The sequence below is a fragment of the Rhizobium sp. 05N49 genome (assembly GCF_056396805.1).
The window spans coordinates 1-115,343 of sequence record NZ_JBFTME010000002.1; the positions used below are offsets into that span (position 1 = coordinate 1).

Annotated in this window: 105 protein-coding genes, 1 tRNA gene, 1 other RNA gene and 1 pseudogene (1 of these 108 running past the window's edge); 54 read left to right on the forward strand and 54 right to left on the reverse strand. The window is 59.3% G+C overall.

The genetic code is table 11. The annotated features are described in order from the left end of the window. Positions 1–2,765: beta strand repeat-containing protein (locus tag AC1DF8_RS04225; protein ID WP_477995070.1), on the forward strand; the 2,765-nt coding region annotated here is incomplete at its 5' end. Between the two features lie 329 nt (positions 2,766–3,094). On the opposite strand, the gene AC1DF8_RS04230 is transcribed toward AC1DF8_RS04225, so the two are convergent. Then, a complete protein-coding gene (locus AC1DF8_RS04230) occupies positions 3,095–3,427 on the reverse strand; it encodes a hypothetical protein (RefSeq protein WP_477995071.1) in 333 nt (110 codons plus the stop codon). A 30-nt stretch (positions 3,428–3,457) separates the two neighbouring features. On the opposite strand from AC1DF8_RS04230, the gene AC1DF8_RS04235 reads away from it, so the two are divergent. The 4 genes from AC1DF8_RS04235 (at position 3,458) to AC1DF8_RS04250 (ending at position 6,776) form a co-directional block, all read left to right on the forward strand. Further along, on the forward strand, positions 3,458–3,943 hold the full coding sequence (locus AC1DF8_RS04235; protein ID WP_112970225.1) for a DUF305 domain-containing protein: 486 nt from the start codon (positions 3,458–3,460) through the stop codon (positions 3,941–3,943). Positions 3,944–3,955: 12 nt separating this feature from the next. Next, complete coding sequence (locus AC1DF8_RS04240) at positions 3,956–5,413, forward strand: YncE family protein (RefSeq protein ID WP_477995072.1); 1,458 nt, start codon at positions 3,956–3,958, stop codon at positions 5,411–5,413. A 62-nt stretch (positions 5,414–5,475) separates the two neighbouring features. Continuing rightward, positions 5,476–6,003 carry an RNA polymerase sigma factor gene (locus tag AC1DF8_RS04245; protein WP_477995073.1) on the forward strand — a complete coding sequence of 176 codons (528 nt, stop codon included), beginning with the start codon at positions 5,476–5,478 and terminating at the stop codon, positions 6,001–6,003. Further along, positions 6,000–6,776, forward strand: a complete 777-nt coding sequence (locus AC1DF8_RS04250; RefSeq protein ID WP_112970222.1) for an anti-sigma factor family protein — start codon at positions 6,000–6,002, stop codon at positions 6,774–6,776. The genes AC1DF8_RS04245 and AC1DF8_RS04250 overlap by 4 nt, the downstream gene beginning before the upstream one ends. A gap of 63 nt (positions 6,777–6,839) precedes the next feature. Here AC1DF8_RS04250 and AC1DF8_RS04255 read toward each other — a convergent pair whose 3' ends face one another. The 6 genes from AC1DF8_RS04255 to AC1DF8_RS04280 form a co-directional block, all read right to left on the reverse strand. Then, positions 6,840–8,486: a GNAT family N-acetyltransferase gene (locus AC1DF8_RS04255; RefSeq protein ID WP_477995074.1), complete on the reverse strand. Its 1,647-nt coding sequence runs from the start codon at positions 8,484–8,486 to the stop codon at positions 6,840–6,842. Between the two features lie 136 nt (positions 8,487–8,622). Further along, on the reverse strand, positions 8,623–9,111 hold the full coding sequence (locus AC1DF8_RS04260) for a hypothetical protein (protein ID WP_018114882.1): 489 nt from the start codon (positions 9,109–9,111) through the stop codon (positions 8,623–8,625). 80 nt (positions 9,112–9,191) lie between these two features. Then, entirely contained in the window at positions 9,192–10,541 is a 1,350-nt protein-coding gene (locus AC1DF8_RS04265) for an HlyD family type I secretion periplasmic adaptor subunit (protein ID WP_477995075.1), read from the reverse strand. Between the two features lie 5 nt (positions 10,542–10,546). Further along, on the reverse strand, positions 10,547–12,814 hold the full coding sequence (locus AC1DF8_RS04270) for a type I secretion system permease/ATPase (protein WP_477995076.1): 2,268 nt from the start codon (positions 12,812–12,814) through the stop codon (positions 10,547–10,549). 22 nt (positions 12,815–12,836) lie between these two features. Next, positions 12,837–14,897 (reverse strand): hypothetical protein, encoded by a 2,061-nt coding sequence (locus tag AC1DF8_RS04275; protein ID WP_477995077.1) that lies wholly within the window; start codon positions 14,895–14,897, stop codon positions 12,837–12,839. A 137-nt stretch (positions 14,898–15,034) separates the two neighbouring features. Next, positions 15,035–16,036, reverse strand: coding sequence for an MSCRAMM family protein (locus AC1DF8_RS04280; protein ID WP_112542881.1), 1,002 nt, complete (start codon positions 16,034–16,036; stop codon positions 15,035–15,037). An 875-nt stretch (positions 16,037–16,911) separates the two neighbouring features. Between AC1DF8_RS04280 and AC1DF8_RS04285 the strand changes: the two genes are divergently transcribed. Beyond that, positions 16,912–17,694 carry a helix-turn-helix transcriptional regulator gene (locus AC1DF8_RS04285; protein ID WP_018114877.1) on the forward strand — a complete coding sequence of 261 codons (783 nt, stop codon included), beginning with the start codon at positions 16,912–16,914 and terminating at the stop codon, positions 17,692–17,694. A 4-nt stretch (positions 17,695–17,698) separates the two neighbouring features. On the opposite strand, the gene AC1DF8_RS04290 is transcribed toward AC1DF8_RS04285, so the two are convergent. Next, the gene (locus AC1DF8_RS04290) at positions 17,699–18,019 is read right to left on the reverse strand and encodes a hypothetical protein (RefSeq protein ID WP_477995078.1); all 321 of its coding nucleotides are present in this window, start codon (positions 18,017–18,019) and stop codon (positions 17,699–17,701) included. Between the two features lie 375 nt (positions 18,020–18,394). Between AC1DF8_RS04290 and AC1DF8_RS04295 the strand changes: the two genes are divergently transcribed. The 5 genes from AC1DF8_RS04295 to AC1DF8_RS04315 are packed head-to-tail and all read left to right on the forward strand — an operon-like array spanning position 18,395 to position 23,785. Beyond that, positions 18,395–19,408 (forward strand): UDP-glucuronic acid decarboxylase family protein, encoded by a 1,014-nt coding sequence (locus AC1DF8_RS04295; RefSeq protein WP_018114875.1) that lies wholly within the window; start codon positions 18,395–18,397, stop codon positions 19,406–19,408. Position 19,409: 1 nt separating this feature from the next. Beyond that, positions 19,410–20,393 carry a UDP-glucose 4-epimerase GalE gene (galE, locus tag AC1DF8_RS04300; RefSeq protein WP_018114874.1) on the forward strand — a complete coding sequence of 328 codons (984 nt, stop codon included), beginning with the start codon at positions 19,410–19,412 and terminating at the stop codon, positions 20,391–20,393. Continuing rightward, positions 20,390–22,273 (forward strand): glycosyltransferase family 2 protein, encoded by a 1,884-nt coding sequence (locus tag AC1DF8_RS04305; protein ID WP_477995079.1) that lies wholly within the window; start codon positions 20,390–20,392, stop codon positions 22,271–22,273. The genes galE and AC1DF8_RS04305 overlap by 4 nt, the downstream gene beginning before the upstream one ends. A gap of 10 nt (positions 22,274–22,283) precedes the next feature. After that, on the forward strand, positions 22,284–22,793 hold the full coding sequence (locus AC1DF8_RS04310) for a DUF995 domain-containing protein (RefSeq protein WP_477995080.1): 510 nt from the start codon (positions 22,284–22,286) through the stop codon (positions 22,791–22,793). 20 nt (positions 22,794–22,813) lie between these two features. Next, the gene (locus tag AC1DF8_RS04315) at positions 22,814–23,785 is read left to right on the forward strand and encodes a glycoside hydrolase family 26 protein (RefSeq protein ID WP_477995081.1); all 972 of its coding nucleotides are present in this window, start codon (positions 22,814–22,816) and stop codon (positions 23,783–23,785) included. A 65-nt stretch (positions 23,786–23,850) separates the two neighbouring features. Here the strand turns inward: AC1DF8_RS04315 and AC1DF8_RS04320 are convergent, their stop codons facing one another. Then, on the reverse strand, positions 23,851–25,134 hold the full coding sequence (locus AC1DF8_RS04320) for an ABC transporter substrate-binding protein (protein WP_113016254.1): 1,284 nt from the start codon (positions 25,132–25,134) through the stop codon (positions 23,851–23,853). A gap of 157 nt (positions 25,135–25,291) precedes the next feature. Here AC1DF8_RS04320 and AC1DF8_RS04325 point away from each other — a divergent pair, with 157 nt between their 5' ends. From AC1DF8_RS04325 to AC1DF8_RS04335, 3 genes are read left to right on the forward strand one after another with little or no spacing between them, the layout of a single operon-like run. Further along, positions 25,292–26,320 carry a LacI family DNA-binding transcriptional regulator gene (locus tag AC1DF8_RS04325; RefSeq protein WP_477995082.1) on the forward strand — a complete coding sequence of 343 codons (1,029 nt, stop codon included), beginning with the start codon at positions 25,292–25,294 and terminating at the stop codon, positions 26,318–26,320. Positions 26,321–26,329: 9 nt separating this feature from the next. Further along, positions 26,330–28,186 (forward strand): DUF2264 domain-containing protein, encoded by a 1,857-nt coding sequence (locus AC1DF8_RS04330; protein WP_477995083.1) that lies wholly within the window; start codon positions 26,330–26,332, stop codon positions 28,184–28,186. Next, positions 28,183–29,193 (forward strand): hydroxyacid dehydrogenase, encoded by a 1,011-nt coding sequence (locus AC1DF8_RS04335; RefSeq protein ID WP_477995084.1) that lies wholly within the window; start codon positions 28,183–28,185, stop codon positions 29,191–29,193. Before AC1DF8_RS04330 ends, AC1DF8_RS04335 begins: the two co-directional genes overlap by 4 nt. Positions 29,194–29,197: 4 nt before the next feature. Here AC1DF8_RS04335 and AC1DF8_RS04340 read toward each other — a convergent pair whose 3' ends face one another. From AC1DF8_RS04340 to AC1DF8_RS04360, 5 genes are all read right to left on the reverse strand, one after another. Next, a complete protein-coding gene (locus AC1DF8_RS04340) occupies positions 29,198–30,472 on the reverse strand; it encodes a Gfo/Idh/MocA family protein (protein ID WP_477995085.1) in 1,275 nt (424 codons plus the stop codon). A gap of 47 nt (positions 30,473–30,519) precedes the next feature. Further along, positions 30,520–31,350, reverse strand: coding sequence for a sugar phosphate isomerase/epimerase family protein (locus AC1DF8_RS04345; RefSeq protein ID WP_477995086.1), 831 nt, complete (start codon positions 31,348–31,350; stop codon positions 30,520–30,522). 30 nt (positions 31,351–31,380) lie between these two features. After that, a complete protein-coding gene (locus tag AC1DF8_RS04350) occupies positions 31,381–32,544 on the reverse strand; it encodes a dihydrodipicolinate synthase family protein (RefSeq protein WP_477995087.1) in 1,164 nt (387 codons plus the stop codon). Between the two features lie 3 nt (positions 32,545–32,547). Then, positions 32,548–33,696 (reverse strand): Gfo/Idh/MocA family protein, encoded by a 1,149-nt coding sequence (locus tag AC1DF8_RS04355; protein ID WP_029616427.1) that lies wholly within the window; start codon positions 33,694–33,696, stop codon positions 32,548–32,550. 133 nt (positions 33,697–33,829) lie between these two features. Continuing rightward, entirely contained in the window at positions 33,830–34,504 is a 675-nt protein-coding gene (locus AC1DF8_RS04360; protein ID WP_018114862.1) for a TetR/AcrR family transcriptional regulator, read from the reverse strand. 207 nt (positions 34,505–34,711) lie between these two features. On the opposite strand from AC1DF8_RS04360, the gene AC1DF8_RS04365 reads away from it, so the two are divergent. The 7 genes from AC1DF8_RS04365 to AC1DF8_RS04395 all read left to right on the forward strand — a co-directional run bounded on the left by AC1DF8_RS04365 (position 34,712) and on the right by AC1DF8_RS04395 (position 43,444). After that, the gene (locus AC1DF8_RS04365; protein ID WP_029616426.1) at positions 34,712–35,998 is read left to right on the forward strand and encodes an ABC transporter substrate-binding protein; all 1,287 of its coding nucleotides are present in this window, start codon (positions 34,712–34,714) and stop codon (positions 35,996–35,998) included. Between the two features lie 6 nt (positions 35,999–36,004). Further along, positions 36,005–36,964: a carbohydrate ABC transporter permease gene (locus AC1DF8_RS04370; RefSeq protein WP_162710028.1), complete on the forward strand. Its 960-nt coding sequence runs from the start codon at positions 36,005–36,007 to the stop codon at positions 36,962–36,964. Between the two features lies 1 nt (position 36,965). Next, a complete protein-coding gene (locus AC1DF8_RS04375; protein WP_018114858.1) occupies positions 36,966–37,844 on the forward strand; it encodes a carbohydrate ABC transporter permease in 879 nt (292 codons plus the stop codon). 36 nt (positions 37,845–37,880) lie between these two features. Next, complete coding sequence (locus AC1DF8_RS04380) at positions 37,881–38,954, forward strand: Gfo/Idh/MocA family protein (RefSeq protein WP_477995088.1); 1,074 nt, start codon at positions 37,881–37,883, stop codon at positions 38,952–38,954. 16 nt (positions 38,955–38,970) lie between these two features. Continuing rightward, positions 38,971–40,047, forward strand: coding sequence for an ABC transporter ATP-binding protein (locus AC1DF8_RS04385; protein WP_477995089.1), 1,077 nt, complete (start codon positions 38,971–38,973; stop codon positions 40,045–40,047). A gap of 70 nt (positions 40,048–40,117) precedes the next feature. Further along, positions 40,118–40,993 (forward strand): phosphotransferase, encoded by an 876-nt coding sequence (locus tag AC1DF8_RS04390; RefSeq protein WP_477995090.1) that lies wholly within the window; start codon positions 40,118–40,120, stop codon positions 40,991–40,993. Next, the gene (locus AC1DF8_RS04395) at positions 40,994–43,444 is read left to right on the forward strand and encodes a GcvT family protein (protein ID WP_477995091.1); all 2,451 of its coding nucleotides are present in this window, start codon (positions 40,994–40,996) and stop codon (positions 43,442–43,444) included. A 183-nt stretch (positions 43,445–43,627) separates the two neighbouring features. Here AC1DF8_RS04395 and AC1DF8_RS04400 read toward each other — a convergent pair whose 3' ends face one another. Beyond that, entirely contained in the window at positions 43,628–45,085 is a 1,458-nt protein-coding gene (locus AC1DF8_RS04400; RefSeq protein ID WP_477995092.1) for a mannitol dehydrogenase family protein, read from the reverse strand. After that, complete coding sequence (uxaC, locus tag AC1DF8_RS04405; RefSeq protein ID WP_477995093.1) at positions 45,082–46,497, reverse strand: glucuronate isomerase; 1,416 nt, start codon at positions 46,495–46,497, stop codon at positions 45,082–45,084. Before uxaC ends, AC1DF8_RS04400 begins: the two co-directional genes overlap by 4 nt. 170 nt (positions 46,498–46,667) lie before the next feature. On the opposite strand from uxaC, the gene AC1DF8_RS04410 reads away from it, so the two are divergent. The 3 genes from AC1DF8_RS04410 (at position 46,668) to AC1DF8_RS04420 (ending at position 49,361) form a co-directional block, all read left to right on the forward strand. Beyond that, the gene (locus AC1DF8_RS04410) at positions 46,668–46,877 is read left to right on the forward strand and encodes a SlyX family protein (protein WP_112542868.1); all 210 of its coding nucleotides are present in this window, start codon (positions 46,668–46,670) and stop codon (positions 46,875–46,877) included. Between the two features lie 108 nt (positions 46,878–46,985). After that, positions 46,986–47,612, forward strand: coding sequence for a ribonuclease D (locus AC1DF8_RS04415; protein ID WP_113207241.1), 627 nt, complete (start codon positions 46,986–46,988; stop codon positions 47,610–47,612). A 225-nt stretch (positions 47,613–47,837) separates the two neighbouring features. Next, entirely contained in the window at positions 47,838–49,361 is a 1,524-nt protein-coding gene (locus AC1DF8_RS04420; protein WP_477995094.1) for a hypothetical protein, read from the forward strand. Between the two features lie 128 nt (positions 49,362–49,489). Here AC1DF8_RS04420 and rpsA read toward each other — a convergent pair whose 3' ends face one another. The 4 genes from rpsA to aroA all read right to left on the reverse strand — a co-directional run bounded on the left by rpsA (position 49,490) and on the right by aroA (position 54,014). Beyond that, complete coding sequence (rpsA, locus tag AC1DF8_RS04425) at positions 49,490–51,193, reverse strand: 30S ribosomal protein S1 (RefSeq protein ID WP_112542865.1); 1,704 nt, start codon at positions 51,191–51,193, stop codon at positions 49,490–49,492. A gap of 176 nt (positions 51,194–51,369) precedes the next feature. Continuing rightward, positions 51,370–52,014, reverse strand: coding sequence for a (d)CMP kinase (gene cmk, locus AC1DF8_RS04430; RefSeq protein WP_477995095.1), 645 nt, complete (start codon positions 52,012–52,014; stop codon positions 51,370–51,372). A gap of 4 nt (positions 52,015–52,018) precedes the next feature. Continuing rightward, positions 52,019–52,660, reverse strand: coding sequence for an FMN-binding negative transcriptional regulator (locus tag AC1DF8_RS04435; protein ID WP_477995096.1), 642 nt, complete (start codon positions 52,658–52,660; stop codon positions 52,019–52,021). A gap of 1 nt (position 52,661) precedes the next feature. Beyond that, on the reverse strand, positions 52,662–54,014 hold the full coding sequence (gene aroA / locus AC1DF8_RS04440; protein WP_477995097.1) for a 3-phosphoshikimate 1-carboxyvinyltransferase: 1,353 nt from the start codon (positions 54,012–54,014) through the stop codon (positions 52,662–52,664). A gap of 275 nt (positions 54,015–54,289) precedes the next feature. Here aroA and AC1DF8_RS04445 point away from each other — a divergent pair, with 275 nt between their 5' ends. The 7 genes from AC1DF8_RS04445 to AC1DF8_RS04475 all read left to right on the forward strand — a co-directional run bounded on the left by AC1DF8_RS04445 (position 54,290) and on the right by AC1DF8_RS04475 (position 59,122). Then, on the forward strand, positions 54,290–54,670 hold the full coding sequence (locus AC1DF8_RS04445) for a TIGR02300 family protein (RefSeq protein ID WP_112542861.1): 381 nt from the start codon (positions 54,290–54,292) through the stop codon (positions 54,668–54,670). Positions 54,671–54,818: 148 nt separating this feature from the next. After that, positions 54,819–54,894 (forward strand) — tRNA-Ala (locus tag AC1DF8_RS04450). 197 nt (positions 54,895–55,091) lie between these two features. Then, positions 55,092–55,640 carry a type VI toxin-antitoxin system SocA family antitoxin gene (gene socA, locus AC1DF8_RS04455; RefSeq protein WP_477832488.1) on the forward strand — a complete coding sequence of 183 codons (549 nt, stop codon included), beginning with the start codon at positions 55,092–55,094 and terminating at the stop codon, positions 55,638–55,640. Then, positions 55,618–56,331, forward strand: a complete 714-nt coding sequence (socB, locus tag AC1DF8_RS04460; RefSeq protein WP_477832489.1) for a type VI toxin-antitoxin system SocB family DNA replication inhibitor toxin — start codon at positions 55,618–55,620, stop codon at positions 56,329–56,331. The genes socA and socB overlap by 23 nt, the downstream gene beginning before the upstream one ends. Positions 56,332–56,777: 446 nt before the next feature. Continuing rightward, the gene (locus AC1DF8_RS04465; RefSeq protein ID WP_477832490.1) at positions 56,778–58,244 is read left to right on the forward strand and encodes a reverse transcriptase domain-containing protein; all 1,467 of its coding nucleotides are present in this window, start codon (positions 56,778–56,780) and stop codon (positions 58,242–58,244) included. Between the two features lie 112 nt (positions 58,245–58,356). Continuing rightward, on the forward strand, positions 58,357–58,605 hold the full coding sequence (locus tag AC1DF8_RS04470) for a hypothetical protein (RefSeq protein ID WP_477832491.1): 249 nt from the start codon (positions 58,357–58,359) through the stop codon (positions 58,603–58,605). Between the two features lie 4 nt (positions 58,606–58,609). Beyond that, complete coding sequence (locus AC1DF8_RS04475; RefSeq protein ID WP_477832492.1) at positions 58,610–59,122, forward strand: hypothetical protein; 513 nt, start codon at positions 58,610–58,612, stop codon at positions 59,120–59,122. Positions 59,123–59,393: 271 nt separating this feature from the next. On the opposite strand, the gene AC1DF8_RS04480 is transcribed toward AC1DF8_RS04475, so the two are convergent. Then, entirely contained in the window at positions 59,394–60,008 is a 615-nt protein-coding gene (locus AC1DF8_RS04480) for a DUF6680 family protein (RefSeq protein WP_477995098.1), read from the reverse strand. Positions 60,009–60,157: 149 nt separating this feature from the next. On the opposite strand from AC1DF8_RS04480, the gene AC1DF8_RS04485 reads away from it, so the two are divergent. Beyond that, positions 60,158–60,730 carry a recombinase family protein gene (locus AC1DF8_RS04485; protein ID WP_477995099.1) on the forward strand — a complete coding sequence of 191 codons (573 nt, stop codon included), beginning with the start codon at positions 60,158–60,160 and terminating at the stop codon, positions 60,728–60,730. A gap of 773 nt (positions 60,731–61,503) precedes the next feature. Here AC1DF8_RS04485 and AC1DF8_RS04490 read toward each other — a convergent pair. Next, on the reverse strand, positions 61,504–61,857 hold the full coding sequence (locus tag AC1DF8_RS04490; RefSeq protein WP_477995100.1) for a hypothetical protein: 354 nt from the start codon (positions 61,855–61,857) through the stop codon (positions 61,504–61,506). 461 nt (positions 61,858–62,318) lie between these two features. On the opposite strand from AC1DF8_RS04490, the gene AC1DF8_RS04495 reads away from it, so the two are divergent. From AC1DF8_RS04495 to AC1DF8_RS04510, 4 genes are all read left to right on the forward strand, one after another. Continuing rightward, a complete protein-coding gene (locus AC1DF8_RS04495) occupies positions 62,319–62,825 on the forward strand; it encodes a hypothetical protein (protein ID WP_477995101.1) in 507 nt (168 codons plus the stop codon). Positions 62,826–63,589: 764 nt separating this feature from the next. Then, on the forward strand, positions 63,590–64,873 hold the full coding sequence (locus AC1DF8_RS04500; protein ID WP_477995102.1) for a hypothetical protein: 1,284 nt from the start codon (positions 63,590–63,592) through the stop codon (positions 64,871–64,873). 280 nt (positions 64,874–65,153) lie between these two features. Further along, positions 65,154–65,513 (forward strand): hypothetical protein, encoded by a 360-nt coding sequence (locus tag AC1DF8_RS04505; protein WP_477995103.1) that lies wholly within the window; start codon positions 65,154–65,156, stop codon positions 65,511–65,513. A 140-nt stretch (positions 65,514–65,653) separates the two neighbouring features. Continuing rightward, the gene (locus AC1DF8_RS04510) at positions 65,654–68,119 is read left to right on the forward strand and encodes an SIR2 family protein (RefSeq protein ID WP_477995104.1); all 2,466 of its coding nucleotides are present in this window, start codon (positions 65,654–65,656) and stop codon (positions 68,117–68,119) included. 55 nt (positions 68,120–68,174) lie between these two features. On the opposite strand, the gene AC1DF8_RS04515 is transcribed toward AC1DF8_RS04510, so the two are convergent. After that, positions 68,175–69,554 carry a DUF6538 domain-containing protein gene (locus tag AC1DF8_RS04515; protein WP_477995105.1) on the reverse strand — a complete coding sequence of 460 codons (1,380 nt, stop codon included), beginning with the start codon at positions 69,552–69,554 and terminating at the stop codon, positions 68,175–68,177. 273 nt (positions 69,555–69,827) lie between these two features. Between AC1DF8_RS04515 and AC1DF8_RS04520 the strand changes: the two genes are divergently transcribed. Further along, positions 69,828–70,553: a YoaK family protein gene (locus AC1DF8_RS04520; RefSeq protein ID WP_113146737.1), complete on the forward strand. Its 726-nt coding sequence runs from the start codon at positions 69,828–69,830 to the stop codon at positions 70,551–70,553. Positions 70,554–70,652: 99 nt separating this feature from the next. On the opposite strand, the gene AC1DF8_RS04525 is transcribed toward AC1DF8_RS04520, so the two are convergent. Further along, on the reverse strand, positions 70,653–71,126 hold the full coding sequence (locus AC1DF8_RS04525) for a hypothetical protein (protein WP_018114606.1): 474 nt from the start codon (positions 71,124–71,126) through the stop codon (positions 70,653–70,655). Positions 71,127–71,240: 114 nt separating this feature from the next. Between AC1DF8_RS04525 and AC1DF8_RS04530 the strand changes: the two genes are divergently transcribed. Further along, positions 71,241–71,876: a trimeric intracellular cation channel family protein gene (locus AC1DF8_RS04530; RefSeq protein WP_112542860.1), complete on the forward strand. Its 636-nt coding sequence runs from the start codon at positions 71,241–71,243 to the stop codon at positions 71,874–71,876. A gap of 2 nt (positions 71,877–71,878) precedes the next feature. Here the strand turns inward: AC1DF8_RS04530 and irrA are convergent, their stop codons facing one another. Beyond that, positions 71,879–72,298, reverse strand: a complete 420-nt coding sequence (gene irrA / locus AC1DF8_RS04535; RefSeq protein WP_018114608.1) for an iron response transcriptional regulator IrrA — start codon at positions 72,296–72,298, stop codon at positions 71,879–71,881. 302 nt (positions 72,299–72,600) lie between these two features. Between irrA and fabA the strand changes: the two genes are divergently transcribed. From fabA to fabI, 3 genes are read left to right on the forward strand one after another with little or no spacing between them, the layout of a single operon-like run. Beyond that, positions 72,601–73,116, forward strand: coding sequence for a 3-hydroxyacyl-[acyl-carrier-protein] dehydratase FabA (gene fabA / locus AC1DF8_RS04540; RefSeq protein WP_007814145.1), 516 nt, complete (start codon positions 72,601–72,603; stop codon positions 73,114–73,116). 46 nt (positions 73,117–73,162) lie between these two features. Then, the gene (gene fabB / locus AC1DF8_RS04545) at positions 73,163–74,398 is read left to right on the forward strand and encodes a beta-ketoacyl-ACP synthase I (RefSeq protein WP_029616380.1); all 1,236 of its coding nucleotides are present in this window, start codon (positions 73,163–73,165) and stop codon (positions 74,396–74,398) included. A gap of 1 nt (position 74,399) precedes the next feature. Then, positions 74,400–75,206, forward strand: a complete 807-nt coding sequence (gene fabI / locus AC1DF8_RS04550; protein ID WP_477995106.1) for an enoyl-ACP reductase FabI — start codon at positions 74,400–74,402, stop codon at positions 75,204–75,206. Between the two features lie 72 nt (positions 75,207–75,278). Here the strand turns inward: fabI and AC1DF8_RS04555 are convergent, their stop codons facing one another. From AC1DF8_RS04555 to rimP, 10 genes are all read right to left on the reverse strand, one after another. Further along, positions 75,279–76,295, reverse strand: coding sequence for a class I SAM-dependent methyltransferase (locus AC1DF8_RS04555; RefSeq protein ID WP_477995107.1), 1,017 nt, complete (start codon positions 76,293–76,295; stop codon positions 75,279–75,281). 126 nt (positions 76,296–76,421) lie between these two features. Beyond that, a complete protein-coding gene (gene pnp / locus AC1DF8_RS04560; protein WP_112970197.1) occupies positions 76,422–78,572 on the reverse strand; it encodes a polyribonucleotide nucleotidyltransferase in 2,151 nt (716 codons plus the stop codon). A 330-nt stretch (positions 78,573–78,902) separates the two neighbouring features. Beyond that, positions 78,903–79,172 carry a 30S ribosomal protein S15 gene (rpsO, locus tag AC1DF8_RS04565; RefSeq protein WP_477995108.1) on the reverse strand — a complete coding sequence of 90 codons (270 nt, stop codon included), beginning with the start codon at positions 79,170–79,172 and terminating at the stop codon, positions 78,903–78,905. Between the two features lie 153 nt (positions 79,173–79,325). Continuing rightward, positions 79,326–80,177: an alpha/beta fold hydrolase gene (locus AC1DF8_RS04570; RefSeq protein ID WP_477995109.1), complete on the reverse strand. Its 852-nt coding sequence runs from the start codon at positions 80,175–80,177 to the stop codon at positions 79,326–79,328. Between the two features lie 86 nt (positions 80,178–80,263). Beyond that, positions 80,264–81,196, reverse strand: a complete 933-nt coding sequence (gene truB / locus AC1DF8_RS04575) for a tRNA pseudouridine(55) synthase TruB (RefSeq protein WP_477995110.1) — start codon at positions 81,194–81,196, stop codon at positions 80,264–80,266. A 12-nt stretch (positions 81,197–81,208) separates the two neighbouring features. Beyond that, positions 81,209–81,610: a 30S ribosome-binding factor RbfA gene (gene rbfA / locus AC1DF8_RS04580; RefSeq protein WP_112542851.1), complete on the reverse strand. Its 402-nt coding sequence runs from the start codon at positions 81,608–81,610 to the stop codon at positions 81,209–81,211. A 75-nt stretch (positions 81,611–81,685) separates the two neighbouring features. Next, positions 81,686–84,463: a translation initiation factor IF-2 gene (gene infB, locus AC1DF8_RS04585; protein WP_477995111.1), complete on the reverse strand. Its 2,778-nt coding sequence runs from the start codon at positions 84,461–84,463 to the stop codon at positions 81,686–81,688. Positions 84,464–84,565: 102 nt separating this feature from the next. Continuing rightward, the gene (locus AC1DF8_RS04590) at positions 84,566–85,252 is read right to left on the reverse strand and encodes an RNA-binding protein (protein ID WP_112542849.1); all 687 of its coding nucleotides are present in this window, start codon (positions 85,250–85,252) and stop codon (positions 84,566–84,568) included. Beyond that, positions 85,252–86,856, reverse strand: a complete 1,605-nt coding sequence (gene nusA, locus AC1DF8_RS04595) for a transcription termination factor NusA (RefSeq protein WP_112970192.1) — start codon at positions 86,854–86,856, stop codon at positions 85,252–85,254. The genes AC1DF8_RS04590 and nusA overlap by 1 nt, the downstream gene beginning before the upstream one ends. Positions 86,857–86,916: 60 nt before the next feature. Further along, a complete protein-coding gene (gene rimP / locus AC1DF8_RS04600; protein WP_112542847.1) occupies positions 86,917–87,522 on the reverse strand; it encodes a ribosome maturation factor RimP in 606 nt (201 codons plus the stop codon). A gap of 244 nt (positions 87,523–87,766) precedes the next feature. On the opposite strand from rimP, the gene AC1DF8_RS04605 reads away from it, so the two are divergent. Then, positions 87,767–89,398 (forward strand): MFS transporter, encoded by a 1,632-nt coding sequence (locus AC1DF8_RS04605; RefSeq protein ID WP_477995112.1) that lies wholly within the window; start codon positions 87,767–87,769, stop codon positions 89,396–89,398. A gap of 7 nt (positions 89,399–89,405) precedes the next feature. Beyond that, positions 89,406–89,861 (forward strand): N-acetyltransferase family protein, encoded by a 456-nt coding sequence (locus AC1DF8_RS04610; RefSeq protein WP_477995113.1) that lies wholly within the window; start codon positions 89,406–89,408, stop codon positions 89,859–89,861. Between the two features lie 19 nt (positions 89,862–89,880). Here AC1DF8_RS04610 and AC1DF8_RS04615 read toward each other — a convergent pair whose 3' ends face one another. Both AC1DF8_RS04615 and recR read right to left on the reverse strand, forming a co-directional pair. Next, on the reverse strand, positions 89,881–91,128 hold the full coding sequence (locus AC1DF8_RS04615; protein ID WP_477995114.1) for a lytic murein transglycosylase: 1,248 nt from the start codon (positions 91,126–91,128) through the stop codon (positions 89,881–89,883). Between the two features lie 14 nt (positions 91,129–91,142). Then, positions 91,143–91,748, reverse strand: coding sequence for a recombination mediator RecR (recR, locus tag AC1DF8_RS04620; protein WP_112542843.1), 606 nt, complete (start codon positions 91,746–91,748; stop codon positions 91,143–91,145). A gap of 57 nt (positions 91,749–91,805) precedes the next feature. Here recR and AC1DF8_RS04625 point away from each other — a divergent pair, with 57 nt between their 5' ends. Then, positions 91,806–92,423: an MOSC domain-containing protein gene (locus tag AC1DF8_RS04625; RefSeq protein ID WP_477995115.1), complete on the forward strand. Its 618-nt coding sequence runs from the start codon at positions 91,806–91,808 to the stop codon at positions 92,421–92,423. 1 nt (position 92,424) lies between these two features. Here the strand turns inward: AC1DF8_RS04625 and AC1DF8_RS04630 are convergent, their stop codons facing one another. The 4 genes from AC1DF8_RS04630 to ffs all read right to left on the reverse strand — a co-directional run bounded on the left by AC1DF8_RS04630 (position 92,425) and on the right by ffs (position 95,441). Continuing rightward, positions 92,425–93,036, reverse strand: a complete 612-nt coding sequence (locus tag AC1DF8_RS04630; RefSeq protein WP_112542898.1) for a LysE family translocator — start codon at positions 93,034–93,036, stop codon at positions 92,425–92,427. Positions 93,037–93,088: 52 nt separating this feature from the next. After that, on the reverse strand, positions 93,089–93,412 hold the full coding sequence (locus tag AC1DF8_RS04635; protein WP_007813855.1) for a YbaB/EbfC family nucleoid-associated protein: 324 nt from the start codon (positions 93,410–93,412) through the stop codon (positions 93,089–93,091). Positions 93,413–93,431: 19 nt separating this feature from the next. Then, positions 93,432–95,300 (reverse strand): DNA polymerase III subunit gamma/tau, encoded by a 1,869-nt coding sequence (locus AC1DF8_RS04640; protein ID WP_477995116.1) that lies wholly within the window; start codon positions 95,298–95,300, stop codon positions 93,432–93,434. Positions 95,301–95,343: 43 nt separating this feature from the next. Then, positions 95,344–95,441: signal recognition particle sRNA small type (gene ffs / locus AC1DF8_RS04645), an RNA gene on the reverse strand. A gap of 89 nt (positions 95,442–95,530) precedes the next feature. Between ffs and AC1DF8_RS04650 the strand changes: the two genes are divergently transcribed. From AC1DF8_RS04650 to AC1DF8_RS04670, 5 genes are all read left to right on the forward strand, one after another. Next, positions 95,531–95,941 carry an HIT family protein gene (locus AC1DF8_RS04650; protein WP_112970261.1) on the forward strand — a complete coding sequence of 137 codons (411 nt, stop codon included), beginning with the start codon at positions 95,531–95,533 and terminating at the stop codon, positions 95,939–95,941. Continuing rightward, complete coding sequence (gene nudC / locus AC1DF8_RS04655; protein WP_112542840.1) at positions 95,938–96,897, forward strand: NAD(+) diphosphatase; 960 nt, start codon at positions 95,938–95,940, stop codon at positions 96,895–96,897. Before AC1DF8_RS04650 ends, nudC begins: the two co-directional genes overlap by 4 nt. A 47-nt stretch (positions 96,898–96,944) precedes the next feature. Then, complete coding sequence (locus AC1DF8_RS04660) at positions 96,945–97,640, forward strand: helix-turn-helix transcriptional regulator (protein WP_112970185.1); 696 nt, start codon at positions 96,945–96,947, stop codon at positions 97,638–97,640. A gap of 70 nt (positions 97,641–97,710) precedes the next feature. Further along, positions 97,711–97,932, forward strand: coding sequence for a hypothetical protein (locus tag AC1DF8_RS04665; RefSeq protein ID WP_112542838.1), 222 nt, complete (start codon positions 97,711–97,713; stop codon positions 97,930–97,932). Positions 97,933–98,067: 135 nt separating this feature from the next. Next, entirely contained in the window at positions 98,068–98,436 is a 369-nt protein-coding gene (locus AC1DF8_RS04670; RefSeq protein WP_112542837.1) for a VOC family protein, read from the forward strand. Between the two features lie 49 nt (positions 98,437–98,485). Here AC1DF8_RS04670 and AC1DF8_RS04675 read toward each other — a convergent pair whose 3' ends face one another. Both AC1DF8_RS04675 and AC1DF8_RS04680 read right to left on the reverse strand, forming a co-directional pair. Further along, positions 98,486–99,340, reverse strand: coding sequence for a prephenate dehydratase (locus tag AC1DF8_RS04675; protein ID WP_112542836.1), 855 nt, complete (start codon positions 99,338–99,340; stop codon positions 98,486–98,488). A 12-nt stretch (positions 99,341–99,352) separates the two neighbouring features. Then, positions 99,353–100,108: a 3-deoxy-manno-octulosonate cytidylyltransferase gene (locus tag AC1DF8_RS04680; RefSeq protein ID WP_477995117.1), complete on the reverse strand. Its 756-nt coding sequence runs from the start codon at positions 100,106–100,108 to the stop codon at positions 99,353–99,355. Between the two features lie 154 nt (positions 100,109–100,262). Between AC1DF8_RS04680 and AC1DF8_RS04685 the strand changes: the two genes are divergently transcribed. Continuing rightward, entirely contained in the window at positions 100,263–100,835 is a 573-nt protein-coding gene (locus tag AC1DF8_RS04685) for a c-type cytochrome (RefSeq protein WP_113146750.1), read from the forward strand. 158 nt (positions 100,836–100,993) lie between these two features. Here AC1DF8_RS04685 and AC1DF8_RS04690 read toward each other — a convergent pair whose 3' ends face one another. Further along, positions 100,994–101,941, reverse strand: a complete 948-nt coding sequence (locus AC1DF8_RS04690) for an AEC family transporter (RefSeq protein WP_113016192.1) — start codon at positions 101,939–101,941, stop codon at positions 100,994–100,996. Positions 101,942–102,403: 462 nt separating this feature from the next. On the opposite strand from AC1DF8_RS04690, the gene AC1DF8_RS04695 reads away from it, so the two are divergent. Continuing rightward, on the forward strand, positions 102,404–103,396 hold the full coding sequence (locus AC1DF8_RS04695) for an adenosine kinase (RefSeq protein WP_477995118.1): 993 nt from the start codon (positions 102,404–102,406) through the stop codon (positions 103,394–103,396). Here AC1DF8_RS04695 and AC1DF8_RS04700 read toward each other — a convergent pair. Further along, the gene (locus AC1DF8_RS04700; protein WP_112970182.1) at positions 103,389–103,928 is read right to left on the reverse strand and encodes an SH3 domain-containing protein; all 540 of its coding nucleotides are present in this window, start codon (positions 103,926–103,928) and stop codon (positions 103,389–103,391) included. The genes AC1DF8_RS04695 and AC1DF8_RS04700 overlap by 8 nt on opposite strands. 177 nt (positions 103,929–104,105) lie before the next feature. On the opposite strand from AC1DF8_RS04700, the gene AC1DF8_RS04705 reads away from it, so the two are divergent. Next, positions 104,106–105,107 (forward strand): 2-hydroxyacid dehydrogenase, encoded by a 1,002-nt coding sequence (locus tag AC1DF8_RS04705; RefSeq protein ID WP_112970181.1) that lies wholly within the window; start codon positions 104,106–104,108, stop codon positions 105,105–105,107. Positions 105,108–105,139: 32 nt separating this feature from the next. Here the strand turns inward: AC1DF8_RS04705 and AC1DF8_RS04710 are convergent, their stop codons facing one another. The 4 genes from AC1DF8_RS04710 to AC1DF8_RS04725 form a co-directional block, all read right to left on the reverse strand. Beyond that, entirely contained in the window at positions 105,140–105,613 is a 474-nt protein-coding gene (locus AC1DF8_RS04710) for a GNAT family N-acetyltransferase (RefSeq protein WP_477995119.1), read from the reverse strand. Further along, a complete protein-coding gene (locus AC1DF8_RS04715; RefSeq protein ID WP_477995120.1) occupies positions 105,610–106,434 on the reverse strand; it encodes a molybdopterin-synthase adenylyltransferase MoeB in 825 nt (274 codons plus the stop codon). Before AC1DF8_RS04715 ends, AC1DF8_RS04710 begins: the two co-directional genes overlap by 4 nt. After that, a complete protein-coding gene (gene recF / locus AC1DF8_RS04720; RefSeq protein ID WP_477995121.1) occupies positions 106,431–107,555 on the reverse strand; it encodes a DNA replication/repair protein RecF in 1,125 nt (374 codons plus the stop codon). Before recF ends, AC1DF8_RS04715 begins: the two co-directional genes overlap by 4 nt. Positions 107,556–107,679: 124 nt before the next feature. Next, a complete protein-coding gene (locus AC1DF8_RS04725) occupies positions 107,680–107,880 on the reverse strand; it encodes a hypothetical protein (protein ID WP_112542826.1) in 201 nt (66 codons plus the stop codon). A gap of 270 nt (positions 107,881–108,150) precedes the next feature. Between AC1DF8_RS04725 and AC1DF8_RS04730 the strand changes: the two genes are divergently transcribed. Beyond that, positions 108,151–108,516 (forward strand): helix-turn-helix domain-containing protein, encoded by a 366-nt coding sequence (locus AC1DF8_RS04730; protein ID WP_112542825.1) that lies wholly within the window; start codon positions 108,151–108,153, stop codon positions 108,514–108,516. Positions 108,517–108,551: 35 nt separating this feature from the next. Here the strand turns inward: AC1DF8_RS04730 and AC1DF8_RS04735 are convergent, their stop codons facing one another. The 4 genes from AC1DF8_RS04735 to AC1DF8_RS04750 all read right to left on the reverse strand — a co-directional run bounded on the left by AC1DF8_RS04735 (position 108,552) and on the right by AC1DF8_RS04750 (position 114,722). Then, positions 108,552–108,758: a hypothetical protein gene (locus AC1DF8_RS04735; RefSeq protein WP_183847663.1), complete on the reverse strand. Its 207-nt coding sequence runs from the start codon at positions 108,756–108,758 to the stop codon at positions 108,552–108,554. Between the two features lie 208 nt (positions 108,759–108,966). Next, the gene (gene dnaJ / locus AC1DF8_RS04740) at positions 108,967–110,109 is read right to left on the reverse strand and encodes a molecular chaperone DnaJ (RefSeq protein ID WP_112542824.1); all 1,143 of its coding nucleotides are present in this window, start codon (positions 110,107–110,109) and stop codon (positions 108,967–108,969) included. 79 nt (positions 110,110–110,188) lie between these two features. After that, positions 110,189–112,099 carry a molecular chaperone DnaK gene (gene dnaK, locus AC1DF8_RS04745; protein WP_112542823.1) on the reverse strand — a complete coding sequence of 637 codons (1,911 nt, stop codon included), beginning with the start codon at positions 112,097–112,099 and terminating at the stop codon, positions 110,189–110,191. A 313-nt stretch (positions 112,100–112,412) separates the two neighbouring features. Beyond that, positions 112,413–114,722, reverse strand: a complete 2,310-nt coding sequence (locus AC1DF8_RS04750) for a transglycosylase domain-containing protein (RefSeq protein WP_477995122.1) — start codon at positions 114,720–114,722, stop codon at positions 112,413–112,415. A 259-nt stretch (positions 114,723–114,981) separates the two neighbouring features. On the opposite strand from AC1DF8_RS04750, the gene AC1DF8_RS04755 reads away from it, so the two are divergent. Then, entirely contained in the window at positions 114,982–115,185 is a 204-nt protein-coding gene (locus AC1DF8_RS04755) for a hypothetical protein (protein WP_477995123.1), read from the forward strand. Between the two features lie 127 nt (positions 115,186–115,312). Here the strand turns inward: AC1DF8_RS04755 and AC1DF8_RS04760 are convergent. Next, positions 115,313–115,343 (reverse strand): annotated as a pseudogene (locus tag AC1DF8_RS04760) (SH3 domain-containing protein); its annotated part runs 201 nt beyond the window's last position; the annotation flags it as partial.

Here is a 115,343-nt window from a genome sequence, read left to right on the forward strand (position 1 = left end):
GAGGACCTGACCTTCACTGGCACCGGCAATTTTTCCGGGAGGACCTGACCTTCACTGGCACCGGCAATTTTTCCGGGACGGGCAATATACTGGCCAACACGATCACCGGGGGCGCCGGCAACGACGTTCTGGACGGTGGTGCGGGTAACGACAGGTTGATCGGCGGGGCCGGCAATGACACGCTGATTGGCGGCGCCGGCGACGACACGCTGGATGGCGGCACGGGCGCTGATGCGCTTTCCGGCGGTACCGGCAACGACATCTATTGGGTTGACAATGGCGGGGATACGGTCACCGAGGCTGCCGACGAGGGCAGCGATACGGTGTACGTGCAGTCGGTCTACTTCGCGAGCTATACGCTCGGCAGCAATGTCGAGAACCTGACCGTCTCCGGCACGACGACTTTCACCGGCATCGGCAATGCGCTGAACAATATCCTGACGGGCGGGGCAGGGATCGACACGCTGAAGGGTGCGGCAGGCGATGACACCTATATCATCGGCACCGGCGATATCGTCGTCGAGAATGTCGGCGAGGGTATCGATACCGTAAAGACGGGCCTGGCGGCCTACACGCTGGGTGCCAATGTGGAGAACCTGACCTATACCGGGTCTGCCGCCTTCACCGGTACCGGCAATGAGCTGGACAATATCATCAAGGGCGGAGCGGCCGCCGATAAGCTGACCGGCGGGGCCGGCAACGACGTGCTGGACGGTGGGGCGGGAGCCGACACGCTGGTCGGCGGAGCCGGTAATGACACCTATATCGTGGATGTCGCAAGCGACGTGGTCACGGARGCAGCAGGTGCGGGCACGGACGAGATCCGGACGTCGCTTGCTGCCTATTCGATTGCGGCCCTCGCCAATATCGAGAACCTGACCTACACCGGGTCGGCAGCCTTCACCGGCACCGGCAATGCTGCGGCCAACGTGATCACTGGCGGTGTCGGCGCCGATACGCTGAACGGCGGAGCCGGTGCGGATACGCTGATCGGCGGAGCCGGTAACGACACCTACATCGTTGACAATGCCGGTGACGTCGTCACCGAAAGTGTCGATGCGGGCATCGATACGGTCAAGGCTGGGTCGTCGGCCTATACGCTTGCCGACAATGTCGAGAACCTGACCTATGTGGGCACGGTGGCCTTTGCCGGTACGGGCAACGATCTTGCCAACACGATCAGGGGTGCGGCAGGCGCCGATACGCTGGACGGCAAGGCGGGCGCCGATACGCTGATTGGTGGTGCGGGCAACGACACCTACATCGTGGATGTCGCCGGTGACGTCGTGACCGAAGCCGCCAACGAAGGCACGGATCTGGTCAAGACGGCGCTTGCTGCCTATGCGCTGACCAACATTGCCAATGTCGAGAACCTGACCTTCACCGGCAGCGGCAATTTTGCCGGGACCGGCAATGCCTTGGCCAACACGATCACCGGCGGTGCCGGCAACGACGTGCTGGACGGTGGGGCGGGAGCCGACACGCTGGTCGGCGGTATCGGCGATGACACCTATATAGTGGATGTCGTGGGCGACGTTGTCACGGAGGCAGCAGGTGCGGGCACCGATACGGTCAAGACCGCGCTTGCGGCCTATACGCTTGCCGACAATATCGAGAACCTGACCTACACCGGGTCGGCTGCCTTCACCGGCACCGGCAATGCTGCGGCGAACGTGATCACCGGCGGTGCAGGCGCCGACACACTGAACGGCGGAGCAGGTGCCGACACGCTGATCGGCGGCGCCGGTAACGACACCTACATCGTTGACAATGCCGGTGACGTCGTCACCGAAAGTGTCGATGCGGGCATCGATACGGTCAAGGCTGGGTCGTCGGCCTATACGCTTGCCGACAATATCGAGAACCTGACCTACACCGGGTCGGCAGCCTTCACCGGAACAGGCAACAGCCTTGCCAACACGATCACCGGGGGAGCTGCGGCCGACCGGCTGTCGGGTGGCGACGGTGACGACACGCTCAACGGGGGAGCCGGTGAGGATACGCTGATCGGCGGCGCCGGCAACGACACCTACATCGTGGATGTCGCCGGTGACGTGGTGACTGAAGATGCAAGTGCAGGCACCGACACGGTGAAGACCGGGCTCGACCGCCTGGCACTTGTTGCCAATGTCGAAAACCTCACCTACACCGGCACCGGCGACTTTACTGGTATCGGCAATGCGCTCTCCAATACGATCACCGGGGGTGCCGGCAACGACACGCTGAATGGCGGAGGCGGTAGCGATACGCTGATCGGCGGCAAGGGCAACGACTATTACATCGTCGACAGCGCCGGAGACGCCGTCATCGAAAATGCCGGTGAAGGGATCGACCAGGTGCAAACGTCCCTCGCCAACTATACGTTGGGAGAAAACATCGAAAACTTGAGCTCGGGTGCCGACGGCTGGGAAGCCTTTGTCGGAACAGGCAATGCACTCGATAATCGGATTGTGGGCAATGCCTTCGGGTCGAATACGCTGACAGGTGGCGCCGGAGACGACGTCCTTATCGGTGGAATGGCCGCGGACTTTTTCGTCTACGAGCCGAATTGGGGGCACGACACGATCATGTATTTCGAGGTGGCTGGCGGGGCACATGATACGATCAGGATCGATCACACGATCTTTGCCGACTGGGCATCGCTGCTCGCCGTATCGACCCTGTCAGGCAACGACACGATCATCACAGCCGATGCTGACAACACCATCACGCTGAAGAACGTGGCCGTGTCGAGCCTGCAGTCGGCGGATTTCCAATTTGTGTGAGCTTCGCTCGATCTCCCCGGCAGGCCCTCCAGAAGAGAGGGGCTGAAGTTCTGCCGCAGCTGAAGGGATTGGATGACGACAAGGAAGTTTACGAAACCTGGAACAAAGGTTGTCACGATCGGTTCGCGTGACGGTCGGCAAAAACGTCTCGATTGGAGTTCCCTGGGCAGCCCTGCTCCGCGCGCAAAACACGAACGTCTGTGGAGCGAGACGCACCCGTTTCCGTTGCGCGCGTCCGGCCCAGCCGTGGCCGTACGCCGCTCAAGCCTGTGATAGACGCATTCCGACAAAGCTGCGAGCGGTAGTCGTCGGACCGATGGTCTTCGTCGTCATCGCCACTGGGCCACTTGGGATGCTGAGCTACGCCAGCCTCGGAGCCTGGCATCCTGGTTCTCAATACCGGCATATTCATCCAACAAGCCCCTGTTGACGGTCCGGAAAACAGCCTGAAGTTCGTCGCGAGCCTGATGCTCGGCGTCTTCGGCCTCTTCCGAGTCGGAAAAGGTAACGGCGCGGAATGGCCGTGCATTCCCGCGGCGCTCTCTTCCCTCACCGTCAGGACGAAGCGAGGCGCTCGGCCAGCCACAAACAAGGGCCTTCTGCTCGCGGAAAAATATCCAGACCAATCGGAATAAAACAACAGTGCTGTTGTCTACGTTCATGAAACCGCTCTGCATGAAAAAGGAGCCCGCATGAACGTCTTTCCCCGAAAAGGATTCCTTCCGCTGGCAGCGCCGATCTTCGTGATCCTGTCCGCTTCTGCCTTTGCCGACGGCCCTGCATCGCATCAACATGCCACCTCCGCGGTTACGGAAGAGGCCCCGTTTCTGTCGGAAAATGAYGCCGCCATGGCGAAGATGATGAACGACATGGCGGTGAGACCGACGGGCGACGTCAACAGGGATTTTGTGGAGATGATGATCCCTCATCATCAAGGGGCGATCGATATGGCGCAGACCTATCTGCGCTACGGCAGCAATGAGCAGCTCAAGCGCATTGCCCAGGAAATCATCGTCGATCAGCAGCAGGAAATTGCTGCGATGCGACTGGCTCTCGGTGATCCTCTTCCGCCTTCGGATCCGGCGCCAACTCAAATTCCCCCGCAAACTCCCGTTCCCTCCGGCGCCGGCATGTCGATGATGCCGGCTATGGATCCGAATATGAAAATGGGCAACTGAAAGGACCCTGTCATGAAGTCTAGCCTTCTCGCCCTCAGCCTTCTCGCCGGCACGATGCTGGCGCCCTCAGTGAGCTTCGCCGGCCAGGCGCCGGGCGCGGTCTCCGATCCGGATATCCCGGTCAGCAGCAGGGATCGCGTCTATGCTGCCGAACAGTTCTCCAATACGGTTTCAGTTACTGATCCATCCACAAACAAACTGCTCGGCGTCATCCGTCTCGGCGATCCGCAGCCCGGCAATCTGAGCCCGCTCTATCGGGGGCAGGTCCTGGTCCATGGCATGGGTTTTTCGCCGGACCACAAAACGCTGGCCGTCGTTTCGATCGGCTCGAATTCGGTGACTTTCATCGACACGGCCACGAATACGGTAAAGCACACCACCTATGTGGGCCGCTCGCCGCATGAGGCATTCTTTACACCCGATGGCAACGAAGTTTGGGTCACCGTTCGCGGAGAGGATTACATCTCCGTCATCGATGCGCATACTTATGAGGAGAAGATGCAGATCAAGGTGCCGGCTGGTCCGGGCATGCAGATCTTCTCGCCGGACGGCAAGTACGGTTACATCTGCTCCTCGTTCAACCCTGAGACCGTAGTCGTTTCCGTCGCCGATCACCAGATTGTCGGCCACATCAAGCAGGAAAGCCCTTTCTGCCCCAATATTGCGGCAACGCCTGATGGCAAGCAGGTCTGGTTCACCCTGAAGGATACCGGCAAGACGCAGGTCTTTAACGCCGAAGCACCCTTTGATCTTATCAAGACCATCGATACCGGGCCGATCACCAATCACGTCAACATCGTTCACAATGCCAATGGCGACTTTGCCTATGTCTCCGTCGGTGGACTCAATCAGGTGAAGGTCTATCGCACGGATAACTTCCAACAGGTCGCGACAATTCCTGTCGGCAATCTTCCGCACGGCGTCTGGCCATCAGGCGATGGTACGCGCGTCTATGTGGGTCTCGAAAATGCCGATGCGCTTGCAGCAATCGACACACTGACAAACAAGGTCATCGCGACGATACCGATCGGCCAGGCGCCGCAGGCTGTCAACTATGTCCCCGATGCAGTCCCCGAGGGCGATGGCATGCAGAATCTGCAGCCGCTTGGCATCGCCGGCCAGGTGGCGCATCTTGCCCTGCACGCACCGAAGGCAAGCCAGGGCGACGTTGCACCAACGAGTGTCTCTCTTTTCGACCAAGGTCTGTCACAGGTGCTGCAGGCATCCGTGACCGGCCTGGAGCCCAGGAAACCTTATATCCTCGCACTCTCCACGCGGGCTGACGGTTCTGGCGATCTTCAACCCTTGGCGTCATTCATGACAAACCCGGCCGGTTCGGCGATCGTCAATGCCGTTGGCCCCATCCGGCAGATCGTCCAGAGCAGCGAGAAGGCTGAGCGCCGCTATCTCGTCATCACCGCCTCGGGGGATAAGGGGCCAGCCGAAGTCGTCCAGGTCGAAGCGAAGTAAATCCCTCTCGCCCGCCGCCTGTGATAGGGTGGCGGGCGAAAGCTCCTGAAGGTAAGCCTCTCATGAGTGATATTCTGCAGCTTGTCGAACCGATCATACCGGCGCTCCGCCGCTACGCCCACGGATTGCTGAAAGATGCAACGGCAGCCGACGATCTCGTTCAGGATTGCCTGGAGCGGGTCATTGCTCATTGGCATCATCGCCGAAACGACGATCCGCGCACCTGGGTATTCGCCATCCTTCATAATCTGGCCGTCAACCGGTTGAAGCAGAACGCACGCCGTGGCGAACATCTGCCCATTGAGAAGGTGGATGAAAGTGCGTTTGCCCGACAGCCGACACAGGAAGACAGCCTGATGAGCCGCGATATCCTTCAGGCGCTGGAGCTGCTTCCCGAAGAGCAGCGCAGCGTGTTGCTGCTGGTATCGGTCGAGGATCTGTCCTATTCGCAGACAGCCGAGGTCCTGGCCATCCCGATCGGCACCGTCATGTCGCGCCTGTCGCGCGCCCGTGAGCGGCTAAGGCAGATGTTGGAGAACCCCGGGCAGGCAACACAGGGGGCTGCCGCCCATCTTCGGAGAATAAAATGAGCGTAAAACCGATCACCGAGGATGATCTCCACGGATTTGTGGACGGTGCGCTGGATGAGGCACGTGAAGCCGAGGTTTGCGCCTATCTTGAAACCCATCCTGATATCGCCGCGCGAATCGATAGTTACGGCAGGCAGCGGCTCGATTTGCGGACTGCGCTCAGCGCCATCGCCGAAGAACCGATCCCGAGCCGGCTAAACCTCAGCCATCTGCTGGAATCGCGCAAGCCGGGCCGGCTGCCCTTATGGCGTATGGCGGCTGCCGCTGTCGTTCTTCTCGTCGCTGGCGGTTCAGGGGGCTGGATGCTGCATGGAATGTATCGGCATCCAGGCGAAGGCATAGTGGCGCTCGCTGATGAAGCAGCCGACAGCTTCGCCACTTACGCGCCCGACAGGATAAGGCCGGTCGAGCTTCGTGCCGACAATATGGCCGAACTCGTCGACTGGGCGACGGAGCGCATGGGCCGCAAGCCGGTAGTGCCGGATCTCTCCGGATCGGGCTATCGCCTGATGGGTGGCAGGATGATCTCGACGTCGCATGGTGCCGGATTGATGCTGATGTATGACGATGATCGGGGAACGCGTCTCGTCGTGCTGACGCGGCCCATGCTCGCCGATCAGAACAAGCCCATGGCTCCGCATGCTGACGGAAATGTTGAAGGCTGGAGCTGGGCATCCGGCGGCATGGGCTACAGCCTTGTCGGCACCCTGCCGGCCGATATCTTGCATCCGCTCGCTGATGATATCAGGCACCAGACCGAGATGGGTGCCTGAACTCTGCAGGCCCGAAGTATTGCGCAGCAGCGCAGCGGCTTTGAGCGACATGCTTGAAGGATTTTAGTGCATGCGGGGGCGGCGTTTTTCGCCGCCGCGTTTTCGCGGCAGTCCCATCATACCTTGTGGGACCTGCTCGTCGGCTGCCAGTGCCGCATTATGCTGGCGTAGGCGCTCGAGCGCAACGTAAGCAAGCTGGGTATAGGGAATGGCGGCCGGATCGTCGGTATGGATATCCTGGATCGCCGCGAGGACTGTCTCGGCTTGCGTCAGATGGCGAGCTGCGATGAGCGCGATACCCTCCTTATAGCGGGCCTGTACCATATGGGGCGCCTGCTCGCCGACGCGACGGAAGGTCACGACCGCGTCCTCATAGAGCTTCAGCGCCAGTTGCGTATCTCCAAGGCGAAGCGAGATCGGCAGCGGCTCGGCGGTGCGCTCCAGCAGCGACTGGTAGGCGGCAAGGGCTTCGGTCAGCTTCCCCCGGTCGAAGAGCAGGTTGGCAATGCCGAATTCGGCGCCCACATGGCCCGGCGAGGATTGCAGAACCTGGGAGAAGATAATCTCGGCCCTTCCCTTTTCGCCCTTTTGATACATTTCGAGCGCCTGCTGGTAGGCATAGTTGACGCTGCGCGGATGCAGGACGCCGCCGAGATTGTGTCCGTTGCGGGTCCTGAAGAGCGTATAACTGATCCGTCGCTCGTCAGCGCCGAAGGCGTATTTGTAAGCTTCGTTTCCGCGCAGGAAATCATAGAAACGGAAGCCGTCCTCGATGGCCCGGCGGATGCAATAGCCATGCAGCACCAGACCGGGAGATGGCGTCCTCCAGTTCTCGTCGCGACCGGTGATATAGAAGAGGATGGTCTTTTTCGGGCGGTCGATGATGTTGGCGAGGACGCCGAGCGGCTGTTCACCGAACCAGAAGACCGGGACGTCGAGCGTGCCGCTTCTGAAGCAGTCCATCAGCATTTTGCGGGTGGAATTGATGAGCCGCTCCGTTCGCTCCGCTCCTTTGCGCTCCGTCCACCGCGTGCGCCAGAAATCGAAAAGAATGCCAAGGTCCCGATCGATGGTGTCGGGCGTCGCCATGGTGATCCGGTAGCCCTCGTCGCCATCGAGCTTGCGCAGGAAGCGACGCAGCTTCTGGCGCGTCTGACTGCTCATCTTCTGCTCCAGATAATCGTTCCAGCTCTCAGGCAAAAAGACGACCGGGCAGATCGTATTGTCGATATTGTCTTTGCTGGTCGGGGCATTATCACGAAACATGACTAGCGGCCCCTGCAGCGCCGTGATCATCTTCTCCCGGCGTTCCGCCGGCCCGCTGAAATGTTCTAGCCGAAGATGCGTCCAGTTCTGCTGTTTGAGGTAGGCCGCAAAGCCGTCGATGGCTTTTTGCTCGTAGCCGGGCATGACAAGGAGGCCGGTATAGTCGGCCGAATAATTTCCGCCCATGACGATTTCGTCATAGAAAAGCCCGCTCTGCTCATCGAGTTTGGTCAGTAACCTGAGCGGCAAAAAGGCGACGTAGCGAGCATCCCGCTGCCGCTCGCGCAGCGCCAGGACAAACCAACGGCCCCGGTGCGCAAGAAAGTCTTTGAGCCATGTCCAGGAGAGGAAATGTTGGGCGTCCGGATCGTCCCGATAAACCTGATCCCAGTTATCGCGTACGGCATCGAAGCCGGCTACCGTATCAATGATATCGATGCGCATGCCCCCTCCCAATACCCTATACGTAATTCGGGAGAATCCAGTCTAGTGAGAAACATCGATCTTCAAATAAACCGTCCGGGTGATTCCTTGAGACGAAATCGGATTAGCCCGAAGCGATTGTTTTCAGACAGCAATATCAGAGCGCCACAATCCGCGGGCTTGCATGGATGAAGGCCCAAAGCGCCTTGCTGATATTGACGATCTCAGCAATCGATTTCTCAAGAAGCTCTATTTCCCGGTCATTCATCTGCTCGATCTTTCCGTAGCGGATTTCCTTGTCGTCCTCCACCAGGCGCATGAGTTGCGTGCTGGAAATTTCGCCCTTCTCATCGAAGGAATAGATGCAGTGATTGTATTTGTTGCGCATCTTCGATTCCTTCTTCAGGCGCGACATGGCCGAAAGAACGGCCTTGCGGTCCGCAGCCGGAGTCGAAGGAAGCTTTGCGAGACGCTCGACGAGATCGATGCGCGCGCGCGTCGTGTTGAGTGTCAGAAAAACAACCACTGCAGCTTCCTTCTCCACGTTGAGAAGATGGGCGATAATATAGATCAGCAGGCTTTCTGTATTCGTCCAAACATAGTTTAGCCGGCCAACCCTTAATAATACATCGGACATGGCCGTCATGCTGAACTCCCTCGGCTCAACGTTGATGATACATGGATTATATCAGATCATTTCGTTGAGTGCTTCGGCCATTTCTGTGTTTAACGCTCCTTGAATGCGCGCGACATGCTGTCGGCAACTGGCTTGCTCAGATATTCGAAGAAGGTACGCTCCGAGGTCTGGATCAGCACTTCTGCCGGCATGCCAGGAACCGGGTGGAAATTGTGAATGCGGGCAATTTCAGAGTCGGGAATTTGCACACGCACGATGTACACGTCCTTGACGGACAAGCCGGAATTTTCCTCGACCGAATCTGCCGAAACATAGAAGACCTTTCCTTCCAGGACCGGCGTCGTGCGTCTGTTGAGGGCAGTGAGGCGGATCGCCGCCGTCTGGCCCTCGTGAAGCTGATCGATGGAGGTACGCAATACCTGCGCCTCCAGGATCAGCGGCACATGGGCCGGCAGAATTTCCATGATCGGTTTGCCGGTGGTGATAACACCGCCGGCAGTGTGGTAATAGGAGCGTACGACCGTACCTGTCACAGGCGAGCGGATGACCGTACGCTCCAGGACGCCGGTTGCTTCCCGGGCCTGTTCGCGAACGCTGTCGAGATCGGATTCGGCCGTCTCCAGCGCATCGAGTGCCGCCTGCTTGTTGGAATTGACCGCAATGACTGCCTCCTGGCGGAATTTGGCGATTTCTGCCTCGCTCTCGTTCAGCTCACCATTCAGGCGCGAAATATCGCCCATCGCATCGGCGATGGCGCGCTCGATGGCCAGTAGATCGGTCTTGCGCATATAGCCGACCTTGACGAGTCGCGCCTTGGAGTCCCGCTCGTCCGACAGCAATGACAGCTGCCGCTCGAAGGATTCGCGCTGTCCCTTGTAGCCATCGAAGCGATATTCCAGCGACTTGATGTTCTTCTCGATGAGGTTCAGCTGTTCTTCGAGTTTGACCCGCTTGCTGTGAAAGACCACGTTCTGGCTCTGGATAATCGCATTGACGTCTGGATCGCTTGCCTCTGCCATGACGATCTCGGGAGCCTTGAATTCATTTGTTCCCTGTGCTTCAGCCCTCAGCYGCGCCACAACCGCCTCCAGGCGCAGACGCCTCAAGTTCAACATGCGTTCGTTGGTCAGGGCGGCTGTCTGGTCGAGCGTCAGCAGTACGTCGCCTTCCTTGACGCTTGCGCCTTCGCCAACCATCATTTCCTTGATGATGCCGCCTTCAAGGTGCTGGACAACCTTGTTGTTGCCGGTCGCAACGAAACTGCCCTGGGCAATGATTGCAGAGGCAAGCGGCGCGGTTGCGGCCCAATATCCAAAACCGCCAAACGAAGCGAAAAGCACCGTTAGGCCAACGAAGCTGTGCAGACGGATCGACCGCGGCACGTCGCCGTACCACTCGAGCTGCGCTGGGCCGGCCGTTTCCTGTTTCTTCTTTCCCATGGCCGTCACCCTTCGATACGCGGGGGCTGCTGGCCGTTGCGGCCATTGCCCTTTGAGATTGCCTGCAGCACTTCGGTACGTTCGCCGAACATGGCGACCGTACCGTCCTTGAGGACCATGATCTTGTCCACGCATTGCAGAAGCGCCGGGCGCTGCGTGATCGTGACCGTCGTGATCCCCTGTTTCTTGGCGTGGATCAGCGCCTTTGCCAGGGCGGCTTCGCCCTGCGTGTCAAGGTTGGAATTGGGTTCGTCGAGCACGACGAATTTGGGGTCGCCGAAGAAGGCGCGGGCCAGTGCGATGCGCTGCTTCTGGCCGCCCGAAAGCGGCGCGCCGTCGGCGGCGACGACGGTTTCGTAACCCTGCGGGAAACCGGCGATCAGCTCGTGCACGTCGGCCAGTACAGCTGCCTCGTAGATCTGCCGGTCTTCGACGTCGTCACGCATCCGGCAGATATTTGCCTTGATGGTTCCTGGAAACAGCTGCACATCCTGCGGCAGATAGCCGATGCTTTCGCCGAACTGCCGCTGGTCCCAGTTGCGCAGATCCATGAGGTCGAGTCGGACATTGCCCGAGGTCGGCAGGATTGAGCCCACCAGCATCTTTCCGAGTGTCGTCTTGCCGGAACCGGAATTGCCGATGATTGCCAGCGATTCGCCCTTCTTCAGCGAGAAGGAGATGCCGTTCAGAATCACCTTCTTCTGAGGTGGAGGGACGAAGAGGACTCGCTCAACGTCCAGCCGCCCTTCCGGATTGGGAAGTCGCAGGCGCGGGAAGTTGAGCGGCGAGGTGAGCAGCAGGTTCTTGATGCGGCCATAGGCGGCGGCGGAGCGGTTGAACTGATGCCAGCCTTCGATTGCCCCTTCGATCGGCGCCAGCGCGCGGCCGGAAATGATCGATGCTGCGATGACCATGCCGCCGGTCAGTTCGCCCGATAGCGACAGATGGGCGCCCCAGCCAAGAAGCCCAACCTGCGTGATCATGCGGCAAGCCTTGGAAACGCCGGTGAAGACGATGTTGCGGTCCTGGGCCTGCACATGGGACTTTAGCGAGCCGGCCGTTTCCCGGCCCCACATCTTCACTGCCTCCGGAATCATGGCGAGCGCATTGATGATCTGCGAATTGCGCGACATGGAATCGAGATGAAAGTTCGCGCGGCTGAGATAGCTGTTGGATTCGGCGAACTGCTTGGCCGTAAGCTTCTGGTTCAGGAAGGCGATCATGAACAGGACCGCGCAGCAGACCATGATGATGATGCCGAGATGCGGATGCACCAGGTAGACAACGATCACGAAGAGCGGCATCAACGGAGCATCCAGGAAGGCGATCAGCGTGCCGGACGTCAGGAAGCTTCGCAGAAGCTGAAGATCCTGCAGGATCTGGTAATCCTTGCCGCTTCCATGCAGCGAGGCGCGAGCCGCCGCGCTGAGGATCGGGGCGCCCAGCTGGACCTCCAGTTCCACAGCGGTCCGCATCAGGATGAAGCGGCGGACAGAATCCAGGAAAGCCTGTATGAGGACCGCGCCCACCACCACGATCGAAAGCATCACCAATGTGTCGATCGAACGGCTGGTCAGGACGCGGTCCGAAATCTGGAAGAGGTAGAGTGGGATCGCCAGCAGGAGCACGTTGATCGCGACCGTGAAGACCATCACGATGGCGAGGTTGCGCCTGATGACCGCGATACCTCGCGCAAGGCTCAAGGCGAAATTCACCGGCTCGCTGCGCTTGTGGAAGCCACTGTTTCCGCCGCCGCCACCGCCGCCACCGCCACCGAGATCCGGTTCCTTGCCGCCACCGCCACCGTCTCCAGTCCGCGGGCGGCGCTCATTTTCCTTCAGCGGACCGGTGTTGCCGTCGATCGTCTTGGCAAAGGGAATATCCGGCTTGGCCTTCATCTCGTCGGCGTCACCAGGCGCCCGCCGTGCCTCGATATCGGGCATCGTTCGCAATTCTTCGCCGGACTGCGGCTTTATTTCTGGTTCTACGGTATCAACGGCGGGAACATCATGACCGGAAAGCTGCCTTTCAGATCGTACGATAGGCATCGCTTGCACTTCGTTCACTTTCTCTTCGGCGACGGTGCCGGCTTCATCTGGATGGGAGGGCGCCGTGTGTGTCAGCTGGCGAAGATGATCCACCGCATCATCGATTGCCGAAACGCAGGCCTGCGTCATGAAATCCTGAGGATCCGCCGCTGTGGGGGACGGCTTGTCGCCACGCAGATCGAGCGCGCTGCCATTGGCAAAAATCTGTTTTGAGATCTGGTTCATCGTGGTCTCTCCCAATACCAGGTCACGCGACCACGACTTGCATTACATCTGAGGGATGGGCGGACGACCATGAAAGGTCATGGCCGCCGTTGATGATGCCATCGCCACTGTCCGTGCCATGGGGACCATCGTCATCGAGAAAGGCGATGACTTCATTGGCAAGCTTTGCCCCTGCCGCCTCGGGCGCAGTGGCATCGTGTTCTATGATCCCGCCTTGGATGAGAATGGCATCGGAATAGAGCTGGCCGGCAACGTAAGTAGTATTGCCGAAGCTGTCATAGTCGACGATTTGAGCGATATTGGCGACGGTATTGCTGCCCGTATCGATCGTGATCACGGCGTCCTGGYTATTCTTAAGGAGCTCGGCTGCTGCCTGGGTCACGTCGTCGGAATCTCCGAGCACGGCGACCTGTTTGATGATGGTCATGTCGAAGAGATTGCCGGTAATGTAGAGAACATTCAGGCCGACATAGCCCTGGAAATTGAGATCGGTGGACAAGCCCTCAGGCATTGACGGATCGCGCTCCAGAATTCCCTTCTCTGCCTGATGCATATAGTCGGGCATGGTCTCGAACCGGTCGTTGGCCCCGACATTGTGGATCGCTGCAAAGTTCCAGATGAGATTGTTGCCGGACTGAACGGTGGCATTGCCGTCCGTGCCGTCCTCGGCGCGAACCCAATCGTTGTCGTAGAGAAGTGAAATCTGCGTGATGCTATTGATGTCGTAGACACTGCCGCCGACGATCACCAGATCGTATTGCAGGCCCATCTGGAAGGACGACGAGAAATTCAGTGTCGTATTGCCGCCGGTCAGAACGGTCGTTTGCGAGCCGCTCGTCGTGACGGTCATCGTGTCGTTATCGCTGACGAAATGATACTGCTCGATCCAGTTTACGAAGGATACGTCGCCGTTGACGATGCTGACCCGCCAGGCCATCGGAAAGATGGGGTCGCCATGTGCATCGACGGTCGTCTCCGGCTGGGGCGATTGATACGTGCTGCGTTCAAAGCTGGCTATATTGTAGGCCGTGACACCGGCGTCATCGGCAGCATCTGCCGAGGAGTGGAACATCGAGGCGATATCGTCATCGTTGCTGTAGGCGTAAACCTGCGTGATGGCATCGATCTGGTGGTAGTCGCCCATGATGGCCGTCACGGAAGAGATTACCGCGGTATTGATGACGGAGGCTATATTTGCGACGAGGTTTGCGCCGGCAGTGACCTCCAGGCTGCTTGAAGCCGGGTCATGCTGCTCGACCGAGGTCTGGGTTTCGTCGGGATCTTCCGGCAGTTTGGCAAGACCACGGTCCGGCAGCAGATCGTCCAGCGCCGGTATTTCTGAAACAAGCTTGCCGTTCATGTGGGTTCCGGTGATCTCGGATCCCGCCAGGACGAAATCATGCGCCTGGTCGTTTGGATTGTCTGCCGGCGGTTCGTTCGTTCCGAGCGATGTCTGGCCAGAATCCTTCACCACCTGAATGTAGGATTCCATATCGTTGGCGATATGTTTGACACCTTCGAAAGTGTCGGTTCGTTGCAAGCTGGCAAAGGGAGTGAATATTTCGGTTTGGTCATTGAACTCTGCCAGCCGTTCGGTGACGAAGCTCGTGTCCCGGGGGGCATGGTAGCCATCCGTCATATCGAGATAGTCGTCGTCAAAGAGAACGTTGACCTGCGTAGCGTATCCGATCACCGATCCGGGGCCATTGAAAACCTGCAGCTGTTCGTCGTCCTCGACGTTGATGTCCTGCGGACTGCCGAACCGAGGCAACGACGACACATCGCGGTGCGCAATCTCGGAGAGCTTTTCGATGCTTTCCTCGAAGGGGCGGCCGAAGCGGCGGGCCCCGCCATAGACGATCTCATAACTGACGCTTCTGTAGTCGACGTCGGGATCGTAGTCTTTGAGCATAAGATCGGAAGCGAAGGCGGGGGTGTTGGCGACGAGGTCGTCGAGCGTGGGCTCATTTTCAACAGGACCCGTGCCCGCGGTCAGCTCTGCACGCAGTCTCATTTCTTCGGTCGTCGTTTCGAATATGCCGATGAAATGGGCGATAATTTCTGAGAATTTCTCGATTTGCATTGCCTTGGCCCTCCCTTTCGAAGAAACGACCGGCCATGCGATCCCCTTCTGCTGGAGCCGCGCTGTTCGTCAATTCGCACGCAAGCATTCAAACTGCACCGGCGGAAGCCGGTGCAGTCTTTTCTTGGTCTTGGAGGTCAGTGTCCGCTGGAATCTTCGCCGACATCGGAAACATGCGAGTTACCGCCGATGACGCTGGAGTCCACAGCGTTGCTGAGCATGTTCGCGCCCTGAACGAGCTCCATATGGAAGCCCGAATTGGCAAGAATTGCCGAAGCGTCTGCCGTGGAAGTACCTGCGACGTCGTCACCCGCCTTGAGGTCCCAGCCCTTGCTGTCCATATCCATGCCGTCAGCACCGTTCGCCGTGCCGGCATTCGCACTCAGGTGATTCTGAGCGCCGCCATTCTCCATCGTGATGTTCCAGGCCTTATCCTGGTCCGCGAGATGGTTGGCTTGGACAGTGCTGAAGACGGAATCGGCGCCTTCGCCGGAAAGCGAGCCGTTGAGGATATTGTCGATATTGAGGGTGAAGGAGAAGTCATCCCCGATGTCGAAGGTGAGGTCGTGGCCGGCTACGCCGAGGTTCCCGAAGTCCTTGACATCGTCAATCACGGCGAAGTCCGTGTCCGTTTTGTTGAAGCTGTCGCTGGTATTGTGGCTGTCGGTGGTCGTCTTGGTATCGGTAATCGTCTTGATGTCGGTGTCGATATCCGTGTCCGTCTTGGTGGTCGTGTCGTTGTCGGTGATCGTCTTGATGTCGACGTCGTCGTCACTGTACGACTTGGCGTCATAGCTCCAGTCGTAGTCCGATTTTGTGGTCGTCGTCGTGTCGTTATCGTTGATGTTGGTCGTCTTGATGTTCGTGTCGTCGTCCGACTTGTAGCTCCAGTCGTAGTCGTTGTCGCGGTTGTCGCCGTTGTCGGTCTTCACATCGAGATCGACGTTTGCCTTGACGTCAACGTCCGTGCTGTTGTCGGTGTTGTTGCGATTGTCACCATTGGCGATGCCGCCGACGTAACCCGTTGAATTATCATCTATTTCTGTTGAATTTATAGCGCTGGAAAGGCCATCGGCCAAGGCGCCCACCTTGACGGTGTCGTCATCAGAGCCCGGCCCGGGCTTGGGGTCATAAGGCATTTCGGTTTCCTCCAGAAAAAAACTGGAGCAGCTTTCGAAGTCCCTCTCATCTCAAATGGGATCTTTGCTCGCGCTTGCTCCAATACGTTAATGTCGGCAGATGGACACGGTACCTTTTCATCTGCAGCCTCATCGTGATTTGTTGACCAAATTCTGTATTGGGATCGTGCTTACTCAGTACAAAGACGCACTAATCCAGTCCCGGACTCGATATGAGCGCGAGCAAGGCATTCGAACTTCTTTTTGAGTTCCCTCGAAAGAAGACCAAGTATCAAAAACACATGCTGATACTCGATTTTCACGTCGCCACTCTCAGCGACAGTCACAGATTGATGGAAAAAGCAGGCCCCCGATAGATACCAATTCGGGCTAAGACATCGGAGGCCCAGCTCGATAATCCGCTTAAGTCAGGGCCGGATCGCAGGCATCGAAGAAAGCTCTGTAAGATTTGGGGACCGCGTCCTCTACCTCGGAATCCGGGGGAGTCGACGGATTATGATATCGTGAAGTTAAGCTCGGAAGGTTCTCCGTCTTATTTTGAAATATCGTCTGCCCATTACCGCTTTGCTTTTGTATGTCTCGAACTAATACATGCTGCTTTATACCGTGATCTAGTCGAAATACCGCCCGCTAGTATGTTTCTTGTCTGAAATGCAACCATAAAGTGGCAAAAAATAAATATAACTTCGTGACAACTAACCCATTTGGGCCATTTCTTTCCTTTGAAATCCATATTACCATAATTAAGAAATGCCTAAAAGATAAGGCGGCCGCATGCCTAGGGGCAATGTTCGTCGGCATGTAATACCCGCCACCGCGCCAATGGGAGTAGATGCTCCGAGTTTTAGTATAGTGTAGCGCTAGGGGAGGCGTATATGTTCATGGTTGGGTCGGAAGTAGGAGATTCGGATCAGGCAAGAAGACTGAGCCCGAATGGAGAAACAGTCCTGGTAATCGCCAAGGCAGACTTGTTCTCCGAGTGCATGGTTGAAGCACTGGCAAAGAAATTCCCGAATTTCGATGTCGTAAGCGTATCGAGCGCGCAGTCCATATCCGAAAAGGATATTCACGATATGCGGCTTGTTCTGTTCTATCATGTCGCCGGCGCCGAGTTGCACGATGCGCTGCAGATCGTTCGTGAAAACCGTCCGGACGCATCCATCGGTCTTGTCGTCGAAGCCATCGATATGATGGAGCCCTATATCAGTCGGCTGGTCGAGGCCCGCGTCGTCGACGGCGTCCTGCCGCTCAATCTGCGCCTGGACGTCTTCATGGCGGCAATCGATCTGCTGATGAAGGGCGGCGAACATTTTCCATCCGCGCTTCTGGGCCGACTTTCAAACCGTGCTACGGCGCAGCTCGAGCCCTCGCTGTATCAGACGAAGTCTGTCGACGCAGCACGCGCCAATGCGCTGAAGCTTCGTCGCAGCAGCATGGCGGCTCTGACCACTCGCGAGGTCCAGATTCTCGACCTCATCTGCAAGGGGACGCAGAACAAGATCATCGCCGACAAGCTTCACCTGTCCGAAAATACGGTGAAGGTCCACGTCCGCAATATCTATAAGAAGATGAATGTGAGAAATCGCACGGAAGCGGCCTCACGGTTCTTCAACGATACCTCGGACAACGGCGATCTCTCCGGCAGATGGCCACACTAGGCCATCAATCCGTCCGGGACGAGCGGGCAAAACAGCGTGATTTCTGGCCGAAACCGCTCGGCGAACAGATGTAAGGTGCGGAACCCGGATAGACCGTAGCGTTTATCTCAGCCGAAGCGGTCTTCGCTTCGGCAGCATAGCCGAAGTCCTTCGCGGCATGCGGCACCTTTGCCGCCACAACATTCGCCTTGGTGCTTCCCACGATTGCCGTATCGACGACCGCGCACGAGATCGGTCCAATGGCCGAGAGAACAACTGTCGCGGCCAAAGCCAGAGAGCTGAAACTGCATGGCGCTCGGCCATGCATGCGATCATGAACCGTCATTGAATAACCCCTCGATCATCAGGGCAGTCGCGACGCGCCCTCGCACACCAATAGCTGGCCACCTCGGTACATCGGCTTCATTGGGTGAAGCTGGTGTGGCCGGATGGAGAGCATGGCACCATACTCATTGAGGGGGATTAATCAAGCGAATTCCGGAATTTAATACTGTAGCTATTTAGAATTGCTCCCATGTTTTGAAGTTGACCTTCCCTGATATCCTCCTATCATTTGAGTCATGAATACAATTATCCGAAGAATGGCAGAGGAGGTTGTTTCAAGTATACTACTTCCCGTTGAATTTAGTGTGACGGGGAAGAGGGATACCAAAGTATAGAAGGGTCTAAGAAGACCACGTGACATGGGAAGGGTTTTGTAATGCGTAGTATTCCCACCGAAGGACATTCAGGATTCGCATCGCCACCACCGGGGTCAAAAACCGTCCTGGTCAACGGAGGCGCCGGTTTCCTGGGCTCGCATCTTTGCGAGCGCCTTCTCGAGCGGGGCCATCAGGTCATCTGTCTCGACAATTTCTACACCGGCCGCCGCGTCAATATCGAACATCTTCTGCAGAACGACCGTTTTCGGCTTCTGGAACATGATGTGCGCCAGCCCTTTGGTGTCGAGGCATCCCTCATCTTCAACTTTGCCTCGCCGGCTTCACCTCCGGACTATCAGCGCGATCCCGTCGGCACCCTGCTCACCAACGTGCTTGGAGCCGTCAATACGCTCGATGCAGCGCGTCGTAGCGGCGCCACGGTCGTGCAGTCCTCGACTTCGGAAGTCTACGGAGATCCGCATCAGAATCCGCAGCACGAAACCTATTTCGGCAATGTCAATCCGATTGGTCCACGCGGCTGCTACGACGAGGGCAAGCGCTCAGCCGAAACCCTGTTCTTCGATTATCACCGCAAGTATGGCGTCGATATCAAGGTTGGCCGGATCTTCAATACCTACGGTCCGCGCATGCGCCTTGATGATGGACGCGTCGTATCCAACTTCATCGTCCAGGCACTCTCCAACACCGACATAACGATCTACGGTGACGGTAGGCAGACCCGTTCCTTCTGCTATGTCGACGATCTCGTCGGCGGCTTCCTGCGGTTCGCCGAAACTGGCGCACATTGCACCGGTCCGATCAATCTCGGTAATCCGACGGAGATCACGGTGCGGGATCTGGCAGAAATCGTCCTTGATCTGACCAATTCGCGCTCGCGCATCATTTACCTGCCGGCCGTCGCAGACGATCCGCAACAGCGCCGTCCGGATATTTCCAGGGCCAGGGAGGAGCTGAACTGGTGGCCGACGACCGAGCTGAAGACCGGTCTGAAGCGTACGATATCCTATTTCGACGCGCTGCTTGCCCGCAAGGAAGTGGTGGAGGCCGTATGAAATGCCCCGCTACATCCTGGTTACGGGTGGCGCCGGCTTCATCGGCAGCCACATCTGCAAGGCGCTTGCGCGTGCCGGCATGGTTCCGGTCACCTATGACAATCTTTCCACCGGACATATCGACAGCGTCCGGTGGGGGCCGCTGATCCAGGCGGATATCGCCGATGGCGCAAGGTTGCGGCACGTCATGGCCGAGTACTCGCCGGATTGTGTCATCCATTGCGGCGCCAATGCCTATGTCGGTGAATCCGTCGAAAGGCCGAGCATCTATTATCGCAACAACGTCATCGGCAGCCTGTCGTTGCTGGATGCCTGTCTCGATTGCGGGATCGACAAGATCGTCTTTTCCAGCAGCTGCGCGACCTACGGCATTCCGGAGATGCTGCCGATCTGCGAGAAAACGCCGCAACAGCCTGTCAATCCCTATGGCAGGACCAAGCTGATCTTCGAAATGGCACTGGAGGATTATGCGGCCGCCTATGGCACCCGCTTCGCCGCGCTCCGCTACTTCAATGCAGCCGGCGCCGACCCGGAAGGCCAGCTTGCCGAGCGGCACTATCCCGAAACCCATCTGATCCCGCGCGCCCTTCTCGCCGCAAGCGGCCGGATCGAGAGCCTCGATATTTTCGGTATCGACTATTCGACGAATGACGGCACCTGCGTCAGGGATTACATCCATGTCAGCGATCTTGCCCAGGCGCATCTTGCGGCCGTTCGTCACCTTCTGGTTGGCGGCAATTCCCTGAGCCTCAATCTGGGCTCCGGCCGCGGCACGTCCGTCGGCGAGATCCTGAATGCCGTCAAACGAAAGACCGGCCACAGGGTGCCGATCCGTTGTCAGCCGCGCCGCGCTGGCGATCCGCCGGTGCTTTTCGCCGATACGAAGAGGGCTCGCCTGGAGCTCGACTTCATGCCGACACTTTCGGATATCGATACGATCATCCGCACGGCTGGCCCGACTTTCGGACTGGAGGTGATTGCATGAACTCCAAGGCCGAAATCGACCGCGCACATCTGTCTTCGGCGAGCAGATCCGGAATGTTCGAGCCCGTCTTTACCGGATGGAATCGAGCCGCCTATGGTCTTGGCATCGTCTGCTGGCTTGCAGCCCTTGGCTACTTCTGGCTCTGGTGGACCACGCCAATTCACGTCGTCTCATGGCCGGCATACCTGCTCGTCACGCTCATTCTCGCCTGGGTCACCCTGATCCCGGCCTATTTCATCCTCATCTTCCTGGATGCAAGGCAGGTCAGATCGGTTGCGCCCCTGCCGGAGGGTCGCGTTGCCATGGTGGTCACCAAGGCGCCATCAGAACCTTTTGCCGTCGTGCGCAGGACGCTTCTTGCAATGCTCGATCAGAAGGGTGTCGAGTTCGATATCTGGCTCGCCGACGAAGATCCGTCCGAAGAGGCGAGGAGATGGTGCGGGCAGCACGGCATCATGATCTCCACGCGCAAGGACGTCAGCGAATATCACCGTCCCGTCTGGCCGCGCCGCACGCGCTGCAAGGAAGGAAATCTCGCCTATTTCTATGATCACTTCGGCTATGAGCGCTATGATTTCGTCGCCCAGTTCGATGCCGATCACGTGCCGACGCCGACCTATCTTCGCGAGGTCCTGCGACCCTTCTCCGATCCCGAAGTCGGCTACGTCTCGGCACCCAGCATCTGCGATGCCAATGCGGCCGAAAGCTGGGCCGCCCGCGGCAGGCTCTATGCGGAAGCCAGCCTGCATGGTTCGCTGCAGGCGGGCTATAATAATGGCTGGGCGCCGCTCTGCATCGGTTCGCACTATGCCGTCCGCACGGCGGCCCTGAGGGAGATCGGCGGCCTCGGTCCCGAGCTCGCGGAAGACCATTCGACCACGCTGATGATGAATGCCGGCGGCTGGCGCGGGGTCCATGCGGTCAATGCCATAGCACACGGCGACGGGCCGGCGACCTTTTCCGATCTGGTTGTTCAGGAATTCCAGTGGTCGCGCAGCCTGGTTACCATCCTGCTTCGGCATTCTCGCCGACATGTCGCCCGCCTGCCGCTCAAGCTGAAGTTCCAGTTCCTGTTTTCGCAGATCTGGTATCCGCTGTTTTCGGCGTTCATGGCGTCGATATTCCTGCTGCCCGTCGCAGCCCTGCTCACGGGCCATGTCTTCGCCAATGTCAGCTATCCGGCATTCCTGTTGCATTCTCTGCCGCTTTCGCTGGTGTTGACGGTATTCGCCATCTTCTGGCGTGCATCAGGCACATTCCGGCCATACGATGCGAGGCTTTTCGGGTGGGAAGGGGTGGTCTTCATCCTGTTGCGCTGGCCCTGGTCGCTTGCCGGCAGCCTCGCGGCCGTGCGCGATCATATGACCGGCTCCTTTGTGGATTTCCGCATCACCCCGAAGGGTGATCAGGGGCTGCGCAAACTGCCGGCGCGGATTATCGCACCTTACATCGCGCTGGCAGGCATTTGTGCTGCTGCCATGGCATTTGCCGACGATGGCGACGGTGCGCGTGGCTTCCAGATCTTCGCGGCGATCAACCTGTTGATCTATGTATCGCTCGTAATCCTGGTTGTCGTCCGTCACGCCCTCGAGAACGGTCAATCCCTTTTGCCGCAAGCGTATGGTCTGCGGTTTGCCGCCGCCGGCTGTCTCGTCGCCTGCCTGGTTGGCGGGGCGCAACTCGGCAATCACGGGCTGACCGCCATGGAAGCGCTTTCGCACGGCCAGCCCTTCGTCACCTTTACCCGGTCGCAATTTACCGTGGCGGGTGCGGGGCTCGGCGGCGGCAAGACCAGGATCGTGAAATTCAGTCTCAAATGGCACGGTTTTGCCGAAGCCGGCCGTGCACGAAAGGACGTTGGGGAGAGCAGAAATGCGTGAGGAGGATAAAATGAGCATGGCAAAACGATTGACGGGAGGAGCGCTGGCGCTGTGCCTCGGCCTTATCCTCCCGATCGGCGCATTCGCGGCAGAAAAGAATAAGGCACCGGCACCGACGCCACTCACCGCCGCCGAACTCTACATGATCTACGCCGACAAGACCTGGACCTGGAATACGGGCGGCGGTCGTTTCATCGGCGAGGACAGGCGTTTCGTCGCCTGGGTCGACAATGGCGGCAAGCAGTCTTTCGCCGAGGGTCGCTGGGTCGTCGATGATCTCGGTCAGATGTGCATGCGCGCGACCTGGACCAATAATGAGGGGGCGGCACGTGCCAGTACCTGCTTCGGCCACCGCAAGATCGGCAACACGATCTACCAGCGGCGTCAACCGAGCGGGGACTGGTACGTGTTCCGGCACGCTGCCACGAAAGCCGATGATGAGTTCCGGAAGCTGGTTCCGGCAGACACGGTGAGCCTGAAAGCGCAGGAGCTGAAGCAGGTTCTGGGGACCGACAAATAGCCGAAGGGGAGGACAAGACCATGAAAACCCTGGCGAAGAAAATCTCGACGGTAACGATCGCCATGCTTCTGCTCGGCGTTGCCGACGTGTCGCACCAAAGCGTGGCGCAGGGCGCCGCCACCGTCATGAATGCGGGTGCCCAGACGACAGACAAGACGATCACAGACAAGCGGCCCGCCATTCATGCCGATGGCATCAAGTTCGGTGCCTATGATCCGCATGGCGATTTCGGCGCGCAACAGAGCGTGACAACGGAACACCTCTTCCTTCCATGGGAAGACGTCGATCTTGAAACTCTGCGTGTGGCGGATGCCTATGCGCTGGCGAGGGGTCGCAACCTGTTGATCACGATCGAGCCCTGGTCATGGGACGTGGACTGGCGGCTGACGTCAGACGAACTTCGCTGGAAGCTGTTTCACGGCGACTACGATGTGAACATGCGGGCGATTGCCAGGATGATCGCTCAGCTGAAAAGCCCGGTCATCGTCCGCTGGGGGCAGGAAATGGAGGACAATTCCGGCCGCTTTTCGTGGTCCGGCTGGAATCCTTCCGATTATATAGCCGCCTACAGGCGCATGATGGATATCGTGCGGCGGGAGGCGCCCGGTACGAAGCTCATGTGGTCGCCGAAGGGTCTGACTGGCCTCAATGCCTATTATCCCGGGGACACTTATGTCGACTTCGTCGGCCTGTCAGTCTTTGGTCTCGAACCGTACGACCGTATCGCTCACAACGGCCCCCGGACCTTCACCGAGGCACTGAGACCGGGTTACGATCTCGTCGTCCGGTATCACAAGCCGATCTGGGTGGCCGAATTGGGCTATGAGGGCAGTGACGGATACATGAAGCCGTGGATGGAGACGGCGACGCTCAAGCAGAGCGACTTTCCCGAGCTGCAGGAAGTCGTCTACTTCAATGACCGCGATGTCCATGCCTGGCCGTTCGATCTCGGCCGGCCCGACTGGCGGGTCATTGAAGACGCAAGCAACTAAGCTGGGGTTGCTGAAAAAGAAAGGCCCGCCGATGGCGGGCCTGAATTCGTTCCTGCGGGATGTGGTTACCCCTTGATTGTCGCCTTGCCGGTTTCGACAAGCTGCTGGGCGGCATCTGCCACCGAGACGCGCTCGAAGGCGAGCTCATCGCAGGTCGGGCGAAGAACGCGCTGATCAAATTCGGTGGAACCCATCGGCGCCGGCCGCGGATACTCGCCAACCTGGTCCTTGAGCAAGTTGATGTATTTGACCGTCTCCTGTTCCGTCGGGTTGAGCTGCGGCAGGATGGCTTCCCGCACTGCCGGCGACATCGGCACACCGCGCTCCACGCCGAGGATTTTGCCGGCTTCGACATCATTGACGAAGAAGCTGATGAATTTTGCGGCCGCCTCGCCCTGCTTGGTGGTAGCGCCCACGCTCCAGATCAGTCCCGGGCGGTAATAATGGCCTGACGGGCCGCCTTTCTTCTCGCGCGGCAGCATGGCAATGCCGAGCTTGTTCTTGATGACCAGCTGGTATCCGACCATCTGGTTGGAATAGGCCATGCTGATGGCCGATTTGCCAAGGGTGAGGCAGTTCGTGTCGATATTGTTCTGGTCGAGCGTCTGCACATCCGCAGCAACGGTGCCGCCGGCCTTGCGCAGCTTCTCCCAGTAATCGAACCATTCCTTGGCATCATCGACTGTGAAGCCGAGGGTCGGGCTTTCCTTGGCATAGAGGCTCTTGCCGCGCTGCCGCAGCCAGGCGTCGAAGACATAGGTATAACGTGCCCCGTAGGGGCCGCTTTTGCCCGAGGATTTCCCGAGCTCTACGGCGAGCTTGGCATACTCATCCCAGGTGAGATCAGGTGTCGGCAGCGGAATGCCGGCCTTTTCGAATTCCACGCTGTCATAGAACATCGCGAAGGAGTTGAGGCCGAGGCCGACGCCGTAAAGCTTGCCGTCAACCGTCGTCAGTTTCAGCATGTCGGCGCCAAAATCATCGACCTTCAGCGTCGAAGGCACGAATTCGTCGAGCGGCAGGCAGGCGCCGCGTTTGGAATAATCCGAGATCGTTCCCGGCTCGAGCTGGAAGACGTCAGCGATTGCGCGACCGGCCATCTGCGTTGCGAGCTTCGTCCAATAGCCGTCGCCGGCAAGTGATTCACCGACGATGGTAACGCCCGGCGTCTTCGACTGGTAGAGCTTGGCGACATCGAGTGTGCGCTTCGCACGGTCGTTGGAGCCCCACCACATTGCACGAAGCGAGGCGTCCTCAGCGAGTGCGGGAATCGAGCTGCCGGCGCCGAAGGCGAGACCGGCCGCGGCACCTGCGGTTCCCATCAAGAATGAACGGCGATTGACCTGCATGATTTCCTCCTTTGTCTGATGCCCGATGCCATCCTCCAATGGTCTTTTCGAGCGTTCGGCAGGTAGAGTACGCAAAAAATTTCTCTTTGCAAGAAATTATAGTTCTCTTGCAAATTTGCATAATTTGCATAATCTTTGCTGTATGAATGAGGTCAAAATGAACGAGACCAGGATCAGAAAGCCGCGCCAGGCCGATATTGCCAGTCTGGCCGGCGTTTCCGTTTCCACGGTCTCGCGGGTGCTCGCCAACGAGCCTGGTATCAGCGAAACCGTACGACGGCACATTATGAAGGTTGCCGCCGAGCACGGCTATCCGGTGAAGACTGTTTCGGAAAGCGTTCCGGGCGGGCTTGCCCTGATTGCCAGCGACGGAGCCACCGGCGGCCTCAGCGTCTTCTACGAATCGATCGTCGAGGGCCTTCGTGCCGGTGCCGCGGATGCTGGCATGCCGTTTGAAGTACGGCTGGTGCGCGAGGATCGAACGACGCCCGATGTGGTCGGCGAATATCTGCAGACGGCGCAAGCCGAAGGACTTTTCCTCGTCGGTATCGATCCAGGCGATACGCTGCGGGTCTGGCTGGAAGAGACGGGAACACCGACCGTTCTCGTCAATGGCACTGATCCGCGCCTGCGCCTTGACGGCGTCTCTCCCTCAAATTTCTTCGGCGCCTATGAGGCGACGAGCCGGCTCACGAAAGCCGGTCATCGCCGTATCCTGCATCTCACCGGTTCGCACCGTCATACCATCCGTGAACGTGTGCGCGGCTTCGAGGCGGCGATTGCTGCCGTTCCTGATGCCGAGGGTCGGCTCGTTCCGCTCACTTTCGAGGGTAGTGCCAGCCGCGAGGCGCATGAGCGCACGGTCGAAATGCTCGCGGAAGATCCCGGCTATACGGCCGCCTTCTGCATGAATGATTTCATTGCCGTCGGCGTGCTCGAAGCCGTTACCGAAGCGGGCCTTCGCGTTCCCGAGGATTTCGCGATCGTCGGATTCGACGATTTGCCCTGTGCCGTCATGACCAATCCCAGGCTTTCCACCATGCGCGTCGACCGCGCGGCCCTTGGCCGCGAGGCCGTTTCTCTGATGATCTCCCGCTACCGCGACAGGACCGCCCCGGCCCGCCACATCTGCCAGGCTGTCGTTCCCGTTGCCGGAGGCACTGTTCCCGATACCGACAAGCTGTGAGTGATGCCGATGACCTATGATCCCGCCAGCGCCAATCCGCTTGCAGGCAATCCGCTGAAGACCCGCGACGACATGATCCGCGCGGTCAACGACCTCTTCAATCCGCTGCTTCCTTTCTTCTCCGACGGCAATGCCCGTGTTCGCCTCGATGGCGCCGGTGCCCATTTCGACCGGGCCGCCGCCGATCTTGAGGGTTTCGCTCGTCCACTCTGGGGCCTTGCACCGCTCGGCGCCGGCAAGAACGCTTTCGATCACTGGTACCGATTTGCCGAAGGTCTTGCGAATGGCTGTGATCCGGCGCATCCCGAATATTGGGGTACGGTCAACGCCCGCGACCAGCGCATGGTGGAATTGGCAGCCCTCGGCTTTGCCTTGGCGCTGGTACCGGAAAAGATCTGGGAGCCGCTCGACAAACGCGCCCGCGATAACATCATCGCCTATTTCAAGCATGTCCGGCAGTTCGACTATGCTGACAATAACTGGAAGTTCTTTCGCATCTTCGTCGATATCGCCCTCGACCGCCTCGGCGCCGATTTCGACCGCAGCCTGACCAGGCAATATCTCGAAGAGCTCGAAGGTTTCTACATTGGCGATGGCTGGTACCGGGACGGCAATATCCGTCGCATCGACCACTACATTCCCTTCGCCATGCATTTTTATGGCCTGATCTATTCGAAGCTGGTCGATGACGACTATGCCAAGCGTTATCGCGAGCGCGCCGTGCTCTTCGCCAGGGATTTCCGTCACTGGTTTGCCCCCGATGGCGCGACAATCCCCTTCGGCCGCAGCCTCACCTATCGATTCGCCTGTGCCGGTTTCTGGTCCGCGCTCGCCTTCGCCGATCTCGAGGCATTGCCCTGGGGCGAGGTCAAGCATCTCTGCCTCGAGCATCTGCGCTGGTGGCGGGATAAGCCGATCGCCAGTCACGACGGCGTTCTTTCCATCGGCTTCGGCTACCCGAACCTCTTGATGTCGGAAAGCTATAATTCAGCCGGCTCACCCTATTGGGCCTTCAAGGCCTTCCTGCCGCTCGCCATTGCCGAGGATCATCCTTTCTGGACCGCAGAGGAAAGGGCACCCGAGCAAGCCCCGGAAGTCGTTCCGCAGCGTCATCCGGGCATGGTTATCATGCGTGCCGGAAATGATGTCGTGGCGCTCTCGTCTGGTCAGGAAAATCTGCAGATGCGCTTCGGCACGGAGAAATACGCAAAATTCGCCTATTCCGCCCGCTACGGCTTCAGCGTCGAGGCCGACGAGCGCGCTTTTGCGCTTGGCGCCTTCGATTCCGCGCTCGCCTTCAGCGATGACGGCCTGCATTACCGCGTTCGGGAGACGAATGAAGAGGCAAAGATCGCCGGCAACATCCTTTACTCCAGATGGTCGGCCTTCAGCGACGTCAAGGTCGAAACCTGGCTCGTGCCATCGGCTCCGTGGCATATTCGCGTTCACCGCATCACGACACCACGCCCGTTACAGACCGCAGAAGGCGGTTTCGCGATTGCCAAACGCGATCTCGATGCCGATACGCTGTTCGCAGAGCAGGGATCGGCTCATGCGATAGGCGAGGCAGATTTCACCGGTATCGTCGACCTCGGTTCGTCGATCAGGCGAAACGGCCTTGCCCAGAAGGCGCTGCCGAATACCAACATGATCGTGTCCAAGACGCTCGTTCCCCAACTCCGGGGCGAGATTCCGGCTGGCGAAACGGTCCTGGTTACGGCTGTACTGGCGTTGAACGATCCGGCTGCCGTATCGGGGGCATGGACCACGCCTCCGAAAGCACCCGATATCGACGCGCTGCAGAAGCTGGTCAGCGAGAAAGGCGTGACCGTCAGCGCCATAGAAGCGCCAGGGCATATGCCATGAACCGTGCTACCATCGTCCTCGCCATGCAGCCATCGCGCACGGAGCATGTGCTGCCCGAGGCGGTCCTTCGCCGGCTGGATGGCATTGGGCGCCTGCTCGATGCCGAACCGCTTCAGCACTTCGATGACGAGCGTGCGAGACGTCTGCTATCCGAGGCGGAAATCCTGATCACCGGCTGGGGCGCGCCCTATGTCGGTCGGGAGGTTCTGGCGCTTGCGCCGAAGTTGAAGCTCGTCGTCCACGCAGCGGGGACGGTAAAGGGCATCGTCGATGCCTGCATTTTTGACGCCGGCATTGCCGTCAGCCATGCGGCCGAGGCCAACGCCGTGCCGGTCGCCGAGTTTACGCTCGCCGCCATCATCTTTGCCGGCAAGCATGTCTTTCGCTTTCGCGACCTTTACGTTGCCGACCGTCATCGGGACCGAACCCACCCGATGCAGCATGAAGCCATCGGCAATTATCGCCGCGCGGTTGGCATCATCGGCGCTTCGCGCATCGGTCGACGCGTCATCGAACTCCTGAAGCCTTTCGATTATCAGGTGCTGCTATTCGATCCGACCGTCGATGCGGAGCAGGCGCGCGCTCTGGGTACAGAAAAAGTCGAGCTGGACGACCTGATGCACCGGTCGGATATCGTCTCCGTTCACGCTCCGTCTCTGCCCTCCACCCGGCACATGATCGATGCGTCGAAGCTGGCGTTGATGAAGGACGGTGCAACCCTGATCAACACGGCCCGTGGTGCACTGATCGATGAGGATGCTCTGCTGGCCGTTCTGAAGACTGGCCGCATCGAGGCCGTCATCGATGTGACCGATCCCGAAATACCGGGACCGGAATCGGCGTTTTACGATCTGTCTAATGTCTTCCTGACACCGCATATAGCCGGCGCAGTCGGCCTTGAGCGCAGCCGCCTCGGCGAAATGGCGGCAGACGAGGCCGAACGCTTCATCAAAGGCGAGCCCATGCTTTACGGGCTCACCCTCGAAGGTCTGGAAAATACAGCCTGAGGCCTTAGGACGCCTTCATCGTATTCGGCGAACCGTCGTTGGCAAGCTCCGGCATCAGATCGGAAATATTGACGACCCGGCCCGTGCGCGAACTCGTCAGTGCCGCGATGCCGCAAAGCACGGACATGGCTCCGGCACGGGTGCCGGCCCGCTGCGCCAGCCTGTCCTGCATGTCTGGCTTGAAGATCATGTTGCGCATCCGGTCGTCACCACCGTAATGACCGCCGGAGGAATGCGGTACCTTGATGCGCTCGACCGCTTCCTTTCCATGCGGGAAGTTGCGGATCAGCAGGATCGTGTCTTCCCGCGGCTCTTCCCAGGGCTGCGCCTCATACTGGCGGATCTCGATGCGTCCCTTTGTGCCGTTAAAGGCCAGATGATGACCTTCGATCGGTTGGAACGTGTTCAACGAATAGGAGACATGAACGTTGTTCCGGTAGCGGATGGAAACGACCATCGTATCGGGAATGTCGATATCCTCGCGAAAGACACAGCCGTCGCGGAAATAGCCGTCGATCTTCGCGGGATCCTCGTAAAGCGTGTCGAGGAAGGGATCCTTTTCGAGATCGAGATAGTAATCGCATTCATGGCTGTGCGGACAGAGCTTGCAGCGCGGGCCGCGGAAAGGTCCCTTGCGGCCATAATTCTGCAGGTCGGCAAAGGAGGTTACGGCATCGGGGTCGCTGTCCAGGTACCAGTTCAGAAGGTCGAAATGGTGCGTCGCCTTGTGAACGAAGAGGCTGCCGGAATTTTCCGTATAGGCATGCCAGCGGCGGAAATAGTCGGCGCCGTGCTTGGTGTTGAGATACCAGTGAAAATCGACCGAGGTAACACGGCCGATCTCGCCGGAATTCAGGAGCTCCTTGATCTTTGCAGCCGTCGGGGCATAGCGATAGTTGAAGGAAACGTCGACCCGGCGGCCGGTGCGCTTTTCGGCATCCAGAATCCGGCGAATCTTTTCGACCGACGTCGTCATCGGCTTTTCGGTGATGACGTCGATACCGGATTCCAGCGCCCGCACGATGATATCGTCATGTGTATGATCCGGCGTGCAAACGATCGCCAGATCCGGCCTCTGCTCTGCCAGCATCGCATCGATGTTTTCATAAAGCGGCGCGTTGCTGCCGATCATGGTGCGGGCGCGCTCGCCGCGCAGCGAATTCTTCTCGACAATCGCAGTCAGGTCGACATGCTCGCGCCAGCCGGAAAGCAGATCCTTGCCCCACATCGTGGTGCCGCGGTTACCGGTGCCGATCAGGGCAAAACGGCGTTTCTCCATCGAATGATTCCTCCTTCATACGTGATGAAACGGATTGGATTTTAAAACTAGATCTGGCAGCAGCTCCTGAAGCGCTCGACGCAGGTGGCGATCACCTCGTCGGCAGGGCGCTTCCACCAGTTTTCAGCGGAGAAGATTTCGACCTCCTGCGCGCCGAAGAAGCCGGCGGCCTCCACCATCCGTCTTATGCCTTTGAGATCGATAACGCCATCGCCCATCATGCCGCGGTCGAGCAGCATGTCCTTGGTCGGCACCAGCCAATCGCAGATATGGTGCGCAAAGATGCGCTTCATCCGTCCGGCGCGGGCAATCTGAGTGGCAAGATCGGGATCCCACCAGACGTGATAGACATCGACGGCGACGCCGACATCCTGGCCGAGTTGCTCGCACATATCGAGTGCCTGGCCAAGCGTGTTCACGCAGGCGCGGTCGGCAGCGTACATCGGATGCAGCGGTTCGATCGCGAGCTTCACGCCCGCAGCCTGCGCATGCGGCAACACGGCGGCAATGCCGTCGAACACCATCTGGCGCGCCGCGACGATATCCTTCGAACTGCCCGGCAATCCGCCGACGACCAGCACGAGGCAATCGGCCGAAAAGGCAGCCGCCTCGTCGATGGCACGTCGGTTGTCGTCGAGGTTTTTCTGCCAGTCGGCCTCGTTTGCCGCCGGAAAGAAGCCGCCGCGGCAGAGCCCCGTCAATTTGATCCCGTTCGATTTGACAATCCGCACAGCCTCGTCGAGCCCGGCTTTGGCAACCTGATCGCGCCAGGGCGCGATCGAGGTGATGCCGTGTTTCAGGCAGATATCGACGGCTTCCGCAAAACCGCATTGCTCGCGGATCGTCGCAAGGTTGATCGAAAGTCCTTCGACCTGCATGTCATTCCCCTCCCATTGCCATGCTGACGCTCAGTGAACGCCGTGGACGGCAAGCACCTGTTTCATCCGATCGGTCGCGAGTTCCGGATCGGCGAGAACCCGGGCCTTGTCGGCAAGGCGGAAAAGCTCCGCCAGATGCGTCAGCGAACGTGTGCTCTGCTGGCCGCCGATCATCGTGAAATGGTCCTGCAGACCGTTGAGGTAGGCGAGGAAGACGACGCCGGTCTTGTAGAAGCGGGTCGGCGCCTTGAAGATGTGGCGCGACAGCGGAACGGTCGGCTCAAGCAGGTCGAAGAATTCGTGGTTGCTCTTGCGGCCAAGCGCGTCGAGTGCGGCCGAGGCCGCAGGTGCGATGGCGTCGAAAATACCGAGCAGCGCGTCCGAATGGCCCTGCTCGTCACCGGCGATCAGTTCGGCGTAATTGAAGTCGTCGCCGGTATACATGCGCACGCTCTTTGGCAGCTGCCGGCGCATCGTCACTTCCTTTTCTTTTGAAAGAAGCGAGATCTTGATACCGTCGACCTTCGCGGCATTGGCTTCGATCACCTGTAGGCAGGTTTCCATCGCCTTCAGGTGGTCGCCATTGCCCCAATAGCCGGCCAGCGCCGGGTCGAACATTTCGCCGAGCCAGTGGATGACGACGGGTTCCTTCACCTGGCGAAGAATGCGGTCATAGACCTTAATATAATCGTCCGGCCCCTTGGCTGCCGCGGCTAGGGCACGGCTTGCCATGAGGATGATGCGACCACCGGCGGCTTCCACCGTCTCGATCTGTTCCTCGTAAGCCCGGATGATCGTGTCGATCGTCACGTCGGGGCCGGGCGTCAGATGGTCGGTACCGGCGCCGCAGGCAATCAGCGCGTCGTTGCGGGAGGCGGCTTCACCAAGTGCGCGGCGGATAAGCTCGCGGGCCTCCGGCCAGCCAAGCCCCATGCCGCGCTGCGCCGTATCCATAGCTTCGGCAACGCCGAGACCGAGATCCCAGAGGCGATGGCGGAAAGCGAGCGTGCGCTCCCAGTCGATCGCCGGCGTCAACCAGGGATCGTTGTCGGCCAGCGGATCGGCGACGACATGGGCGGCGGCAAAGGCGATGCGCGGGAAGCTCTTGGCGTCCCGCTTCTTGAGTTCGATCGGCGTGCCGGTCAGCGCATAAGGAGCGATCTTGCCGTCGAGAGGAAGATTGATCGTCGTCACGGCTCAAAACTCCAGGGCGGGGACATCGAGCCAGCGGCGCTCGGCCCAGGATTTCAGGCCGAGTTCTGCAAGCTGCACGCCCTTGGCGCCGGCTTCCAACCCATAGGGCCAGGGAGCGTCTTCGACCACGTGACGGATGAACATTTCCCACTGCGCCTTGAAGCCATTGTCGAAGACCTGCGTATCCGGCACTTCGTCCCAGGTCTTGTAGAAGTCGATCGTCTGCGGCTGGTCGGGGTTCCAGACCGGCTTTGGCGTATTGACGCGATGCTGGCTCCAGCATTTCGTCAGCCCGGCAACGGCCGAGCCATGCGTGCCGTCCACCTGGAAGGTCACGAGGTCGTCGCGACGAACACGCACGGCCCAGGATGAATTGACCTGCGCGATCGCGCCGCCTTCCAGCTCGAAGGTCGCATAGGCTGCATCATCGGTATCGCAGTTGTAGGGCTTGCCCTGTTCATCGATACGGGTGGGAATATGGGTTGCACCCAGGCAGGAAACGGCTTTCACCTCACCGAAGAGATTATCGAGCACATACCGCCAGTGGCACAGCATATCGAGGATGATGCCGCCGCCATCGGCCTTGCGGTAGTTCCAGGACGGGCGCTGGGCCGGCACGCCCCAGTCGCCTTCGAAGACCCAGTAGCCGAATTCGCCGCGCACAGAGAGGATCTTGCCGAAGAAGCCGGAATCACGAAGCAGCGCCAGCTTGCGCAGGCCGGGGAGGAAGAGCTTGTCCTGCACCACGCCGTGCTTGAGGCCGGATGCGCGCGCCTTGCGGGCCAGGTCGATCGCAACCTGCAGGTCGTCGGAGATGGGCTTTTCGCAATAGACGTGCTTGCCGGCATCGAGCGCCTTGGACAGCAGCTCTGCGCGCATCAGCGTGGTTCCGGCATCGAAGAAGATGGCGTCATCGGGATTGGCGAGCGCAGCATCGAGATCGGTCGACCAGCGCTTGATGTTATGCTTGCGGGCAAGCTCCTCCATCTTCGCGCCGTTGCGGCCGACGATGATCGGATCGATTTCCAGTTTCTCGCCTGATTTTAGCGTGATGCCGCCCTGATCGCGAAAGGCCAGGATCGAGCGAACGAGGTGCTGGTTGTAACCCATACGGCCGGTAACGCCGTGCAAAATGATCCCCAAACGTGCCACTTTTTCCTCCCTGGAAGCTTTTATGCGTCGGGAGCGGGCAGTCAGGCCCGGCCCTCCCGAGCTGGTAACTAAACAGTTACTTGATGGCAGAAGAGGAATATTGCTGTCAATAGCCAATTCGGTTTTTTGAAAATCAGCGCTTTATCGAAGCGAGTGTGACGTGAACGATGTGGCGTTCCCAGGTCTCGAGACTCGCTGGCGTGATGAGATCGCGGCCGAAGATCGTCGAAAGTGTGTACTGGTTTGAAAGGTAGAAATAGCCAAGTGAGGCGATTGTCAGATAGACGTGCAGCGGATCGGCGGTCTCGATGAAGACGCCAGCCTTTTTGCCCTCTTCCAGGACCTGCGAAAGCTCGCCGATCAGGTGCGAGTGCAGTTCCTTCAGCCGCACGGACTGGCGCAGCCAGCGGGCGCGGTGCAGGTTTTCCGTGCCGAGCAGGCTGAGGAACTCCGGATGCTGCAGGAAGTAGCGCCAAGTGAAGAGGGCGAGTTCCCCAATGCCTTCCTCAGGGCTGCGCGTGCCGATGTTCAGGGCGCGCTCGGCGGTGCGGATGCTGACATAGGCTTCTTCGAGGACACGAAGATAGAGCTGCTCCTTGTCGCCGAAATAATGGTAGAGCATACGCTTGTTGGTGCCGGCGCGCTCGGCAATGGAATCGACTCGCGCTCCGCCCATGCCGTTTTCGGCAAATTCCCGTGTGGCGGCTTCAAGAATGGCCGCACGCGTGCGCTCCGGATCGCGTTGGGCGGTTCGTTCGGTGGACGGACGCTTGATCTTCTTTTTTGCGCTCTCCCCTGTGTCGTTCATACGATTTCCCCTATCTTCCCCATGTTGCGCTCATAAGGCTTAAGCGGGAGAATGTAAAAACCCGAATTGGTCGGCGCAATCGGGTCACCAACACCGCTTGACAGCCCGAAGACTTTGAACATAACTTGTAACCAATTAGTTATTTGTTGCAAGATAGCTAATTCGGAAGCGTGTGGAGGCGCTTCCTGTTGGGAGGAGGAAACCAATATGTCTTTTCGTGTAAGCAGACGTAATTTCATGGCGGGCGGAGCAACGCTCCTTTCGCTTTCGGCGCTCGGAAACAGCGCTTTTGCCCAGGAAAACCGCTTGCGTCTCATCTGGTGGGGCTCTCAGCCGCGCGCTGACCGCACCAACAAGGTCTCAGACCTTTTCAAGGCGAAAAACAGCGGTGTTGCCATCACCGGCGAATTCCTAGGATGGGCCGATTACTGGCCGCGCCTCGCCACGCAGGTGGCCGGCCGCAACGCCCCTGACGTCATCCAGATGGATTATCGCTACATCGTCGAATATGCCCGACGCGGCGCTCTTGCTCCGCTGGAATCCTATATGCCCTCGAAGCTGCAGCTCGATGATTTCGATCCGGCGCAGATCGAAGGCGGCAAGGTCGACGGCCATTTCTATGGTGTCAGCCTCGGCGCGAACTCGGCAGCGACCGTCATCAACACGGTTGCCTTCAAGGAGGCCGGCATCGACGTGCCGACCAACAAGACGACTTGGGAAGAATTCGGCAAGATCGGTGCTGAAATCACCAAGGCCGGCAAGCGCAAGGGCTATTTCGGTTTTGCCGATGGCAGTGGCGGCGAGCCGCTCTTCGAAAACTACCTGCGCCAGCGCGGCAAGGCGCTCTACACGGCGGATTCGAAGATTGCCTTCGGTGCCGAGGATGCGTCCGAATGGTTCGACATGTGGGCCAAGTTCCGTGAGGCCGGCGCCTGCGTAACGCCCGACATTCAGGCGCTCTACAAGGATACGATCGACACCAGTCCGCTGACCGTCGGCAAGGCTGCCTGCGACTACGCCCACTCCAACCAGTTCGTTGGCTATCAGGCGATGGTCAAGGACAAGCTTATGCTCAGCAACTATATGAGGATCAAGCCGGATTCGAAGGGCGGACACTACCGCAAGCCTTCGATGTTCTTCTCGGTTTCCGCCCAGTCCAAGGCGATCGATCAGGCTGTCGACTACGTCAACTTCTTCGTCAAGAACCCCGATGCTGCCAAGATCCTCGATGTCGAGCGCGGTATTCCGGAATCGAAGGCGATGCGTGATGTCGTTGCCGGCACGCTCGATGAAACCGGCAAGGTCCCGCTCGAATATGTCAGCGGTCTCGGCGATCTCGCAGGCCCGCTTCCGCCCCCGCCGCCGACCGGCGCCGGCGAAGGTCAGGTCGTGCTCCGCACTATCTCGGAGCAGGTCGCTTTCGGCCAACTTACCCCGGCTGATGCCGGTAAGCAGCTCGTGGATGAAATCACGCGAATTCTCGCGCGGGGTTGATCTTATATGACCAATGCGATGCGCACGTCCGCAGGGACGGTAACCGTGGAAAGATATCAGGGAGTACGGGCTGACGGACGCCTCCGGCGGCTGTGGAATGCCAATGCTCCCGGCTATCTCTTTCTGCTTCCGTGGCTGATAGGCTTTTTTGGCCTGACACTCGGCCCGGCCCTGATTTCGCTCTACCTGTCCTTCACCGACTTCGACATGTTGAGGGCGCCGGGTTGGGTGGGAGCCGCAAATTACGTGCGCATCGCGACGGCCGATCCGAAATTCGCATCGGCCATGTCCGTCACATTGACCTATGTCGTCTTGTCGGTGCCCTTCAAGCTGACCTTTGCGCTTCTTGTTGCGCTTGCCCTGAACCGGGGCTTGCGCGGCCTGCCGATCTACCGCGCGATCTTCTACCTTCCGTCCCTTCTTGGCGGCAGCGTGGCGATCGCCGTATTGTGGCGCCAGCTTTTCGCCAGCGACGGTCTCGTCAACGCCGCACTTTCGCATTTCGGTATCGTCGGCCCGAGCTGGATTTCGCATCCGAGCTATTCGATCTACACGCTGGTCGCACTCTCCGTCTGGCAGTTCGGCTCGCCTATGATCATTTTCCTGGCCGGCCTGCGCCAGATCCCGCAGGATATGTATGAGGCTGCAAGCCTCGACGGTGCATCGAAATTCCGCCAGTTCTACAAGATCACCCTGCCGCTGCTGACGCCCGTGATCTTTTTCAATGCCGTCGTCCAGACGATCGACGCCTTCAAGGCCTTCACGCCGGCCTTCATCATATCCGGCGGCACGGGTGGCCCGATCAATTCGACGCTGTTCTATACGCTCTATCTCTATCAGGAAGCTTTCGGCAATTTCCGCATGGGCTATGCCTCGGCGCTCGCCTGGATCCTCGTGGTGATCATCGCGATCTTTACGGCCTTCTCCTTCCTGACCTCGCGCTATTGGGTACACTACGATGACTGAGATGACCGCTTCCGTCACCGCGGCCAGGCCGCCATCGGACATTACCAAACGCAGCCTGCCGGCAACGCTCGTCATCCACGCGCTGCTGATCGCCGCCTCGCTTTTGATGCTCTATCCGCTGCTGTGGATGGTGTCGGCATCGGTCAGACCGGAAAACGAGATCTTCTCGTCGACCTCGCTCATTCCGTCCTCGGTCGATTTTTCGTCCTACGTGCGCGGCTGGACCGGCCTCGACATCAGCTTCGGCCGCTTCTTCTGGAATTCGCTCGTCATCTCGCTGCTGGTTGTCGCTGGCAACGTCATTGCCTGTTCGCTGACCGCATTCGCCTTCGCGCGACTGCGTTTTGCCGGCCGGAACTTCTGGTTCGCGATCATGCTCGGCACGCTGATGATCCCCTACCACGTGACGCTGATTCCGCAATATGTGCTCTTCCTTGATCTCGGCTGGGTCAACACCATCCTGCCGCTGGTCGTGCCGAAGTTCCTGGCAAGCGACGCCTTCTTCATCTTCCTGATGGTGCAGTTCTTCCGCGGCATCCCGCGCGAACTCGATGAAGCCGCGATGATGGATGGCTGCAGCGCCTGGCGCATCTACTGGAAGATCATGCTGCCGCTGTCGCTGCCGGTTCTGGCCACAGCCGCCATCTTCTCCTTCATCTGGACGTGGGACGATTTCTTCGGCCCGCTGATCTACCTCAACGACATGAACACCTACACGATCCAGCTCGGCCTGCGCACTTTCGTGGACTCCACCAGCGCATCGGACTGGGGCGGATTGTTCGCCATGTCGACGCTCACGCTCGTGCCCGTGTTCTTCTTCTTCCTGTTCTTCCAGCGCCTGCTGATCGAGGGCATCGCCACGACCGGCATGAAGCGTTGATGGATCGGGCGGAAAAGCCAGACAGGATTAAGTGACATGAGCATCAAGACAGTCGCGATCATCGGCTGCGGTATCGGCCGCTCCCATATCGTCGAGGGGTATCTGCCGCATCCGGACAAGTTCAAGGTCGTAGCGATCTGCGACCTGAACGAAGATCGCCTGAAGACGATCGGCGACGAATTCGGCATCGAACGGCGCACGACCTCCTTCGACGAGCTGCTTGCCGATGGCAGCATCGACATCATCGATATCTGCACGCCGCCCGGCATCCACAAGGAACAGGTCATCGCTGCCTTGGCCGCTGGCAAGAACGTGGTCTGCGAAAAGCCGCTGACGGGCTCGCTCGCCGGTGCGGACGAGATCATTGCGGCCGAGAAGACCGCCAAGGGCACGCTGATGCCGATCTTCCAATATCGCTATGGCGATGGTGTCGAGAAGGCCAAGCGCATCATCGATGCCGGTCTCGCCGGCAAGTTCTATATGGGTTCGGTCGAAACCTTCTGGCGTCGCAAGCCGGAATATTATGCCGTGCCCTGGCGTGGCAAATGGGCGACCGAACTCGGCGGGGTGCTGGTCACCCATGCGCTCCATCTGCACGACATGCTGTTCTACCTTGCCGGCCCCGCCACCCGCGTCTTCGGCCGCGTGGCGACCCGCGTCAACGAGATCGAGGTCGAAGACTGCGCCTCCGTCAGCCTGCAGATGCAGAACGGCGCCTTCGTTTCGTTGTCCTGCACGCTCGGCTCGCAGAACGAGATCAGCCGGCTCAGGCTTCACTTCGAAAACATCACATTCGAGAGCAATCACGAGGCCTATGCGCCCGGCCAGGATCCTTGGCAGATTATTGCTGCCGATGACGAAGTTCAGGCGAAGATCGATGCTGTCATCGCTGAATGGCAGCCCGTACCTCTGCGCTTCAACACGCAGATGCTGCGCTTCCACGATTATCTGATGGGCAAGGGTCCGCTTCCGGTGACGAGCGCGGATGCGAGGCGCGCGCTGGAGCTGGTCACGGCCATCTACCAATCTTCCGATAGCGGCGCCGATGTTGCCCTGCCGATCGGTCCTGACAGCCCGAAATACGCCGACTGGCGTGCAAGAACCAAATAAGAGGGGATTTCGGAACATGGCAACGAGTGTCGTTCTTCAGAAGGTCGAGAAGCGCTATGGGCAGCTCGACGTCATCCACGGCATCGACCTGACGATCGATCCCGGTGAGTTCGCGGTCTTCGTTGGCCCGTCTGGTTGCGGCAAGTCCACGCTGCTGCGCATGATCGCCGGCCTCGAGGAAATCTCCGGTGGTGCGCTGCTGCTCGACAATGAGCGCATGAACGAAGTGACGCCCGCCAAGCGCGGCATCGCCATGGTCTTCCAGTCCTATGCGCTCTATCCGCATATGTCGGTCTACAAGAACCTTGCCTTCGGTCTCGAAACCGCAGGCTACAAGCGGGCGGAAATCGAACCGAAAGTACGCCGCGCCGCGCAGATCCTGCAAATCGAGAAGCTGCTGGAGCGCAAGCCGAAGGCACTCTCGGGTGGCCAGCGCCAGCGTGTTGCAATCGGCCGTGCCATCGTTCGTGAGCCGCGCATCTTCCTCTTCGACGAGCCGCTGTCCAACCTCGATGCTGAACTGCGTGTCCAGATGCGCGTAGAGATTTCCCGCCTGCACCGCAGCCTCGGCAACACGATGATCTATGTCACCCACGACCAGGTAGAAGCCATGACGATGGCCGACAAGATCGTCGTCCTGAATTCCGGTCGGATCGAGCAGGTTGGCGCCCCTCTCGACCTCTACAACAATCCCGCCAATCGTTTCGTCGCCGGCTTTATCGGCAGCCCGAAGATGAACTTCCTCAATGCCAGGATCGAAAGTGTCACCGACACCGGCTCGACGCTTAACGTCTGCGGCAGCTCCATCCAGCTCGGCCGTCGGGTTGCCGGTCAGCCGGGCCAGGATGTTACCTTCGGCATCCGTCCAGAACATCTTGCTGTGACGGAAGGCGGCACCGTGCTCTCGACCGTCAATGTCGATCTCGTCGAAAATCTCGGTGGCGCCACCATGCTCTACGCAACGACGCCGGACAACCAGGCGCTGACCATAGCGCTTGATGGCCAGCAGAAGGTCGAGCGCGGCACCAATGTGAAGGCATCCTTCGATCCCGCCCGCTGTCACGTTTTCGACGCCAGCGGCAAGACGATCTGAAAAAGCCGCCGCTTGACAGCCGATCCCTCTCAAGCCCATCATTTCCTTGAGGGTGACGAGGGGGATAGGCGTGACGCCTGAAGAGAGGATCCATGCGCTTGGCATTTGGCAAGGTCCGATCGACATAGTCCCGATCACCGGCGGCCTCACCAACCGGAACTATCTGGTGAGAGATGGCGCGCAGCGTCGCGTTGTCCGCCTGGGCGACGATATCCCGGTCCACCACATCAACAGGCAGAACGAGCTTGCGGCAAGCCGTGCAGGCCATGCGGCCGGTATCTCGCCAGCCGTTATCCATCATGCGCCAGGCGTGCTGGTTCTCGATTTCATCGATGCCAAACCACTGTCGCCTGATGATGTCAGGAAGCCCGAAACGCTTGCCCGTCTCATTCCACTGATCCGCGCCTGCCACCGCGACATGGCTCGCCATTTTCGCGGTCAGGCGCTGATCTTTTGGGTTTTCCATGTGATCCGCGATTATATCGCAAACTTGAAGGCTGCCGGCAGTCCTTATGCGCCGCTGCTGGACGAGCTGCTTGCCAAAGCCGAGCGTCTCGAAGAAGCCGCGGGCCCCTTCGAGATTGCCTTCGGTCACAATGACCTGCTCGCCGCCAATTTTCTCGACGATGGCAGACGGCTTTGGCTGATCGACTGGGATTACGCCGGCTTCAATACGCCGCTGTTCGATCTCGGCGGTCTTGCGTCCAACAGCGAGTTTTCTGCAGAGGCGGAGCGCCTGATGCTGGAAACCTATTTCGATCGGCCGCTGACGGATGATTTGAGCTGCCGCTACCAGGCCATGAAATGCGCCTCGCTGCTGCGCGAGACGCTCTGGAGCATGATCTCCGAGATCCATTCGACCATCGATTTCGACTACGCCACCTATACCGCCGAAAATCTTGCGCGCTTCGAGCGCGCCTATCGGGCATTTGAACAGGATCATTGAATGACGAAGGAATTACCGAAGACGGCAAAGGCCGTGGTCATCGGCGGCGGCATCATCGGCTGCTCGACCGCCTATCATCTGGCCAAACTCGGCTGGACCGACACGGTGCTGCTGGAGCGCAAGAAGCTGACCTCCGGCACGACATTCCACGCCGCTGGCCTCGTCGGGCAATTGCGTACCAGCGCCAATATCACCCAGCTTCTGGGATATTCCGTCGACCTCTACAAGAAGCTCGAAGTCGAGACCGGCCTCGGCACCGGCTGGAAGATGAATGGCGGGCTGCGGCTTGCCTGTAACGAGGAGCGCTGGATCGAGGTCAAGCGTCAGGCGACGACGGCCCAGTCCTTCGGCCTCGAAATGCATCTTCTGAATCCGCAGGAGGCCTTTGATCTCTGGCCGCTGATGACGACAGACGATCTCGTCGGCGCCGCCTATCTGCCAACGGATGGCCAGGCCAATCCCTCCGACATTACCCAGGCGCTGGCAAAAGGCGCTCGCATGGCCGGAGTCTCGATCTTCGAGGACACAGAAGTTCTCGATCTCGAAATCGACAAGGGCAGGATCCGCGCCGTCATCACCGCACAAGGCCGTATCGAATGCGAGCGGGTCGTGGTCTGCGCCGGCCAATGGACCCGCAGTTTCGCCGCCCGCTTTGGCGTCAACGTGCCGCTCGTTTCCGTCGAGCATCAGTACATCATTACCGAATCCTTCGGTGTGCCTTCTAATCTCCCGACGCTGCGCGATCCCGATCGCCTCACCTATTACAAGGAAGAGGTCGGCGGCATGGTCATGGGCGGCTACGAGCCGAATCCTATCGGCTGGGCTATGGACGGCATACCCGAAGGTTTCCACTACACGCTGCTCGACAGCAATTTCGATCACTTCGAACAGATCATGGAGCAGGCGCTCGGTCGCGTGCCCGCTCTTGAAAACGCGGGCATCAAGCAGCTTCTGAACGGCCCGGAGAGTTTTACGCCCGATGGCAACTTCATCCTCGGCGAAGCGCCGGAACTGAAGAATTTCTTCGTCGGTGCCGGCTTCAACGCCTTCGGCATCGCGTCTGCCGGTGGCGCCGGCATGGCACTTGCCGAATGGGTAACGAAGGGCGAGCCGCCCTACGACCTCTGGCCGGTCGATATCCGCCGCTTTGGCCGCCCGCATTTCGACACGGACTGGGTTCGCACGAGAACACTGGAGGCCTACGGCAAGCACTACACGCTGGCCTTTCCCTTTGAGGAATATTCAAGTGGCCGTCCCTGCCGCAAGTCGCCGCTTTATGAACGGTTGAAGGCGCAGGGCGCCTGCTTCGGCGAAAAACTCGGCTGGGAGCGGCCGAACTGGTTTGCCGATCTCTTCGCCAATGAGGAGCCGAAGGATATCTATACCTATGGGCGCCAGAACTGGTTCGAGGCCGTTGGCCGCGAGCACAAGGCGGTGCGCGAAGCAGCCGTCATCTTCGACCAGACCTCCTTTGCCAAATTCGTGCTGAAGGGCAGGGATGCCGAGATGGCACTGTCATGGATTGCTGCCAACGATGTCTCAAAGCCCGTGGGATCACTGATTTACACGCAAATGCTGAACGACAAGGGCGGCATCGAATGCGACGTGACCTGCGCGCGCATTGCCGAAAACGAATATTACATTGTCACCGGCACCGGCTTTGCCACGCACGATTTTGACTGGATTTCGCGCAGCATTCCCGATGGCCTCCACGCCGAACTCGTCGATGTCACTTCCGCCTATACTGTGCTCTCGCTGATGGGCCCGAATTCCCGCACCATCCTGGAAAGGGTCACGACAAGTGACATCTCCAACGCTGGCTTCCCCTTCGGTCGGGTCAAGACCATCGGCATTGCCGGCTGCCCTGTGCGGGCGTTGCGCATTACCTATGTCGGCGAACTCGGCTACGAACTGCATGTGCCGATCGAATACGCGACGACCGTTTATGATGCGCTGATGGCCGCAGACGGGCAGTTCGGCCTCGTCAACGCCGGCTATCGCGCGATCGAGAGCTGCCGTCTGGAAAAGGGCTATCGCGCCTGGGGTTCTGATATCGGTCCTGATCACACACCCATCGAAGCCGGGCTCGGCTGGGCGGTAAAGACACGCAGGACCACGCCTTTCAAGGGGCGGGCGGCGATCGAGCGGCAGCTCGAAAGCGGTGTGAAGAAGATGCTCGCCTGCTTTGTGCCCGATGATCCCGATATCGTGCTACTCGGCCGTGAAACCATCTATCGTGACGGACAGCGCGTCGGCTGGCTTTCCAGCGGGGGCTTCGGTTACACCATCGGCAAGCCAATCGGTTACGGCTATGTGCGTCATAGCGATGGCCTAACGGAGGATTTTGTCCTCTCCGGCGTCTATGAGCTGGATGTCGCGCGCGAACGCGTGCCCTGCAAGGTTTCGCTAAAGCCGCTCTATGACCCCGAAATGAAGCGGATCAAGGCCTAAAGCATGTCGCGCCAAAGTGCGCAGCGGTTTTGCGATGACGAAGTGCGTAAAAGCAAAGACCTAAAGCTCGGCAAGCGAAACTTCGGGATGACGACGCGCTTTGGACGACTGCGGCGAGAACCGGCTTCCCTTGACGCGTTCTCATCCCGTGGCAGCCACGGGATGAGAACGGCGCGAAGTGCTTCAATAAAGGGGCAGCCTATTGTCCTGGATAAGAATCTCCAGCTTGTTCGCCACGTCCTCTGTCCAGGCGATGTTCCCGGTCAGCGCCTTCGGAAATAGGCCTGGCAGCTTGAACAGTGCAGCCGAGACCGCCGCGCCGTTGCGCGGCACATCGGCGATCAAAGCCGCAATCTCCCCGGCGCGAGGGTCACGCAACTCATAACGCTCGCCATTCCGATCGATGCCCGTCGCATAGCGCATCCAGGCCGCGACGGCGATCGCATAGGTCTCCGCTTTGCTACCCTTGGCAAGCGCTTCCGTTGCCGGTTCCAGCAGGCGCTGCGGCAGTTTCTGTGTGCCGTCCATGGCGATCTGATAGGTACGGTGGGCGATCGCCTTGTTTGCAAAGCGTGCTATCAATTCGTTCGCATAGGCATCGAGATCGATGCCGGGAACCGGATCCAGGGTCGCCGCCGCCGCACTCATGTGCCGGCGTGCCAGTGCTGCCAATCCTGCATCATCCATGACGTCGCGGACAAATTCATAGCCAGCTATATAGCCGAGATAAGCGAGGAGCGAATGCGCGCCGTTCAGCATACGCAGCTTCATCTTCTCATAGGCCGAGACTTCCTCGACCATCAGCGCGCCATGAACCTTTTCCCACGCCGGACGGCCGTTGACGAAGTGGTCCTCGATCACCCACTGGGTAAAGGGCTCCGTCTCGATTGCCGCCAGGTCCGTGCGGCCCGTCAGCCGCTTGGCATCGGCATAGGTCTCATCGGTGCTTGCCGGCGTAATGCGGTCGACCATCGTTGAAGGGAAAGGCACATTCGCCTCGATCCATCGATGCAGATCCGCATCGATGCGGGCGGTATATTCCAGCACCAGACGCTTCAGCACCGCACCATTGCTCGGCAGGTTGTCGCAGCTGAGCGGCGTAAAGGGAGCGATACCCTTCTCCCGGCGCCGCCTCAGACCCTCGACGAGATAGCCGATGACGCCACGCGGCGCATGCCGGTTGGCGAGGTCGGCGACAATATCGGGATGCTTGAGGTCAAGCCCTCCCGTTGCCGGATCGAAACCATAGGCCTTTTCCGTCACCGTCATGCTGACGATGCGGATTTCAGGATCTTCGAGCCGTGTCAGCAGGCCTGCCGGATCGCGGGGCGCCACATGTGCCCCCAGGATCGAGCCGATAACATGAGCCGTCGTGCCCGATGTATCACGGATCAGCACGGTATAGAGCCCGTTCTGGGCGGAGAGGTTATCCGCGACATCGGGGGTGCGCAGGCTCGCCACCTCGATGCCCCAGTCGCCGCCGGCGGCTGCCAGCGCGCCGTCCGTGAAAGGCGCGAAATGCGCACGGAAGAAGGCACCGGGACCGAGATGCAGGATGCCGGCCTTTAGCGCATTCCTGTCATAGGCAGGAAGCTTCGCCGTCGGCGCAAGGCCGGTCACGTTCTGTAATCTGTCGCTCACAGTTTGTAGGCCTTCTTCGCATTATCATAGGAGAGTTCGCGCGCCACGGTCTCGGCTTCCTTTTTGGAAATCCGATGCTCGACCGCAAGCTGCGCCAGGAAGCGGCAAATCTCGCGGCGCCAGACATCGTGACGGGCGGGGATCGACAGGAGCGCGCGCGTATCGTCGTTGAAGCCGGCAAGATTGGCGAAACCGGCCGTCTCGACGACCTGGTCGAGATAACGACGAATGCCGAGCGGGCTGTCGTGGAACCACCAGGGCGGCCCGATCATCAGGCAGGCCCAGTGGCCGGCCATCGGCGCAAGCTCGCGGGCATAGGTCGTCTCGTCGAGCGTGAAGAGCAGGATGCGCAGGCCAGGCGCATGGCCGTATTTCGAAAGCAGGGCATTGAGGCCGCCGACCCAGTCCGTGCGCGTCGGAATATCGGCGCCCATATTCGGTCCACGGGTTTCGAAAAGTTCACGGTCCGTGTTGCGGCGCGAACCGGCATGGATCTGCATCACCATGCCATCTTCGGCCGAGAGCCCAGCCATTTCCGTCATCATCTGGCCGCGGAAAAGCTCTGCATCGGCGGCCGAAAGGGGACCCCTCAGCGCTTTGTCGAGCAGCGCCTGCTTTTCGGCAAGCGGCAGATCGGCAGTAAAGGCCGTCGGCACGCCATGATCGGTCGCCGTTGCGCCGAACTGACGGAAATAGGCGCGCCGCTTGCGGTGCGCCTCGATCAGCCCATCCCACTTGGTGATGTCGCAACCGGTGATCTCACCGAAATTGATGAGATTGTCGCGGAAGCCGATGGCATCGGGATCGGTGACGCTGTCCGGTCGGTAAGTGGTGCGCACTTTGCCGATCCAGCCGTCGGTCGCCATCTTCTGATGGTGCGGAAGCGGGTCGAGCGCGCCTTCGGTTGTGGCGATCGTCTCGATGCCGAAGCGCTGGTGTAGCGCCCGCGGCCTGAACTCCGGAAGTTTCAGCTGCGTATTGATATGATCGTAGAGCGCATCGGCATTCTCAGTCGTCAGCGGCTCGGTGCAGCCGAGCACGGCCGACATGGCATGGTCGACCCAAAGGCTCGACGGCGTTCCGCGGAAAAGATGATATTTGGCGGCGAAAGCACGCCAGATATCCCGGCCGCTCGCCACCGGTTTGCCGTCGAGTCGTGGCACACCGAGCTCATCGAGTTTGGTGCCGGTGCTGTGCAGCATGCGGAAGAGATAGTGGTCGGGAATGACGAGCAGCGAAGCGGCGTCTTCGAAGGCCTTGTCGTCTGCGAACCAGGATGGTTCGGTATGCCCGTGCGGGCTGACGATCGGAAGGGCGCGTACGGTCTCGTAGAGATCGCGTGCTATTGTCCGCGTTGCCGGATCGGCGGGAAAGAGCCGGTCCGGATGAAGAAAGCCATTGCCTACATCCATCAGTTATCCTCCCTGATGGGATAAGGGCCTACCCCACAAGACGGAATGCGGCAAGGGCTTTTAGTAACCAAATGGTTCATTTCGGAATCGTTTTCGTGAGGCCTCGAAACCATTGACGCTTCGGCCTATTTGGGCTTTGGAATGCCACCTGATTTCCCCGGAGAAAACCGATGTCCGACGAGGCAGCCCGCATCACGAAGCTGGAAGAAATGCTGGCCCATCAGGCAAAGACGATTGATGAGCTTTCCGATCAGCTTGCCGAACAATGGAAAGTCATGGAGCAGACGCGCGCCAAGCTCGATCGATTGACCGAGCGGTTTTTGAGCCTGGAGGAACAATCGCTGGAAGCGCCGGCAATCACCAAACCGCCGCACTACTGAGCGGACAGCGCAGCGGAGCCGATGACCGACCTGCAGCAGGAAAGCGGTTTCGCGCTTCCCGCCTTTGCGATATAGCCCGGAAAGACGAAGCTGAACGAGAGACATCCCATGGCGGCCATCATCCGTTATCACCAGGGCGATATTTCCGCGGCGGACGCCGCCCGTTACACCGGCGCGATCGCGATCGATACCGAAACGCTCGGTCTCGTGCCGCGCCGGGACCGCCTCTGCGTCGTACAGCTTTCGCCGGGCGACGGTTCTGCCGATGTGATCCGCATAGCGGCCGGTCAGAAGGAAGCGCCGAACCTCGTCGCGCTGCTTGCCGATCCGTCGCGCCAGAAGATCTTTCATTATGGCCGTTTCGATATCGCCGTGCTCTTCCACACGTTCGGCGTCACCACTACGCCGGTCTTCTGTACGAAGATCGCTTCGCGCCTCATCCGCACCTACACGGATCGCCACGGCCTGAAGGACAATCTCAAGGAGATGCTCGACGTCGATATCTCCAAGACACAGCAATCCTCCGATTGGGCTGCCGAAACGCTCTCGCAGGCGCAGCTCGAATATGCCGCCTCTGATGTCCTCTATCTGCATGCGCTGCGCGACAAGCTGAACGAGCGCCTGATTCGCGACGGCCGCCTCGAGCACGCGACGGCCTGCTTCGAATTCCTGCCGACGCGCGCCAAGCTCGATCTTCTCGGCTGGGAAGAGGCAGACATCTTCGCCCATAGCTGACATCGGCCTCTTATCGGACATGCGCGCACGGCCGTAGACTGGCGTCTGCGGCCGTTAGCCGTTCGTTAAGATATTTTCAGTAACATTCTCTTCAATTTTTATGCATTCGACGGTGCAAAACGCGCCGATGCGGACAGGAGGATCTGCCGGGATGCACGGGGCCGGATGAGCGCGGTCTCGTTGTACGTCCTGCTTTCATAGCCACTTTGCGAAAGGAGCGTGCCTGTGTTGTCTCCCATTCGTTCAGCGTCCAATGCAAGCCTTTCTTCTCAGGGTCAGACGGCGGCAATCGTTGCCGGTGGCCTCGGCAGTTCGGTGGTCGCCCCCACCCCGGTAAATGCAGTTGAAGCGGCCGATCTGAATGCCGCGATTGCCGGCAAGCTTAATATTCTGCTCATCGCCGCGCGCCAGCGCATGATTGAAGCACTTCTCGACATCATCAATGCAACAGGGCGCACCATCGCGCTGCAACGCGGTGAAGGCGAATCCGATCAGGCTTTTGCCACCCGTGTCGCCGATGCCATCCGTCGCATGCCCGATGCCCAGATCGACGCGGTCGAGCGCCAGCTTTCCGATGACGGACATAGCCTGCCGCTGAAAATGATCGCCGCTGCCCTCAGGGACCCCACCGGGCCGGAGGCGACCCGTGTCATCACCTATGTCGAGATGATCAACTACAAGGACAGGGATCTCGCAGCCCGTGCCGTGGTCCGCTCCTATCGCCAGAACGATGCCGCACCGCCGCGGATCGAGCAGCGGCCGGAAATCAGGCTTCAGGAAGAAAACCTCCCCGCTACACGTCCGTCTGCAGCAAAGCCGGCTGAAACTGCAACAATGCCTCCTGCCGATGAAATCGCTCCGGCCGAGGCAGCCGCTGTCGTGACAACCGATCTGACTGCTGAAGATAGGCAGACCGGCAGTCAGTCCGCGACAGTGGCGCATGAAGCTTCACCGCAGGCAGCCGCGCAGGCAGAGACAGAAGAAGCCCCGGCCGCATCCGTGGATGGGGAAGTGGTCGAACCGGAACAGGCCGGACCCGCTGCCGAGCAGCAGACAATCTCCGCCAGGGCTGACCCGGTTATCCCGCGCAACTGGACCGGCATCGCCAGTTCCATGACCGAGCAGGTTTCACAGATGATCGCAACGATCATCCGCGAGCAGGAGGCAACTGCCCTGTTGGCGGATACACCTGTCGAAGCCGCCGTCGAAATCGATGCCATGCTGGACGAGGCCGTTATCAGTGACGCGAAAGAGAGCCTGGTTCGCATAACCCCGGAAGACGTCGTCGAGCCTGCATCGACCCAGGCCAATCAAGTTTCTCGCTCGTCCCAGGCGGAGATCCCTGCAGCCGCGCAGACGACGCGCCCTGCCAGGGAGGTTGCCGCTCAGCCGCAGCCGATTCCTCTCCCGGTAGTCGAGACACCCTCATACGTACCGCTCGCGGCACGTATGCCGGACGGTCTGCCCTACGCCCAGACGCCCTACCAGTTCGCTCGCGACGAATATAAGGCAACCAAGGCCGATGAGCCGCCTCATAGGCAACATGAAAATGACGGCTCTCAGGATCAGCAGCAACAGCAGGAGGCGCAATCCGGTCAGGGCGGTGAAGCGCAGCAGGCCGAGGAAGGGGAAGCCCCGCGTGAGGAGCGGCGCCAACCTAAGATGTTCGATCCCGATCCGTCGACTGCACCGGCAACCGTCGCTGACCCGGTCTATGCCCTTTACCAGCGCATGGTCGGCTGGGAGTGATCCGGAGCAATTCCAGCAAAGCGCCTGACGATTTTGCGTAGGAGCAAGGAATTTTAGAAACCTCCCAAAACGAAAGAACCCGCCGGATTGCTCCGGCGGGTTCTTCATTTCAATGGATCAGCGAAGGATTATTCGCCGCCGCGGTTCTTCAGAGCCGCGCCGAGAATGTCGCCGAGGGAAGCGCCGGAGTCGGACGAACCGAACTGAGCAACGGCTTCCTTCTCTTCCGCGATTTCCAGAGCCTTGATGGACAGCATGATCTTGCGGTCCTTCTTGGAGAAGTTGGTAACGCGGGCATCAACGGTCTGGCCGACCGAGAAGCGTTCGGGACGCTGCTCGTCGCGATCGCGAGCGAGGTCGGCGCGACGGATGAAGGAAGTGATGTCCTCGTGGTTGACGAGCTTCACTTCGATACCACCATCGTTGACAGCGATGACTTCGCACGAAACGACAGCGTTCTTGCGCAGGTCGCCGGAAGCAGCGGCTTCGCCAACTGCATCCTTGCCGAGCTGCTTGATGCCGAGCGAGATGCGTTCCTTTTCGACATCGACGTCGAGAACGACAGCCTTGACGACGTCGCCCTTGTTGAACTCCTCGATGACCTGTTCGCCCGGACGGTTCCAGTCGAGGTCGGAGAGGTGAACCATGCCGTCGACGTCGCCGTCGAGGCCGATGAACAGGCCGAATTCGGTCTTGTTCTTGACTTCGCCTTCAACCTCAGTGCCGGCCGGATGGCTGCGGGCGAATGCTGCCCACGGGTTTTCCAGCGTCTGCTTGAGGCCGAGCGAAATACGGCGCTTGGACGGATCGACTTCGAGAACGACGACTTCGACTTCCTGGCTCGTGGACAGGATCTTGCCGGGGTGAACGTTCTTCTTGGTCCAGGACATTTCCGAGATGTGGATCAGGCCTTCGATGCCCGGCTCCAGCTCGACGAACGCACCGTAGTCGGTGATGTTCGTAACGGTACCGGAAATCTTCTTGCCTTCCGGATACTTGGCCTGGATGCCATCCCACGGATCGGACTCGAGCTGCTTCATGCCGAGCGAGATGCGGTGGGTTTCCTGGTTGATGCGGATGATCTGAACCTTGACCTGCTGGCCGATGTTCAGGATTTCCGACGGATGGTTCACACGGCGCCATGCCATGTCGGTAACGTGCAGCAGGCCGTCGATGCCGCCGAGGTCAACGAACGCACCGTAATCGGTGATGTTCTTGACGACGCCGTCAACAACCTGGCCTTCTTCGAGGTTCTGAACGATCTCAGAACGCTGTTCGGCACGGGATTCCTCCAGAACCGTACGGCGCGAAACCACGATGTTGCCGCGACGCTTGTCCATCTTGAGGATTTCGAAGGGCTGCGGGTTGTGCATCAGCGGGGTAACGTCGCGGATCGGGCGGATATCGACCTGAGAACGCGGCAGGAAGGCGATCGCACCGTCGAGATCGACCGTGAAGCCGCCCTTGACCTGGTTGAAGATAACGCCTTCGACACGCTCGCCAGCTTCGAACTTGGCTTCGAGCTTGACCCAGCTTTCTTCGCGGCGAGCCTTCTCGCGCGACAGAACGGCTTCACCGAGCGCGTTTTCGATACGCTCGACGTAGACTTCGACTTCATCGCCAACCTTGAGCTGGCCGTCCTTGGCGCGGGCGCCGAATTCCTTGAGCGCGATGCGGCCTTCGACCTTCAGGCCGACGTCAACAACGGCGACATCCTTTTCGATGCCCGTGACGATACCCTTGGTTACATAGCCTTCGGCCAGATCGTTCTTGGCAAAGGACTCTTCGAGAAGGGCCGCGAAATCCTCGCGAGAGGGAGTTGCTACTGACATAAAATCTCCTGCGTGGCCTTCGATAGCGTCAAGGCTCACGTATGCGCCGGTTGGTTCGAGTTGAATGGGCCTGAACCCAGTCCGCCCTCTTTCAAGAAGGCAATCCGGCGCTTGGACGGAATTTCAGGCTTGCTTTCGCATGAGCGTCCCGCGCACGAACACGGAAACCGCTTGATTTAGGCATTTCGGCTCAAGGCGGCGTCGATAATCGACTGAGCAGCTTGAAACGCGGCCTCTATACTCATTTCCGACGTGTCAAGCAAGTGCGCATCGACTGCCGGCTTCATCGGGCTGTCCGCCCTGTTCATGTCGCGATCGTCGCGTCGTTTGACGTCCTCGAAGATTGCGTCGAAATCTGCTGTACCCCCCTTGCCGATGATCTCGTCGTAGCGGCGTCTTGCGCGCACTTCCGGCGATGCCGTCACATAGAGTTTCACAGGTGCCGCAGGGCAGACGACGGTGCCGATATCGCGCCCGTCGAGAACCGTTCCTGGCACCTTCTCAGAAAACCGCCTTTGCGCCTCGACCAGCGCCCGGCGCACTGCCGGCATGACGGCAATTTTCGATGCGGCCTCACCGATCTCGTGTCTCGACAATATATCGCGATCCAGTCCGGCGAGTTCAACCTCACGTGCCATCTTTTCGGCGACAGTCTCGTCATCAAGTGGCAGTCCGGCATCGATGAGCGCCTTGGCCGTCGCCCTGTAAGTCAGACCTGTATCGAGGTGATGGAAGCCGTATTGCTCGGCGATCCCTCGCGAAAGCGTGCCCTTGCCCGCCGCGGCCGGACCGTCGATGGCGATGATGAAACTGTCCGTCATGACGTCATTCCGTGCCAAGGCCGCCATAGCGGCGCACCAGTTCCTGCATTTCGGCCTGCTCTGCCATTTCGGTGAGGCCCTTGGCAACACCTTCGCGGTCGGCAACCGGCCGATTCTGGCTGACTTTCCATTTACCGTCGATCTCGGCGATTTCGATTTCGATGCCGACAATGCCTTTCAGTTGCGCACGGATGAAATCGTCAGGTGCATCGCTGACGGCCCACGGCTTTTCACGCAGGCCCTCCTGCTGACCGGTGAGCGCGCTGATTTGCGCCAAGAGCCAGGCGGCATCTTCGATTACCCGTGCAGGCCCGCGCGCCTGCACGACCGCATAGTTCCAGGTCGGAACCACTTTGCCGGTCTCGGCCTTGGTCTGGTACCAGGACGGCGTGATATAGGAATCGGAACCCTGGAAGACGGCAAGTATGGGTGTACCGGCGGCGATATCGCGCCACTGACCGTTCGCGCGCGCCAGATGCAGCCGCAAGGTTCCTTTGCCGGAAGCCTCGGCATCAAGATGGAATGGCACCGAATTGGCAATCAGACCGGAGGCGCCCGCCGTGATCAGCAGGCCAAGCGGATGTGCGCGGATAAGCGCATGCTGCACATTGAGATCATCCTCGCGAAAATGCGGTGGCTGGTACATGTCAGGCCCGTTCGATCTCTGCCCCGAGGCTTTTCATCAGATCCATGAACTGCGGAAAGCGGGCCGCAATCATGCTGCTGTCATCGATACCGACAGGATGCTCCGAAGCCAATCCCATGACAAGGAAACTCATGGCGACGCGATGGTCGAGATGCGTAGAGATCGGCACAAGGCCTGCATTGCCGAGCCCCTTTCCGTCCGGCCGGCCGGTGACCGCAAGCCAGTCCAGGCCTTCCTCGCAATCGACGCCGTTGAGCTTAAGCCCTTCCGCAATGATTGAGAGCCGCTCCGGCTCGTTGATCCGCAGTTCCTGCAGCCCATTCATGACCGTCCGGCCCTTGGCGAAGCCGGCGGCGACGGCAAGAACAGGATAGTCGTCCATCATCGATGGCGTCCGCTTTGCTGGAACGGTAGTTCCGGTCAGTTCGGAATGACGCACCCGCAAATCCGCCACATCCTCGCCGCCCGAAACCCGCGGATTGAGGATCTCGATATCCGCACGCATCTCCCGCAGTGTCAGGATCAGTGCTGCCCGCGTCGGGTTCATTAGTACATTGGAAATGACGATGTCGGAGCCTGGCACCAGCAAAGCCGCCACCAGCGGGAGAGCGGCGGAGGAGGGGTCGCCCGGTACATCGATCTTCTGGCCGATCAGCCTGCCGCGTCCCTGCAGTCGAACCGTCCGCGTGCCCTCCTTGTCGGTCTCAGCGGACAGTTCTGCGCCGAAGCCGGCCAACATCTTTTCCGTATGGTCACGCGTGATCGCCGGTTCGATAACCGTCGTCACACCCGGAACGTTGAGGCCGGCCAGCAGTATCGCCGACTTCGCCTGCGCGGAGGCGAGGGGCAGGGTGTGGTGGATCGGGGATGGCGTTTCCGGCCCACGCAGCATAACCGGCAGGCGATCGCCCTCAACTGACTTCACCTGAACACCCATGCGGCGTAACGGATCAAGCACGCGGCCCATCGGCTGCCGGGAAAGCGAGGCGTCGCCGGTAAAGACGGTGTCGAAATCATACGCGCCGGCAAGGCCCATGATCAGGCGTACGGCAGTGCCGGAACTGCCAAAATCGAGCGGAATCTCCGGCGCAAGCAATGCGCCGTTGCCTGTCCCGTTGATGATCCACGTGTCGCCCTCCTTGCGGATCACGGCACCCATGGCCTGCATAACCTTCGCAATATTGAGCACATCTTCGCCTTCGAGGAGCCCGGCAATACGCGTTTCGCCCGATGCCAGTCCGCCGAGTATCAGTGCGCGATGCGAGATCGATCTGTCGCCGGGAATACGGACGGTTCCGGAAAGCCCGGAGGATTTGCGGGCGATGGTCGGCTTCGATGCGGAACCCTGCGACATGGGTTAATCCCTTGCAACGGCGATATATTCGCGCCGCTCACGGCTTGGTGCCGGTATGTCTTTCCGGTCGGCCTTGCGGCAATCGCGGTTGGTTAGCACAAACTTGCCGAGCGGTCATCCGGCAGGCTGGGCAAAAGCCTGAAGCCGCCCGTGAAGTTTAGCTTTGACACGGGAAGCCGTACCGATTAAGGGGACCGGCTTATAAATTCCGAATAGAACGCCGGTTTGACGGCATTTGCCGAATCTTGCATTCGGCCATTCTCACGAGGCTTATAGTGGCGAAAGCGGAACTTGGAACCAAGCGCACCGATCCGGAAACCGGCAAGAAGTTCTACGATCTGAACCGGGACCCGATCGTTTCTCCTTATACCGGTAAATCTTACCCCCTGTCCTTCTTCGAAGAAACCTCGGCAGTCGCCGAAGTTCAGGATGAGGACGAGGTTGCCGAGGTCGATACCGAAAACACCGAAGTCGAACTGGTTTCGCTCGAGGACGCCGATGACAATTCCGGCGGCGACGACATCCCCGATATGGGCGATGACGATGTCGAAATCGAAGGCGATGACGACGATACCTTCCTCGAAGCCGACGAAGATGACGAAGATGACGACATGAGCGACATCATCGGCGTCACCGGCGACGAAGACGAAGTCTGATCGAACGAATACCGGCCCGGATGACAAAAATATTCCGGGCCGGATTTTTTAGGCTTGCCATCTGCGAAAACCGCAAGTAAGAAGCCGCCACTCCAGAGGAAACGCCCTCTGGAGTATCCCAGGACCGGCCAGACCGGACCATCTTGATGGGGCTATAGCTCAGCTGGGAGAGCGCTTGCATGGCATGCAAGAGGTCAGCGGTTCGATCCCGCTTAGCTCCACCAAATTTCCTAGCACTCGGTATTTACCTTCGAAATCAGTAAGTTGGGTCACTCATTGCTTTGGCCGAGTACCCAAGAAAGTACCCATCGGCAGTACCCAGCGCTTGTGAGTATCGAGGATATTAACCGGAGCAGCGTAGCTTTTTGATTCGCGCTGGTTAAAACTTCAGGCCAACCATCGGAGAGACGAGCACAATGTCATGAGCGGGGGATATGACCCACGGGCTGTAGCGAACCTCATGCTGGATGAGGCGGATAGGCTTGGCATTCAGCTCACAAACCTCTCCCTCCAAAAGCTGCTCTACTTCGCCCACGGCATCTACCTGATGCAGACCAAAACGCCCCTTGTCTCGGGCTACTTCGAGGCGTGGCAGTATGGTCCAGTGCATCCATCCGCTTATCGCGCCTTCAAAGATGCCGGCTCAGTAGCAATCACCTTTCGGGCAACAGGCCAGGACATCCTCACCGGTCGGCCCCGCGAAATAGCGGCTCCTGACGACACACGGCTCACCGGTTTGTTGCAGCAGGTCCTCAATTCTTATGGTCGAATGCCGGCGGGTCGTCTTGTGGACCTCTCTCACGCAAAGGACTCGCCATGGTCGCATGTCGTGGAACGCGGGAGGGCAGAAGTTGCATTCGGTTTGCGAATCTCAGATACTGTAATCATTGATCGATTCCGGCATCACAAGGTCTCGATCAGTGCGGAACCGTTATCTGGAGACCCAAGTGACGACACCCCTTTTGCCTGACACTGATTTGGCGCGGATCGCTCCTCTCCCGGACGACATGAAGCGGGCCGCTCTGAGGCAAATGAAGTCCGGCTTCTCTACGTTCTCCTACAAGCATGTTCGCTCCTGCTTCGGCGACCTCTTTAACATACAGCCTGCTATGTTTGGTCTCTCCGAGGCGACACCTTACGACAAGATTGATGAGCGGTTAGTTCGGGTCTGTAAGGCGGGCGCTGAGCTGAAGAATAATAGGCAAATTGCCAAGGCGCTACACGCGTTCGCCACCTCAGCCGGGATTACAGGCAGGCACCATGATTTCTTTCCGCTGGCTATGGGGATTGGCCGCAAGGTAAGCTTCTGGCTACCTATGGTCTTGGCGATCGAGGAGCGGCCTTACGCAGTCTTCATAGACCCTCGGCGGACCCGAGGTTTGACCCAAGATGCGCGGCGCTTTGCATTCTCCATGATGCATGAGCGCATTCGAGCTTCCGATGACGATTTTTCAGGCATCAACTTTGCTATCATCCGCTTCGGTGCTGATGACGAGCATGAGTGCCGCGCCGTTCGGTTTTTCAGTGATGAAGGCATTGACCTTTATTCCCTGGACGAGTTGGAAAGTTTGGTGGCCTCTACCTATCGTATTTGGCAGGAAGTCTGGGACGAACGCACTATCGAGGCCCGGCGACGCAAAGGCCCCGGGGGTTTCTTCTAGGATCAGAACCTAATCGAGTTCCTGCTGGCGTGGTCGCAAGATTCCTTAAGCAAGAATATTACCGTCGGGGCAAAAGGGGCATGGCGAGCGGGGCGGTAACCATTGCCGTTTCCTCATGTGGCTACCAACGCTACCCGTAGCATGCAGATCTGCACTCAGGTTGTTGAAATCACTTCTTTTGCAACTTGGAGCCTTGCAATTAAGTGGTTGCATCTCCTATATATATACTCGCGTTCCGCAAATGGGTCGCATCTGGCGCGAAAGTCTTCTGACTGGGGGCGTCCGAGTTTTAGTTGAAACTGTCAAGGTTTCCGAGAATATTTATGATGAGATCCATCAGGATTTCCTTGTGATGACGACGATGCCATATGCTGGATAGCATACTGACAATATAGACGATTACATCGAAGAAGTGCCTTACATCCTAAACGGTGCGGAGCAAGGTTATGACTATAAGGGCACATGGTCACCTTGCTCCCTCTCGCTCGTCTGCTTCGGACGGTTGGGCCTTCAGGCCGAAAATGTATCCTCACTTTGATTCTTTTCTAAATGAGACAGAGGCTCGTGCGCTTGCTTCGGACCCCGCAAGAGTTGCTGCTCATACCTTCTATCCATTTATCTTGTATCACCAGCGATGGACCAAGTTCACCGCAAAGGGCACGAAGGGCAAAGTCAAGGAGCGGCCCATTCGCTTCGCAGCTCGCGCCGACGCCTACATCTTCAGCTACTATCGTCACCTTCTTTCAGCTCCCTTTGAAGCTAGGCTCAAGGAACTGGACCTCGGTGACAGTGTTCTTGCATATCGTCGGATCGCGAGCCCTGGTGGTGGCGGCAAGTGCAACATTCACTTTGCGCTGGACGCCGTAAACGCAATTAGGAAACTCGGTAACTGCAGCGCAATCGCTCTCGATATCAGTAGCTTCTTCGAAAGCCTTGATCACGAGATGCTTCGGGCTCGTTGGTGCGATTTACTAAAGGTCAGCCGCCTCCCGCCCGATCACTATGCGGTGTTCAAGGCAATGACTCGGTATTCTGTAATAGATCGAGAGGAGCTCTACGAGCGCCTCGGTTATTGGGGACAAAAGCACGTCTCCAGAGATGGCGTCCAGATCAAAGGGTTTCTGGTGGATGAGAGCGCGATACCATTGCAGCTTTGCAACGGGACGGATTTCCGTCAGAACATCGCAGGCGGAAACGGTCAACGTTCGCTTATAGAAGTTCACCGCAAACCTTACGGAATACCACAAGGCTCCCCCATCTCGGACCTGCTCGCAAATTTCTATCTCATGCAGTTTGACCGGATTGTGGCAACCAGAGTGAGAGAGCTGGGGGGCATCTACTTCAGATATTCCGATGACATTCTTATTGTCGCGCCAATCGAGCCAGATGCTGCTATCGACTTGGAAGCGTGGGTTCGTCAAGAGATTGTCTGTCACGGCCCGAAGCTTCAAATTAAGGCTGAGAAGTCTGCCATCTTCCGATATTGGGGAACCGGTGGAGACCAAACTTGGATCAGAATTGCCGGTGAACAGGGTAAGAATGGCATCGAGTACCTGGGTTTCCGCTACGATGGAAACAGCATGTTCCTTCGAGACAGCACCCTAAGCGGCCTCCAAAGGAAGGCTGCGTCAAGTGCCACGAGGCTAGCGCTTTCGTTGGTCCAACGTTATCCCGGCAAATCGTCAAGCGATATTCTTACCGATGTCAATCTAAGCAGCTTCCTTCAACGATACGGCCGAGTCCACGACTTCGAGTCTAAGGCCGACAACGTCAAGAATTGGACTTTCTGGACATACGCCACCAAGGCGGCAAGCATCACTGCCCCACTTGGACTCCCGATTTTCAAGCAGCTCCGCAACTATCGACGAAACATGAGGAACCATGTGAAGAGAGCCTTGGAAAAGAAGGCTTAGCACGGCATCCAAACTCGCGTATTAACTTCTTAAGCGGATTGGTGGTGGCCGCTGACTTCACCAGCAGGCCCGAGAACAGGGTGATGATAAAGTTACGAGGGGAGCTCCGGACTTGAGCAACACATCTGACTGGCAAACGACTGAGCCGCCCATCGAGACGGATATCGAGTTTGAGCGCGACGACAATACTTTCGGCTCTGGTAAGCTGATTACGTTCGGAACTATGAGCTTGACAGGCACCAACGAGAAGCTGGGCAGCCGGCCCTCTCAACTCTATTGCCAAAAAGACAATCAAGACGCTGCGTTCGGCGTCCGCAAGTGGCGCACTGTGCAAGGCCCCATCCTTGTTGGTAGAGGATGAGCGATTGGCGGCTGACACACATATTCTGACCCTCCCCGCCGCTATGCTCCGCAGGGGCTTTTGGCTGTATGTTTGGCGTGTGGAGACTACGAAGGGTGAGATGCTCTATGTTGGTCGCACAGGCGACAATTCCAGCCCCCACGCAACCGCTCCGTTCACTCGCATGGGCCAGCATCTAGGTTATGCTCCCAATCAGAACGCACTACGCAGACACCTCAAGGCCGAAGGGATAGAAGCCGAAGAGTGTGGAACCTTTCATCTCATTTCGCATGGCCCCCTTTTCGAAGAGGTGAGGAGAAAGGACGGTGACGACCGCGCGGCGTTGATGGAATTGCATATACCGGTTCGAAATATTGTCGGTGCGTTTGAGAAGGTCCTTGCGGAGGAGCTGAAAGCCGCCGGATATAGGGTACTCAATACAGTCAAATGGAAACACCCCCACGATATCGAAGGGTGGAATGCAGTGAGGGAGGCCTTCTCCTTGCACTTCCCACGCTTAACGTCATCGTACGGTTAACTCGGCCTGCGCCATTGCCGCCAGCCGTCGAGCACACCGCGATACTTGATGCAGTTGGCTGACATGCCCAATGTTCGCGTTGGATATGGGCTAGGTCAAGCCCGAATTTCGGGAGGAAGAGCGTGCCAACAAGATCAATTGCGACGAACGGAACGCCTACCGAGGGAGAGCCCTTAGGGGTCACGCATCTCAGAGGTGATCTACGTGCCAGTGACCGCGCGACTTCCCCCCGGTACCCCTCGATGGGACCCGTTCTCCTCAAAATGAGGGTTCAGTCACCACGCGGTTGTTCACCGTCTTCCGGCGTTGCGGCGGCCTCGGCTTGGGTTAGCGATGGAGGTGCCGGTATGACGGCAACTGGTAGCACGGCATTGCCCACGGCTATGGCGGTAAGAGCTTCTCTCAGGCGCTTTTGATCCTGCTCCTCATCCTGCCATCCTTGCGGAGCGTAGGCACCTCGAAGAACTTGCAGCTGCTCGACTGGCGTTCCGACTGCCTTTGACATTTCCGACAGAAGATAAGCGACATGAAGGTCCGCCTTCTCGACCAACCGTGCGCGGGCCTCTGCTTGAAGCCACATCGTGTCGTCAAAAATGGCCATAAGTTCGTTGTAACGCTGCATGACCGCCTTCTTGGAATAGAAGTAAACCGGTACAAGGTTCAACGCACCAACAAATTCTGCATTTGTGGGATGTCTACGGGTCCGCATCATGGAAACAAACAAGCTGCGTCTGCTATTCTTCCAAGCCGATCTTTCTTGATACCAGAGGGTTATTGCCACTGCCGCAATCGGACCAACGAACGTTGCAGCTACAACCGCCCAATCAACTTGGGGTACCCAACCCAGCATCACTTTCCCTCGCCCGATTTTGGAGCAAGGTGCCATAGATTCCACGAACCGCAAGTCTCAATAGACCAAGCCCATGTGAGTCTCGCGTTGGGCCGCTAAAACAGTCGCACATAGGTGGTGTTGACATTTTGAGACTATTGGTATCTCATAGTCCTGGACTTATGTGAGACCGTGAGGACGCCACGATGCCAGCAGTGATGATTGGTTATGCCCGCACATCCACCATCGACCAGAAGGCGGGACTAGAAGCTCAGCTCCGCGACCTGGAAGCGGCAGGATGCACCAAGATATTCCAGGAACAGCTTTCCTCGGTGGCGAACGAAAGACCCCAGCTTGAGCGTGCGCTTGAGTTTGTTCGTGAGGGGGACGTGCTGGTGGTCACGAAGCTGGACCGTCTTGCCCGCTCGGTGGTGGACCTCGTGGCCATCACGGCGGCGCTTAAAGCCAAGGGTGTTGAGCTTCGCATCCTCACTATGAACCTTGATACGTCCACGCCTACCGGCAAGCTTATGCTTAATCTGTTGGGGTCTATCGCTGAGTTTGAGCGAGAACTGATGTTGGAGCGGCAGCGGGAAGGCATTGCCAAGGCTAAGGCAGAAGGCAAATACAAAGGCCGAGCACCCACAGCACGAGACCAGGCGGCACAGGTGGTAAACCTCAAGGCTGCGGGGAAAACTGTGCAGGACATACAAGACGCCTTGAGCATAAGCAGGGCGAGTGTCTTTAGAATACTGAAAGAGAGTCGGGCAGCTTCTTGAGATCGGGGGACAGATGCCAGTTACTAGTGGACATGGAAATCCTAAATGGACGCGTGAAGAGACGCTTCTGGCATTGGATCTTCTCTATAAGCACAACGCTCCTCTCGATCGCCGCCATACCGAAGTGATTGCTCTCTCCGACCTTCTGCAAAATGCGTCCATCCATCCAGCAGTGAGGCGGCGCAATAATTTCCGCAATCCCGACGGGGTTGCCTTGAAGATGCAAAACTTGCTGTCTGCGGCGGAGCCCGGGCGTAAGCTAAGCTCCTCAAAGGCGGATAAAGCCGCAGTCGCGGACTACCCAAAGGCACGAAAGGATGAGCTTGCTGTCCTCGCGAATTCCCTGAGAGCCTCGTTCATTTCGAATGATGGTCCAGATGAGCTACCTGACGATGAGGTTTTCGTTGAGGGGCGCTGGCTAACCGTTCGGCATCGGCAGAGAGACCAGCGCCTTCGCCAGCGGCTTCTGACCAAATTGCGCGGCACAGAGCTTCAATGTGAGATGTGCAATGTGTCACCGCCCCCGATTGATCGCGGGTTTCAAGAGAGCAGATACGAGGCCCATCATAGAGTTCCCCTAGCAGAGGCGGAACACGAAAGGGAAACCCGTGTTGCCGACATGGCACTTCTGTGTGCCTGTTGTCACCGAACGCTTCACAAGATGATTTCCCGGTATCGCCGGTGGGTGAGCGTGGCTGAAGGCCGCAGTCTGTTGGGCCTTGCTACTTGAACGTCCCTCGGTAGATGCAAAAGTCTCAATCCTCGCAGCGCGCTCAATGGGTGGCTGCGGGGTCTTTGGTCAGCACGAAGTCCCGGCTCGCCTGGCTCCACGGAAAGCAGGTCGCGGGCCGACCAATATTTCCACCATCGAAATAACAAGCAGAAATGGCACCGGAAGTGGTGTCGATGCGTACAACCCGTTGACCGAAGCCAGCGAACTGGTAGCGGCCCAAAGAGCCCCATGGCGAAAGCTGCAAAACCAGCCCTCCACCAATGACGATGCCCAACGCGCTCAGCGCAACGATGGCAATGGGTGAAAGTGGGATAGGCGCGGTCTGGCTGGTAGGTGTACCGCTCTGGCCCTCATGGCGGACCTCAGGTCTCTGCTCAAGCGTATCTACACTCATCGATTTTCCCCTAAGGCCTTCGCCTGCGGTACGCTCGCCGCAAGCTTGCCTCTCAATGACCCCTTGATCGGGGGCGTGGAAAGCCGAGTCTAGTCGGCCCTAAGCTTTTAGTTCGGTGGAACCTGGACATAACCTAGGTCCCCCGACCAACTTAAGGTCAAGGTCGGTCCCCTTCCGGTGGGGGCCATTACCGCTAGACTTCAGAGCTTCCACACTCCGGAACGCCGCGTCTGCGCTCGAAGCACTCATTACCCGCTCGGTGAATCTGTCGCAAGTTTCAAATCGCACAGAAGGGCCGCAGATAATTGGAAAATATTTCTACGCCAGAGAGCGTGCGCTGTAACGTCTTCCATGTCCTCAAGTGGAGACATGCCGAAATGGAGGGATTTATTTAGAATAATCTTTCTTTGAAACATAAGGTACTTAGCCTCATCTGGCTTAGAACACTAACGGAGAAAGAGATGCAAATAGAGCCTATTCGATTACTGATCCATGCAACCCAATCCGGATCGCACATAAAAGGGCAAGTCCCCGCAGGGTACGCAGTGCGCATCCTGGGCGGAGGCCTCGACAAGGTGCTTTTTTCGGGCCGCCAAATATCCGAGGTCCAGGCGATGTATGCTTTCGCGTTGGAAGCAGCGTTCAATTATTTGTTGGTAGAGTTGAGCGACGCGGTTCTCAGTACCAATCCAAAGGTCGAGATCGTGGTAAAGTCACCCGGGATGAGCGCTCGATTTCAGGACGCGGATAATAGCCTTTTCGAAAAAGCGATAACGGGCGAGACCACAGCGACAGCCAACATTGATACCTGGCTGGCAAGCGCCGCAATTGCGACTCACTTCCAACCGAGCTTTCGGCAGCCCGAGCGCGAAGAAAAACAGATGTTGAAAGAAGTCGAGCAAATAGCAAAAGGACAAGCACATAAATGCGCGCATAGCAAAGAGCGCCTTGGATCACCAACGTGGTAATCATATTCGACTACAATGGCGAAAGGTGCTCAGTTCCTGGTTGCCACAGGCCAACGGAGAAATCGGAAGGCAAAGGGCTCGCTCGGTTCCACTGCCGTCACCACGTTCAGCATAAAGGTCGGCATGGCTCCCACTGGCACGCGACTTATAAGGCGTCTGAGTTGGTCCCCTACGTTAAGAGCGCGGAACGGTGGATTAAGGAACATCGAGAGGACTCGACCTATCGTGGGACCTATTGGGAGCTGGAGCACTTCATGGCTGGCGTGGGACGCCCAGACCCAGCGATGAACTTGCGGGGACAATCGGCAGCATATCGCGCTCGAATCGCCTTTGCGCGTTTACGGGCGGCGGAAATTCCCACACGGCGGCTCATAGCCATCTATCTCGGGGTTGCAGCCCTCATTGAGGATGATTTCGGCAGCCACCGCACCCGTGAGTTCCGCATCGTGCAAGCCGCGAAGGCTGTCCATAGGCTCGCTAGCGGCACCCACCGCAAGTGGGATACATGGGACCCCCTAGCGGGAGGTACCAGGCAGACCGAGCTTCACGCCTATCCTCGCTCTTCCGGGCACGTCCTAAGGAAGATCGGGGAGGCGCTGGAGAAGGCATGCGACGAGCTAGCCCGTTCAGCAGTGCCCGAGGTGATCGCAATGCGCACCGAACGCTTCGGTCCCCATCCATCCCATCCGCCTGTCGCAAAGGCGTCCTGATCAACAACAAAGTCCTCGCCGCTGTCTGATCTCCTGGCTAAGGTGGGGACGCACATGTTGGAGCGCATATTGCTTCCCCAGAAATTGGCAGCCCACAACGCGTTGCCCCATGTCCTCCACTATGACGGATGGTTGACCGCTGGCGGCGGCAGTCTCATCGCATTGGCCGAGTGCATCTTCGAAATGCTAGCGCCTCCGATCATCACGCCCGGAAGAAAGCACAGAGCCGACGCCGAGAAGCGCCGGAAGCTTTGCACCGCGACATTCGTGGGCAACCTTTTAGTGACCACCCTGAGTCCCATTCATTATGCCGGCTTGGCCGTGCCACTAGGCAACGGGAAGCTCACTCGATACGATCGGAAAGACTTCAACACCGACGTCTTAAGGATGGCGATTGAGGAGGCCGAAAATGCGGGCCTCGTCACGGTCGAAGAGGCAATCTTCAAGGAGCGGCGAACCGTCGTGACCCCGACGTCACGCTTCCGGCAGCTCGTTGCCGCACATGCGGTAGCACTTGCAGACATCCATCACCTAGAAGGCCGGGAAACAATCGAGCTTTGGGCGGGAAGCCGAAGGAACGGACACAAGACGCCTGTTGACTACGTTGACTGCCAAGAGGCGGACACCATGCGGATGGAGATGGCGGAGATCAACGGGGTTCTAAACCGTGCCGACCTTCGTCTTGGCGGTCATCAGACTGGCCCCATCCATCTTGTCCGAAAGTTTCGCATCGATCAGCCCGGAGATGCTCATAAGTTCGACCGTCATGGCAGAATTTACGGTGGCTTCTGGGAAGACCTGCCGAAAGATCAACGCCACTTGCTGACCATTGGGGGAGAGCCGGTGGCGGATCTCGATTTTACATCCATGTTCGTCCAGCTTGCTTATAGTCGGCAAGGGGCCACGCGACCTAGCGGCGACCTATATGCAATTCCGGGCCTGGAAGGGTATCGTGACATTGTGAAATCGCTCATCGCGTCGCTGTTCTTCCGCAACACTGAGGCGCGTAGCCTGCCTGCCGGCATCAAGGAGGCATTGCCTGAGGGTTGGAACATGGCGCGCTTCAAGGCAGCAGCGTCGGAGTTCCATCACACCATCGCTCCGCTCTTTGATACCACTGTTGGCTTTGAGTTGATGGGGCTGGAAAGCGAAATCCTAGTCGGCATTCTGATCGAGCTGGCTTCAAGGGGCGTGGTCGCATTGCCAATGCACGATGGCATTATGGTGGCCGTGAGCAACAGGGATCTGGCCATCGAGACCATGCAGAAAATTAGTGCCTTGAAGGCTGGCCGTCCGCTTCCGGTGATTGAAAAGCCAGTACAAACGCCCGCCAAATAACTCCCCACTATGGCCCTCTAGGGACGCCTTATAGCTAGAGACCTAATTGCTCTAGACCCCTCATCACCTTCAGCTCAATGGCAGCTTTGAGCTGCTTAAAGTAACCTAGGGGCTGTATCTCAAAGTGACCAACACTGTGCTCCCTTCCGGCGCTGCCTTTGGGGGAAGAGATGATGATAGGCAATCTACCGCCGTTCCAATGCCACAAAGCCATTCCTTGCGTCTGCCGAAAGGAGCCGTAAAGTCTGCTTCATAGCCAGCCATTGAGCGGGGGGAAGTGATGGGGTCTAGCATTCGCAAGAAGCTGATGTTGGGATTAGCCCTTCTGTCCATTGTCGGCATTCCCGAAGCTTTCGCCTGCGATCAACCCATTGTGCTTTCAAACTGGAAGTCCTGCGCGGTGGGGCCTCTAAGCGAAACCGGAGGCGATGCCGATTGGAAGGCCGTACCGAAGTGGACACGAAGCAAAGACCTCAGGCCGTGGTTCATGGACGATCCCCGCCTGCTCGCCAATCATGGCTTATGCAACGCCAAGTTTCATCGGGTCGTGCTCTGTGCGCCGGGGTGGCAGGAGAGCGACGATAAGAAGGCTTGCTGGTACGCGATTTGCAACGGCTATCAGGCGTCTTTGAGGGATTGAGAGGGATGTAGAGTCGCCCGCCAACGATTTGTTTGCGAACTGGTGCCCTCAGGGGACGTTTACAACCTGGGCGCGGCGTTAGCGATCTGATTACGTCTTTCTGGTAATGCGGGCATTCAGGCAGTCGCAAGGAGGATTAAATGTCGCGGTTACAAGAAGCTTTGGAAAAAGGGCGCAACGGGAACGCAATCCTTTTTTGCGGAGCTGGCCTAACAGCGGACTGTCTCAACTTTGAGGATGAGTCCACCGTGGGAGTAACCATTCATCTGCTTTCGATCTTAAACGAAGAGTTAAAAAGACGCGGAAAGCAAAATGGCTTCCGGGATATTCGGAACGCAGCGAAGAAGTTTAGAGAGGAGATCGGAAATCATTCGTTGATGAAGCTTCTCCAAGAGCGGTTTCACCTTAGTAAAGTCTCCGCGTCGATCGTGGACATTGTAAATTACCCTTGGGCGGCAATCTATACGACGAACTATGACAACGGAGTCGAGCTCGCTATGCAAACCGCAAGGCGGAAATTTAGCTCTGTTAACAACTTGGACGACCCTAATTCGAGCGCAAGCGGGACGCCAGTTATCCACCTGCATGGCTGCGCCAACAATTGGGATGATCGCAACTTTCTAGAGAGCTGCGTTCTAGACACAGATTCTTATCATCGCTTATCCGGTGTCAGAAACTGGCTCGACAAGTTGAGGTTCGACATCGAACGGGCGGAGCTTGTCGTTTTCGTAGGTTTTAGCGCTGCCGACTTTCATCTCTCCCAAGTATTTTTCGATGCTTCAGGACTCAAGAAGAAAGCATTCTTTATCAATCGACCATCGTCGGACCCTGATCCTGATGAGTATGCTACCCAACAAGATTTTGGCGAGCCACTCTACACGGGCCGAGAGCACTTAGGTGAATTGATCACGGAGGTGCTCAAGTCTGAGGCACCAGTCGAACCGCAACTTGCCTCCTTTTCCCGATATCTTCTCCCACTGCCTAGCGCCTCCGTCCCGCCGGTACAGGATATCGAAGATCTATTCATATGGGGCAAAGTGGTCCCGGGGCACTTAAAACGGGACAACGACATTTCGGCGCCTGACTATCACGTCCTTCGCGATGAAACCCAGCAGATCCTGGAGCATTTAGATCATAACGGGTCAGTTGTGCTTCTGCATGGTGATATTTGTGAAGGAAAAACCCTGATTGTCGCCGACGTCGTAGATCGATGCTCCAGTGCCAGGCCCGTTTTCACAATCCGACACACCTACTCAGACGTGCTCGATGAAGCGGCGTCAATATTGGCATACTACCCCAATGCTGTTCTCGTGATTGAAAATTGTTTCAGCCTCCGTGAAGATCGCCTCCTGGGTTTGGCTAGGCAGGTTGCAGCCAGTAGTGGTGGATTAATACTGACGTCCAGGACCATCTCCACCGAAGCCGAGTCCGGCAAGCTTCGGGGTATAAGAGCTGTGCCTTCCTTCAAAGAGGTCCAGACAAGCCGGTTAAGGCCTCGCGAGATAGGCGCTCTAGTTGCTCTAGTCGATCAGATAGCAGGGTGGCGAAATTTCCGTGCATTATCACCTGCCGAGCGCCAGCGGTTCATCGAAATTGATTGTAAAGGGGTCATACCCAGCGTCTTGCTGCGCCTCTTTGACTCTGAATACGTGCGAGAAAAATACCGTGAAGAATACAACAAGATTAGCTTCTCGAACGCAAATGAGCGTCAGATGTTCATCGCGGCGCTCCTCATCGCGAATATCGGCTTCGACGCCCCGACATCTCTCCTGAGCGACATATTCGAACAGGATTTCGTTTCAATTTTAAAACGCAGGGAGGCTGAGAGCGGAGGATTGCGGCTACTGCGAGTAGAGAGGGATGTTGTTAAGACAGTTCCTTCTATTGGCACTCGAAATCTATTGAGGACGATCGTTGAGACCCGCGACATCGTGAACACAACAATATTCATACTTGAAAAGATGGCGAGCGACATCCGACGGACAGATTTCGAGCAACACTTATTCGCCCAGTTGATGAGATACTCTATCTTGAGCTCGATTGTTTCTGACGAGAGCGAGATATACCGCTTTTTCGACCATGTTTCGAAGATATCGTTTTTCAGGGAAATGCCATTGTTTTGGCTTCAGTGGCACATGGCCATGTGCGCAAGTAAAAACTGGCTTGATGCCGAAAAATATCTAGACATGGGCAATACAGCGGCAGACGCTTTGGACAAAAGGCGACCGGAAAAATATAACCGAAAGCAGCTAGAAGATCGTAGGGCAAAGTTCTTAGCAATGCGAGCTGTCGCTAAGATGCGTTCTGGAACCGATCTTTTCAGAGATATCAAAGAGGCGCTAGACATCGTGGGCCGGCTCTTACGAGACAGTGAGCTAACTCATCACCCCTATGAGACTTTAAGCGAAATAGTGAAAAGTCTCGAGGTGCGGGGAAATACCGTTTTAGAGGTTCAGCACGGGCTCCTAATGTCTCAGTTAGATAATGTATTCAATCAAGCGAAGCGTAGGCTCGGAGTTGTACCCGAGGGACATCAGCGATCACAAGCCGGTAATTGGCTTTCAGCCGTTTTAGCGTCTGGCCTCATTAAGACGCACCCAATGTAGCTTTTTGATCGAGGGGCGGCGTAGACCGTGGATTACCAGCTTGCTGAACGCAGAATTATCGTGTTTGCTCAGGAGGAAGCTTCACCGCTTCAACGCACTGGCGTGCCTGCTCAAGGAGCGGGCCGCCCGAGTAGACGCCAAAGGTCATACCCTGCCGCTTGTGCCCGACCACGACTGCGATGGTGCTTTCCGGTTGCCCCGCCTGCTCTGCCTTGGTGATGAACCAGCGGCGGAAGCTATGGAAGTTCACGAGACCCCTGCGCTTGCCTTCGCGTCTTTCCTCCACGCCAACGCTGCGGCGATATGCGGTAAACTCGTTAGAGGTCTTGAAGGAGCGCTCTCGTAGCGAGGTGGATTTCTTCACGCCGGGCCATTCGGGGAAGATGTCATCCTCAGGTGCTTTGTCCTTCTTCCGGCGCTCAACGATCTCGACTAGATCGGGATGGATGGGGCAGAGACGTGGACCGGGCTCCTTCTTTTGAGGCTTGAATACGAACACGCCATCATCTCGACAGTCCTTCACCTTGAGGCACACAATGGCATCCAGGCGGGCTCCGGAGAGGGCGGCGATCCTCATGAGGTCGTCCATTTGGGGTTCGGCGGGGCCTTCGAGTAAAGCCTTGACTTCATCGTCAGTAAACGGGCGTTCCTTCTGGTCGGTGGTCTGCTGAGGCTCACGCAAGCGCCGTCCTTGCCAGATGTTGGACTCGACTTCGTGCCGGTTCTCTAGCCAGGTCCAATAGACCGAGAGGCGGCTAACGTATTTGTTGAGGGTGACAGGGGTGAGATTGGCGGTGAGGCTTGGAAGCTCGTCGCAAAACCGAACGGCCTCCTTCTTGGTCATATTCTGAAGATGAGGCGGAACACCGGCCTTGTTGCACCAATCCTTCAAGAGTTTCATCGCCCGCCTGTCGTCCGCCAATGTGCGAGCCTTGACATGCGACATTGCCAGAAACTTTTCGTGATGAAGGTCGATTGGTGTCTTGTCCCCCCGCGCCAACTGAGAAAATTCCGCAGCAAGCCGTAAGCGATCGGGGTCAAAGACTTCATGCCCATCCTCGTTGGTGGCACTGGGCCGACCTGCAAGGGACTCTGCCTGCCAGTCAATCTCTTCATCAATCTCGTCTCGCAACACCGGATCGAAAGCACCCTTACGCTGCTCGGCAAATTGAATCGCTTTCTGCATTGCTCGCTCGCGGCTCATAGATCGGGCCGCCTCCAACGAGAGCGCTGGATTTTCGGCGTGGGCGATGGTCGCTTTGAGTTCGGCGATAACCTCCCACTTGAGCCGGTTCGCTTCTTTGAGGCTGTCGGTCCCGAGTGATTTCTTTAGCTTGGTGCCGAGGCTCGCGCGTAACGTCCTGGGGACATTTACGACAACGCGCCACTGGTTCCCGTGAAGCTCCAAAAACATGCGATCAGATGAGACGGCCAACAAAGTCTCCGAGTACCCAAGAAAGTACCCATATCTAGTCCCGCAGGTATATGAATTTCAATAAGGATTTGACAGAGAAGAGAAATTTTCCAGATGAGGTTGTCTCCCGCTTAGCTCCACCAAATCTTCCCAGATTGCAGATCAACAAGCTTTTTAGGTCAGCATAACTGACATCTGTCAGGATTGTTCAGTTGCCGGTTTGCCAACAGCTGGAAACGGGTTTTCATATCCGTCGTTGAGGCTGGCCGATTCGGCGCCTCCCGGACCCGGACCATGACACGAGCAAGACGTCGCCGCATCATCAGAACCCGCAGGACCGCGACCGGTCTGGCGCTGGTCGGCTCGATTTCCTTTCTGGCTGGCATGACGGATGCGACCGGCCTGCTTCTGACCGGCGACTTCGTATCCTTCATGACGGGCAATACGACGCGCGCAGCATTGGCGCTGAGCAGCGGCGATGTCAGGCATGCTGCCGTGCTTATGTCGGCCATCATCGTCTTCGTGCTCGGCAATGCCGCCGGCATCGTCGTCGCGCATCGGGCCGAACGGCGCATCTTCGTCGTGCTCTGCTGTGTCAGCCTCATGCTGGCGCTGGCCTCGATGATGACGCTGCAGGATCTGCTGATGGCGCGGTTCTATATGATCGTACTCGCAATGGGCATGGTGAATGCGGCGGTCGAGCATATAGAAGGGCTGCCGATCGGCCTGACCTATGTGACCGGTGCGCTGTCGCGCTTCGGTCGCGGCATTGGCCGCTGGATTATCGGCGACCGGCGCCTCGACTGGGTGATCCAGATCGTGCCGTTGGGCGGCATGGTGCTCGGAGCCATCAGCGGAGCCCTTATGACGCGTCTTGTGGGCGCGCCGGCGCTTTGGCTGGTGTCCATTTTCGCGATGGCGCTGGCGATTGTGGCTCTGTTTATTCCCCGCCCGCTGCAGCGTCGGTTCAATCAGAAGATCGCTTCCCAGACGCATCAGGTGCATAGCAGGCGAGCCTGAGCGTTGCGATGTTGAGCGTGTCGCCGCCCTTCGCTAAAGGTACGGCTTCCTAGGTCGCCACTTCGTCGGCCATACCTCAGCGCTCTTTACGCGCCGAGCCTATTTCTTGGAGATCGTGACGAATTTCGTACCCCGCACGCGGGTGGTGACGATGCAAGGATCGCCGCCGGTGCGGTCGCAGAAGCGCGGGTTCATCTTCATGGCGAGCACCATGTTGCCGAAACGCTGGACGAAGTCGTAGCCGTAGATCTGCGCGGTGGCGATCATGAAGTAGCCGCCTTCAGCCACCTGAAGATAAAAATTATAGGTGCAGCCGTCTTCGTTGCATTGCGGACCCTTCTGGCCGTCGCAGGTAAGTTGACCCTCGTTGACGACGGCGTCTATCAGCCCGTCATTGTTAATATCCTGACGAATAAGGAAGCCATCACCGAAGGATGCTTCCGTGCATTGCTCCTGGAAATGCTTCTTTTCGTAGATCTCCGGGTCGGAGATCAGCGATTGCTGTGCGACGGCTGCGACTGGCATCACCAGCAGCAAAATGACGTTCAGGAGTACGGGCAGCAGCGTCTTCACGGCTTTCCTCTTATGGATAAAGGCTTCTCTGGCCTCCCATTCTCCATGCGCCGCCTTGCGCCGCCCTTGCCGCAATGATTCAGTGTGCCCCGTTCTGCCGGTCTGGAGGCCTCGATGTCATTGCTCGTCTATCTCGATTATGCCGGCATCGCCCTGTTTGCCGCGACGGGCGCGCTCGCCGCCTCGCGAAAACAGCTGGACCTGATCGGCTTCCTGTTCTTTGCGATCGTGACGGGAACAGGCGGCGGCACTGTGCGCGATATCATTCTCGGCCGCGTACCGGTCTTCTGGGTGTTGAATCCATTCTACATCGTCATCTGCTGTATTGTGGGAGTCGTCGTCTTCTTTACCGCCCATCTGCTGGAATCGCGCTATCGCCTGCTGATCTGGCTTGATGCGGTCGGTCTTGCCGCCTATTGCGTGCTTGGCGCCGCCAAGGGACTTGCCGCTACCGGTTCGCCGACGATTGCCATCGTCACCGGCGCCCTGACGGCGACCTTCGGCGGCATTCTGCGCGATCTTCTGGCAAACGAGCCTTCGGTGCTGTTGCGGCCCGAAATCTACGTGACGGCGGCGCTGGTCGGATCGGGCGTCTTTACCGGCGTCAATGCGCTTGGCGCCGAACTCTATGTCGCATCGGCCTGCGGCGTCGCGGCGGCCTTCGCAGTGCGCGCTGGAGCTTTGTGGTTCGGCTGGACATTCCCGACCTACAAACACATGCCGGGCCGGCATCCTGACGATGTGATGTAAGATCAGCCTTGCTTCTGGCGCAGGCGGATCACCACGTCGACATGGGAAATTTCCATGCCTTCGGGTGGCTGCGGCAGATTGTCGATGGTCAGATTGCTGATCGGAATATCGAGCACCTCGTTTTCGCCTTCGACAAAAAAGTGATGGTGGTCGGAGACATTGGTGTCGAAATAGGTCTTGGCGCTCTCGACGGCGAGAACGCGGATCATGCCGGCTTCGGTGAACTGGTGCAGCGTATTGTAGACGGTCGCAAGCGACACCGGCACACCTGCGGCAACCGCCTCCTCGTGCAGTTCCTCGACGGTCAAATGCCGGTCGCCCTTGGCAAACAGGAGATCGCCAAGCGCAACGCGCTGGCGGGTGGGACGCAGGCCTGCGCTGCGCAGCCTGACCTCAATGGCGATCGGGGTCTGACCCGTCATTAACACCAACTCCGGTTATTCTGGCGAAAAGCAATCATGTTTGTTCAAGCGATATAACTTTTGCGCAAAAGCCTTTCAATAGTTCAATGGGGACAAGAGCCTTCGAAAGGCCGCAAAAACGGGCTTTTGACGCAAATAGCTCTGGTCGCGGCCTTGGCCTTCCTGTATGCGACCACCAAATAATGGCTTATGCCCGGTCCAGGACCAAAAAATGAAGCTGCCATGCTTGCGCTTCATTTTCTGGGGAACTTGGACTAAAGACACACATCCATCGCCAAGAACGCGGGGGGAAACAGAGATTTATGACGACCAGACAGTCCAGCTACTCCTACGAAGAACTTATCGCCTGCGCACATGGTGAACTGTTCGGGCCTGGCAATGCGCAGCTGCCGTTGCCACCCATGCTCATGGTTCATCGCATCACGGACATTTCCGAGACCGGCGGCGCCTTCGACAAGGGCTATCTACGGGCCGAATACGATGTTCGTCCCGACGACTGGTATTTCCCCTGCCATTTCGAAGGCAACCCCATCATGCCGGGCTGCCTCGGCCTTGACGGCATGTGGCAGTTGACCGGTTTCTATCTGGGTTGGCTCGGTGAACAGGGCCGCGGCATGGCGCTCTCGACCGGCGAAGTGAAGTTCAAGGGCATGGTTCGCCCGCACACGAAGCTGATTGAATACGGCATCGACTTCAAGCGCGTCATGCGTGGCCGTCTGGTGCTCGGCACCGCTGACGGCTGGCTGAAGGCGGACGGCGAAACCATTTATCAGGCGACCGATCTTCGCGTCGGTCTCTCGAAAGATAAGACGGCCTGAAAACCGCATTTCGAGCGGCTCACGAAAACAACAAGGGTTTGATCAGATGAGACGGGTAGTTGTCACGGGTCTAGGTGTCGTGTCTTCGATCGGAAACGACGCGGCCGAAGTCACCGAATCCCTGCGCCAGGCAAAGTCCGGTATTTCCTTCTCCAGCGATTTCGCCGAACACGGCTTCAAGTGCCAGGTCTGGGGTAGCCCCAAGCTCGGCACAGACAAGCTCGCCGAACTGGTGGATCGCCGCGCGATGCGCTTCCTGTCGCAGGGGGGCGCCTGGAACCACGTCGCCATGAAGCAGGCGATCGCCGATTCCGGCCTCGAAGACAAGGATTACAGCGAAAACGAACGCGTCGGCATCATCATGGGCTCGGGCGGGCCGTCCACGCGCACGCTCATCGAAGCCGCCGAGATCACCGTCAAGAACAACAGCCCGAAGCGCATCGGCCCCTTCGCCGTGCCCAAGGCCATGTCGTCTACTGCATCGGCAACGCTCGCCACCTGGTTCAAGATTCACGGTGTCAACTATTCGATTTCGTCTGCCTGCTCCACATCCGCGCACTGCATCGGAAATGCCGTGGAAATGATCCAGTGGGGCAAGCAGGACATGATGTTTGCCGGCGGCCACGAAGACCTCGACTGGACCATGTCGAACCTCTTCGATGCCATGGGCGCCATGTCCTCCAAGTATAACGATACGCCCGATACCGCTTCCCGCGCCTACGACGTCAGCCGTGACGGCTTCGTCATCGCCGGCGGTGCTGGTGTGTTGGTCCTCGAGGAACTGGAACATGCCAAGGCGCGCGGCGCCAAGATCTATGCCGAAATCATCGGCTACGGCGCGACGTCCGACGGCTATGACATGGTCGCCCCCTCGGGCGAGGGTGCTATTCGCTGCATGCGTCAGGCGCTGGCGACCGTGAAGGGCGACGTCGACTACATCAACACGCACGGCACGTCGACCCCGGTGGGCGACAGCAAGGAAATCGGCGCCATCCGCGAAGTCTTCGGCGAAAAGATGCCGCATATCCAGTCCACGAAGTCTTTGACGGGCCATTCGCTCGGCGCCGCCGGCGTGCAGGAATCGATCTATTCCCTGCTGATGATGCAGGAAGGCTTCATTGGCGAAAGCGCGCATATCAAGGAACTCGATCCGGAATTCGAAGGCGTGCCGATCGTCCGCAAGCGTATCGACAATGCCAAGATCGACATTGCTCTCTCCAATTCCTTCGGCTTCGGCGGTACCAACGCCACGCTCGTATTCCAGCGCTATAACGGACAATAACATGACGGGAATCATGCAGGGTAAGCGCGGCCTCATCATGGGCGTCGCAAACAACCACTCGATCGCCTGGGGGATTTCGAAGGCGCTCGCTGCACAGGGAGCAGAGCTGGCTTTCACCTTCCAGGGCGATGCCCTCGGCAAGCGAGTCAAGCCGCTGGCGGCAGAAGTCGGCTCCGACTTCCTGCTCCCCTGCGATGTCGAGGATATCGCTTCGGTCGATACGGTCATAGACGCGATCAAGGAGCGCTGGGGCAAGCTCGATTTCGTCGTCCATGCCATCGGTTTTTCCGACAAGAATGAGTTGAAGGGCCTTTACGCGGATACCACGCGTGAAAACTTCAGCCGCACCATGGTCATCTCCTGTTTCTCCTTCACGGAGATTGCCAAGCGCTGTGCGTCGCTGATGGAAGACGGCGGCACCATGCTGACGCTAACCTATAACGGCTCTACGCGCGTCATCCCGAACTACAATGTCATGGGTGTTGCCAAGGCTGCTCTGGAAGCCTCGGTACGCTATCTCGCGGCCGACTACGGCCCGCGCGGCATTCGCGTCAACGCGATCTCGGCCGGCCCGATCCGCACGCTCGCTGGTGCGGGTATTTCGGATGCCCGCGCGATCCTCTCGTGGAACCAGCGCAATGCGCCGCTGCGCAAAACGGTGACCATCGATCAGGTCGGCAGCTCCGCGCTCTACCTGCTGTCGGACCTTTCGACCGGCGTGACCGGCGAAATCCACTTCGTCGATGCCGGCTTTAATATTACGTCGATGCCGGCGCTGGAAACGTTGCGCAACGCAGACGTCGATTAAGCGGCTCTACAATTCAATAAAAAAGGCGGCCATCGGCCGCCTTTTTCGTCTCTCTATTTGTTTCTTGTTCGTCTATTTCCGGGCCCACAGCACCTTGAAGCGGGCGTTGCGGCAGGTTTCGCCGCTATCCTTGAAGTGCTCCGCCAGAACCGGCTCATAGGGCAGGCCGCGATTGGCGACCAGCATCAGCCGACCACCGCCGCGTAGCGAAGAGGCTGCGGTCTTGATCATCGCCTGGCCGAGCGAAGGTTCGGCAGCGTGGCCCTCGTGGAAGGGCGGGTTCATGATGACGAGATCGTACTTGTCGCGCACCTGCTCGCCCGCCAGATCGTGCCAGAAGAAGCGCACAGGCGCGTCCGGGCAGTTCTCCGCCAGATTGGCCTTCGCAGCCTCCAGAGCCTCGTAGTTGGCCTCGTAGAGGTCAAGGCGGGCAAGGTTGGGGGATTTCTCTGCCAGTTCAACGGAGAGGTAGCCCCAGCCGGCGCCGAAATCGGCCACGTCACCGGTGAAATCGGTCGGAAGGCGCGAGGCGAGGAGCTGTGAACCGGCGTCGAGCCTGTCATGCGAGAACATGCCGGGCGAGGCGATGAAGCGGCCTTCGACCCGCACCGGCGACTTGCCGAACTTCGAAACGATCTCGCTGACATCGGCCGGCCGGCCGAACCAGAAGGCGACGCCATGATATTTGGGCATGTGTTCGATATCGAGGCCGAAGCCTTCCATCCGCTTGCGCAGCGGCTGGATGCCGTCTTCCTTGCCGCCGGCAATGACGATCAGGCCGCCAACCTTCACACGCGAAAGGGCAGCGGCGATATTGGCCTCGTTCTCGCCCTTGTGCTTGGTGCAGAGCACCAGGCCCGCATCGTAGCCCTCACCTTCGATCTCTGGCTTCGCCTCGATGCGCTGGGCCAGGAGTTGCCTGTAGAGCGGCTTGAAGCCCTGTACGGCATCCAGAGCGGCGGCAAAACCCTCAGGAAGCGCAAAGCCCGCCTCGGCGCCGAGGAAGAGCACACGCTGGCCTTCGCCTGGTGGCGTGACGGTTTCACTGGCAAAGGGATGGAAGAGGGTCTTCAGCGTCTCGCGGCTCATGGTCTGGTCCCGTCATCTGGAGCAATTCCAGGGAAAATGCACAGCCGTTCGTAACTGTGCGAAGGTCGAATACAAAAAGGGCGCGGAAACAATTCCGCGCCCGGATGTCAGCGTGGAAGACGCAGCTTATTCGGCTGCTTCGTCCTTCTTCTTGTCGCCCTTTTCGGCCGCAGGGATTTCCTGGCCGGTGGCCTGGTCGACAACCTTCATGGAGAGGCGAACCTTGCCGCGCTCGTCGAAGCCGAGCAGCTTGACCCAGACCTTGTCGCCTTCCTTGACGACGTCCTGGGTCTTCGCGACACGCTCGGAAGCAAGCTGCGAGATGTGGACGAGGCCGTCACGGGCGCCGAAGAAGTTGACGAAGGCGCCAAAGTCGGCGGTCTTCACAACAGTGCCTTCGTAGATCTGGCCAATTTCCGGCTCGGCGACGATCGAGTGGATCCACTTGCGGGCCGCTTCGATTTCCTTGCCCGAGGAGGAGGCGATCTTGACGGTGCCGTCGTCCTCGATGTTGATCTTGGCGCCGGTCTTTTCGACGATTTCGCGAATGACCTTGCCGCCGGAGCCGATGACTTCGCGGATCTTGTCGACCGGAATGTTCATGACTTCGATGCGCGGAGCGAATTCGCCGAGCTGGCCGCGGCTTTCGGTGATGGCCTTCGCCATTTCGCCGAGAATGTGGGCGCGACCACCCTGGGCCTGGCCAAGAGCGACCTTCATGATCTCTTCGGTAATACCGGCGATCTTGATGTCCATCTGCAGCGAGGTAATGCCGTCGGCAGTACCTGCGACCTTGAAGTCCATGTCGCCGAGATGGTCTTCGTCACCGAGAATGTCGGAGAGGACGGCGAAGCGGTCGCCTTCGAGAATCAGACCCATGGCGATACCGGCAACCGGCTTGGCAAGCGGTACACCAGCATCCATCAGGGCGAGCGAGGTGCCGCAGACGGTGGCCATCGAGGACGAGCCGTTGGACTCGGTGATCTCGGAGACGACGCGCAGCGTGTAGGGGAACTGTTCCGCCGACGGCAGCATCGGGCGAATTGCGCGCCATGCGAGCTTGCCGTGACCGATTTCACGACGGCCCGGAGAGCCCATGCGGCCGGTTTCGCCAACCGAGTAGGGAGGGAAGTTGTAATGGAGCAGGAAGCGCTCCTTGTACATGCCCGTCAGGCTGTCGACGTACTGTTCGTCTTCGCCGGTGCCAAGGGTGGCAACCACGATCGCCTGCGTTTCACCGCGGGTGAAGAGCGCCGAACCATGCGTGCGCGGCAGGAGGCCGACTTCCGATACGATCGGACGAACGGTTTCGAGGTCGCGACCGTCGATGCGGCTCTTGGTGTCGAGAATGTTCCAGCGGACGATCTTGGCCTGAAGATGCTTGAAGATCGCGCCGACCTCTTCGGCCGTGTAGCGGGCTTCGCCCTCTTCCGGGAGGAAGTGTGCCTTCACCTTCGCCTTGACGGCGTCGACGGCGGCGTAACGGTCGGCCTTCTGGGTGATCTTGTAGGCTTCGCGAAGTTCACCTTCGGCAAGGCCGAGCATTTCGGTTTCGAGAGCGGAATAGTCTTCCGGCTGGAAGTCACGCGGTTCCTTGGCGGCAACTTCGGCGAGCTTGATGATCGCGTCGAGAACCGGCTGGAAGCCCTTGTGGCCGAACATGACGGCGCCGAGCATGACGTCTTCCGGAAGCTCCTTGGCTTCGGATTCGACCATCAGGACGGCATCGTAGGTGCCGGCAACGACGAGGTCGAGGCTCGATTCATCCATCTCGTCGAGATGCGGGTTGAGAACGTATTCGCCATTGATGTAGCCGACGCGTGCGGCGCCGACCGGACCCATGAAGGGAACACCCGACAGTGTCAGGGCAGCCGAGGTCGCGACCATGGACAGGATATCGGGATTGTTTTCGAGGTCGTGCTGGATGACGGTGACGACGACCTGCGTGTCGTTCTTGTAGCCTTCCGGGAAGAGCGGGCGGATCGGGCGGTCGATCAGGCGGGAAACGAGGGTTTCGTTTTCGCTCGGGCGACCTTCGCGCTTGAAATAGCCGCCGGGGATCTTGCCGGCTGCGTAAGTCTTTTCCTGATAGTTGACCGTCAGCGGGAAGAAGTCCTGGCCGGGCTTCGGAGCCTTGGCGGAAACGACGGTGGCGAGGACGACGGTTTCGCCATAGGTGGCGAGAACGGCGCCGTCAGCCTGACGGGCGATCTTGCCGGTCTCGAGCTTGAGCGGGCGGCCTGCCCACTCGATTTCTACTTTATGTGTATCGAACATGTCTTGTCCTTCAATGCAGCCAGCGCGCCTTCTCCGTCAGGAGCAGCGCAGGGTCGACCGCAATCAGTGTGACGTATCACGGGCAAGACAACGGGAAGCTTCGAGCGGACGATTTCCCTTGGGAAATCGGGCCAAAGCTCTTGCGAAACTCTGGCCGAAAGCATCCGGCAATCCTGCCCCATGACAGGTCAACGGTTGGTCTGGCAGATCCGGCCCATCCGGGTCCGCCGGTCTTCCATCGCGGGAAATAGTGCGCGGCTGGAAGATTTCATCGGGTGCGTCGTCCCGAAATACATCCGGCGGACGCCCGAAAGCGCCCGCCGGAGAATTTTAGCGGCGAATACCCAGGCTGGTGATCAGCTTGGAGTAGCGGCCTTCATCCTTCTTCTTGAGATAGTCAAGAAGCGAGCGGCGGGTCGAAACCATCGTCAGCAGGCCACGGCGGGAATGGTTATCCTTCTTGTGGTCCTTGAAGTGGTCCGTCAGGTTATTGATACGTTCTGTCAGGATCGCAACCTGGACTTCCGGAGAACCGGTATCGCCTTCGACGGTTGCATATTCCTTGATCAGCGCAGCCTTGCGCTCAACAGTGATCGACATCGGGGATCCTTTCGTAAGAGGAGACTAGGTCGCCAAAAGCCGGGATGTCGTCCAGCTTTGGCCGTGAACGCAATCGGGGGATACCCCAGACGCTGGCGCTGCGTATAAACCAAATAAGCAGCGATGGAAAGAGGGGGCTTCCGTGGCGGCTGGTCAGCGCCCCGCCATGGAGTCTCGGATCATCGCATCATATCCCGCAGGATCCTGCAGCATGGCGAAATGGCTGGCATCCTTCAGGATGATGAGCTTTGCGCCAGGAATCTGTTTCGCCATCATCTCCGTGTGAGCGAGCTTTACGGCCTCGTCATGGTCGCCGATGGCGAGTGTGACGGGTACCGTGATCTTCCCGAGGTCCGCGGCGGTCCAGGCGGGCTGCGTTGCCCACATTTCCGAGATCTGATTGACGAAGGCATCGTACTCGTTCGGGGTCGGCGACAGCTTTTTGTAATATTCGCCGGCGACATTGATGTAGTCGTTGAAGGTCTTGTTGCTCATGACGTCGGACTTTACGCCATCGGTCGTGACATTTGCCGCCTGGGCGATGACGCGCGTGAGTTTCTCCGGATGGTTCATCGCCATGTCGATGCCGATGATGCCGCCGTCCGACCAGCCGACCAGCGTCACCTTGCCGATTTTCAGATAGTCGAGAAGTGCCGCATAGTCCGATGTCATCAGATCATAGCCAAAGGGCTGCTGGCTGCGCGTGGAGCGCCCGTRCCCGCGACTGTCGGCAACGATGACCAGGTGATCTCTAGCGAAATCGGCGACCTGATGGCCCCAGATGTCGGCATTTCCAAGCCCGCCGTGGATGAAGAGGATCGGGTCGCCCTCGCCATATTCGGCGTAATACATTTTGATGTCGTTGACCTCAGCCATGCCGCTGGCCTTCGGCTCCGGCATGGGAGGAAAGGCCGGAAGCTCTGCCCAGCGCTCGGCGGATTGAGCGATCGTAACCGTGATAAACAGCGAAAAGAATGTCAGTATTCCCAAAGCGATTCTGCGCATATTCTTCCCCTATGACGGGCCGTTATGGCCCATCGGGAAACATATCGCATCGCTGCCTTCTGACAATTGCCGCTGTTTTTCGGCCGTCAGCCGAAAACGCGCTTCGGCCGGAATTCGCCCTGTCCGATCTCGCCGATCGCGATCAGCCTGCCGCGTGCCGTCGCATAGGCCTCGCTCTCGGCAACCGGCGCATCGCGGCCGCGTACCAGGATCGGATTGCCCATCTTCAGGCGGTGCGCCTGATCATCGCTGATAATAAGGTGCGGCAGGGCCGACAGTGCCTCGCAGGTGTCAATCAAGAGTGCATCGAGCGCGGCAAGACGCTCATCCATGTCCTCGATCTCTTCGAGCGCTGTGAGCTTTTCAAGCGGCACCATCGTCTCTTCGGCGAAGGGTGCTACGAAGGTACGGCGCAGGCCTGAAATGTGGCCGTAGCAGCCGAGCTCGCGGCCGAAATCGCGGGCAAGTGCACGCACATACGTGCCCTTGCCGCATTCCACCTCGAAATGCGCGGTATTGGCATCCGGGCAGGCGAGAAGTGTAAGGCGGTGAACCTCGACCTCGCGCGAGGGGATCTCGACGGCCTCGCCGTCACGCGCCAGATCGTAGGCGCGTTCGCCGGCGATTTTGATCGCGGAAAACTGCGGCGGCACCTGGCTGATCGTACCGATATATTTCGGCAGGATATCGCGGATCTGCTGCTCGGTCGGGCGCTTGTCGGAACTCTGCGTCACCTCACCCTCGAGGTCGTCGGTCGCCCGCTCTTCGCCCCAACTGACCGTGAATTCGTAGATCTTGCGGCCGTCCATCACATAGGGAACGGTCTTGGTGGCGTCGCCGAGCGCGATCGGCAGCATACCGGACGCGAGCGGATCGAGCGTGCCGGCATGGCCGCATTTCTGCGCCTTGAAGAGCCACTTGATCTTGGAAACGGCTTCCGTCGAGCCGAAATCCACCGGCTTGTCGAGGATCAGCCAGCCGGAAATCGGGCGGCCCTTGGGTTTACGTGGTTTGGACATCAGTCTCTTCTGTTATTCTTCGTCATTGTCGAGATCGCGGCTCACCTCGGGTGAGCGCAGCAGGTCGTCGATCTTCTTGTAATTGTCGAAGCTGGTATCATCGCGGAAACGCACCTCCGGCATGTACTTCATCTGTCTCAGCTGCGGTCCAAGCCGGCCGCGGATGAATTTCGCATTGCGGTTCAGCGCCTCGATGACGACACTGTGGTTGGAAACGCCGAGCGGCGTGACATAGGCCGTCGCGATCTTCAGGTCGGGCGACATCCGCACTTCGGAAATCGAGATTACGGTCGCTTCGATAATGTCGTCGCGCACTTCGCCGCGCTGCAGCACCTGGGTGATCGCTGCGCGAACCTGCTCGCCGACGCGCAACATGCGCTGCGAGGGTGCCGATGTTGTGGGTCTTGTTGCCATTGTTCTTTATCCCAAATGGATCGGGCGCCGGACTGGATCATCCGGCGCCCGTTCAAGATTTCAATCGTCGCCCGATCAGAGCGTGCGCGTGATGTGCTCGACGCGGAAGCACTCGATGACGTCGCCCTTACGCATGTCTTCGTAGTTCTCGAAGGCCATGCCGCACTCCTGGCCCATCGGCACTTCGGAGACTTCGTCCTTGAAGCGCTTGAGGGTCTTGAGCTTGCCTTCGTGCACGACGACGTTGTCGCGGATGAGGCGCACGCCCGCACCACGCTCGACCTTGCCTTCGACGACGCGGCAACCCGCGACCTTGCCGACCTTGGTAATGTTGAACACTTCCAGAATCTCGGCATTGCCGATGAAGGTCTCGCGACGCTCCGGCGAAAGCAGACCCGACATCGCTGCCTTCACGTCATCCACGAGGTCGTAGATGATGTTGTAGTAGCGGATCTCGATCCCCTCGCGCTCGGCGAACTGGCGTGCCTGCGCATTCGCACGAACGTTGAAGCCGATGATGGCAGCGTTCGATGCTTCTGCAAGCGAGATGTCGGATTCGGTGATGCCGCCTGCGCCCGAATGAACGATGCGGGCACGAACCTCGTCGGTGCCGAGCTTTTCCAGCGCGCCGGCAATGGCTTCGATCGAGCCTTGCACGTCGCCCTTGATCACCAGCGGGAATTCCTTGACGCCCGTGGCCTGGAGCTGCGTCATCATCTGTTCCAGCGAACCGCGCTGTCCCGACAGGCGGGCAGCCGCCTTGTCGCGGGCAAGACGCTGACGATATTCCGAGATTTCGCGGGCGCGGCTTTCACTCTCGACGACGGCAAACTTGTCGCCTGCCTGCGGCGTGCCGGAAAGACCGAGAACCTCGACCGGGGTCGCCGGGCTGGCTTCCTTCACATGGTCGCCCTTGTCCGTCACCAGGGCGCGTACGCGGCCCCAGACGTCGCCGGCAACGATGATCTGACCCGGACGCAGAGTGCCCTTCTGGACAAGTACTGTCGCAACCGCACCGCGACCGCGGTCGAGCTGGGCTTCGATAACCGTGCCTTCCGCCGTTCGGTTCGGATTGGCCTTGAGGTCGAGAATTTCAGCCTGCAGCAGGATCGCCTCGAGCAGTTTGTCGAGGTTCTTGCCGGTCTTGGCCGAAACTTCGACGTCGAGCACTTCACCGCCCATGGATTCCACGAAGACTTCGTGCTGCAGAAGCTGGTTACGAACCTTCTGCGGATCGGCTTCGTGCTTGTCGACCTTGTTGATCGCCACGATGATCGGAACACCGGCCGCCTTGGCATGGTTGATCGATTCGATCGTCTGCGGCATCACGCTGTCGTCAGCCGCGACCACCAGGATCGCGATGTCAGTAGCCTGCGCGCCGCGGGCACGCATTGCCGTGAAGGCTGCGTGGCCCGGAGTATCGATGAAGGTGATCTTCTGGCCGTTCTGCTCTACCTGATAGGCGCCGATATGCTGCGTGATGCCACCGGCTTCGCCGGAGACCACGTTGGCATGGCGGATGGCGTCGAGCAGCGAGGTCTTGCCGTGGTCGACGTGGCCCATGATGGTGACGACAGGCGGGCGCGAAACCAGCTCGCCCTGATCGTCTGACACGTTGAAGATACCGAGTTCGACGTCGGATTCAGAGACGCGTCTGACCGTATGGCCGAATTCACCGGCAATGAGTTCTGCGAGGTCGGCGTCGATGACGTCGCCCGGCTTCATCATCTGGCCTTCCTTCATCAGGTACTTGATGACGTCAACGGCACGTTCAGACATGCGCTGCGACAGTTCCTGAATGGTGATGGTCTCAGGCAGAACGACTTCGCGGGTGATCTTCTCGCGCGTTTCCTGCATCTGGCTGCGGCGGAATTTTTCTTGCCGGCGGCGCATGGCCGAAAGCGAACGCCCGCGTGCATTGCCGTCCTCATCGACGTTTGCAGTCGTCACGGTCAGCTTGCCGCGGCGGCGGTCTTCCTCACTCTTCGGACGGGTTGTCACGGGCTTTGCAGGCTCCGGACGAACCGGGCGGCCGCGGACCGGACCGCCGCGCGAAGCACCGCGATCTTCCTCTTCGCCTTCGCTACGGCGACCACGGACGCCAGCCGGTGCACCAGGTGCCGGCCGGGCGGTTGAGGGCGACGGCGCGGTTTCCGTACGGCGAGCGGCCGGCGCGGATGCCGGTGCCGGCTGCTGCGGACGCGGAGTTTCAACACGTGCTTCCGCTACAGGAGCGGCGGGTGGTTCGGCCAGGGCTGCTGCCGCAGCCTCGGCCTGGCGTGCAGCCTCTTCGGCAGCGCGGAGCTTGGCTTCTTCCGCTTCGGCAGCCTGACGTGCCGCCTCTTCGACGGCACGGCGCTTTTCTTCCTCGGCACGACGGACGGCGTCCTGCGCGTCACGGGCCTGCGCATCGGCAAGCGCGCGGCGGCGGGCATCCATTTCCTCGGGCGAAAGATGGTTCAGAACCACGGGACGTGGGCGATCCTGCTGGCGCTGCGGCTGGTAGGATTGCTGCGGACGCTGGCTGGTCTGCTGTGGGCGCTGATTGTTCTGGCCGCCGGGCTGTTGAAGGCGCGGAGCCGGAGCCTGAGCCGGAGCCGGCTGCTGCGGGCGTGCCTGCACGGGCGCCGGCGCCGGTTCGGGCGCACGCACCGGAGCTGCCGGAGCAGGCGTTATCGGCTTTTCATCTTCAGGGCGCATCGGGCGCCGCTTGCGGGTCTCCACGACGACCGCCTTGGTGCGACCGCGACCCATATCCTGGCGAACGGTACCCTGGCTCATCCCTGATGGTTTCAAGGTGAGGGTCTTCTTCCCCGCTACGCTGAGTGTCTTGTCGTCGTTGCTGTCGGTCATTCGTTCCCGTTCCTTCGGACAGGGAACGATGAAGCCATCAGACCCTGTCAATCACATACAATCGATCAATGATATTGCGGCCGGCTTCCGCCGGTGACCGCATCATTGTTTTTGCTGGCCAGCGCCGCCCGGTGCCCGGGACTGACCGCCGTTACGGTACTGTTCGAGCATCTTTGCGCGCTTCACTACACCTTCACCCGCCTGCCCTGCAAGCACTGCAGCATGGATAAAAGCATTCTGGCCCATCACCCCTTCCATTTCGCTCTCCGAGAAGAGACGGAAGGAAGGTATTTCCTCCTCGGTTTCCATTCCGAGGTGCCAGGCCTTGCGGGCCTGGTCTATCTTTCTCACGCCGTCGGCGGCGGCATCCGTCGAATGAAACACCGCAAGCGCAGCCCCGCTGCGAATTGCGGCATCCACCTTGGCTGAGCCCGTGACGAGCTGGCCCGCCTTGCGCGCCATGTTCATCATCTGCAGGAGCTGCTGCAGAAACAGCCGCTCCACGCGCTCGCCGAGATCCTCGGCTGCCTTCACATCGGCCTTGAGTGCGCGGGCGAAGAGCTTCTTCGCCACCGCCTTCTCGACCAACGACCGGTCCACCTTCACCCAGCAGCCGCGTCCGGGCAGCTCGCGCTTGAGATCCGGCACCACCGTCCCGTCAGGGGCGGCCACGAAGCGGATCAGCTCTTCCGGCGATCCGCTTTCGCGTGTCACGATGCACATGCGGCCGTTCACGTCGTAACCTGCGAGATCGTCGTCCTCAGGAGATGTGTCCGGCTTCGCCGTCATTACGCTTCCTGCTCGGCTGCGTCGGTTTCGACAGCCTCAGCGTCCTTCGCCAAGTCTTCCTCGGTGATCCAGCCGGCGAGCAGGCGAGCCTGCACAACCATCTGTTCTGCTTCGACGCGGGAAATGTCGAACTTCGAGAACAGGCCCTCGAACTTCTTCGTCTCGCCGTTCTTGCGCTCGGTCCAGCCGACGAGATCGTCGGCTGCGCAGCCTGCGAAGTCCTCGATCGTCTTGATGCCGTCCTCGCCGAGCGCGACCATCATCTGTGCGGTCATGCCGGCGATCTGGCGCAACTCGTCGGAAACACCGAGTGCCTTGCGCTTCTCGTCCATCTCCGCCTCGAGCTTCTCGAGGAACTCGCGAGCGCGGGTCTGGATTTCCTGCGCTGTGTCTTCGTCAAAGCCGTCGATCGAAGAGATTTCGTCGAGATCGACATAAGCCAGTTCCTCGACGGCGGCGAAGCCTTCCGAAGCCAGGACCTGACCGACCATCTCGTCGACGTCGAGCGCATCCATGAAGAGGTTGGTACGCTCGTTGAATTCCTTCTGACGGCGCTCGGATTCTTCCGCTTCCGTCATGATGTCGATGTCCCAACCCGTCAGCTGCGAGGCGAGACGGACGTTCTGGCCGCGGCGGCCGATGGCGAGCGAGAGCTGCTCGTCGGGAACGACCACTTCGATGCGCTCTGCATCTTCGTCGAGAACGACCTTGGCGACTTCAGCCGGCTGCAGGGCGTTGACGACGAAGGTCGCCGGGTCCTGCGACCAGGGAATGATGTCGATCTTCTCGCCCTGAAGCTCGCCGACGACGGCCTGAACGCGCGAACCGCGCATACCGACGCAGGCACCGACCGGATCGATCGAACTGTCGTTCGAGATCACGGCGATCTTGGCGCGTGAGCCCGGATCGCGGGCAACCGACTTCACCTGAATGATGCCGTCGTAGATCTCAGGCACTTCCATGGTGAAGAGCTTCACCATGAACTGCGGATGCGTGCGCGACAGGAAGATCTGCGGGCCGCGCTGTTCGCGACGGACATCATATACGTATGCGCGGACGCGATCGCCATAGCGCACGTTCTCGCGCGGGATCATTTCGTCACGGCGGATGATGCCTTCGCCACGGCCGAGGTCGACGATGACGTTGCCGTATTCGACGCGCTTGACCGTACCGTTGACGATTTCGCCGGTACGATCCTTGAATTCGTCGAACTGGCGGTCACGCTCGGCTTCGCGCACCTTCTGCACGATGACCTGCTTGGCCGACTGTGCGGCGATACGGCCGAAATCCATCGGCGGCAACGGATCGGCAATGAAGTCGCCGATGGCGGCGTCGGGGTTGCGGTCGCGGGCCAGTTCCAGCGGGATCTGCGTCGAATAATCCTCGGCCTTCTCGACGACTTCGAGCAGGCGCTGCAGACGGATTTCACCGGTCTTCGGGTTGATGTCGGCGCGGATGTTGGATTCGGTACCGTAACGGGAACGCGCTGCCTTCTGGATGGCATCGGCCATCGCGGCAAGCACGATTTCGCGGTCGATGACCTTTTCGCGCGCCACTGCATCTGCGATCTGCAGAAGTTCGAGCCGGTTTGCACTGACTGCCATTGTTATGTTTCTCCGTCCTTGACTACCCGGGTTCCCGTCCCTGGAGCTTGCGTTGATCGGTTATTCTTCGTCGTCCGCTTCGTTCTGGTTCGCAGCCTGCGCCTTTGCCAGCTTGTCGGCGCGCAGTGCATCGCGGATCAGATCGTCGGTCAGAATGAGTTTGGCATCGCTGAGCGCGGTGAAGGGAATGACGACCTTCTGCTCCTCGCCATAGGCAATCTGATCACGTTCGATCGTGAACCCGTCGGCGTCCGCTTCGACGATCTTGCCGCGGAAGCGTTTGCGATTGCCGATCATGATCGACGTTTCGCACTTTACGAGGTGGCCCTGCCAGCGAACGAAATCCGACTTCCGCACCAGAGGGCGGTCGATGCCCGGCGAAGACACTTCGAGATGATACTCTTTATCGACCGGATCTTCCACATCGAGCACTGGAGAAATCGCCATTGAGACCTGCTCGCAGTCCTCGACGGTCATCGTGCCATCGTTCTTCTCGGCCATGACCTGCATCGTCATGCCGTTCTGATTGAGCATCCGTACACGAATGAGACGGAAGCCGATGTCGACGATCACGGGTTCGATAATGTCGGCAAGACGCTGGTCAAGCCCGGTCTCGGTGATCAGCCGCGGCTCATGTTGATTGTCTGCGTTTGTCAGATCCGACAAGCGGTGCGCTCCCTGCGATTTCTGGCATTCGGGGTGATCGCGCTAATAAAAAAGAGCGGGTCCTTGCGGCCCACTCTTCATCGTACGATCAAGAATTTGAGTGCCATATAGTCCCGTTTTTCAGAAATTGCAAGGTCGGAGCGGATTCCGCCTCCTTGGCCCCTTGCGCATGCGCTAACCTATGGCGAGTGCTCATCTTCCGCATATATTGCTGTTGCGGCATTACGATAAAAGCGGGGGAAACGTGGCCTATACGTCTTCGACATTTGCGCCTTTGCGGCATGAAACCTACCGCACTATCTGGTTTGCGAGCCTCGCCTCGAATTTCGGCGGCCTGGTCCAGGCCGTCGGTGCCGCCTGGATGATGACGGTCATCACCTCGTCGGAGGACATGGTTGCGCTGGTGCAGACCTCGACGGCGCTGCCGATCATGTTGTTCTCACTGTTCTCTGGGGCTCTCGCCGACAATTATGATCGGCGCCGGATCATGCTCACGGCGCAATCCATGATGCTCGTGGTTTCGGTCCTGCTGACGGCATGCGCCCTTCTCGCCTGGATTACGCCTGGACTGCTTCTCTTCTTCACGTTTCTCATCGGTTGCGGCACGGCGCTCAACAATCCATCCTGGCAGGCTTCGGTCGGCGACATGGTGCCGCGTGCCGATTTGCCAGACGCGGTCACGCTGAACAGCATGGGCTTCAACATTACCCGCAGCGTCGGTCCGGCGATCGGTGGTGCCATCGTGGCGGCTGCCGGTGCCGCTGCGGCTTTTGCGGTGAACGCGCTGAGCTATATTGCTCTCATCTATGCATTGCTTCGGTGGCGGCCGAGTACGCCTGCCTCGACACTGCCGCGCGAGACCCTCGGTAGCGCCATCTTTGCCGGCATGCGTTACGTCTCCATGTCGCCCAATCTCGAAAAGATCCTCCTGAGAGGACTGGTATTCGGCATTGGCGCAAGCTCCATTCAGGCGCTGCTGCCGGTCGTTGCGCTCGATCTCGTTTCTGGCGGACCACTGACCTATGGTTTCATGCTCGGCGCATTCGGCATCGGCGCGATTGGCGGCGCGGTGCTCAGCCCCAGGCTGCGCGTAATGTTCTCCAGCGAGATGATTATCCGCCTGGCGTTCTCAGGCTTTGCGCTCAGTGCCGTGATCGCAGCGCTCAGCTCAAGCGCCGCACTCACCTCTGCCGGACTTCTGATCGCCGGCGCCTGCTGGGTTTCGGCCCTTTCCCTCTTCAACACCATCGTTCAGCTATCGACGCCGCGCTGGGTGGTTGGCCGTTCCTTGTCGCTGTACCAGACCGTCACGTTCGGCGGCATTGCTGGCGGCAGCTGGCTCTGGGGCATTGTTGCCGACCAGTATGGTCTTTCGAATGCCCTGCTGATGTCGGCTGCCGTCCTGCTTCTTGGCGTCGTCATCGGCTTGCACTTTTCCATGCCGGCATTCGCTTCGCTCAATCTCGATCCGCTCAACCGCTTCACCGAGCCCGCTCTGGGGCTGGATATCACGCCGCGCAGCGGCCCGATCGTCATCCAGGTCGGCTACCAGATCGCCGACGAAGACCTGGCCGAGTTCATGACACTGATGGGAGAGCGCCGCCGCATCCGCATTCGCGACGGCGCTCGTAACTGGGCGCTTATGCGCGACCTTGAAAACCCCGGTCTCTGGACGGAAACCTATCACACGCCGACCTGGGTCGAATATATCAGGCATAACCAGCGCCGCACGCAGGCCGATGCCGAAAATACCGACCGGCTTCGTGCGCTTCATCGGGGCGAGGGCCTGCCGCAAGTTCAGCGCATGATCGAACGCCAGGCCATCCCACCTGTCGATGACGTCTTTCACAAGGCGCCGATCGACCTGCATCACTGAGGTCAGCATGCCGGTCTTCCGAAGCGCACGACAATCCGATCTTGCCGACATCGTCAGGCTGCTTGCCGATGACGATCTCGGCAGCACGCGTGAGGTCGTCTCGGATCCCGTCGATATGCGCTATCTCGCGGCCTTCGCCGCGATCGAGGCTGATCCCAACCAATTGCTTGCCGTCGCGACCGACGAGACCGGCCGGGTTGTCGGCTGTCTGCAGCTGAGCTTCCTTCCCGGCCTTTCACGAACGGGCATATGGCGGGGCCAGATCGAAAGCGTGCGCATCGCCAGGGGTCATCGCGGCTCCGGGCTCGGTTCGCAATTCATCGAATGGGCGATTGCGCGCTGCAGTGAGCGCGGGTGCGGTCTCGTGCAGCTCACATCCGACAAGGCACGGGTAGAGTCGATCCGTTTCTATGAAAAGCTCGGCTTTGTTGCGAGCCATGAAGGACTGAAGCGCAACCTCTGACAGGGCATGCGCCTCAGCGTTACTTCAGCTTGCCTTTCATCGATGCCTCCGGAAAGCAGGTCGGCTTCATGCCGTTCTTTTCCTGCCACTGACCGATCGACCGACGTGTCTTGTAGCCGGGCAGGCCATCGGAGCCCCCGACATCGTAGCCCTGCCGCTCCAGTGCGCGCTGCATGGCGGCAACGTCCGAGCGCAGCATCTTGCCAACGTCGCCCCATTGTCCCTGGAAGGCACCGGAGCCAAAGGCGATGCGGTCGGCCAGATTGCCGATATAGAGCGCATAGAGGTCGGAGTTATTGTACTCCTTGATGATGTAGAAATTCGGCGTGACGATGAATTCCGGCCCGTCGCGCCCGGCCGGCACCAGCATCATGCCCTGCGCTTTCAACTCGCCGGATGGAAAGCCCTTGCCGGAAATGCGGTCGATGCCGAGCGACGCCCAATGGGAGAGCGGCTTGGCAAGGTCAGGCCCTTCCTGCGCGCAGGAGATGGCTTGGGGGATTGTCACTTCGAACCCCCAGTCGCGATCGCGCTGCCAGCCCTTCTTCACGAGGAAATTGGCAATCGAGGCGAGCGTATCAGGGACCGAGGTCCAGATATTGCGATGCCCATCGCCGTCGAAATCGACGGCATATTTCAGGTAGCTCGTCGGCATGAACTGCGGTTGCCCGAGTGCGCCCGCCGACGAACCCTTGAAATCTGCAGGAGTAACGTCGCCGCCGTCGAGAATATGCAGCGCCGCGATCAGTTCCATGCGGAACATGTCCTTGCGGGTCGACATGAAGGCCTTGGTCGCCAGTACCTCGACGGCGGAATTCGGGATCTTCGCCGCACCGAAGCCGGTTTCGCGTCCCCAGATTGCCAGCACGATCGAACCCGGCACGCCATAGGTCTTTTCAATGCGGCTGAGCGTAGAGGCATAGTGCGAGGCAAAGCTGCGTCCGGTCACCGCAAGCCGTTTTAGCCGGTCCTCATTGAAATAGGGCCCGGGAGAGGAAAACTCTGCCTGTGTTTGCTTCTGTTCCTTCGGCGGCGGAAAGCCGGGAGGCGCAAGATCGGTCAGGGTCCAATCCAGCTCGACACCGGAAAAGGCGGCGCGGAAAGTCTTTTCCGATATGCCGTTCTTCTTTGCGTCAGGCCAGAGATCGGCCTGCACCCATTTTTCAAATTGCGCTTCGACATCGGCTTTCGAAGGAGCGGCATTGGTGGAGACTGAAAGCGCCAGCAAGGCGGCGCCTGTCAAAACAAGCCGGCCAAAGAAACGCATATTCGCAAATCCCCCTAAATTGCCGTGCGCGCTCGAAGCGCCGCCGAAAGCGTGCCCTCGTCGAGATAGTCGAGTTCACCTCCCACGGGTACGCCATGCGCCAGCCGCGTGATCTTCACGTTGAGATCCGCAAGCTGATCGGTGATGTAATGCGCCGTCGTCTGCCCCTCGACGGTCGCATTGACGGCGATGATGATTTCCTTGATGCCGCCTTCTCCGACGCGATTGATCAGTCCGCGTATATTGAGATCGTCAGGCCCGACACCGTCGAGTGGCGAGAGCGTGCCGCCGAGCACATGATAGGCGGCATTCAGCGCGCCGGCGCGCTCCAGCGCCCAGAGGTCTGAAACATCCTCGACGACGATGATGACGGACTGGTCGCGCTGTGCATCGGTGCAGACTGTGCAAGGATCGACGGTATCGACATTGCCGCAGCGCGAGCAGATCTTCACCTTGTCATAGGCTTCGCCCATCGCATGCGAGAGAGGACCGAGAAGCTGGTCCTTCTTTTTGATGAGATGGAGTGCCGCTCGCCGCGCCGAGCGCGGCCCGAGGCCCGGCACTTTCGCCAGAAGCTGGATCAGTTTTTCAATTTCGGGACCGGTGACTCGCTTTGCCATGCGCCGTTCTTAGCTGATATGGAACGAAAACGGAATCGCCGAAGGATTAGCTGACCGATGAAAATCCTCGCAGTCTGCAAGGGCGCAGCTGAACGCTTGCCCGGCAAGAGCTACAAGACCGGTATTTTCAAACATGCCGTCAGCGGCGGCGTCATGATCGATGCCGAAGGTCTCGTTGGCGATGCCATCTGCAACAGAAAACATCATGGCGGCGTCGATCAGGCTGTCTATCTGGAAGGTTCTCTGAGCCTCGACTGGTGGGCGAACGAACTCGGCTATCCCGTCGAGCCCGGCACTTTCGGCGAAAACCTCGTCATCGAAGGACTGGATAACCGTGACGTCACGGTCGGCGACCGCTTTATTATCAGCGAACTGATCCTTGAAGTGACGTCCTGCCGCATTCCCTGCGCCACCTTCGCAGCAAGGATGAACGATCCGAAATTCGTCAAGCGCTATACCAAGGCGGCACGTCCCGGCATCTATTGCCGCGTCATATCAAATGGGATCGTGGAGGCCGGAATGCAGGTCGAGTACAAGCCATTTCCGGGCGCCCCAGTCACGATGCCGGAAATGATGGAAACTTTCGGACGCCGGCTTTCAGCCGCAGACCGCGAGCGCTATCTGGCAGCGCCCGTTCATTACAAGCTGCGAGCCGCGCTGGAAGCGCAGCAATAGTTCAGCGCATGGCGATGGTGACCGCGGCCCCTGCCATCGTTCCCGCACTCACCCGATTGGCGATCCGCACGGCACGTCGGCTCTTCAGGAAACCGCGCGCCTTTGCAGCAAGGAACATCCAGCTGAAATCGACAATAGCCAGAACGACGAACAGCGTGACGACGAGTTCGGCCCAGCCGGCAAGCGATACCGAGGGAATGTCGATGATCGACGGCAGAAGCGCCACGTAGAACATCATGATCTTCGGGTTGCCGAGCGCAATCGCCAGGCCGGTGAAAAACATCCGGCCACGCGAACGTTCCTGCGGCAATTCTTCTTCCTCGACATCAGCTTTGGCAAACCACATCCGCCAGGCGAGATAAAGAAGATAGAGCACGCCGAGCCATTTGATGACGACGAAGACGTGGTAGAAGCTTTCGGCGATTGCCGAAAGGCCGGCGATGGCGCAGGTGAGCCAGATCGCATCCCCAGCCCACATGCCGAACAGGAAAGGCAGCACGTCGCGCGCGCCTTTCGAAATGACCCGGGCAACGAGCGCCGCAACGCTCGGTCCGGGTGTGCCGGCGGCAATGAAAAGAGCGCCTGCGAAAACCAGCAGCGTCGTCAAGGTCATCATCTTCCGTCTCCTCTTCCGGGGCCAGTTACTACCGGACCAGTCGACGAAATCAGAACGGCAGCTTGAAACCGGGCGGGATCGGCAGGCCGGCCGTCAGCGCCTTGGTCTTTTCGGCGGCGATGGCTTCCGCCTTGTCCTTGGCGTCCTTGTGGGCGGCAACGATCAGGTCTTCGAGGATTTCGACATCGTCTTCCTTGAAGAGGGAAGGGTCGATCTTCAGGCTCTTGAGCTCGCCCTTGCCGGAGATGATGACGGTGACGAGCCCGCCGCCGGCCTTGCCTTCGGCAGTCAGCTCGGCGATCTCAGCCTGCATCTGCTCCATCTTGGCCTGCATTTCCTTGACTTTGCCCATCATGCCCATGATGTCGCGCATCGTCTTCTCCTTCTTGAAACTAGAATTCTATGTCGTCGCCGGGCAGGATATCGCCCTCTTCGGATTCGGCTGCGGCAGGTGGTTTGACCTCCTCCGCCTCTTCCTCCGGCGTCGGCGCCCGCACGCGTACGTCGATGATCTTGGCGCCTGGAAACTGGGCCAGGATCGCTGCTACGTCTGGATCCTGGCGGGCATCGCTGACGCGCTGCTCCTGCGCCTTGGTTTCCGCCTCCACCATCGTCGGTCCGCCTTCTTCGCGGCTGGTGCTGACGATCCAATGGATGCCGGTCCATTCCTTGAGCTTGACGGCAAGCTCGTTGAGCAACGTGCCTGGAGCTCCCTCGGTGAGGTTCACATCCAGCCGGCCGGGCTCGATCCGCACTGGCCGTACGAAGTTGCGCACCAGCGCCTTCAGTTTGACGTCGCGCCTTTCGGCAGCGAGATCGACGATGTCGCTGATCGAATTGACCCGCACGACCGGCTTCGGCGCTTCTGCCGGCTTCGTCTCGACGCGGCCGACGCTCTGCGGTTCGGGATTGGGCACGGCCCGCAGCATGGCGGTCGGCCCCGAGGGCTGAGGCCGCGGCGCAGGCTCCGGAGCCCGTGCCGTTACGTTCGTCTGGTAGGGAACGCGCGTGCCGCCGCCATTGCCCGAAGGCGCGGGTGAGGACGGACGTGGCGCACCATTTTCAGTGGAAAATTCGGCGAGCCGGCGTGCTGCATCTTCGGGGGCGGGCAGATGCGCTGCATGCGCAAGCCGGATAAGCACCATCTCCGCAGCGCCCGCCGTGCGCGACGAGTTTTCCGTCTCCGGAATGCCCTTCAGGAGCATCTGCCAGATGCGCGAAAGCGTGGTGACCGCGACACCCTGGGCGAATTCCGCCGCCTTGGTGCGCTCGACTTCGCTGAGCGAGGGGTCGTTTGCCGCATCAGGCACATATTTCAGCCGCGTCACCAGATGCGTGAAATCGGCGAGATCCGTCAGTACCACGACCGGGTTCGCGCCGGCCTCGTACTGGCTCTGGAATTCGTTGAGCGCGTTCGCGACGTCACCACGCACGATATGTTGGAAGAGATCGACGATGCGGGCGCGGTCCGCAAGGCCGAGCATGCCGCGCACGGCTTCCGCCTGCACAACGCCGCCGCCATGGGCAATTGCCTGGTCCATCAGCGACAGGCCGTCGCGGGCAGAGCCTTCCGCGGCGCGTGCGATCATCGCCAGCGCATCCGGTTCCGCCTCGATGCCTTCCTTGGCGGCGATCGTCGAAAACAGGCCGACGAGATCGGAAGCGCTGATGCGGCGCAGGTCGAAGCGCTGGCAGCGCGAGAGTACGGTGATCGGAACCTTGCGGATTTCTGTCGTCGCGAAGATGAATTTCACATGCTCCGGCGGCTCTTCGAGCGTCTTCAGCAGCCCGTTGAAGGCTGCCGTCGAGAGCATGTGCACTTCGTCGATGATATAGACCTTGAAGCGGGCCGAAACTGGTCGGTAGCGCACCTGCTCGATGATCTCTCGGATGTCGTCGATGCCGGTATGCGAGGCGGCGTCCATCTCGATCACGTCGACATGGCGACCTTCCATGATCGCCTGGCAATGTTCGCCGGGCACGCGAAGGTCGATCGTCGGCTTGTCGATGTCGGCCGTCTTGTAGTTCAGAGCGCGGGCCAGAATACGCGCCGTCGTCGTCTTGCCCACCCCGCGAACGCCGGTCAGCATGTAGGCCTGCGCGATGCGACCTGTTTCAAAGGCGTTGGTGAGCGTGCGGACCATCGGCTCCTGGCCGACCATCAGGTCCGTGAAATCCTTGGGGCGGTATTTGCGTGCCAGCACCCGGTATCCGGTGCCCGTCGAGGCGGCATCTTGTGATTGTCGCTCGGTGTCGCTCATCGCCCTGCTTGCGCCCGGAAGCCCGGGCTTCTTGGAAGAGAAGGTGGGAGGCTGGCACGATGACCCGTGCCGGGGCTCGTTAGGGCTGCTTCCTTCCGGACCTGACCCGGTTGGCGAGTGGCTCGTCCACCACCAACCTCCCGGATGCACATATCGGCAAAATCCTCATCAAAAGCAAGCCAAGCTCCAAAAAAACTGCTAGTCCATTGGAAAACATGAGGAGAATGCCTTTGAGCGATTTCGCGCTCGACCCCAGGCTCGAAAACGACAGCACCAGCATCATGGTGGCTGGCCTGTGCGACATCAGGTTATCGAAGGACGCTCGCTGGCCCTGGCTGATCCTGGTGCCGCGCCGGGCGGATATTACAGAGATCTTCGAACTGACGCCGCTTGATCAGGTGCTGCTGACCTTCGAGATCGAACTCGTCTCCGCAGCACTCAAAAAGGTTACGGGTGCCACGAAAATCAATGTCGGGGCTCTTGGCAATATCGTCCGCCAGCTTCATGTTCATGTTATTGCGCGTTCCGAAGGTGATGCGAATTGGCCGGGTCCCGTCTGGGGTTTCGGTAAGGCCGAACCCTACGAGGATGCGACAAGAGACGAATTCATAGCAAAGCTGCGGGAAGCCCTTTCACCATGAGTCATTCGCTTTTCGATTCGGATGTGCCGCATCCGGAACCCAGCAATCTCACCGCCTTTGCCGCCAACGACCTGAACCGTGACAGCGAACATCGCGATGAAGGCTCGGTCGAAAAGGCGCTTGCCCGCGATGGCACGCATATTTTCGCCTTCGCCAAGGACAAGCTGGTGCTCAAGCACGATGGCCAGGTGCTCGATCCGCTGTTTGCCCGCTATGAGCTGCAGGAGTTGAAACCGAATTGGGATGAAATTGTACTGCTCGGCTATCGCAAAACCGGCGAGCCGCGCCTTGCCGTGCCCGTCGGCATTGATGTCGAGGATATGGCGAGCCAGTACAAGCCGGTTGACGGACGCTCGCTCTTCCGTGACGAGCTTGTCGACGAGATGCTGCTCGGCGAATTCTCCCAGGCAGCAAGCCTCATTCGCTGGAACGGCGACAACCAGTTTTGCGGTCGTTGCGGCTCGGTCATGGAAATCCGTATCGGCGGCTACAAGCGGGTCTGCACCGCCTGCGAGCACATGATCTTCCCGCGGACCGATCCCGTCGTCATCATGCTCACAATCGATGAAGAGCGCGATCTCTGCCTCCTCGGTCGCAGCCCGCATTTTGCGCCGGGCATGTATTCCTGTCTGGCGGGCTTCCTGGAGCCCGGCGAGACGATCGAAAATGCCGTCCGCCGCGAGACACTGGAAGAATCCGGCATCAGGACCGGCCGCATCCGGTATCATGCCTCTCAGCCCTGGCCGATGCCGCATTCGCTGATGATCGGCTGTTATGCCGAGGCAAAGTCGCGTGATATCCATCGTGATGAGGCCGAACTCGAGGATTGCCGCTGGTTCACCCGCGAGGAAACCATCGAAATGCTGGAGCGTCCTGGCGTCAACGGCAAGGCGTCGCCGCCGAAGGGCGCGATTGCCCATCGACTTATGCGCGATTGGGTCGAGTGGAAACGGTGAGTAGCGGCGGTGCGCACGGATGATCGTCACCTCTGCATGAGGATATAATCATGGTCGCCCGCTCCGAACGGCTGCTGACCCTGCTTCAGACGCTCCGGCGCTATCGGCGGCCGGTTACCGGCATCGTGTTGGCAGAGGAAACGGGCGTCAGCCTGCGCACGCTCTACCGCGATATTGCGAGCCTTCAGGCGCAGGGCGCCATGATCGAGGGCGAGGCCGGCATAGGTTACGTGCTGAAACCCGGCTTCATGCTGCCGCCGATGATGTTTTCCGAAGAGGAGCTGGAAGCCCTGGTGCTAGGCTCCCGCTGGGTGGCGCGCGCTGCCGAGCCGCGCCTGGCCAATGCCGGCGCCGATGCGCTTGCAAAGATCGCCGCCGTGCTGCCGCCCGATATGCGCGATATGGTCGATTCGGCCACACTTTTTGTCGGCCGCAAACGGCAGGATGAGGACAAGGCGGATGTTTCGGCCATCCGCAAAGCGATCCGCCTGGAGCGTATTCTTGAACTGCATTATGGCGACGAACAGGGTCGTGTCTCCCGTCGCCGTGTCTGGCCGTTCGCGCTCGGCTACTTCGAGCATGTGCGCATCATCATGGCCTGGTGCGAACTGCGCCAGGATTTCCGTCATTTCCGCACCGATCGTATCATCGATATGACGATCCACGACACACGTTATCCGCGTCGCCGCACCGTTCTCCTGAAGGAGTGGCGGGACACGCAGGATACTCCCATCGAGCACTAACGCTACTGCCATAAACTGTCAGCAGACAGCGCTATTATCAGTACCAGTCCAGCAGGAAGGAGTACTGATCATGGGAATGCCTCAAGTCGTTCAATATGCCGGCCGTCGTACTTCCGTCGAAGCCGGAAAAACCCTCCGTTCACGCCTCGTGCGCCTGTTCGCCGACAGGTTCACCGTAGCATCGTCACGCCGTCCCCGCCTTGATCTCGAGATGTTGCCGCAATGGCGCAAGCGCGATCTCGGCTTTGCGGACGGACAGGACTGGCGCGTCGGCGACGACCTCTTCCGTTAAGGCCGCACGTCGGCTTCATCGAATTTCCTCCCGGTGACGAAGCGGCGCTGTCTATAGCGCTGCATTCGGAAAGCTGCTGCCATTTTATGGCAGCAGCTTTCGGCCGGGCACCGTTCAACCCTGTGGAGAACTGAAATGGCCAGCCCCAATCTTATTATCCTCTATGTCAAGGACCCCGCTGAAAGCGCAGCTTTCTATCGCAATATCCTGAGCCGGGAGCCGGCTGTGGAGGCCCCCAACTTCGTCGCCTTCCCGCTCGACGGCGGCTTCACTCTCGGCCTCTGGCGCCGCAGCAAGGTCGAGCCGCAACCCTCTGCCATCGGCAATCGTGGCGAGGTCGCCTTCATGGTTGACGGTGAGAATGCTGTCGCCAGGCATTACGAAGACTGGCGCAGCCGTGGCCTGCCGGTCGCCCAGGAATTGACCGAACTCGACTTCGGCCCGACTTTCGTCGTGCTGGACCCGGATGGCCATCGCCTGCGTGTTTGTGAGCCGGATAAATAAGTGAGATTCAAGCCTCTCTGACGACCCGACAGAGAGGCTTTTCGCATGCTTAGAGAAGCCCACGCATCGGATGGCCCTTATAGACGCCAAGGATGCGGACCTTCTCGGAGAAGAAACGCAGTTCCTCCAGCGCTCGGCGCACATGCGCGTCGTTCGGGTGGCCCTCGATATCGGCGTAGAACTGCGTCGCCACGAACTTGCCGCCGAGCTGGTAGCTTTCGAGCTTCGTCATGTTGATGTTGTTCGTCGCAAAGCCACCGAGCGCCTTGTAGAGGGCGGCCGGAATATTGCGGACGTTGAAGACGAAGGTGGTGACGATCTTCTCGTCGTTGGCCGAGCGTTCAGCCCATTCTTCATCGCGCGACAGCACAACAAAGCGCGTGACGTTGTTTTCGGTGTCCTCGACATTCTCCGCGATGATATCGAGACCGTAAAGATCGGCTGCAAGGCGCGGCGCGAGCGCCGCCATCGAGCGGTCGCCGGTTTCCTTTACGAGCTTTGCGGCCCCTGCCGTATCGCCGGCGATCACAGGCTTCCAGCCGTTGGCGCGCACGATCTTGCGGCACTGGCCGAGCGCATGGATATGGCTGTGCACAGTGCGGATTTCATCCTTCGTCACACCCGGCAGCACCATGAGCTGAAAGCGGATCGGCATGAAATATTCGCCGATGATGTGCAGGCGCGATTCCGGCAACAGGTGGTGGATGTCGGCGACGCGTCCCGCGATCGTGTTTTCGATCGGGATCATGCCGATGTCGGCATCCCCATTGTCGACCGCCGTGAAGGCATCCTCGAAGGTCTGACAGGGCAGCGGCTCCATCGTCGGAAACATGTCGCGGCTCGCCATGTCGGAATTGGCGCCGAACTCGCCCTGGAAGGCGATCCTGTTGGTCTTGATGTTCATGAGGAAAATCCGTCAGTTGGCCTTCGCGGAGAGAATGCGCCGCGCCTTTTCGAGGTCGGCGGGAGTATCGACACCGAGGGGAACCGTGTCAACGATCTCGGCATCGATGCGCATGCCCGCTTCGAGCGCTCTGAGCTGCTCCAGTGATTCGCGCTTTTCGAGCGTAGAAGGGCCGAGCGAGACGAAACGTTCGAGCGCTGCGCGTCGATAGGCATAGAGCCCGATATGATGATAGAGCGGCCCGTTGCCATAGGGCGCGGTCGTTCGGGTAAAATAGAGCGCGTGCAGGCGACTGGCAGATACCGGCGAGCCAACGACCTTGACGATATGCGGCGCGGTCTTGTCCTCGTCATTGTCGATCTCGGTCGTCAGCGTGGCGATGTCGACCGCCTCGTTTTCAAGGGGACGCAGTGCTGCGCGCACCGTCTCCGGATCGATCGTCGGCAGGTCGCCCTGGACATTGACGATGATTTTTGCCTTGCCATCCGGATCGACCTTGGTAAGCGCTTCGAAAATGCGGTCGGAACCGGACTGATGGTCCTGGCGGGTCATGACCACCTCAAAGCCCGCAGCTTCGACAGCATCGAAAACCTGCTGGTCGTCGACGGCAATGACAACCCGGCCGATTGCAGCTTCAGTGGCCCGTTTCGCGACCTGCACGATCATCGGCAGACCGCAAATATCGGCCAGCGGCTTGCCGGGAAGGCGGGTGGAAGCCATGCGCGCGGGGATCAGCACCAGCACGTCATGTAATTTTGAATCCGTCATTGTTCGGGCCTTCTAATCCGGGCTGAAAAGTGGCAAAAAGTCTCACGCACAAGACCATTTAGACAGTTGCAACGAATAGCCAAAAGACATAGGTTCCGCGCAATTTCAAGATGGTCCGGTTTCTGGTCTGCCGGCTGCAAGGGGAGCATTGCAGATGAATTCATACGTCAATACGGCCGTGGGGGCGCTGCTGGGAACGGTTTTCGTTCTGATGTCTGTCTCCATCGCGTCCGAGGGGATCTTCCATTCCGAGGCGCCGGAAAAGGAAGGTTTTGCCATCGTCGCCGAAGAGGCACCCGCCGCCGGCGGTGAAGGCGCACCTGCTGCCGTTGCTGTTCCGATTGCCCAGCTTCTTGCCAGTGCCGACGCCAAGGCTGGTGAGACCGTATTCAAGAAGTGTCAGGCCTGTCATGACGGCACCAAAGGCGGACCGAACAAGGTCGGCCCGAATCTCTTTGGTGTCGTAGATCGTCCGATCGCCTCGCATGAAGGCTTTGCATATTCCTCCGCCATGAAGGACTTCTCCAAGGGCAGCAGCGAACATTGGACCTTCGAAAACCTCAACAAGTTCCTGCTGGCACCGAAGAAGGATGTTCCGGGCACCGCCATGGGCTTTGCCGGTCTGCCGAAGGATCAGGACCGCGCCAACGTCATTCTCTATCTGCACACGCTGGCAGATTCACCGGCTCCGCTGCCGGATCCGAATGCTCCGACCGCAACGCAGTAAGCAGCGACGATTTTTTCGATAAGAAGCCCGGTCAAAAGCCGGGCTTTTTTGTTACCTTAAAGCATGTCGAGCAAAAGTGTGCAGCGAGTTTGCGATAACGACATGCTGAAAACAAAGACTTCAAGCGCGGTCAGCGAATCTGAAGGATCGCGACAGGCTTAAGCGCCGAGAATATATGCCCAGAAGGAAACCGTGATGGCGCCGAGCGCTGTCGTCACCGTGATCGTCGACGCGGCGAGGCTGTGGCCGACGCCGAAGCGGTTGGCGATCAGCCAGGCATTCACCCCTGTCGGCACCGATGAGGTCAGCACCAGCGCCGCTGCCCATTCGTTGCTGAGACCGAAAACATGGCTTGCTGCCCACACGCAGCCGGGCAACAGCAGCAGCTTGAAGGCTGAGGTTGCGCTGGCGATCCCGACATTGCCGGAGACTCCGTATTTCTGCAGCGCCATGCCGAGCGAAATCAGAGCCGCCGGACCGGCCGTGCCGGCGATCTGCGCGACGACGGAACGGATCGTTGCCGGCATGGTCAGGCCCGAGACGTGAAAGATGGCGCCTGCCACGATGCCGATGACCAGCGGATTGTGCAGCAGGTTCAGGCCGATCTGCTTCAGGACCAGGGTCATGCTGCGGTCGCTCTTGCCGGAAATCTTGCGTTCGGCATGCTCCATCATGATTGTGCCGGCAACCATCATGATCGGCAGATGCACGGCAAGCAGGATGGAAAGGGCGACAAGCCCTTCGCTACCCACGGTGCGCTCGACCAGCGGCAGGCCGATGAAGATATTGTTGGCAAAAGCGGAGGACACGCCGGCAAGCACGCCGATCCGCTCATCACGCCCGAACAAACGCGTAGCGACGATGTGTCCGGCCGCCCATGTCACGGCGACGCCGGAGAAATAGACGAGCCAGAGCCGGAACGGCGACGCGCCGTGGAAGTCGGCCTCGGCGATAGTGCGGAAAAGCAGCAGAGGCACAGCGATCTTGAAGACGAATTCGCTGAGAGCATCGCCGACACTTGCGGTGAGTATTCCGACGCGGACGATCAGCCAGCCGATGAGAATGAGAAGGAAGATTGGAAGAACGTCGAAGATGATGGCTGACATAAACTGCTGCTCTGCGCGGGGATAGCCGAGGTCTAAAGCATGTCGCGCAAAGGTGTACAGCGGTTTTACAATAGCGACATACGAAAACAAAAGACAGCAAATCGCCGGCCATGACAAATGCCATGGATGCAATATCTTTCGCGGCGCAACAAAAAAAGCGGGCTCGGCCCGCTTTTCCGCATCCGGTCCTGCCGGATAGCCGGTCGCGATGCTGCCAGTTCATCCGTGGTCAGCGTCGTCCCGGTAAGACTGGAGGGATCATCCCTCCTCTAGCCGGCCACACGAGATACCTGCATGCCGGTCTTCCTGATGCAGTTTTAGGCAGGCAAGGTGACAGCGGCGTGACGAATAAACGGCAGTTTGCGAAGTCTTTGGAAGGTGATGTGCTGTTTAGCCTTTCAATACCGGCAAATTTCGCTAAGACCGATTACCGGCTATCACAAATCCGGGACTTCCCATTTCATGACCAAATTCGATGTTCTGACAGTCGGCAACGCAATCGTCGATATTATCGCCCGTTGCGACGACCAGTTCCTCATTGACAACAAGATCACCAAGGCGRCGATGAACCTCATCGATGCCGATCGTGCCGAACTGCTTTATTCCCGCATGGGCCCGGCGCTCGAAGCCTCCGGCGGTAGCGCAGGCAATACGGCTGCAGGTGTGGCGAGCCTCGGCGGCAAGGCCGCCTATTTTGGCAAGGTTGCGGAAGACCAGCTCGGCGAGATCTTTGCGCATGATATCCGGGCTCAGGGCGTTCATTATCAGACCCGGGCCAAGGGCACGTTTCCGCCGACCGCACGTTCGATGATTTTCGTTACCGATGATGGCGAGCGTTCGATGAACACCTATCTCGGCGCATGCGTCGAGCTTGGGCCTGAGGATGTCGAAGCAGATGTGGTGGCTCAAGCCAAGGTGACCTATTTCGAAGGTTATCTCTGGGACCCGCCGCGCGCCAAGGAGGCAATCCTCGATTGCGCCCGCATCGCCCACGAGAATGGTCGCGAAATGTCGATGACACTCTCGGACAGCTTCTGCGTCGATCGTTACCGCGCTGAATTTCTGGATCTGATGCGTTCGGGCAAGGTCGATATCGTCTTCTCGAATCGCCAGGAGGCCCTGTCGCTCTACGAGACTGACGATTTCGAGGAAGCGCTGAACAAGATCGCCAAGGATTGCAAGATTGCCGCCGTCACCATGAGCGAGAACGGCGCCGTGATTCTGAAGGGCAACGAGCGCCACTACGTCGACGCGATCAAGATCAATGAAGTAGTGGATACGACGGGTGCGGGCGATCTCTTCGCGTCAGGTTTCCTCTACGGTTACACGCAGGGCCGTTCGCTCGAAGATTGCGGCAAGCTCGGCTGCCTTGCCGCCGGCATCGTCATTCAGCAGATCGGCCCGCGGCCGATGAAGTCCCTGTCCGAAGCCGCAAAGGAGGCGGGCCTTATTTAAAGGCCTCGCCCGGATAGGCGCCCCAGATTTCCGACTGCGCCACCCAACCTTCGGCGCCGTCGGTCTTTGCGAAACACCACTCTCCGCTGCACTCGCCGATCGTGATCATCACGCCGGGCTCCAGCTTGGCGACGATGCTGGAAGACGGCTGTGCTTCACGGCGGAGATTGACATAGACGCCTTTGCCCTTGCCCTTCATCCACGGCGCGGCAATAGCGGCGCGCTGGCCTGACAGCAGCGACTGATTGACCCAGCCCTCGGTACCGTCGGCATCGCGGATACGGCGCCAGTTGTCATACTCCTGGACGATTTCGACGGGCAGCCCCGATTTCAGATAGAGCCACGAAACGGCGTAGTCCGTTCCCGGGCCGATCCTAAGGTTGACGCGCTTGGACTTCAGCGTCACGAAGCGCGGCAGCGGCAGGCCGCTCGGCCCCTTGGCCGCCTGGGCTTGCGCAAATTCGATGGTGCCTGCCGATACGGCAAAGGCAACCGCCAGGGCGAGGCAGGACTTCATAACTGTGCGACGCATGGAAGCTTCCGTTGGCTCGAATTCGAATCAGGCCCTGCCTGCTCGTCTTCCGGGATTCCCCGGTCGCCTCGCGAGTTTTGTTTGTCTTCGCGTGCGGGTCTGGTAGAAAATGCCCGGAACGGGGAAATGATCGCCCAACTTGGTTAAAGACCTCTGAACAAGGCACAGCAAGCCGCCATGACGACGAAGAAAAAACCGAAGGTCTACATAACCCGCAAGCTGCCTGATGTCGTCGAAACCCGCATGCGCGAGCTTTTCGATGCCGAGTTGAATATCGACGATACGCCGCGATCCGTTCCCGAACTCGTCGAAGCCGTCAAAACCTGCGACGTGCTCGTGCCGACCGTGACGGATCGTATCGACGCAGCCCTCATCGATCAGGCCGGGCCGCAGATGAAGCTGATCGCCAGCTTTTCGAACGGCACCGATCACATCGACATCGAAGCGGCCGCGCGCCGTGGCATCACCGTCACCAACACGCCGAACGTGCTGACCGAAGACACTGCTGACATGACCATGGCGCTGATCCTCGCCGTGCCACGGCGGATCGGCGAGGGTGCACGCGTGCTGACTGACCGGCCGGGTGAATGGGCTGGCTGGTCCCCCACTTGGATGCTCGGCCGGCGCATTCACGGAAAGCGTATCGGCATCGTCGGCATGGGCCGTATAGGCACGGCCGTTGCGCGCCGTGCCAAGGCTTTCGGCCTGTCGATCCACTATCACAACCGCAAGCGCGTCAATCCCGCGACTGAGGATGAACTGGAAGCGACCTATTGGGAGAGCCTCGACCAGATGCTCGCCCGCGTCGACATCGTCTCGGTGAATTGCCCCTCGACCCCCGCGACTTTCCATCTCCTGTCGGCTCGCCGCTTGGCGTTGCTGCAGCCGACCGCCTATCTCGTCAATACAGCCCGCGGTGACGTGGTCGACGAGGCGGCGCTCATCAAATGCCTGCGGGAGGGGAAGATCGCCGGCGCCGGGCTCGATGTCTTCGAGAACGAGCCCATGGTCAATCCGAAGCTGGTGAAGCTTGCCAATGAGGGCAAGGTCGTATTGCTGCCGCATATGAGCTCGGCAACGATTGAGGGACGTGCGGAGATGGGCGAYAAGGTCATCATCAACATTCGCGCCTTCATCGATGGCCATCGTCCGCCGAATCGGGTGCTGCCGGGCCGATGACGGCCGGAGCGCTCGCATCCCTGGCCGGCTAGTCAGCCGGCGAGCGCTTTTTTCATTTCGACAAACGTCACCCGTGTAAAGCCCGGATGAGATTTCTCTGCGGTCTTTTCAAAGCCCCAGGCAGCGAAGGTCGTGTGATTGCCGACGAGCTCTATCCGAGTCTCGAGCCTCAATGCCGGAAGGCCCAGATCGAGTGCCGTCTTCTCGGCAGTATCGAGCAGGCGCCGTCCGATGCCCTTGCCTTGCGCGGATGGCAGGACCGCGAGTTTTCCGACATAGAGGCAATCTGCCTCGGGCCGCAGGAAAATGCAGCCGACGAGTTGCCCGGCCTGCTCCACGGCATAGGCGATTTCTGCCCTTGCCTTTTCCACCAGCGATTCCACCGTCAGGCGGCTTGCGGAGGAGGGCGGATCGATGCGGCTCTCCATATAGGCGAAGGACGCGAGAATGAGATCGAGCAGCTCGTTCCAGCGCACAAAGCTCTCATCGATGCGAAACGGCGTCATGCGGTCCTGTTCTGCCTCGCGCGCCGACGTTTGTAGCGGATCGTATCGAAACGGGCAGACAGCGCGTCGTAGAGCAGCAGGCGACCGACTAACGGTTCGCCTGCGCCCGTAATCAGTTTGATCGCCTCCATGGCCATCAGCGTGCCGATCACGCCCGTCAGTGCGCCAATGATGCCGGCCTCCGCACAGGCGGGGATCAATCCGGCCGGCGGTGCTTCGGGAAAGAGATCACGATATCCAGGGTTCTGGGTGCCGTCTTCGGCCGCCTCATAGGGTTTCAGCACCGTCAGCGATCCGTCGAACCGGCCAACCGCACCTGTCACAAGCGGGATAAGCGCGTTTTCCGCTGCATCGGCCGCCATATAGCGCGTATCGAAATTATCCGAGCCGTCGATCAGGAGATCGAAACCGGAGAGGTGCAGGCGTGCCGTGTCGGCGGCAAGGCGCTCGGTGAAACGGACGACTTTAATATGCGGGTTTAGCCGCGCGATCGCAATGGCTGCGCTTTCCGTCTTCATTTCGCCGATCGTACCGGAATCGTGGATCACCTGTCGCTGCAGGTTGGAAAGCGAAACACGGTCGTCATCGGCAATGCCGAGCGTACCGACGCCCGCAGCGGCCAGATATTGCAGGATCGGTGCCCCGAGCCCTCCCGCACCGATGACAAGCACCCGCGCGGCCTTCAGCTTCTGCTGGCCCGCGCCTCCGATTTCCGGCAGCAGGATATGGCGATGATAGCGTGCGATTTCGTCTGGGCTGAGAGGTTCCATGGACGTGATGCTATCACGCCGCGAACCGCCGGGAGAAGCGCTATCGCTCATTCGAAAACCCTTCCGTCCGCAACCGTGAAAAACTGTGCCCGCTCGCCAAGTGCTGCAAACATCTGACGATCGGTTCCCGTCATGAAGGCCTGACCGCCAAGCCCGTCTATGAGGTCGAACAGCGCGGCACGGCGTCCCTCGTCGAGATGGGCGGCAATCTCATCCAGGAGCATAACCGGCGCATGGCCGGTAAGGTTGCCGACGAGCCGTGCATGCGCGAGCACAAGGCCCACCAGCAGGGCTTTCTGCTCGCCGGTGGAGCAGCGTGCCGCTTCCATCTGCTTCTCCCGATGATGCACGATGAGATCGGCGCGATGCGGCCCTTCCAGCGTGCGACCGGCGCCGGCATCGCGGTACCGGTTGGCGGCGAGCGTTGCCGCATACTCATCTTCCAGATCGACCGAGGGCCGGGAGAATTGACCGTCCATGAAGCCCGAAAGCTGCAGCGAAGCCGATGGGAAGGGCGAGATCTCCCGGCTTTCTTCGACGAGTCGCGTCAGCAGGCCGAGCATTTCCTGCCGGGCGAGCGCCATGGCTATGCCGAGGCTCGCCATCTGCTCCTCGATACCGGAAAGCCAGGATGGATCGAAACGGCCTTCGTCCAGCAACTTGTTGCGGCTGCGCATGGCGCGCTCGAAGTCGCTCGCCCGCCTGCCGTGTTCGGGATCGAGCGACAGCACCAGCCTGTCGAGGAAACGCCTGCGGTCCGAGGAGCCGCCGGTAAAGAGCCCGTCCATCGCCGGTGTCAGCCAGAGCACGCGCAAATGATCGGTCAGCTCGTCGACTGTTTTTGCCGTCGTTCCGTTGATGCGCAGCCGTCGCGCCGTCGTCTCGTCGCTGGCATCAATTCCGGTACCGATCTCGACGTTACCTTCCATGCCATCGAGCTCTGCAAAGATCGAAAATCCGCCCGTAGCGCCAACGCGGGTGATATCGCCATAGGCGGCTCGGCGCAGACCGCGCCCCGGTGACAGGAACGAGACCGCCTCCATCAGGTTGGTCTTGCCCGCACCGTTGTCGCCGGTCAACACCACATGCCGGGCGTCGAGCGCAAGCGAGGCCGACGAATAATTGCGAAAGTCGGTCAGTTTCAAACGGGAAAGGGCAACCTTGTGCGGCATCGAATATCCGGAATCATCAAGGCTGACAGTTGGGAGCCTTTCCTCGTCAGAATGATTCAATCTGACAAGGGAAGGCTCTAAGCCGAAGCGCCAAGGATATCAAGGCTGAGAGCTGTCCCAGCCGTCAATGGCTGCGCGGGGCCGGCTCTTCGAGCTGTGCTTCGGCCTCTGCGATTGCCCTTTCGATCCAATAAACGAGATCCGGCCGATCTTCGATCGAGCCGCGGAGCGATTTCAATGAATCGAGGATCATCGTCAGTTTCTGGCGGCGCATATCGATGACGATACTGTCGGCATCAGATTTCCCGGTGGGAGCGGATGTCATGCAGTACTCGAAGCCTCTTGTCGTACATAAGGGTCCCGGCGCGACTAACTATCGTCCCATGCAATGAAGTCAACTACAGGGTGTTCAACTTTTCGCGACATCGCCGTTAAGTCATCAAATGAGAAGTAGAAGTTGTAGAATCGGCGGAAGAGATGTTTGTTTCGTGGCCTAATGCCCAAAAAAAGTCGGTTGAAATTTGCAACTTCCGGGTTGAGATATTCAGCTGACGCTATATGGTAAATGAAGGGTTTACCGGGAAAGAGTGCAGCAGTGCCAGATCCGATTGATATCATTGTCGGCCGAAACGTGAGACAGCTTCGCGCCCGCCGACGTGTTTCCCAACTGGAACTGGGCGAAGCGCTTGGCCTTACATTCCAGCAGATTCAGAAATACGAAAAGGGGACCAACCGCGTCTCCGCCAGCAAGCTGCATCAGATAGCGGTCTTTCTTGGTGTTGATATTTCCGAGCTTTTCGAGGGTACGGGAATTTCCCAGTTTGCCAACCGCGTTGAACTGAGCCCCGAGGCCTATGAACTGGCGATCAGCTATGACAGATTGAGCTCGACTGCGGGCAAGCAGGCGCTCAAGACGATCCTCAACCTTATATGCGGTCAGGCAGCCGAAAACGCCGCTTGACGGCTCCAGCGCCTATCCTTGAATTTGAGGGAAATTCAGTGAAGCTCGCGCTCGTGCAGCGCGACGAGCAGGGCGTCCTGCGTCTGATGGCCGGCATGATAAAGGTCGATCGCGATGCTTGCGATCGAGAGGCCTTGCTGGCTGCGAAGCTTGATGTTGCGTTCGGCGCACCACGAATAGAGCGCGCCTGCCAGTGCATCGACATCTTCGGACAGGCAGGTTGAAAAGTTCATTGCCGACATGGAAATACCCTCTGTTAGTCCCGGACTGCGGGGCCAAAGACAGTATGGATTTCAGGAACTTGCAAGTGTGATCGGATCTGTGCGTTAACGCAAGACATCTGCGCACAGACGCGCGTACCGACTTGAAACAGGTGTTTTGAATTGGAACGCGCATGAAAAAAGCCGGAGGCGGAACCTCCGGCTTTTGTAACCTTGGGGGATATCGAGCTTAGCCCTCGAAGAATTCCTTCATCCGGGCAAAGAAGCCGGTCGACTCCGGATTGTTCTCTTTTGAGGAGAGCTGCTCGAATTCCTGCAGAAGCTCGCGCTGGCGCTTGGAAAGCTTCTGCGGCGTCTCGATCTGGATCTGGATATAGAGATCACCGGTCTGGCTGGAACGCAGCACCGGCATGCCCTTGCCCTTCAGGCGGAACTGTTTGCCGGCCTGGGTGCCCTCGGGAACGGTGACGCGCGACTTGGTGCCGTCGAGCGTGGCCACATCGAACGTGCCGCCGAGCGCTGCCGTCGTCATGGAGATCGGCACGGCGCAATAGAGATCGGCTCCGTCGCGCTGATAGAACTCGTGCGGTTTCACCGACAGGAAGATATAGAGATCGCCTGCCGGGCCGCCACGCGTGCCTGCCTCGCCTTCGCCCTGCAGGCGAATGCGGGTGCCGTCCTCGATACCCGAGGGAATGTTGACCGAGAGCGAGCGTTCTTCGGTCACCCGGCCCTGGCCGTGGCATTTCGGGCACGGATCGGGAATGATCTGGCCGCGGCCGTGACAGGTCGGACAGGTGCGTTCCACCGAGAAGAAGCCCTGCGCTGCGCGCACGCGGCCCGAACCCTGGCAGGTGCCGCAGGTCTTCGGCTGTGTACCTGGCTTGGCGCCGGAACCGGAGCAGACGTCACAGGTTATCGAGGTCGGAACGCGAATCTGCGCCGTCTTGCCGGAGAATGCCTCTTCCAGCGAGATTTCCATGTTGTAGCGGAGGTCGGCGCCGCGTTCGCGACCACCCGAAGAGCGCTGCCGTCCGCGGCCGCCGCCCATCATCTCGCCGAAAATGTCCTCGAAGATATCGGAGAAGCCGCCACCGGCAAATCCGGCGCCGCCACCGAAGCCACCGGGACCGCCCATGCCGCCGTGCTCGAAGGCCGCATGGCCGTAACGATCGTAGGCCGCGCGCTTCTGCGGGTCTTTCAGCGTTTCATAGGCTTCGTTGATTTCCTTGAACTTGCGTTCGGCGTCTTTGTCATCCGGGTTCTTGTCCGGATGGTATTTCATTGCCAGCTTGCGGAAGGCGCTTTTCAGCTCTTTCTCATCCGCCGTCTTGGCTACACCCAGAGTTTCGTAAAAGTCCGCTTTTGCCAATTTAAGCCCCGGAAATGGATTTCCGGCTGCCATGGTGAGCAGCCGGATGTCTATCGTCTAGCGTAGGCCGCAGCCCGGATTAAGCGGACTTCTTGCGGTCGTCGTCCTTGACTTCTTCGTAGTCGGCGTCGACGACATTGTCATCACCTGCCGAAGCGTCGGCCGTGCCGCCTTCAGCCTGCTGGGCTTCATAGATAGCCTGGCCGAGCTTCATGGAAACTTCCATGAGGGTCTGGGTCTTGGCCTTGATGTCTTCGGCGTCGGCATCGGTCGCTTCGGTCGCGGACTTCAGCGCGGCAATCGCATCGGAGATTGCAGTGCGATCGGCTTCGGAAACCTTGTCGCCGTAATCCTTGAGCGACTTCTCCGTGGAATGAACAAGGCTTTCGGCCTGGTTCTTTGCTTCCACACCTTCGCGGCGCTTCTTGTCTTCGGCGGCATGCGATTCGGCATCCTTGACCATCTTTTCGATGTCGGCGTCGGAAAGACCGCCGGAAGCCTGGATACGGATCTGCTGTTCCTTGCCGGTGCCCTTGTCCTTGGCCGAAACCTGCACGATGCCGTTCGCGTCAATGTCGAAAGTGACTTCGATCTGCGGAACGCCACGCGGTGCCGGCGGCAGGCCAACGAGGTCGAACTGGCCGAGCAGCTTGTTGTCGGCAGCCATTTCACGCTCGCCCTGCGAGACGCGGATGGTGACGGCCTGCTGATTGTCGTCGGCGGTCGAGAAGGTCTGGCTCTTCTTCGTCGGGATCGTCGTGTTGCGTTCGATCAGACGGGTGAAGACGCCACCGAGGGTTTCGATGCCGAGAGACAGCGGGGTAACGTCGAGAAGCAGAACGTCCTTGACGTCGCCCTGCAGAACGCCGGCCTGGATGGCGGCGCCGAGAGCAACGACTTCATCCGGGTTGACGCCCTTGTGCGGTTCCTTGCCGAACAGCTGCTTGACGACTTCCTGTACCTTCGGCATGCGGCTCATGCCGCCGACGAGAACGACTTCGTCGATTTCGGCAGCGGTGACGCCGGCATCCTTGAGGGCTGCCTTGCACGGAGCGATCGTGCGCTGAACGAGATCGTCGACCAGGCTTTCGAGCTTGGCGCGGGTCAGCTTCAGCGTCAGGTGCTTCGGGCCGGAAGCATCAGCCGTGATGAACGGCAGGTTGATTTCGGTCTGCTGCGAAGAGGACAGCTCGATCTTTGCCTTTTCGGCAGCTTCCTTGAGGCGCTGCAGGGCAAGCTTGTCGTTCTTCAGGTCGATGCCATTGTCCTTCTTGAACTCGGCAACGAGATATTCGACGAGACGCATGTCGAAGTCTTCACCGCCGAGGAACGTGTCGCCGTTGGTGGACTTCACTTCGAAGACGCCATCGCCAATCTCGAGGATCGAGATATCGAAGGTGCCGCCGCCAAGGTCGTAAACGGCGATCGTCTTGCCGTCCTTCTTGTCGAGGCCATAGGCGAGAGCGGCAGCTGTCGGCTCGTTGATGATGCGGAGCACTTCAAGACCAGCGATCTTGCCGGCATCCTTGGTTGCCTGGCGCTGCGCGTCGTTGAAATATGCGGGAACGGTGATGACGGCCTTTTCGACCTTTTCACCGAGGTAGGATTCGGCGGTTTCCTTCATCTTCTGAAGGATCATCGCGGAAATCTGTGCGGGCGAGTAGCCCTTGCCATTTGCTTCGACCCAGGCGTCGCCATTATCGCCCTTGACGATCGTGAAGGGAACGAGGTGCTTGTCCTTCTCAACGGTCGGATCTTCGTAACGGCGGCCGATGAGGCGCTTTACGGCGAAGAGTGTATTCGTGGGGTTGGTGACCGCCTGGCGCTTGGCCGGCTGGCCGACGAGGCGTTCGCCGTCATCGGAAAATGCCACCATGGAAGGGGTCGTACGCGCACCTTCCGCGTTCTCGATGACCTTTGCGTCCTTGCCGTCCATGACCGCGACGCAGGAATTTGTCGTTCCAAGGTCGATACCAATTACTTTTGCCATGTCATTCTCTCCTTGAAGCAAGCTGTCGGAACCCCGGTAAGGCATTTCCCTGACAGCCCCTTACGGGATGGGTCTACTAAGATTACGCAATCGTGATTGCGGTGATGCGGCGTATATAAGGAGCGGTTTTCTGGACTGCAAGGCGAGAAATGGCCCGGAATCCAGCAAAACGAATGTGTTGCATTCAATTTTTACAGTAGCCGGAAAAGGGTCTGCTTTGCACCTTCAAACCGTGCAAATCTTGCACGCCGAGCCTTGCGCGGGACGTGCTCCCATAAGGCATCCATTTCCGTCGCAATACTGTCTCCGGCTCCTACTGTCCCATGATGAGATCGAGCAGGGTCGTGCGTCGCGGCTGCGCCCCTGACGTTGCTTGCGGTCCGCCCACATCACCGGGCGGCACCATGTCGTCGTAACCCCCGCCGGCAACATCGGCAGGCGGCACCGGCCCGCCGTTGACGGGCATCGCTGCCTGCGGCTGTCCGGGCGCCGGCGGATAGCGGTTCACATCGGCATTGCCGCCGAAAACACCGGAAATGATGCTGCCGACTGTCGACGGCTGCTCGGGTGTCGGCTGCGCCTGCGCCATCGGCTGGCCGTTGCCGGGATCAGCGGCAGGATCAGAGAATGTCTGGCCCATGCCGAAGAGCGGCGCTGGCGAAAGGCCCTTATGCGCGGCGACCATGAATTCCTTCCAGGCCTTGGCGGGAAGCCCGCCGCCGGTCACCTTCTTCATCGGCGTGCCGTCGTCATTGCCGAACCAGACGCCTGTCGTCAGGTTGCTGGTGAAACCGACGAACAGCGCATCGCGCGAATTCTGCGTCGTGCCGGTCTTGCCTGCAGCCTGCCAGCCGGGAAGCTTGGCGCTCGAGCCTGTCCCGCCGTTGATGACGCCCATCATCATCATGTTCATTTCCGCGACGATCTGCTCGGAAAGCACGCGCGGCGGATTGTCATAGGTGTTCTCGTAGAGCACCTTGCCGTCGGTCGTGGTCACCCGGCGGATCACGTGCGGCGTTGCCTTGTAGCCACCATTCATGAAGGCGGCATAGGAGGCCGTCAGCTCCATCAGAGAGACTTCCGACGTACCGAGGGCGATCGATGCGTTGGGCTGCAGATCCGATTGGATGCCGAGACGGTGGGCAAGCTTGATCACCTGATCCGGCCCGTCATACATCACGAGCTGCGCCGCCACCGTATTCAGCGACTTGGCAAGTGCTGTCCGGAGCGTCACTTCGCCATTGTATTTCTTCTCGTAATTCTCCGGCGTCCAGTTGCCGATGCGGATCGGCGCATCGTTGAAGACGGAGTCCGGCGTCAGGCCTTTTTCAAGCGCGGCCGCATAAACAAATGGCTTGAAGGACGAGCCCGGCTGGCGCTTGGCCTTGACGGCGCGGTTGAACTGGCTCGTCGCATAATCCCTGCCGCCGACGAGCGCCCGGATCGCGCCCGTACCGTCGATCGAGACGAGGGCGGCCTGCGATGCATCGAACTTGCCGCCTTCCTTGTCGAGCACGTCGACTAGCGACTGTTCGGCCTTCTTTTCGAGATTCTTGTCGATCGTCGTATCGACGATGACGTCTTCCTTCACGTCGCCGACGAGCCCCTGCAGTTCGTCCATCACCATATCGGCGACATATTGTCCGGCGCCCGACCAGTAGCTGCGGGCAGAAGCCGGCGTCTGCGACATCGCCGTCTTGATTTCGTCGGCACTGATATAGCCCTGGTCGCGCATCGCCTGCAGCACGACCTGCGCGCGGGCATTGGCCGCCTCCGGATCACGGGCCGGCGAAAGGCGCGACGGCGCCTTCACGAGGCCCGCAAGCAAGGCCGCCTCGCCGAGGTTCACATCGCGCGCCGACTTGTTGAAATAGCGCCGCGCTGCCGCTTCCACGCCGTAGGCATTCGAGCCGAAATAGACGCGGTTCAGATACATCGCAAGGATCTGGTCCTTGGTATATTTCTGCTCCAGCCAGAAGGAGAGCAGCACCTCCTGCACCTTGCGCTCCAGAGTGCGCTCGGGCGAGAGGAACAGGTTCTTGGCAAGCTGCTGCGTCAGCGTCGAGCCGCCCTGGATCGGCTGGCCGGTCGCATTGTTGACGAAGGCGCGCGCCAGCCCGAACGGATCGACGCCGAAATGCGAATAGAAGCGCCGGTCTTCGATCGCGATGATCGCCTCCGGAATGTAGGGAGACATGTTCTCCAGGGAGAGCTCCTCGCCGCCGGTCGCACCGCGGTTGGCGATTGCGCTGCCGTCCACCGCGGTGATCTTGACGTTCGGTGGCCGCTCCGGGATTGCCCAGGTGCTGGCGCTTGGCATGCGCGAACCGTAGTAGAACACGAGCCCGGCAACGCCGATGCCCACCCAGATACCAAGCACGATGCACCAGTAGACGACCCTGCGCAGGAACGCGAACAGCCCGCCGCCTTCCCGTTCGCGTGGCTCGGAACGACGCTTTGCCGGTGCGCGCCGTGGAGCGGGCGATTTCGATGTACGTTTGGAGCCATGCCGTCCGTCGATGCGATCGTCGGCATCGAGCGCGAATTCGTCGTCTTCCTCACGACCGCCACGGCCGTTGAAGGACGGTTCGATCCTGTCATCTGATCTACGTCTGGCTACCATCGTGGAGCGGCTGAACCCTTGCTGCAAGACCGCGCCCCCAGGCAACGGTTTTATCCGAGTGAACTGTAAATGCGGCGAATTAACGGGCTGTTAAGAACAACATCAATGTGGCCAAGTGCACCATCTGCCTGCATTTTCTCCGTCAGCCAGCCATGACTTCCTCCCATGGCTGCCGTTCATGTGACCGCCCCAAAACCGACATATATCGCCGCGACTTCCGCGCACGGAAGAAGCGCAATGCGCAATATCCAGGCAGAACATGACGATTGATCCCGTCAGAATGGATGAGGCACGCCCGCGCGAAGTCTGGAGCGTGCATGCTTTTGCGCAGCATCACCGTCTCGACAGGATGGACGAGAGCCGGCTGAAGATGCTGCTCGGCCCCTATGCGCGGATGCGCGACACAGCGCCACATATCTTCCGGCTGGTGAGGGAACCAATAGGCTTGCCCGCAGTTCTATGATGAGCGGGACAAACCCCTCACGTCCCGCCAAGATCGGCCGTCTCCCCTCAACACGTGCCGATCGATATCAGGCCCGGCGTATCACCAGATGCGTCGGGTCCTTTTTGTTTCAGGGGCGATGGGGACCGCGATCGCGGTAATAATAGACCGGTCCGCGG

Excerpts from the sequence above, each read along its gene's own strand:
- AC1DF8_RS04230 (WP_477995071.1), bottom strand. The coding sequence starts at position 3,427 with ATGAACGTAGACAACAGCACTGTTGTTTTATTCCGATTGGTCTGGATA.
- AC1DF8_RS04240 (WP_477995072.1), top strand. The coding sequence starts at position 3,956 with ATGAAGTCTAGCCTTCTCGCCCTCAGCCTTCTCGCCGGCACGATGCTG.
- AC1DF8_RS04245 (WP_477995073.1), top strand. The coding sequence starts at position 5,476 with ATGAGTGATATTCTGCAGCTTGTCGAACCGATCATACCGGCGCTCCGC.
- AC1DF8_RS04250 (WP_112970222.1), top strand. The coding sequence starts at position 6,000 with ATGAGCGTAAAACCGATCACCGAGGATGATCTCCACGGATTTGTGGAC.
- AC1DF8_RS04255 (WP_477995074.1), bottom strand. The coding sequence starts at position 8,486 with ATGCGCATCGATATCATTGATACGGTAGCCGGCTTCGATGCCGTACGC.
- AC1DF8_RS04260 (WP_018114882.1), bottom strand. The coding sequence starts at position 9,111 with ATGACGGCCATGTCCGATGTATTATTAAGGGTTGGCCGGCTAAACTAT.
- AC1DF8_RS04270 (WP_477995076.1), bottom strand. The coding sequence starts at position 12,814 with ATGAACCAGATCTCAAAACAGATTTTTGCCAATGGCAGCGCGCTCGAT.
- AC1DF8_RS04280 (WP_112542881.1), bottom strand. The coding sequence starts at position 16,036 with ATGCCTTATGACCCCAAGCCCGGGCCGGGCTCTGATGACGACACCGTC.
- AC1DF8_RS04285 (WP_018114877.1), top strand. The coding sequence starts at position 16,912 with ATGTTCATGGTTGGGTCGGAAGTAGGAGATTCGGATCAGGCAAGAAGA.
- AC1DF8_RS04290 (WP_477995078.1), bottom strand. The coding sequence starts at position 18,019 with ATGACGGTTCATGATCGCATGCATGGCCGAGCGCCATGCAGTTTCAGC.
- AC1DF8_RS04295 (WP_018114875.1), top strand. The coding sequence starts at position 18,395 with ATGCGTAGTATTCCCACCGAAGGACATTCAGGATTCGCATCGCCACCA.
- galE (WP_018114874.1), top strand. The coding sequence starts at position 19,410 with ATGCCCCGCTACATCCTGGTTACGGGTGGCGCCGGCTTCATCGGCAGC.
- AC1DF8_RS04305 (WP_477995079.1), top strand. The coding sequence starts at position 20,390 with ATGAACTCCAAGGCCGAAATCGACCGCGCACATCTGTCTTCGGCGAGC.
- AC1DF8_RS04310 (WP_477995080.1), top strand. The coding sequence starts at position 22,284 with ATGAGCATGGCAAAACGATTGACGGGAGGAGCGCTGGCGCTGTGCCTC.
- AC1DF8_RS04315 (WP_477995081.1), top strand. The coding sequence starts at position 22,814 with ATGAAAACCCTGGCGAAGAAAATCTCGACGGTAACGATCGCCATGCTT.
- AC1DF8_RS04320 (WP_113016254.1), bottom strand. The coding sequence starts at position 25,134 with ATGCAGGTCAATCGCCGTTCATTCTTGATGGGAACCGCAGGTGCCGCG.
- AC1DF8_RS04325 (WP_477995082.1), top strand. The coding sequence starts at position 25,292 with ATGAACGAGACCAGGATCAGAAAGCCGCGCCAGGCCGATATTGCCAGT.
- AC1DF8_RS04330 (WP_477995083.1), top strand. The coding sequence starts at position 26,330 with ATGACCTATGATCCCGCCAGCGCCAATCCGCTTGCAGGCAATCCGCTG.
- AC1DF8_RS04335 (WP_477995084.1), top strand. The coding sequence starts at position 28,183 with ATGAACCGTGCTACCATCGTCCTCGCCATGCAGCCATCGCGCACGGAG.
- AC1DF8_RS04340 (WP_477995085.1), bottom strand. The coding sequence starts at position 30,472 with ATGGAGAAACGCCGTTTTGCCCTGATCGGCACCGGTAACCGCGGCACC.
- AC1DF8_RS04345 (WP_477995086.1), bottom strand. The coding sequence starts at position 31,350 with ATGCAGGTCGAAGGACTTTCGATCAACCTTGCGACGATCCGCGAGCAA.
- AC1DF8_RS04360 (WP_018114862.1), bottom strand. The coding sequence starts at position 34,504 with ATGAACGACACAGGGGAGAGCGCAAAAAAGAAGATCAAGCGTCCGTCC.
- AC1DF8_RS04365 (WP_029616426.1), top strand. The coding sequence starts at position 34,712 with ATGTCTTTTCGTGTAAGCAGACGTAATTTCATGGCGGGCGGAGCAACG.
- AC1DF8_RS04370 (WP_162710028.1), top strand. The coding sequence starts at position 36,005 with ATGACCAATGCGATGCGCACGTCCGCAGGGACGGTAACCGTGGAAAGA.
- AC1DF8_RS04375 (WP_018114858.1), top strand. The coding sequence starts at position 36,966 with ATGACCGCTTCCGTCACCGCGGCCAGGCCGCCATCGGACATTACCAAA.
- AC1DF8_RS04380 (WP_477995088.1), top strand. The coding sequence starts at position 37,881 with ATGAGCATCAAGACAGTCGCGATCATCGGCTGCGGTATCGGCCGCTCC.
- AC1DF8_RS04385 (WP_477995089.1), top strand. The coding sequence starts at position 38,971 with ATGGCAACGAGTGTCGTTCTTCAGAAGGTCGAGAAGCGCTATGGGCAG.
- AC1DF8_RS04395 (WP_477995091.1), top strand. The coding sequence starts at position 40,994 with ATGACGAAGGAATTACCGAAGACGGCAAAGGCCGTGGTCATCGGCGGC.
- uxaC (WP_477995093.1), bottom strand. The coding sequence starts at position 46,497 with ATGGATGTAGGCAATGGCTTTCTTCATCCGGACCGGCTCTTTCCCGCC.
- AC1DF8_RS04410 (WP_112542868.1), top strand. The coding sequence starts at position 46,668 with ATGTCCGACGAGGCAGCCCGCATCACGAAGCTGGAAGAAATGCTGGCC.
- AC1DF8_RS04415 (WP_113207241.1), top strand. The coding sequence starts at position 46,986 with ATGGCGGCCATCATCCGTTATCACCAGGGCGATATTTCCGCGGCGGAC.
- rpsA (WP_112542865.1), bottom strand. The coding sequence starts at position 51,193 with ATGTCAGTAGCAACTCCCTCTCGCGAGGATTTCGCGGCCCTTCTCGAA.
- cmk (WP_477995095.1), bottom strand. The coding sequence starts at position 52,014 with ATGACGGACAGTTTCATCATCGCCATCGACGGTCCGGCCGCGGCGGGC.
- AC1DF8_RS04435 (WP_477995096.1), bottom strand. The coding sequence starts at position 52,660 with ATGTACCAGCCACCGCATTTTCGCGAGGATGATCTCAATGTGCAGCAT.
- aroA (WP_477995097.1), bottom strand. The coding sequence starts at position 54,014 with ATGTCGCAGGGTTCCGCATCGAAGCCGACCATCGCCCGCAAATCCTCC.
- socA (WP_477832488.1), top strand. The coding sequence starts at position 55,092 with ATGAGCGGGGGATATGACCCACGGGCTGTAGCGAACCTCATGCTGGAT.
- AC1DF8_RS04465 (WP_477832490.1), top strand. The coding sequence starts at position 56,778 with ATGACTATAAGGGCACATGGTCACCTTGCTCCCTCTCGCTCGTCTGCT.
- AC1DF8_RS04480 (WP_477995098.1), bottom strand. The coding sequence starts at position 60,008 with ATGGCACCTTGCTCCAAAATCGGGCGAGGGAAAGTGATGCTGGGTTGG.
- AC1DF8_RS04485 (WP_477995099.1), top strand. The coding sequence starts at position 60,158 with ATGCCAGCAGTGATGATTGGTTATGCCCGCACATCCACCATCGACCAG.
- AC1DF8_RS04490 (WP_477995100.1), bottom strand. The coding sequence starts at position 61,857 with ATGAGTGTAGATACGCTTGAGCAGAGACCTGAGGTCCGCCATGAGGGC.
- AC1DF8_RS04495 (WP_477995101.1), top strand. The coding sequence starts at position 62,319 with ATGCAAATAGAGCCTATTCGATTACTGATCCATGCAACCCAATCCGGA.
- AC1DF8_RS04500 (WP_477995102.1), top strand. The coding sequence starts at position 63,590 with ATGTTGGAGCGCATATTGCTTCCCCAGAAATTGGCAGCCCACAACGCG.
- AC1DF8_RS04505 (WP_477995103.1), top strand. The coding sequence starts at position 65,154 with ATGGGGTCTAGCATTCGCAAGAAGCTGATGTTGGGATTAGCCCTTCTG.
- AC1DF8_RS04510 (WP_477995104.1), top strand. The coding sequence starts at position 65,654 with ATGTCGCGGTTACAAGAAGCTTTGGAAAAAGGGCGCAACGGGAACGCA.
- AC1DF8_RS04520 (WP_113146737.1), top strand. The coding sequence starts at position 69,828 with ATGACACGAGCAAGACGTCGCCGCATCATCAGAACCCGCAGGACCGCG.
- AC1DF8_RS04530 (WP_112542860.1), top strand. The coding sequence starts at position 71,241 with ATGTCATTGCTCGTCTATCTCGATTATGCCGGCATCGCCCTGTTTGCC.
- irrA (WP_018114608.1), bottom strand. The coding sequence starts at position 72,298 with ATGACGGGTCAGACCCCGATCGCCATTGAGGTCAGGCTGCGCAGCGCA.
- fabA (WP_007814145.1), top strand. The coding sequence starts at position 72,601 with ATGACGACCAGACAGTCCAGCTACTCCTACGAAGAACTTATCGCCTGC.
- fabB (WP_029616380.1), top strand. The coding sequence starts at position 73,163 with ATGAGACGGGTAGTTGTCACGGGTCTAGGTGTCGTGTCTTCGATCGGA.
- fabI (WP_477995106.1), top strand. The coding sequence starts at position 74,400 with ATGACGGGAATCATGCAGGGTAAGCGCGGCCTCATCATGGGCGTCGCA.
- AC1DF8_RS04555 (WP_477995107.1), bottom strand. The coding sequence starts at position 76,295 with ATGAGCCGCGAGACGCTGAAGACCCTCTTCCATCCCTTTGCCAGTGAA.
- pnp (WP_112970197.1), bottom strand. The coding sequence starts at position 78,572 with ATGTTCGATACACATAAAGTAGAAATCGAGTGGGCAGGCCGCCCGCTC.
- rpsO (WP_477995108.1), bottom strand. The coding sequence starts at position 79,172 with ATGTCGATCACTGTTGAGCGCAAGGCTGCGCTGATCAAGGAATATGCA.
- truB (WP_477995110.1), bottom strand. The coding sequence starts at position 81,196 with ATGTCCAAACCACGTAAACCCAAGGGCCGCCCGATTTCCGGCTGGCTG.
- rbfA (WP_112542851.1), bottom strand. The coding sequence starts at position 81,610 with ATGGCAACAAGACCCACAACATCGGCACCCTCGCAGCGCATGTTGCGC.
- infB (WP_477995111.1), bottom strand. The coding sequence starts at position 84,463 with ATGACCGACAGCAACGACGACAAGACACTCAGCGTAGCGGGGAAGAAG.
- AC1DF8_RS04590 (WP_112542849.1), bottom strand. The coding sequence starts at position 85,252 with ATGACGGCGAAGCCGGACACATCTCCTGAGGACGACGATCTCGCAGGT.
- nusA (WP_112970192.1), bottom strand. The coding sequence starts at position 86,856 with ATGGCAGTCAGTGCAAACCGGCTCGAACTTCTGCAGATCGCAGATGCA.
- AC1DF8_RS04610 (WP_477995113.1), top strand. The coding sequence starts at position 89,406 with ATGCCGGTCTTCCGAAGCGCACGACAATCCGATCTTGCCGACATCGTC.
- AC1DF8_RS04615 (WP_477995114.1), bottom strand. The coding sequence starts at position 91,128 with ATGCGTTTCTTTGGCCGGCTTGTTTTGACAGGCGCCGCCTTGCTGGCG.
- recR (WP_112542843.1), bottom strand. The coding sequence starts at position 91,748 with ATGGCAAAGCGAGTCACCGGTCCCGAAATTGAAAAACTGATCCAGCTT.
- AC1DF8_RS04625 (WP_477995115.1), top strand. The coding sequence starts at position 91,806 with ATGAAAATCCTCGCAGTCTGCAAGGGCGCAGCTGAACGCTTGCCCGGC.
- AC1DF8_RS04630 (WP_112542898.1), bottom strand. The coding sequence starts at position 93,036 with ATGACCTTGACGACGCTGCTGGTTTTCGCAGGCGCTCTTTTCATTGCC.
- AC1DF8_RS04635 (WP_007813855.1), bottom strand. The coding sequence starts at position 93,412 with ATGCGCGACATCATGGGCATGATGGGCAAAGTCAAGGAAATGCAGGCC.
- AC1DF8_RS04640 (WP_477995116.1), bottom strand. The coding sequence starts at position 95,300 with ATGAGCGACACCGAGCGACAATCACAAGATGCCGCCTCGACGGGCACC.
- nudC (WP_112542840.1), top strand. The coding sequence starts at position 95,938 with ATGAGTCATTCGCTTTTCGATTCGGATGTGCCGCATCCGGAACCCAGC.
- AC1DF8_RS04665 (WP_112542838.1), top strand. The coding sequence starts at position 97,711 with ATGGGAATGCCTCAAGTCGTTCAATATGCCGGCCGTCGTACTTCCGTC.
- AC1DF8_RS04670 (WP_112542837.1), top strand. The coding sequence starts at position 98,068 with ATGGCCAGCCCCAATCTTATTATCCTCTATGTCAAGGACCCCGCTGAA.
- AC1DF8_RS04675 (WP_112542836.1), bottom strand. The coding sequence starts at position 99,340 with ATGAACATCAAGACCAACAGGATCGCCTTCCAGGGCGAGTTCGGCGCC.
- AC1DF8_RS04680 (WP_477995117.1), bottom strand. The coding sequence starts at position 100,108 with ATGACGGATTCAAAATTACATGACGTGCTGGTGCTGATCCCCGCGCGC.
- AC1DF8_RS04685 (WP_113146750.1), top strand. The coding sequence starts at position 100,263 with ATGAATTCATACGTCAATACGGCCGTGGGGGCGCTGCTGGGAACGGTT.
- AC1DF8_RS04690 (WP_113016192.1), bottom strand. The coding sequence starts at position 101,941 with ATGTCAGCCATCATCTTCGACGTTCTTCCAATCTTCCTTCTCATTCTC.
- AC1DF8_RS04700 (WP_112970182.1), bottom strand. The coding sequence starts at position 103,928 with ATGCGTCGCACAGTTATGAAGTCCTGCCTCGCCCTGGCGGTTGCCTTT.
- AC1DF8_RS04710 (WP_477995119.1), bottom strand. The coding sequence starts at position 105,613 with ATGACGCCGTTTCGCATCGATGAGAGCTTTGTGCGCTGGAACGAGCTG.
- AC1DF8_RS04715 (WP_477995120.1), bottom strand. The coding sequence starts at position 106,434 with ATGAGCGATAGCGCTTCTCCCGGCGGTTCGCGGCGTGATAGCATCACG.
- recF (WP_477995121.1), bottom strand. The coding sequence starts at position 107,555 with ATGCCGCACAAGGTTGCCCTTTCCCGTTTGAAACTGACCGACTTTCGC.
- AC1DF8_RS04725 (WP_112542826.1), bottom strand. The coding sequence starts at position 107,880 with ATGACATCCGCTCCCACCGGGAAATCTGATGCCGACAGTATCGTCATC.
- AC1DF8_RS04735 (WP_183847663.1), bottom strand. The coding sequence starts at position 108,758 with ATGTCGGCAATGAACTTTTCAACCTGCCTGTCCGAAGATGTCGATGCA.
- dnaK (WP_112542823.1), bottom strand. The coding sequence starts at position 112,099 with ATGGCAAAAGTAATTGGTATCGACCTTGGAACGACAAATTCCTGCGTC.
- AC1DF8_RS04750 (WP_477995122.1), bottom strand. The coding sequence starts at position 114,722 with ATGGTAGCCAGACGTAGATCAGATGACAGGATCGAACCGTCCTTCAAC.
- AC1DF8_RS04755 (WP_477995123.1), top strand. The coding sequence starts at position 114,982 with ATGACGATTGATCCCGTCAGAATGGATGAGGCACGCCCGCGCGAAGTC.